Raw genomic sequence first — 98,568 nt, 5'->3', positions numbered from 1 at the left:
GGTACTGCACTGGTGACGGTGCGGGAGAGTAGGACGCCGCCGGACAAACATTGTGGGGAAGCCCCGGACCACCAGGTCCGGGGCTTTTCTGCGTTCTGGGTGGTTGTCGCCTAGGGTGGTCGGCATGCCGTTGAACTATCAGATCGCGGAGCGCACCCTGCCCAACGGGCTGCGCGTCATCGTCAACGAGGACAGGTCCATCACCACGGTGACGGTCAACCTCTGGGTCGGGGTGGGGTCGCGACACGAGGTGGCCGGGCGAACCGGTTTCGCGCACCTGTTCGAGCACCTGATGTTCCAGGGGTCGGAGAACGTCGCGTCAGGGGAGCACTTCTCCGAGCTGATGTCGCGCGGGGGCCGGCTCAACGCCACGACGTGGTTCGACCGCACCAACTACTTCGAGACGGTGCCTCGCGGCGCCTACCAGCTTGCGCTGTGGTTGGAGGCCGACCGGCACGGCCGGCTCCTCCCCGCCGTCACGCAGGCCAACCTCGACAACCAGCGCGACGTGGTCAAGGAGGAGAAGCGGCAGCGGTACGACAACCAGCCGTACGGCTTCGCCCTGCCGGACCTCTACGCCCTGGTGTTCCCCGAGGGGCACCCGTACCACCACCCCACCATCGGGTCGATGGAAGATCTCGACGGTGCCAGCCTCGAGGACGTGCACGCCTTCTTCGAGCGGTACTACGGCCCGAACAACACGACGCTGACGCTCGTCGGGGACCTCACCGCCGAAGAGGGGTTCGCCGCCGCCGAGACCTACTTCGGCCACCTGCCCGCCAGCGCCGCGGCCGGCCGCGAGCCCGTTGCGGCCCTGCCACCCCTGGAGAACCCGGTCCGCTTCGAGCGGAGGTCGGACGTGCCCAGCGACCGCCTGTTCGTGGCCTTCCGCCTCCCGGTGGACGACACGGACGAGTTCTACGCCGCGTCCGCTGCTCTGGACGCCCTTGCGGGGATGGCCTCGTCTCGGGTGTACCGCCGCCTCGTGCGCCGCGAGCAGCTCGCCAACAGCGTGCAGGGGATGGCCTGGGGGCTCGTCGACGGGGTGTCGCTCGGCTTCATCTCCGTGGACGTCGCCGACGGAGTGGACCCCGACGTGGCCGAGGCTGCCCTGTGCGAGGAGCTCGACCGGTTCGCCGACGAGGGGCCGACCCCCGTCGAGATGGAGTCGGTCCTGGCGCAGAGCGAACGCGCCTGGCTGCACGCCCTGGCCGCGGCGGACGAGCGCGCCGACATCATCTGCGGGCACGCCGCCCTGCACGGGGACGCGCAGCACGCCAACACCTTCCTCGACCGCCTGGCCACCATCACGCCCGACCAGGTGCGGGCGGCCGCGTCGGCATACCTGCGACCGGCCAACCGAGCCGTCGTGGCGCATCTCAAGGTCCAGACCAGCGAAGGAGCCTCGGCATGACCGACACCCCGATCCCCGCACGTCCCGAGGTCGCGCCCCCGGGGCCCTGGGCCTTCCCCGAGCCCAGCACGACCCGGCTCGACAACGGACTGGGGCTGCAGACCTTCCACACGCCCGGGCAGTACGTCGCCTCGGTGCGGCTGGCCATCCCTGTCGTGCCGGCGCAGGAGCCCCGAGAGCTCGAGGGAATCCTGGCGCTGCTGTCCCGGACGTTCGACGAGGGGACGCTGGACCACTCGGCGGAGGAGTTCGCCGAGCTGCTGGAACGGGCAGGGGTGGCGCTCGGATCCTCCACCAGCGAGTTCGGCCTCGTGCTCGACCTGGACGTCCCCGTGAGCCGGCTCGAGCGTGGCCTGGAGCTGCTCGCCGAGTGCGTCCAGCGTCCCGCCTACCCCGATGACGAGGTGGACCGCGCCCGGCGCAAGCGCCTGGCCGACATCGAGCAGGAGAACGCCGACCCCCGCAGCCGTGCCATGCGGGAGTTCGCCGCCACGTTCTACACCCCCGAGTCGCGCGCCTCGCGCCCGTCGGCCGGCAGCCCCGCCACCGTGCGGGCGATCACCGCCCCCGCCGTGCGGGACTTCCACCACGACCACGTGGGGCCGACCGGAGCCGTCCTGGTCGTCGCCGGTGACCTGTCTCCCCTCGGTGCCGAGCCGCTGCAGGAGCTGCACGCACTGGTCGAGCGCACCTTCGGTGGTTGGACGCCGCAACCGGTAGAGCCGGTGGGTCCGCAGGGTCCCGTGCGGCGGGAGGACGCCCGCCGCATCGTCGTGGTGGACCGACCCGGCTCGGTGCAGTCGGAGCTGTACGTCGGCTGCCTCGGTCCCGATCGCCGGCACGGATGGGGCGCCTACCCGGTCCTGAGCTTCCTGGTCGGTGGTGCGCCGCAGGCCAGGGTCGACTCCGTGCTGCGGGAGGACAAGGGCTACACGTACGGCCTGCGGACGGCCTTCGTGCCGCGCGCCGACGGTGGGCTGTTCATCGCCAGCGGATCCGTGCGCGCGGACGTGACGGGCGAGTCCGTCGGCATCCTGCTCGACATCCTCGAGAAGGCACGCGAGGGCTTCACGCCGGAGGAGGTGCGCTCGGGGGTCGACTTCGTCAGCCAGACCGCACCGGCGCGCTACGCGACCGCGGACTCCGTGGCGGACGAGGCCGCCGGTCTCGCCCTGGCGAAACTGCCGCCGCGCTGGGTGACCGAGATGTTCGAGGAGACGCGTTCGCTGACGGGTGAGGCACTCGTCGAGGCCTACGGCCGGGCCGACGTCGGGCGGTGGACCGTGGTCGTCGTGGGCGACGCCGACCAGGTCGCCGACGAGGTGCGGGCGCTCGGCCGAGGCGACGTCGAGGTGCGCCGGCGCGAGGGCTGAACCGGCACAGACGTGCTGGTCTCGCCCGGCCGGGCACCCGAGCCGCCCCAGGCTGGTGCGCCTGTCGTACGTCGAGGCGCCGCGCGCCAGCGCCCTCAGCCGAGGCGGCTCCACCCCCGCGGGCCTGTCGTGCGTCGAGGTGGCCCGTCGTACGTCGAGGCGCCTACGCCGTCGGTGCGTCAGCCGAGCCGGCGCAGGACCTCGTCGTGCAGGAGCCCGTTGGTGGCGACGGCGTTGCCGCCCCAGGGCGCGGGTGACCCGTCGAGCGAGGTCATGCGCCCGCCGGCCTCGGTGACGATCGGGACGAGCGCCGCCATGTCGTGCACCGCCAGCTCGGGCTCGGCCGCGAGGTCGCAGGCGCCCTCGGCGACCAGCATGTAGGACCAGAAGTCCCCGAACCCGCGGGTGCGCCAGCAGTCGTCCATGAGCTGCAGGAACTCCTCGCGCCGGCCGGCGTCGCGCCACCCGCCGAGGGACGCGTAGGAGAGCGACGCGTCCCCGATGGACGAGACGCCCGAGACGTGGATCCGCTTGGCGGAGTACAGGTTGCGGCCGGTGTAGGCACCCGATCCCTTGGCGGCCCACCACCGCCGGTTGAGCGCCGGGGCAGAGACGAGGCCGACGACGGGCTCGTCTCCGTCGACCAGCCCGATGAGGGTCGCCCAGACGGGAAGCCCCCGCACGTAGTTCTTGGTGCCGTCGATGGGGTCGATGATCCACCGCCGTGCCCCGTGGCCCGTCGTGCCGAACTCCTCGCCCTGGACCGCGTCGCGAGGACGGGTGCGCTTGAGCTGACTGCGGATGAGCTCCTCGGCGTCCCGGTCGGCGTCGGTGACGGGGGTGAGGTCGGGCTTGGTGTCGACCTTGAGGTCCTCGGCCTTGAACCGGGTCATCGTCACACGCTCGACCGAGTCGGCCAGCACGTGGGCGAGGCGGACGTCGTCGTCATAGGAGGGGCTCACCCGCCCAAACTACCTGTCACCCGCGTGGCCGCGCCCACGGGCGCGCGGGTGACAGGGGTGGCGCGCGCGCCCGGGGCCGACAGGGATGGCGCGGGAACATGGGCTGTCGGCGATGCCGCGGGCACGCCAGCGATGGGCGCGCGTGCCCGGGGTCGACAGGGATGGCGCAGGCGGGAGCGGTCGGCGGTCTTCTGGCCCCTCAGGGTGTGGGTGGCTAGGTGGCCTTCGTCGTCCCGGACCGGCCTTGTGCCGCCGGGGACGGGGAGGGCGACCGATGCTTGCGCACGGTCAGCCACATCCGGTGGCACACCACCAGCGCCAGCACCCAGGCCAGCCCGAGCAGCCACCCGGTCACGACGTCGGTGAGCCAGTGGTGACCGAGAACGACGCGGGAGAGCCCCATCGCGACGATCCAGCAGGATGCCAGCACGACGGCGAGGATCCGCGTGCGCCGCCGGTGCAGGTGGGTGAGGAGCAGATAGGTCAGGACCCCGATGATGACGGTGGTGTTGAGGGTGTGCCCGCTGGGGAAGCTGGGCGAGGTCTCGAACGGGGGGACGGCGTCGGCGAGAGGGGGCCGGACGCGTCCGATCAGCTGCTTGCCCACGACCGTCATCGCGAGCGAGCCCGCGGCGGCGAGGGTGGTGAGGACGGCGGGCGACCACGACCGCCAGGCCCAGGTCGCCAGCAGGACCAGCGCCACCGAGAGGATCGGCATACCGACCTTGCCACCGATGTCGGTGAACGTGGTGAGGGCCTGGGCCAGGGCCGGCGTGCGGTGCTGCACGGCGAGCTCGAGGACGGGATGGTCGAGCGCCGCCACGCCGTCGCCCTCGACGACCGCGTCGTAGGTCTCGGTGGCCGCGGCCGTCAGGCCCACGATCCCGACGAAGCAGACGAGGACGGTGGCAACGAGCAACCAGGTCGCAGCCGTCCACGTCGAGGTCCGCGTGACGACGCGGGCGAGCGCGCGGCCGATCGGGGTGCGCCACTGGGTGAGGTCGCGGTCGCCGATGCTCTCCTCGACGGGACGTCGCTGCAGGTCCATCCCGACAGTCTGCGGCGGGAGCCCGCTCCGGTCCGGGCGCCACGCGCGGCGACAGGCCGGCGTCCTCGCCCGCGGACCGGGCCTGCAGCAGGCGGCGGAGCCGCGCGTCTAGAGGCCGGGGTCCTCGCTCGCGGACCCGCCCCGCAGCAGGCGGCGGATCCACGCGGGCGAGGGTCTAGGTGTCCTCGCCCGCGGACCGGGCCCGCAGCAGGCGGCGGAGGCTGTCCAGCCGGGCGACGCCCGCGGGGCCGGCCTGACCCGAGGCCACCCAGGCGTCGAGGCCGCACTCCTCCTCGTCGTGCGTGCACCCGCGGGGGCAGTCGGCCGTGCCCGGCTCCAGGTCCGGGAACAGCGCGACGATGCGGTCCAGGCGGACGTGCGCGAGGCCGAAGCTGCGGACGCCCGGGGTGTCGACGACCCAGCCGGACGCGTCGGGGAGGCGCAGGGCGATCGCGGACGTGCTGGTGTGCCGCCCCCGGCCCGTGTGGTCGTTGACGTGCCCCGTCGCCCGCATGGCGTCGGGGACGAGCAGGTTGACGAGGGTGGACTTGCCGACGCCGCTGTGGCCGACCATGACGCTCACCTGTCCGGTCAGCGCGTCGCGCAGCTCGTCCAGCCCGGTGGTGCGGGCCAGCACGTCCTCGGGGGAGGCGCCCGCCAGCACTTCGGTGTCGGAGAGCGTGGACGTCGCGATGCACCGCGCCCCGAGGGGCGCGTAGGCCTCGATGAGGGGCGTGGGGTCGACCAGGTCAGCCTTGGTGAGCACCAGGATCGGCTCGAGCCCCGCGTCGTAGGCCGCCACCAGGCAGCGGTCGATCATGCGGGGTCGCGGCTCCGGGTTGGCCAGGGCGGTGACGACGACGAGCTGGTCGACGTTGGCGACGATGATGCGCTCCACCGGGTCCGTGTCGTCGGCCGTGCGGCGCAGCACCGAACGGCGCTCGTGCTGGCGGACGATGCGGGCCAGGTGGTCGGGGCCGCCCTGCAGGTCACCGACGAGCCCGACGCGGTCGCCGACGACGATCCCCTTGCGGCCGAGCTCGCGGGCCTTCATGGCTGTGACGACGCGCTCGTCGGCGGTTCCCTCACCGAGGAGCGTGGTGTAGCGGCCGCGGTCGACGGCGGTGACGAGGGCCTCCACCGCGTCCTCGTGGGCCGGACGGTCCTTGGTGCGGGGGCGGGACCCGCGACGGTTGGGGCGGACCCGCACGTCGCTCTCGTCATACGACCGTCGGCTCACCGGCGCCCCCCGCGAGGGGTGGCCCCGGCGCGGACCAGGCGCTCGGTGGCCGCCGTCTCGCCCGCGAGGAAGGAGGTCCAGCGACGGGTGAAGTCAGGCAGCGTCTTGGCGGTGGTCGCGACGTCCTCGATGACGACCCCGGGCACCCGGAGCCCCAGGACGGCCGCGGCCATGGCCATCCGGTGGTCGGCGTAGGTGCGGAACAGGCCTGCGTGCAGCGGGCGCGGTCGGATCACGAGCCCGTCCTCGGTCTCGCTCACGTCGCCGCCGAGCCGGTTGATCTCGGTCGCGAGCGCAGCGATGCGGTCGGTCTCGTGCCGTCGGATGTGGCCGACGCCGCGGATCCACGTGGGGGAGTCGGCGAGCGCGGCGAGGGCGGCCACCACGGGCGTCAGCTCGCTCGCGTCGTGCAGGTCCACGTCGATGCCGTGCAGCCCGCGGCCCGTGACGGTCAGGCCCGCGCGATCCAGGTGGACCTCGGCCCCCATCTGCTGCAGGACCTCACGGATGTGGTCGCCCGCCTGCGTGGTCACCGCCGGCCAGGCCGGCACGTGCACGAGACCGCCGGTCACGGGGGCCGCCGCCAGGAAGACCGCGGCGTTGGACAGGTCGGGCTCGACCGTGACGTCGAGGGCGTTGATCTCGCTCGGCTCGACGCGCCAGGTGTCGGGCTCGGCGTCGTCGACGACCACGCCGGCGTCCCGCAGGGCCTCCACGGTCATCTGGATGTGGGGCAGGCTCGGCAGGGGCTTGCCGACGTGGTGGATCGTCACGCCCCCGTCGAAGCGCGCGCCGGACAGCAGCAGCGCGGAGATGAACTGGCTGCTGCCCGAGGCGTCCACGGTCACCGTCCCGCCGCGCAGACCCCCACGCCCGTCGATCGTGAACGGCATCGCCCCGCGGCCGCCGTCGTCGATCGCGGCGCCGAGCGCGCGCAGCGCGTCGAGGACCGGACCGACGGGCCGGGTGCGGGCGTGCGGGTCACCGTCGACGACGACCGGACCGTCGGCCAGCGTGGCGAGCGGCGGCAGGAAGCGCATGATCGTGCCCGCCAGACCGCAGTCGATCGCGGCCGGCCCGTGCAGCGGCGCCGGCTCGACGATCCAGTCGGGGCAGCCGGGCTCGTCGCCCTCGTGGTCGCGCACCCCGACCCCGAGGTCCCGCAGGGCCTGGGCCATCAGGAGGGTGTCGCGCGAGCGGAGCGGGCGCCGGATCCGGGAGGTGTCGTTGGCCAGCGCTGCCAGCACCAGGAAGCGGTTGGTGATCGACTTGCTGCCCGGCAGCACGGCGGTGGCGTCGACCGGGGCGGCCGGCGTAGGCGCGGGCCAGTCGGCAGGCGTGGCGTCGACGGTGTCGGAGGGGCGGGGCGTCTGGTCGACCGGATGGTCGGGGTCCGCGAGGGTCAACGGGGTTCCGTTCGCTGGGGTGCAGGTGCTGCCGCCCAGCGTAGTCAATGGCGCCTACGCTGTCGGCATGTGCGGACGGTACGCAGCGAGCAAGGACATGGCGGAGCTGGTCGAGGCCCTGGACGTCGACGAAGACCGGACGGCCGAGCCGGTCCGCACGATCGCCCCGCTGGAGCGAGCCCAGGGGGCCGGTCCGGCCGCCGACTACAACGTGGCCCCGACCAAGGCCGCCCCGGTCGTGCTGACCCGGCGGCCCAGGGGCGAGCCCGAGCAGGATCCCAGCCGGCAGCTGAGGTTGCTGACCTGGGGTCTGGTCCCGTCCTGGGCCAAGGACCTCAAGGTCGGCACGCGGATGATCAACGCCCGCGCCGAGACGCTCCTGGACAAGCCGGCGTACGCGCGCGACGCTGCTGCCCGCCGCTGCCTGGTCCCGGCGGACGGCTACTACGAGTGGCAGCGCTCGCCGTCCCTCACCGACCGCAAGGGCAGACCCCGCAAGCAGCCGTTCTACATCCACCGCGCCGACGGCGACCCCCTGGTCATGGCCGGGCTCTACGAGTTCTGGCGGGACCGGTCCCTGCCCGACGACCACCCCGACGCGTGGCTCACGACCTACTGCGTGATCACGACCAGCGCCGACCCCGACCTGGCGACCATCCACGACCGCCAGCCCCTGATCCTCGAGCCGGAGCACTGGGCCGGGTGGCTCGACCCCGACGCGACGACCCCGGACCACGTCCAGCCCTACCTCAACCTCGCCCTGCCAGGGCGGTTCGACGCGTATGCCGTGAGCACCGCCGTCAACGACGTGCGCAACAACGGCCCGCAGCTGCTCGACCCCGCGCCGGCCGACCAGCTGACGGGCGTCGTCGACCCGGACACCGGCGAGGTGCTCTGACCCCGCGAGGCGCCGGGCTGCCGGCATACGGGAATGTCACCCGCTGGGGGACCGTTGACCCTGCTGTCCGTCCCTCCGTAGGAGTCGCCCCGTGCTCGTCACCCCCGTCCTGCCGACGTCAGACCATCCGGCGCTGGACATCCACCCTCAGGTGGGGTCCGCCGGACTAGGCTTGGCCCCGATGACTGAGATCGACGTGGCCACCGAGAGCCCCACCGACCGGCAGGCCCGCTTCGAGGCGGACGCCCTGCCCTACCTGGACCAGCTCTACAGCGCCTCGCTGCGGATGACGCGCAACCCGTCCGACGCCGAGGACCTCGTCCAGGAGACCTTCGCCAAGGCCTACGCCGCGTTCCACCAGTACAAGCCCGGGACCAACCTCAAGGCCTGGCTGTATCGCATCATGACGAACGCGTACATCAACACGTACCGCAAGAAGCAGCGCGAGCCCCAGCAGTCCGACTCCTCGGACATCGAGGACTACCAGCTGGCCCGCGCGGGTTCGCACTCGTCGATGGGCAACCGCAGCGCCGAGATGGAGGCGCTCGACCACCTCCCCGACAGCGACGTCAAGCGCGCGCTGCAGGAGATCCCCGAGGACTTCCGCCTGGCCGTCTACCTGGCCGACGTCGAGGGGTTCGCCTACAAGGAGATCGCGGAGATCATGGGCACGCCCATCGGCACCGTGATGTCGCGGCTGCACCGGGGCCGCCGCCAGCTGCGCGACCTGCTCAGCGACTACGCCGTCGAGCGTGGTTTCGTCGCTCCGGAGGGCGCGGAGGGCGCGGAGGGTGCGCAGGCTCAGCAGGACAGCGGGGTGAAGTGATGGGAGAGCACATGGACTGCTCGAACTTCATGGAGCACGTCTTCGAGTACCTCGACGGCGAGATGACCGAGAGCGACTGCGAGGACTTCGCACGCCACCTGCGCGAGTGCCCTCCCTGCCTGGACGAGTACCAGCGCGACCAGGCCCTCAAGGCCCTGATCCGGCGGTCGTGCGCCTGCGAGCAGGCACCCGTCCAGCTGCGTACGCAGATCATCGCCAGCATCACCATCGAGTACGGTCGCTGATCCGACGCGCCGGTCCGACGACGAAGGCCCCCTCCCGACCGGGAGGGGGCCTTCGTCACGGCCGGCGCCCGGCGTGCCATCCTGGCGGTGGCCTGCGGCGTCACACACCATGACGCGCCGGCACGACGAGCGAGGCAGGACCGAGGGGGAGGCATGGAGCTGACGGGTGGGCCGTTCGTCGCCCGGGCGATCACGGTGACGACGGTCGCCCTGATCACCGGTGCGATCCTGACCGGACGGACCCGGCGGACGGTGTGGGGGGCGGTGCAGCGCGCGCTGGCCATGGTGCTCGTCGCCGTCCTGGCCGTGCTGTCGGTGGCCATCGTCCTCAACGCCCAGAACCAGTGGTACGTCGACTGGGGTGACCTCGCCGGCACGAACGACCCCACGGCCCACGCCACCACCACAGGGGGCTCCGCCGGCGCGATCTACGGAGCGACACCTGCCCCGAGGCCGAGCGCGAGTCGCGCATCGCTGCCGCCGCTCCCCAGCCCGAACGACCGCGTGCAGACCTTTCAGGTCACCGGGCGTCGGAGCGGACTCACGGGACGAGTCGTCGTGCTCCTGCCCGAGGACTACGCCGCCCCCGCCCAGGCACGACGCGACTACCCGGTGGTCATGACGATGCACGGCTACCCCGGCAGCCCCGACCAGTGGCTCGACGCGCCGCAAGGGCGTGAGCGCATTGACGCGGCCGTGACCCGCGGCAAGGTGGCGCCACTGGTCATGGTGTCGCCACAGCTGGACTTCCCCAAGGGCACCGACTCGGAGCGCGTGAACGCCCCCGGTGGCGCGCAGGTCGAGACCTGGCTGACCCAGGACGTCCCCGAGCTCGTCCGGTCACGCCTGCGGGTCCGGACCGACCGGGCGAGCTGGGCCAGCGCGGGGTTCTCCGCCGGGGGCTACTGCGCCGCCATGGTCGCTGTCCGGCACCCCCAGACGTTCGGAGCCGGCGTCGTCCTCGGCGGCTACGGACGGCCGACCTTCTCGGGCCGTCACGTGCTGCGGACCCAGCAGCAGAAGGACGCCTACGACCTGCCCCATCTCCTCACGACCACCCGACCCCCGGTCGCCCTGTGGGTCCAGACCTCCGACGGCGACCCCGTGTCCTACGCGGGGAGCACGGCGCTGGCGGCGTCCGCCAAGGCCCCCACGTCGGTCACCCTGGTCATGGCGCCCGGAACCGGTCACCGGACGTCGGTCTGGTCCAGGCACTTCGCCCAGGCGCTGGAGTGGCTGGGTCGGACCGTCCCGGGCTTCGCGGTGGGAGGTGCGGCAGGGCGGGCCGCCTGAGGTCCGGTGACCGACGACCGGCGCCGTCGCCGGGCTTCTCGAGGTCGTCCCGAGGCGCCCGCCTCCTGCATGACGAAGGCCCCCGTCCCGCTCGTGCGGGTGGGGGCCTCTCGTCGCCGGACGCCTGGGCTCAGGCGTTGGGCTTGCGGCCGTGGTTGGCGCCGTTCTTCTTGCGGGCACGACGCTTGCGGGCGCGCTTGCTCATGAGGACTCCTCGTGTCTGGCGGGTCGGACGTCGCCCGCGAGGGGCGTCGGTTCGCTGGCCCGGGACGGGCCTCAAACACCCATTGTCGCACAAGGCGGTGGCCCTGCCGAAACGCCGGTGCGGGCGGCATACGGGCTCGAGGGCCGGAACAGGCTGACGGCCCCGCGCGGGGGGTGCGGGGCCGTCAGGTCTGAGGAGGCAGAGCCGGGCTCAGGCCTTCTTGGTCTCGGCGAAGATCGCCGCGATCTCGTCGATCTTGGCCAGGAGCTCGTCGGCCTTAGCGACGTCCCACTCACCCTTGGTGCCCGAGGCTCCGGCCAGCTTGGTCGCCTCGTTGACGAGGGTGTGCAGCTGCGGGAACTTCTCGAAGTGCGGGGGCTTGAAGTAGTCGGTCCACAGCACCCACAGGTGCTCCTTGACCAGCTGGGAGCGCTGCTCCTTGATGATCGTCGCGCGGACCTTGAAGTCGGGGTCGTCGTTGTCCGCGACCTTCTCGATGATGGCCTTGACGGACTGGGCCTCGATGCGGGCCTGGGCGGGGTCGTAGACACCGCACGGGAGGTCGCAGTGGGCGTGAACCTCGACCGGGGCGAACGTGAACATCGCAAGTTCCTTTCGCGGAAGATTCGAAGCGTGACCGGACGTCACGTCCTTCCCAACCTAACCCGACGGGGGAGCGCAGGGCGATCCTGCACCTCGCTTGCAACAACTCGCGTCGTTGCCACCGGTCACGAGCTCAGGCTGGTGGTCAGGGCTGCGCTGGGCGGGTGAAGCGGGGGAGGCGCAGCAGCGGGGTCGGGACCCGCTTGAGCACCAGGCCCTCGATGTCGTCGTCGCCCAGGGCGCCGACGTGCCACGAGTCGACGCCCTCGCGGGGATTGTCCCGCTCGACCCACCAGCCCTGGCGGGTCTTGGGGTCGCGTCCGGTCACGCGCTTGACCGACAGCGGACGGGGACCGCGCTCGCCGTCGGGGAGCCGCACGACCGCGAGCCGACCGATCCGGGGGCGGGCGCCGAACGCCACCAGCAGCCAGTCGCCCTCGTGCAGGGTGGGCTCCATCGAGCGACCACGCACGACTGCGAAGCCGAGGTGCTTGCGGGGCATGGGACCTACCTTCGGGCTGGGGACGGGCCACCGGCCAGCCTACGCTCGGGTGGGGGGTGGCCTCGGACGCGAACGCGTCACCCGGCGCCTGGCGTCGGTCTCGCCCGCTGCGTGTCCGAGGCGGGTGGCATAGGTTCGAGGACATGCTCGCCGTGTATGCCGCCCGCCAGTCCGCCGACGACCCGCTGTCCGGGCTCGAGGTCGGGGACCAGCCGGAACCCCGATCCAGGCCCGGGTGGACGACCGTGACCCTGCGCACCTCCGGCCTCAACCACCATGATCTGTGGTCGCTCAAGGGGGTCGGGCTGGCGGCGGACCGCCTGCCCATGATCCTCGGCTGCGACGGCGCCGGCACCACCGAGGACGGGCAGGAGGTCATCGTCCACGCCGTGGTCGCCTCCGACGGCTGGCTCGGCGACGAGACGCTCGACCCGCGCCGGACCCTGCTGTCGGAGCTCAACCCCGGGACGATGGCCGAGCGCGTGGCCGTCCCCGAGCGCAACGTGGTGCCCAAGCCCACGGGGATGTCCTGGGAGCACGCCGCCTGCCTGTCCACGGCGTGGCTCACGGCCTACCGCATGCTCTTCACGAACGCCGGGGTCCAGCCCGGGGCCACCGTGCTCGTCCAGGGCGCGGGCGGTGGGGTCGCCACCGCCCTCGTGCAGCTGGGGGCGGCAGCGGGGCTGCGCGTCTGGGCCACGTCACGGGACGCGAGCAAGCGAGCCAGGGCGCTGGAGCTCGGCGCCGCCGACGTCTTCGAGCCCGGGGCTCGCCTGCCCGATCGGGTCGACGCCGTGCTGGACACGGTCGGGGCGGCCGTCTGGCGGCACTCCATCAAGTCGCTGGTGTCGGGCGGCACCCTCGTCACGGCGGGGGCGACGTCCGGAGACCCCTCGCGGACCGAGCTGAACGACATCTTCTTCCGCCAGCTGCGGGTGGTGGGCTCGACGATGGGCAACCGGTCCGAGCTCGAGCGGCTCGCGAGGTTCGTGTCCGAGCGCGGCATCGAGCCCGTCATCGACTCCACGCACCCGTTGGACCAGGCGCGGGCGGGCTTCGAGCGGATGGCGGGCGACGAGCTCTTCGGCAAGGTCGTGCTCACGCACTGAGGCGTGCGACACGGACAGATGGCGTGAGCCGCCCGGGGAGATCCTCGGGCGGCTCAGGCGCGGGCGGCTCGTCAGGACGAGCGGTCGGTCACTTGGCGAGGGCGCCGATCTTGAAGGACGCCAGACGCTGCATCGGCAGCTCCGCGCCCTGGTGCTGGCCGGTGAACTGGGACGTGCCGTCCTGCCCGCACAGGCCCTTGATGCGGGCGGGACCGCCCGGGTGCTGGCTGATCCAGGCCGTCACGTCGTAGACCTCGTCGTTGATGACGGTCCAGCAGGACGTCTCGTTGTCGTGGTCGTTGACGACCGCCATGGTGTAGGTCTTGCCGGCGCCGGAGGTGCCGGGTGTGCCGGTCGCCGTGGTGGTGCCGCTGGACGCGGCGGAGGTGCCGGTGGCGTCGGAGGAGGCGGCTGACGACGCCGATCCGGCCGAGCTCGTGGCGGGCTGGGTGGCCTGCGTGCTCTGGGTGGTCTGGGTGGTCTGGGTGGTCTGGGTGGTCTCGGATCCGCAGGCCGACAGGGTCGCGGCGAGAGCGAGGCCGAGTGCCAGCGGGACGCCGGCGCGGGTCGTGCGGGTCATCGTGGATCCTTCCGAGGCGGGAGGCGGGGTGCTGCCACCCAACCTAGAGCCTCGTCCGGGCGCGCACGGGGAGGCGCGGCGCCCGGCGCCGAGGGCCAAGCGGGCGACGCACCGCGACGACCGGTGGACGACGGGCTCAGCGGGCGAGGCGCATCCAGGCGTCCCAGCCGCCGTGCAGGACCAGCCAGGCGATGAGGCCGTAGCCGGCCTGGCCGGGGTGGAAGCCGTCACCGGTGGCGTCCAGGTCGGCGGTCCACTGGTCGTGCCCCTGGAGCGGGCGGAAGCAGTCGACGAACGGGACGCCGCGGCGCGCGCACACGTCGGCCTGGGCCTCGGTGACGATCTCGAGGGTGGCGTTGAAGGTCGGGTCGTTGGTCGGGGTGGAGCCCACCACGAAGGCCGCGATGCCTTGGGCCTGCGCGTCGTCGAGGATGTTGGCCAGGTTGAGCCGCGACCGTGCGGTCGTGATCCCGTCGAGGACGTCGTGGTGGCCGGCGCTGATGACCAGGCGGCGCTCGCCGCGTCCCTGCCAACGGGGAGGGCACTCGGTGCGCCAACGCCCGAGGACGTCGGCCGAGGAGTCACCGCGGATGCCGAGGTTGTAGGCCGAGAGCTGGACGTCCGGGTGCTGGGTCCGCGACACCACCCGGGACACCCAGCCCAGCCCCTTGGGGTCGCCGTACCCGGCGACGAAGGAGTCACCGATGAAGACTAGACCCACGTCACGCGGTCCGTGGTCGCCGTTGACCGGCGCCACGTGGGACGGGGACGGGTTGTAGGTCTGCTGGTCGTGGAACACCACGTGTGGATCCTTGTCTGTCGGTCCGGAGGCTCGCACGGAGCCGGGGCAGGACGGCGGTCGCTCAGTCGTCATCCTCGTCGAGCCGGGCGAGCCACGTCGCCAGGCGCTCCACCGGGACCTCGAACTCGGGGTTCAGGTCGACGAAGGCGCGCAGCTGCTCGGCGAGCCAGTCGAACGTGATCTCCTCGTCACCCCTGCGGTGCTGAAGCTCCTCGATGCCACGGTCCGTGAAGTACACGCTGACATTGTGCCCCATCGCGAGGCGGCGCCCGGTGCGCGGCATACCGGGTCGGACGACGGACGGGGCCCGTCACCGAGGTGACGGGCCCCGTCCGGGCGAACCGCAGGTCAGCGCGCGAAGGCGCGCTCCACCAGCTCGGCCTGCTCGGCCGCGTGAGCCTTGGACGACCCCGTCGACGGGGCGGCCGAGGCGGGGCGGCTGACCAGGCGGAAGCGGCGCGTCTCGCCGTGCTGCTCCAGCAGCTCCGGGCCGGTCAGCGCGACGTAGGACCAGGCGCCCTGGTTGGCGGGCTCGTCCTGCACCCACACCACCTCGGCGTCCGGGTAGGTCGCCAGAGCCTCCGCCATCTCCTTGGCCGGGAACGGGGCGATCCGCTCCACCGTCATGATCGCGGTCGAGGTGTCCTCGGCCTTCTGCCGGTAGGCGTCCAGCTCGTAGTAGACCTTGCCCGAGCACAGCAGCACGCGGTCGACCTTGCTCGCGTCGACCCCGGTCCGGTCGCCCATGACGGGCTCGAAGGTGCCGTTGGTGAAGTCCTCCGGGCTGCTCGCCGCAGCCTTGAGCCGCAGCATCGACTTGGGCGTCGCCACGATCAGCGGACGCCGTGGTCGTGCGTAGGCCTGACGACGCAGCAGGTGGAAGTAGGACGCCGGCGTGCTGGGGAAGGCCACCGTCATGTTGTCCTGCGCGCACAGCTGCAGGTAGCGCTCGATGCGCGCGGACGAGTGGTCCGGCCCCTGACCCTCGTAGCCGTGGGGGAGGAGCAGGACCACGGAGGAGCGCTGGCCCCACTTCTGCTCCGAGGACGAGATGAACTCGTCGACGATGCTCTGCGCGCCGTTGGCGAAGTCGCCGAACTGCGCCTCCCACACCACCAGGGCGTCGGGCCGCTCCACGGAGTAGCCGTACTCGAAGCCCATGGCCGCGAACTCGCTCAGCAGGGAGTCGTAGACCCAGAACCGGGCCTGGCCCTTGCCGAGGTAGAGCAGCGGGGTCCACTCCTCGGCCGAGGACTTGTCGATCAGGACCGAGTGGCGCTGCACGAAGGTGCCTCGACGGGAGTCCTGGCCCGACAGGCGGACCGGGGTGCCCTCCATGAGCAGCGAGCCGAAGGCGATGAGCTCGGCCGTGCCCCAGTCGATGCCGCCGTTGGCGACAGAGTCGGCCCGCTTCTCGAGCATCTGGCGCAGCTTGGGGTGCACCGTGAAGCCCTCGGGGGTGGCCACGAAGGCCTTGCCGATGTGCATGAGCGTGTCGTGCGAGATGGCCGTGTCGACGAACTTGGCCGGCGCCTTGTCGTCGGCCTCCTGCGCCTCGGGACGCTCGAGCCCGGACGGCCCGCTGTCCTGGCCGGACCGCGCCGCCTTGATGGCCTCGCGGGTCTCGACGAACACCCGCTCCAGCTGCTGCTGGTAGTCCTGCAGCGCGTCCTCGGCCTGCTCGACCGTGATGTCACCACGGCCGATCAGCGCCTCGGTGTAGAGCTTGCGGACGCTGCGCTTCGCCTCGATCAGGTTGTACATCAGCGGCTGCGTCATCGAGGGGTCGTCACCCTCGTTGTGACCGCGACGCCGGTAGCAGACGAGGTCGATCACGACGTCCTTGGCGAACGTCTGACGGAACTCGTAGGCCAGCTCGGCCACGCGCACGCAGGCCTCGGGGTCGTCGCCGTTGACGTGGAAGATCGGCGCCTGGATCATCCGGGCCACGTCGGTGGAGTAGACCGACGAGCGCGAGCTGGACGGGGCGGTCGTGAAGCCGACCTGGTTGTTGACGACGATGTGGATCGTGCCGCCCGTGCGGTAGCCACGCAGCTGGGACAGGTGCAGGGTCTCGGCGACCACGCCCTGCCCCGCGAACGCCGCGTCGCCGTGCATCAGGATCGGCAGGACCGTGAAGGCCTCGCCGCCGTGACCGAGACGGTCCTGCTTGGCCCGCACGATTCCCTCGAGGACCGGGTTGACGGCCTCGAGATGGGAGGGGTTCGCCGCGAGGTAGACCTTGGTCTGCTCGCCCTCCTCGGAGGTGAACGTGCCCTCGGTGCCCAGGTGGTACTTGACGTCGCCCGAGCCCTGGACGGTGGACGGGTCCTGCACGCCCTCGAACTCGCGGAAGATCTGGCCATAGCTCTTGCCCGCGATGTTGGCGAGCACGTTGAGGCGGCCGCGGTGCGGCATACCGATGCACACCTCGTCCATCGAGTCCGAGGCCGCCCGGGAGAGGATCCGGTCCAGGACCGCGATCGTCGACTCGCCACCCTCCAGCGAGAAGCGCTTCTGGCCGACGAACTTGGTCTGCAGGAAGGTCTCGAAGGCCTCGGCGGCGTTGAGCCGCCGCAGCACGCGCAGCTGGTCCTCGGAGCTCTGCTTGTCGTGGTGCGCCTCGACGCGTTCCTGGATCCACGCGCGCTGCTCGGGGTCCTGCATGTGCATGTACTCGACACCGACGGTGCGGCAGTAGGAGTCGCGCAGGGTCCCGAGGATGTCGCGCAGGTGCATCAACGGCTCCCCGCCGAAGCCACCCGTCGCGAACTCGCGCTCGAGGTCCCACAGGGTCAGGCCGTGCTGCTCGATATCGAGGTCGGGGTGGCGGCGCTGGCGGTACTCCAGCGGGTCGATGTCGGCCATCAGGTGACCACGCACGCGGTAGGCGTGGATCAGCTGCTGGACGCGGGCCGTCTTGTTGATCTCGTCCTCGTGCCCGACCGAGATGTCCTGCACCCAGCGGACCGGCTCGTAGGGGATGCGCAGCGACGCGAAGATCTCGTCGTAGAAGTCGTGCTTGCCCAGGAGCAGCTCGTGGATGATCTTGAGGAACTCGCCCGACCCGGCGCCCTGGATGATGCGGTGGTCGTAGGTGCTGGTCAGCGTCAGGATCTTGCTGACCGCGTGCCGGTTGAGGGTCTCCTGCGCGGCGCCCTGCCACTCGGCCGGGTACTCCAACGAGCCCACGCCGATGATCGCGCCCTGGCCCTGCATGAGCCTGGGCGTCGAGGAGTTGGTGCCGATTCCGCCGGGGTTGGTCAGCGAGATCGTCGTGCCCACGAAGTCGTCGACGGTGAGCTTGCCGCCGCGCGCCTTGCGGACCAGCTCCTCGTAGGCCGTCCAGAAGTGCACGAAGTCCATCTGCTCGGCCGACTTGATGCTCGGCACCACGAGGGACCGGGTGCCGTCGGGCTTGGGCAGGTCGATGGCGATGCCGAGGTTGACGTGGGCCGGCTTGACCAGCGTGGGCTTGCCGTCGCGCTCCGCGAACGAGTTGTTCATGTCCGGCATCGACGCGAGCGCCTTGACCAGGGCGAAGCCGATGAGGTGGGTGAACGAGACCTTGCCGCCGCGGCTGCGCCGCAGGTGGTTGTTGATCACGATGCGGTTGTCGATGAGCGCCTTGGCGGGGACGGCGCGCAGGCTCGTCGCCGTCGGCACCTCCAGGGAGGTGGCCATGTTGGCGACCACGCGGGCGGCCGGCCCCTTGAGCGGGACGACCTGCTCCTGGGCCTGAGGACCGGTGTCCTTGACAGCGGGGATGTCACGCGGGGTGGGCTGCGACTGCTTGTCACCGGGCCTGGCGCCCTTGGCCGCCGGCTTGTCGTCCTTGGCCGGTGCCTTGTCTCCGTCCTTCGCCGGTGCCTTCTCCGGGGCCTTAGCAGGTGCCTTCGCGGGTGCCTTCGCCGGTGCTTTCTCAGAGGCGGGTCGCTCCGCCGGTCGGCCCGTGGCCGAACCCGGGTCGACCGTCTGCGACGAGGGTCCGTCGGCTCCCTTGGCGGCGTCCTCGGTGGAGCTCGTCGACGGTGCCCCTGACGCGGTGCCGGTCGATCCCCCTCCGGCGCCGGACCCGTCGGCGGACTGGCCCGCGGTCGGGGTGTAGTCCTCGAAGAACGACCACCAGGCCTTGTCCACGCTCTGCTTGTCCTGCTTGTACTGCTCGTACAGCTCGTCCACGAGCCACTGGTTGGCTCCGAAGGATGCTGAGGAGCTCGGGCCGCTGGGGGGCGTTGTCACGGCGGTACTCGCCTCTTTCTGGATCACGTCGACTCTGACCGGCACCTTGATCGGCCTTCACCCTATCTTGCACCCCGCGGCCCCGCCCGGCCGTCGGTGACGGGGGTCTGTCTCACCCCGACCGTAGGATGAGCGCACTATGACCGAATGGCTCCTGCTGCTGGCTGCGGTGGCGCTCACCGCCGCAGCGGCGGTGTTCGTGGCGGCTGAGTTCTCCCTCGTCGCCCTCGACCGGCCCACCGTCCAGCGAGCCGTCGATGCCGGGGACGCGGGCGCCCAGCCCGTCCTCGTCGCGCTGCGAAGCCTGTCCACCCAGCTGTCCGCGGCGCAGGTCGGCATCACGCTGACCACCCTGCTCACCGGCTATCTCGCCGAGCCAGCGATCGGCGGGCTGGTCCGTGGTCCGCTCGACGCGATCGGCGTCCCGCAGGCGGCGATCGCGCCCCTCTCGACGGCCGTCGCCATGCTGGTCGCCACCGTGGGCTCGATGATCGCCGGTGAGCTGGTGCCGCAGTTCCTCGGCATCTCGGCCCCCCTCGGGACGGCCAAGGTCGTCGCCGGGCCGGTCCGCGTCTTCGGCCTGGTCGCCAAGCCGCTCATCGTCGTCCTCAACGGATCGGCCAACGCGTTCCTGCGGCGCATCGGGATCGAGCCGCAGGAGGAGCTGTCGGCGGCCCGCACCCCTCAGGAGCTGTCCTCGCTCGTCCGGCGGTCGGCCGAGGCCGGAACCCTCGACCTCGACACGGCGCTGCTGCTCACGAGGTCCCTCGGCTTCGGCGAGCGCACCGCCGACGACGTCATGACGCCGCGGGTGCGCTGCGACACCGTCGAACGGACCGCCAGCGCCGCCGACGTGCTCACCCTGGCGCGCCGCACCGGCCACTCACGGTTCCCCGTGATCGGGGACGACCTCGACGACGTCGACGGTGTCGTCCACGTCAAGAAGGCCCTGGCCGTGCCGCACGAACGCCGCCAGGACGTCCCCGTGTCCGCCCTCATGGTGGACGCCCTGCACGTGCCCGAGACCATCCGCCTCGATCCCCTCCTGCTGCTCCTGAGGCGCACCAGCTTCCAGCTCGCGATCGTGGTGGACGAGTACGGCGGGACCTCGGGGGTCGTGACGCTGGAGGACGTGATCGAGGAGATCGTCGGCGAGGTCGCCGACGAGCACGACCGACGTGACCCCGAGGCGCGGGAGCGCCGCGACGGCACGTGGACGGTCCCCGGTCTGTGGCGCACCGACGAGGTGCGGGACCGCGTGGGCGCGGACATCCCCGAGGCCCCGACCTACGAGACGCTCGGCGGCTTCGTCATGGCGCGTCTCGGACGCATCCCCAGGCTCGGCGACGAGGTCGACATCGACGGCTGGCGGATCACCGTCGAGGGCATGGACGGCCACCGCGTCGACCGCCTGCGGCTGGTGGCGGACGACGCAACGACGGTCCCGGCGGGAGGTGCCCGGTGAGCACCGGCACCGCGCTGTGGGTCTCGCTCCTCCTGCTCCTCGGCAACGCCTTCTTCGTGGGCGCCGAGTTCGCGCTGATGGCCGCTCGACGGTCCCAGCTCGAGCCCCTCGCCGAGGGCGGGTCGGCTGGCGCGAGACGGTGCCTCGACGCCCTGGAGCAGGTGGCCTCGCTGCTCGTGTGCGCCCAGCTCGGGATCACCGTCTGCTCGCTGGGGCTGGGGGCGCTGGCCGAGGTCGCGCTCCACCACCTCTTCGAGGGCTGGCTCGAGGCGGCCCACCTGTCCACCGCCGTCGCCGGTCCGTTCGCCCTGGTGCTCGCCCTGCTGCTCGTCGTCTACCTGCACGTGGTGGTCGGCGAGATGATCCCCAAGAACCTCGCCATCGCCGGCCCCGAGCGCTCCGCGCTCGTGCTGGTGCCGATACTGCTCGCGATCACGCGGATCCTGCGCCCGATCATCCTGGTGATGGAACGCATCGCCAAGGCCGTCGTCCGGGCCACCGGCATCGACCCCAAGGACGAGCTCGCCTCCGCCTACACGGCCCAGGAGGTCGGTGACATCGTCGCCGAGAGCCACCGTGAGGGGCTGCTCGAGGCCGAGCAGCACGGACTGGTCAAGGGTGCCCTCGAGTTCAGCGACCGCGTCGCCGGAGAGGTCGCCGTGCCGCTCGCCGAGGTCGTCTCGCTGCCGGAGGCCTCCACCCCGCAGGACCTCGAACGCCTCGTGGCTCGGCACGGCTTCTCGCGCTACCTGGTGCGGGACGCCGACGGGGACATCGTGGGCTACCTGCACCTCAAGGACGTGCTGTACGCCCGGGACGAGGACTTCGACGAACCCATCCCCGCCAAGCGCATCCGGCGGCTCGCCACGGTGCGGGCGGCCGACGAGGTCGAGGACGTCCTCGCCACCATGCAGCGGACGGGACGGCACCTCGCGCAGGTGCTCGACGACGGCGACCGGGTCACCGGCGTGGTCTTTCTCGAGGACGTCCTGGAGGAGCTGGTGGGGGAGGTCAGCGACCAGTCCCAGAAGGCCGTCGAACGGGTGGCCAGGATGAGGGCTGGTGCGCTGCCCGAGCGCGCCGACGGGCGCCGAGAGGTCTGAGGCAGGCCCGAGGCGGGATGCCGGGAAGTGTCAGGCCAGCTCCCTGAAGGTCAGCCCGGCACCTCCTGGTGAGTCCGTCCAGGCGAGGGCCAGGTCCTCGGAGACCACCGCCACCTCGAGCCTGGCCAGGCAGCGCCCCAGCTCGAGGCGGTCGGTGCACACCAGGGTCCCCGTCACCCGGTCGTGGTGAGGCACCAGGTCGTCGGCGGTCACGGACGAGCAGTCGAGCAGGGCAAGTCTCAGCGCGCGACCGGCCCGGTCGACCGCGCCGTCCAGCGCGGTGGGCCGGATGCCGACGCCCACCGCCTCCGGCGACCCCGGCGTCGCACCCAGCGCGGCACGGACGGCCTCGAGGTGCCCGAGGGCGAACCAGTCGCCCGGCCCGGTCCGCACCAGCGACCGGGCTCCCGGGATCCCCGACGCGTCCGGCCCGGGCACGAGGTGCCCCAGGCCGCGGAGCAGCGCCGCGCCCACTCCGTCGGTCTTGCCCTTGACGAGGTCTGCCGCCGCGGCGATCTCGTCGGCCAGGGCCCGGCTGGTCACGGACAGGGAGCGACCGTCGTGGTCGACGCCGCCGAGGAGGTCGTCGGCGGGCACGAGGCCGGACAGGCCGAGCGCGAGGTCGGTCTGGCCTGCGCGCCAGGGCCGGCCCGCGGTGTCGGTGACGACGACGCCGAGCCGGGTCACGTGGGGAAGGACGGCGAGGAGGTCGTGACGGAGCCGGTCGGCCGCGCGGTCGGGGTCCTCGGGCAGCGAGAGCAGACCGCCCTCGGGCCCGGTGTTGGACGCGTCGACGCCCGCGGCCGCCATGACGGGGCCCGCGGCGCTCTCCACCACGCGGGTCACCCCGTCGGGCGTGGCGCGCTCCGCGACCACCCTGCGCGTGGCGGCGCGGACGACCTCGTCCCTGATCGTGCGGTCGCCGTCCCAGGGCGTGCGCAGGCCCAGCGCCTTGGACACGAGCTTGCTGGAGACGGCCAGCACGTCACCGTCGGCGAGCCCCAGGCCTGCCGACCCGGCGGCAGCGACGAGGGCCGCCGCGAGGTCGGTGCCGGTCCTGACCTCCGGCATCCCTGGGAGCGGACTGATGGTGACGGGCTGATCGGGCCGTGCGTCGGTGGGCTCGCTCACGCGCGCTGCAGCCGACGGCCGAGATCGACGGCCGCACCCGCGATGGCGGCGGCCGCCGGGACGTCGGTCATGAGAAGGGGACGGTGCTCGACCACGAGGCCCCGGTGGCGGCGGCTCAGGTCCTCGCCAGACCCCGCGTCCGCGTCGTCCACCAGCCAGCCGTCGAGGAAGTCGGCATACAGGCCCGCGACGGCGTCGGTGGTCGTGGGCAGGCCGAGGGCGGCGAGGCAGGCGTCGGCGTGGCCACGCACCGGGCGGCCGCCGACGACGGGGGACACCCCGACGACGGGGGCCCTGGTGCCCCGCAGCGCGTCGCGCACGCCGGGGACGGTGAGGATGATGCCGATCGAGACGACCGGGTTGGACGGGGGGAGGATGACCAGGTCAGCCGTTCGGATGGCCTCGAGGACTCCAGGAGCGGGTCGGGCCCGGTCCATGCCTGCCACGACGAAACGCTCGGCCGGGAGCGCGGCCTGGTGGCGCACCCACCACTCCTGGAAGTGCATGGCGCGCTGACCGCCCTCGGCGTCCGCGTCCTCGACGACCACGTGGGTCTCGACGGGCTCGTCCGTCATCGGCAGCAGGCGCACGCCCTGGCGGGGGAGCCCCCACCGCTCGCCGAGCCGCGAGGTCACCTCCGACAGGGTGAGCCCCTGACCGAGCCACCGGGTGCGGGCCACGTGGGTGGCGATGTCGCGATCGCCCAGCCCGAACCACTGCGGCTCGACGCCGTAGGCCGCGAGCTCGGCCTGGACGGCGTGGGTCTCGCCGGAGCGGCCCCAGCCCTGAGCCTCGTGGACGCCACCTCCGAGGGTGTACATCACCGTGTCGAGGTCCGGGCACACCCGCAGGCCGAACAACGTGATGTCGTCGCCCGTGTTGCCGATGACGGTGATCTCGGGGACCCCAGTGATCCCAGTGATCTCGGCGGCGTCGCGCGTGCCAGGGGCGTGGCCGGGCCCGGGGCCGGCGTCAGGGTGGAGATGGTGGACGAGGCCACGGAGGAACCGGGCCCCACCAACCCCTCCGGCAAGGATGGTGATCCGCATGGCAAGATTCTTTCATACACTCTTTCGGCGTAACGCCCTCGTTGCTCCCCGCATCCTCCCGGATCCGGTCCGCGACGCTGTGACATGCGACAACGTGATGATTTGACAGGGCGTAGAACGGCTGCCGCGTGCGCAGGGCGCGCGTCGGATGCGGTGCATCTACCATTCGGCCGCTTGACGCCAGGCATATGACACGCATGTAATTTCATCGTTGCATTCACCCGCAGTGACCAGTCAGCGACTGAGCATGGCTACTGGGTGTGACTGATCATCACCTAAAGCATCCTGGTCTGACGGATGACGAGGGGGACGCGACGAGGTCTAGGAGGGGCCGTGCAAGAACTTCAGCTGGTGCCAGTGCTGGACGCCGCCGACGACAGCCAGCTGTCCTGGCAGGAGCGCGCTCTGTGCGCCCAGACCGACCCCGAGGCGTTCTTTCCCGAGAAGGGCGGTTCCACCCGCGAGGCCAAGAAGGTCTGCACGGGCTGCGAGGTCCGCGCCGAGTGCCTCGAGTACGCCCTGGCCCACGACGAGCGCTTCGGCATCTGGGGCGGCCTGTCCGAGCGCGAGCGCCGCAAGCTGAAGAAGCGCGCCGTCTGACCTGACTCCGGCACCGCCGCGTCGTCACGCTCCACCCGCTGCGCCCACCCGCCCTGTACCAGCCCCGGAGGCCCGGTGCCCGCTCCCACCCCTCCGCGCCCCGGCACGGCATCCGTCCCCGGGGTCCGCGCCGTCGACGGTGTCCTCGTCGTCCATGACGGAGCTCCCTGGCTGACCCGCTGCCTGGACTCCCTGGCGGCCCAGACCCATCCCTTGCGCCACCTGGCCGTCGTGCTGAGCGGCAGCCACGACTCCGTCCCGCAGGCCGCGACGCAGCGGCTGTCCGAGGCCGGGACCCAGGTGCACGTCGTCGAGGCCCGCGGTGCCCGCTATCCCAAGGCCGTCCTGGCCGGGCTCGCCGAGCTGCAGTCCATCGGTGCGCTGCCCGATCGCCCCACCCGCCCTGATCAGGACCGAGAGCTCGGCGCACGGGCCGATGCGGACGCCGAGCTGGCAGCCGCCTCCCACTGGGTCTGGCTCCTCGAGGACGACTGCTTCCCCGAGCCGGCGTGCCTGCTCACGCTGCTGCGCGAGGCCACCCTGTCCGCGACCGTCGCCGTCGCGGGTCCCAAGTACGTCGACGCGACCGACCCCGGCCGCCTGGTCGAGGTGGGGCAGACCGTGTCGCCGACGGGTCGGCGCGTCGCCTCGCCACGGCACGGCGAGCTCGACCAGGGCCAGCACGACCACCGCAGCGACGTCCTGGCCGTCGGCACCGGCGCGATGCTGGCCCGGGCCGACGCCCTCCTGCGGCTGGGCGCCCTCGACCGCGTGTTTCCCGTGGCGGCGGACCTCGACCTGTGCTGGCGCGCCCACCAGGCCGGGCTGCGGGTCGTCGTGGTCCCCGAGGCCGTCGCGCTGGACGCCCGGGCGACCACCCAGGGGCTGCGGTCCCGGGACCGGATGCCGTTCGCCGGGCTGGGCCTCGACGACATCGACGACGACCGGTTCTCGCGCGAGCACGTCCTGCGCGAGCGGCGGGCCTGGGAGCGCGAACGCCGGGGCGCCGTCGACCGGGCCTACCGCCGCGACCGGCGGGCGGTGCGACGGATCGCGCTCGCGCGCTGTCCCGGGCGGCTGGTGCCCTGGTATGCCGTGCGCATCCTGCTCGGAGCGTTGCTGCTGTCGGCGGTGCTCCTGGTCCTCAAGCGCCCGCGCGCCGCGTTCGCCGAGCTCTCCGACGCGGGAGCGGTGCTCACCTCCTGGCGCAGCCTCGGGTCTCGCAGGCGGGCACGGCACGCGGCCATCGTCGGTGGCGCCGGGCTCGGTGGGCTGCTGGCCCCGCACGGCCGCGCCCTGGCGGGGGTGCGCGACGAGGTCTATCGCGGCCTGCCGCACCTGCCGTCGGTCGTGTCGCCCACCGACGGCGGCACCGGCCCGAGAGGACGTGGCGGTGCTGCGGGCACCGGGAGCTCCCTGGCCGAGCCGGGCCCGGTCAGCGACGAGGCGACCGACCTCGACGGGGACGACCTGGGCGCCCGCGCCGCCCGGCACCCCGGCGTGCTCGCGGTCCTCATCTCCGTCGGCCTCGCCGTGGCGGCCTGGTGGCCGGTGGTGCAGGGCAGGGGAGGGGCGCTGCTGGACCGAGGGCTGGCGGGCGGTGAGCTGCGCCCGGGGGCGGGCGGTTCGTCGGCCGCGTGGACCCGCTACCTCACGGGGTGGGACCCCGCGGGCCTGGGTTCCTCCGCCGACCCACCCGCGTGGCTGCCGCTGCTGGCCGCGCCGGCCTGGGCGGTGGAGCACCTCCCGGGGCGCTCCCCGAGCTCTGCCCTCGGCGCCGCCGCAGCCCTGCTCCTCATCGTCGCGATCCCGGCGGCGACGTTCAGCGCCTACCTGGCCGGGCGGGCCGCCACGCGCCGCCCCTGGCCCCGCGCCCTCGCCGCCCTGGCGTGGGGACTCTCACCCGCTCTCCTCGTCGGTCTGGGGGAGGGCCGGGTCGGGGCCGCCCTGCTCGCGATCGTCCTCCCGCTGCTGCTCGCCGGACTTGCCGCCTGCGGACGGCGTCGCCCCTGGTGGCCCGCCGTCGGAGGCACGGTGCTGGCCGCGGCCGTGGCTGCCGCCGTCGCGCCGGTGCTGCTGGTGGTCGTCGTGGCGCTCGGGCTCGTCCTGGCCGCCACCAACCACGGACGCGGCAGGGTCGCCGGGTTGCTCCTCGCCGTCGCGCCCGTCGTCCTGCTCGGGCCGTCGGTGGCGACCTGGTGGCGCGAGCCGGCGTCGGTGCTGACCGGGCCCGGGCTCGCGTCCTGGACCGAGCAGCCGAGGCCCTGGCACTTCGCCCTGCTGTGGCCCGCCGAGCCCGTGACGTCGACCGCCGCCGGGCTCACCGATCCGTCCCTCGCCTCCACCGTCCGCCTCGTGCTCCCGCTGCTCATGGCCACCGTCGTGCTGGCCGGGGTGTGGGGCCTCGCGGTCGACGGGCGCCGCATCGGGTCGTCCCGCGTCCTGGCGGTGCTGGCCCTGCTCGGCATCGCCGGCGCCGCCGCCGCCCCGCACCTCGTCGTCGGCCACGCCACCGACTCCGCCGGAGGACCTCAGGCCATCTCGCCCTGGCCGGGCACGGGCCTGCTCCTGCTGACCCTGGCCCTGCTCGCCGCGGCGTTGCAGGGAGCGGAGGCGCTGCGGCGGCCCGTCCCCGCGCGTCCGCGCGCGACCAGGATCCTGCGGGTGGCCGGAGGCGTGGTGGCGGGGCTCGTGACCGTCGCCGTGCTCGCGCAGGGGACCTGGCTGGCCCTCACCCGCCTCGACCAGGTGCTGGCGTTCCCTGCCCGCCAGGTGCCGTCCGTCGCGCAGGACAGCGCGGACAGCGCGCTCGCGGCGCGATACCTCGCCCTGGAGCGTCGTGGGACCGTCATGGGATATCGCCTGGAGCCCGGCGATCCGTCCGACGTCGTGCGCGACCTCCCACGGGACACGGCTGCTGTCGCACCCAGCGCGCTCCTGCCCGATGTGGCCCACGACCTCGTCACCGACGAGCCCGTCGCTGGTCGCCCGGTGGCGGACCGGCTGGCGGACGCAGGAGTCGGCTTCGTCGGCCTCTCACCGGCGGACCCGGTCGTCGCGGCCCGCCTAGACACCACGGCCGGCCTGTCCCGCCTGACCGACACCGAGGGCGACCCCGTCTGGCGCGTGACTGCGCGACCCGGACCGGACGGCGCAACCGTCCCCGTCTCGGCGGTCCGGGTCCAGCAGCCGGACGGGACCCCCGTCGCGACGGTGCCCGTCCACGGCAGCGGCCCCGAGGTCGACACGGCGCTGAGCGCCTCAGGATCCGGAGCTGGCCCAGGGACGGAGGGGCCTGCAGGGCCGTCACCCTCCGTGCTTGCCTTTGCCCAGCAGCGTGGCTGGGCCGACACCGCGCGGGTGCTCGCCGACGGTCGTGCCCTGACGCCGCGGGACGGCGAGCTCGCGGCATACGACCTCCCGGCGGACACCCGTCACGTGCGGGTGAGCCAGGTGCCCGCCCACCCGACCTGGTCGCTCGTCCAGGGCGCGGGCCTGGCGCTCGTCCTGCTGCTGGCCCTGCCGTTCGGCGTGCGACGCGGTCGAGACGGAGAGGTGGTCCGATGAGCGGGGCAGGGCTGCTGCGCGTGGTCGGCGTCGTCGTGGTCGGTGTGGCCGTGGTCGCCGGCTCCGGCGCGGTCGACGGCCGGGTCACGGTGCCGGGTGCACCGCGAGCCGCGGCCCCGGAGACGGCCCCACCCGCCCGACCCGTCGCCACCCGGACGCTCGTCTGCCCCGGCCAGGAGACCGTCGGGGTCCCGGGACTGCCTGCCGAGCCCGGGGCCACCCCCGTCGACCTGGTGGCCGTCGCCGCCCCCGACGGCGTCTCCGCCGCCCGCGGGCGCGAGCTGCCCGCGGGCATCCTGCAGGTGGGCCCCACCGACGCCGCCGACGCGCAGCGGGTCACCGCGCCCGGCAGCGCCGCGACCGCGCGGCTCGCGGGACCGAGGTCCGGGGTCGTCACCGCGACGCAGCGACTGGCGCCCGCGCTGGCGGCGGTGCAACGGTCCCTGGCGACGTCCGGCGAGAGGGCCGCCCTGGTGTCGGTCCCCTGCGGCGTGCCCGTGACCGATGCCTGGTTCCCCGCGGGTGCGGGCCAGGCCGGCCGCCAGGAGCACCTCGTCCTCACCAACCCGCACGAGACGCCGGTCACCGTCGACGTGACGCTGCACGGCGCGACCGGGCCGATCGCGAGCGTTGCGGGCCGCGACGTCGTCGTCGAGCCCCGCGGACGCACCGTCGTGCTCCTCGACGCCCTCGACGGCACGGAGGCCAGCCCGACGGCGCAGGTGCACGTGCGCGGCGGCACCGTCCACGCGTCGCTGCACGACGGGTGGCTCGACGGCATCACCGCCCGCGGCGCGGACGACGTGGCACCCAGCGCCACCGGCCAGGACCTCGTCGTCCCCGGACTGGTCGTCGCCGGCCCCGACGACCCCACGGTGGTGCGGGTCGCCGGGGTCGCCGATCGGGCCACGGAGGTCAGAGTGACCACCCTCGGTCCGAACGGCCCGGTGGGGGACCCCCTGCGGCCCGTGCGGATCCCCGCCGGGGCCAGCCGCGACGTGGGTCTGCCCTCCCTGCCCGCCGGCACCTACGGCGTCCGCGTGTCGGCCACGGCCCCCGTTGCCGCGGCGGCCTATCTCGGGAGGGCCGACGGCCGACGCCCGCAGGGATCGGGGTCGGTGGGAGCGCCCGTCCGCGACTTCGCCTGGGTGCCGGCGGTCCCGGCGCTGGACGACCTGGCCGGTCTCCCGCTGGGCCAGCCCGAGGGCGCCAGGCTCAGGCACCGTGTCGCGCTCACCAACCCGGGCGACACCGCCGTGGCCACGACCGTGACCGTGGTGGGAGGCGACGGGTCCACGGCCCCGCGCCGGGTCGACGTCCCCGCCCGGGGGACCAGCGCCGTCGACGTCGGCGACGCGACCTCGGTGTGGGTGTCGGCGGCGCAGGGCGTGCGGGCCGCGGTGGTGTCCGAGGCCGACGGCGGTCTGGTGACCGTCGCCCCGCTGGTCGCCCCGTGGCAGACGACCACGCCGTATGTCCTGTCGCCCTCCCGCTGAGCCTGCAGGGGCCATCCCGAGGGGCACGCCAGGGGCAGCCGCGCAGGGGGACGCCCCGTGCGGAACTCCAGCGCGGCTGCGGCGGGGTGACCCTCAGGGGTGACCGTCGTAGTCCGGGTCCAGGTCCTCGGGGGCGACCATCAGCAGGGCCGCCGCCTGCTCCACGACCACGGTGTCGACCAGCTCTGCGAGCTCGGTGCGGTCGCGGACCCGTGACTCCACCGGCCGGCGGTAGACGACGATGCGCGGCCCGGATCGTCCCTGGCCCTGGCGGGCGTGGCCCAGCGGGATCGACCCCTCCCGCTCCGCCGCGACGAGGAGGTCGCCGCCCGGCACCAGCTCGACGGCGACCTCCACGCCGTCCAGCCGACCCGCCGCCCGGGGCACGAGCCGCTCGACCGCGTCGAGGACCAGCTGGTCGAACCGGTCCTCGCGCGAGGTCATCTCGGGCACCGGGGGCCACGCGAGCGGGCCGCGTCGTCCGCGGCCCCGGCGGTCGCGGGCGAGCCGACGAGCCGTGGTGGGGTGCGGGTCGGGGGCTGGATCGGTCACGGCCATCACGATACGGCGCGCCGATGGCTCTGCCGCAGAACCAGGACTAGGGTTGCCCACCGTGACCGTCCAGCGACTGTGCTCCAAGACCCCGTGCGGCCGACCGGCAGTCGCGACGCTGACCTACGTCTACGCCGACTCCCAGATCGTCCTCGGGGCGCTCGCGACCTTTGCCGAGCCGCACTCGTACGACCTGTGCGCGGACCACGCCCGCCGGCTCACCGCCCCGCGCGGGTGGGAGGTCGTGCGGCTGGTGCCGGAGTTCGCGGAGCCCGAGCCCGCCCCGGACGAGCTGGTGGCGATCGCGGACGCCGTCCGAGGCCCGCGCCGGCGGCCTTCCTCGCAGCCGCAGCCGCAGTCGCAGGCACAGTCCCAGTCGCAGTCCCGAGATGGTGGCGCGGGTGCGGAGCGTCGCACGGTCGTCGCCACGCCGCGCACGTCCGAGCAGGCCCGTGAGGTCTCGGCGCGGGTCGCCCGCCAGTCGGGGACGGTCTCCGCCGTCGAGGTGGGTCGTCGCGGTCACCTGCGGGTCCTGCGCGACCTCGACACCGACGCTCCCGGCGCTCCCGGCCGCTCCGCCACGGGTGACGTCTCCGACGCACCCGACGCACCCGACGTCTCCGACGCATCCGACGTGCCCGGAGCGCCCGACGTGCCCGACGACGCGGTCGCCTCCGACGAGCCCGGTGGCACCACGCCGGCCCGCTCCTCCTGACCACCCGCGCCCGTCGCACCCGGACCGGTAGGCTCCCCGTCGTGACCTCTCGCACCGACCTCTCGACCTTCGTCAAGGCCTACGACGTCCGGGGCCTCGTGCCCGAGCAGCTCGACTCCCGCGTGTCCCGTGCGCTGGGTTCCGCGTTCGCCCGGGCCGTGATCCTGCCCGAGGGCGCGACCAGCCTGGTGATCGGCTATGACATGCGCCCGTCGTCGCCGGAGCTGTCGCGGGCCTTCGCGGAGGGGGCCGCCCAGCACGGCGTGGACGTGACCATCATCGGCCTGTGCTCCACGGACGGGCTCTACTTCGCCGCCGGGCACCTCGACGTGCCGGGCGCGATGTTCACGGCGAGCCACAACCCCGCGGCCTACAACGGCATCAAGCTGTGCCGGGCAGGGGCGCGCCCGGTGGGCCAGGAGTCCGGTCTCGCGCAGGTGCGCGACCTGGCGCAGGCGATCCTCGACGGCGACGACCCCTCTGACGACAGGGAGGGCGAGCGGCGGACCGGTGCCATCGTCGAGCGTGACCTGCTGGGCGAGTACGCCGCGTTCCTGCGCTCTCTCGTGGACCTCTCGTCGCCGCGCCGCAACCGCCCCATCAAGGTCGTGGTCGACGCCGGCAACGGCATGGGCGGGCTCACGGTCCCCGCGGTCCTCGGCGACGCGGCCGGTCTGCCCGCCCTGCCGCTCGAGGTGGTCCCGCTCTACTTCGAGCTCGACGGCACCTTCCCCAACCACGAGGCCAACCCGCTCGAGCCCGCCAACCTCGTCGACCTGCAGCGCGCCGTCGTGGAGCACGGGGCCGACGTGGGCCTGGCGTTCGACGGCGACGCCGACCGCTGCTTCGTGGTCGACGAGCGTGGCGAGGCGGTCAGCCCCTCGGCGATCACCGGGCTGATCGTGTCCCGCGAGACGGCTCGTATGACGCAGACCGGCGCCTCGGCCGCCGACCTCACGTTCGTGCACAACGTCATCACCTCGCGGGCCGTCCCGGAGGTCGTGGCGGAGGTCGGGGCGCGGGCCGTGCGCACCCGGGTGGGGCACTCCTTCATCAAGGCGACCATGGCCGAGCACGGCGCGGTCTTCGGCGGGGAGCACTCGGCGCACTACTACTTCAAGGACTTCTGGTACGCCGACACCGGCATGCTCGCGGCGATGCACGTGCTGGCGGCGCTCGGCGAGCAGGACGGTCCGCTCAGCGAGCTCGTGGCCCGCTACGACCGCTACGCCGCGAGCGGCGAGATCAACTCCACCGTCGACGACCAGGCCGCCCGCAGCGCCGAGGTCACCGCGTGGGCGCGCGAGCGCGGGCTGGACGTCGACGAGCTGGACGGCCTGACGGCGACCCACGAGGCGGACGGAGACGGCCCGCTGTGGTGGATCAACGTCCGCCCGAGCAACACCGAGCCCCTGCTGCGACTCAACGTCGAGGCAGCCGACCGGCCCACCATGGAGCGGGTCCGCGACGAGGTCCTGACGATCATCCGAGGAAAGGCGTGACCGACATGTCCGAGCCCACCACCAGCACCACGATCCAGCCCTGGCTGCGGGAGATCCTGCGGTCCCCGGGCGGCGAGCACGAGCTCGTCGACGCCGAGGGACCGGACGGCCCCGAGCTGCGCTGCGCCGAGCTCGGCGTGGCCTTCCCGATCGTCGACGGGATCCCCGTCCTGCTCATGGACGAGGCCCGCACCCTCTGACCCACCCGCACGAGCACCCGCACCGCACCACCCGAGGAGGGCCGGCGATGCCGCAGCTGGACGAAGCACTGGTCGACGACCTCGACGAGGTGCAGCGCCTCGACTCGCGCGGACACCTCCGGGCGCTCGCCACGGCAGGGGCTCAGGTCCGGGAGGCGGCCCACCTGGCGGTCGAGGCCGGCGTCGACCGGCTCGGTCGCGAGGAGCGTCCTCGGGCCGTGCTCGTGGCCGCGCTCGGCGGGTCGGCGGTGGTGGGGGAGGTCCTCACCGTGCTCGCCGAGGCCCACAGCCCGGTGCCCGTCTCCCAGCGCGCCGCAGGACCCCTGCCCGCCTGGGTCGGGCCCCTGGACCTCGTCGTGGCCGTCTCGCTGTCGGGACGCGCTCCCGGCCCGCTGGGCCTCGCCGCCGAGGCCGGCCGTCGTGGTGCCCAGCTGGTGACGGTCGGGGCGGCCGAGTCGCCGCTCGCGGACGTCACCGCCCGGGCGCGAGGGCTGCACGTCCCGGTCCCGCGGGGCGTCGTGTCCTCCCGGACCTCGCTGTGGTCCCTGCTGACGCCCGTCCTGGTCGCCAGCGCCACCCTCGGGGTCGTCGACCTGCCGACGCCCGTCCTCGACGAGCTCGCCGACCGCCTCGACGCGCAGGCCGAGGCCTGCCGCCCGTCGTCCGAGTGCTTCGTCAACCCCGCCAAGATCGCCGCGCAGACGCTGGTCGAGACGGTCCCCGTCGTGCTGGGGGACGGCCCGCTCATGGGGGTGGCCGCCCACCGCGCCGTCGCGGGTCTGGCCCGCACGGCCCGCATCCCGGCGATGTACGGCTCCCTGCCGGACGCGGCGTCGCAGGTCGTCGCGACCTTCGGCGGGCCCTACACCGCGGCCGGGGGCCAGGGCGTCGGAGCCCGGTCTGGTGGGCGTGGCGCGCCCGGCGGCGCCGGCGGGCGGGACATCTTCGCCGATCCCTTCCTCGACGCCCCCGAGGAGCCGCCGCTCGGGCTGCTCATGCTGCGCGAGGGCGGCCGCGACATACCGCCGGCGCAGTCCTCGCTGGCCGACCTGGTGCTCCAGGAGGCGCACGACGTCGGGGTCCGGGTGCACGAGGTCTCGAGCGAGGCCGGCCACCCGGCCGTGCGGCTCGCCGAGGTCATGGCGCTCACGGACTTCCTCAGCACCTATGCCGCCCTCGGCCTGGGGCTCGACCCCTCCACCAACCCGCACGTGGCCAACCTGCGCGCGGCCGGCCACCCCTGACCCGTCACCTAGACTGGCCGACGGTCGGCGCAGGTGAAACCGTGCAGCCCAGATGGGCGGCGCCGGGCCCAGACTGTCGTCATACCAACCGAAGGGACTGTCCATCGTGACGTTCGACCACCAGGTCCGCGACCTCTCGCTCGCCGAGGCGGGCCGCCACCAGATCCGGCTCGCCGAGCACGAGATGCCCGGCCTCATGTCGCTCCGCGTGGAGTACGCCGAGGCCCAGCCGCTCGCCGGCGCCCGCATCGCCGGCTCGCTGCACATGACCGTGCAGACCGCCGTGCTCATCGAGACCCTCACGGCGCTCGGCGCCGAGGTCCGCTGGGCCAGCTGCAACATCTACTCCACGCAGGACGAGGCGGCCGCCGCCATCGTCGTCGGGCAGGGCACCCCCGAGGACCCGCAGGGCGTCCCCGTCTTCGCCTGGAAGGGCGAGACGCTCGAGGAGTACTGGGACTGCACCAACCAGATCCTGACGTGGGGCCAGGACGCATCCGGCGAGCAGGTCTACGCCAACATGATCCTCGACGACGGCGGCGACGCCACGATGCTCGTCCACAAGGGCAAGGAGTGGGAGGCCGCCGGCCAGGTGCCCCCCACGACCGAGGAGGACTCCGAGGAGTTCGGCGTCTTCAAGGCACTCGTGCGCCGCACCCTCGCGGAGGACCCCCAGAAGTGGACCCGCGTGGCCGCCGAGATCAAGGGCGTCACCGAGGAGACCACCACCGGCGTCCACCGCCTCTACGAGCTGGCCCGCGACGGCGAGCTGCTCTTCCCGGCGATCAACGTCAACGACTCGGTCACCAAGAGCAAGTTCGACAACAAGTACGGCTGCCGCCACTCGCTGATCGACGGGCTCAACCGCGCCACGGACACCCTCATCGGCGGCAAGGTCGCGGTCGTCTGCGGCTTCGGCGACGTCGGCAAGGGCTGCGCGGACTCGCTGCGCGGCCAGGGCGCGCGCGTCATCGTCACCGAGATCGACCCGATCTGCGCGCTGCAGGCCGCGATGGAGGGCTACCAGGTCGCCACGCTCGAGGACGTCGTGGAGTCCGCGGACATCTTCATCACGACCACCGGCTGCTACGACGTCATCCGCACCGAGCACATGGTCGCGATGAAGGACAAGGCGATCGTCGGCAACATCGGCCACTTCGACAACGAGATCGACATGGCCGGCCTGGCCAAGGTCCCCGGCATCACCAAGACCGAGATCAAGCCGCAGGTGCACGAGTGGACCTTCGCCGAGACCGGCGAGAACGGCCAGCCCGCGGGCCGCTCGATCATCGTGCTGTCCGAGGGGCGCCTGCTCAACCTCGGCAACGCGACCGGGCACCCGTCGTTCGTGATGTCCAACTCCTTCGCCAACCAGACGATCGCCCAGATCGAGCTGTTCACCAAGCCGGGGGAGTACTCCACGGACGTCTACGTCCTGCCCAAGCACCTCGACGAGAAGGTCGCCCGCCTGCACCTCGACGCGCTGGGCGTGCGGCTCACCGAGCTGACCAAGCCGCAGGCGCAGTACCTCGGCGTCGACGTCGCCGGCCCCTACAAGCCGGAGCACTACCGCTACTGAGCGGGTCCGCTGCCTGACCGCGCACCTGCCGTATGCCGCGGGCCGACGCCTCCACCCCGGAGGCGTCGGCCCGCTGCGGCATACGGCCTGGTCACCCCGGGACACGCCGTCGGGCCGTGACCCTTCCGTTATCCCGGGCCCACTGTGTGTGAAGATGACGCAGGACGTCCCGCAGCGAAGGAGCACCCCCCGTGAAGAGCCGGATCCTGGTTGTCGACGACGACCTCGCGCTCGCCGAGATGCTGGGCATCGTGCTGACCAACGAAGGCTTCGACGTGACGCACGTGGCCACCGGCACGGCCGCCGTGCCCGCCTTCCGCGAGGTCAAGCCGGACCTGGTGCTGCTCGACGTGATGCTGCCGGGCATGGACGGCGTCGAGGTGTGTCGTCGCATCCGCGCGGAGTCGGGCGTGCCGATCGTGATGCTCAGCGCCCGCACCGACACGACCGACGTGGTCGTCGGGCTGGAGTCCGGCGCCGACGACTACATCGTCAAGCCGTTCAAGCCGGCCGAGCTGATCGCGCGCATGCGGGTCCGGCTGCGGCGTGGCGAGGAGGTCGAGCAGGAGCACCTGACCATCGGTGACCTGTCGATCGACGTGGCGGGGCACGCCGTCAAGCGCGGCGACGAGGCGCTGTCCCTCACGCCGCTGGAGTTCGACCTGCTCGTCGCCCTGGCGCGCAAGCCGTGGCAGGTCTTCACGCGCGAGGTGCTGCTGGAGCAGGTGTGGGGCTACCGCCACGCCGGGGACACCCGCCTGGTCAACGTCCACGTGCAGCGGCTGCGGTCCAAGATCGAGCACGACCCCGAGCACCCGGAGATCGTGCTGACGGTCCGCGGGGTGGGCTACAAGGCCGGCGGACCGGCCTAGGCCATGGCCCGCACCCTCAAGTCCGACCTCGCGGCCCTGCGAGGTCGGATCGCTCGTCTCGGGGGTGGTGCTCTGTCACGCTCCTGGCCGTGGCTGCGGCACGGCGTCAACCGGCTGGTCGAGCTGTGGAGCCGGTCCCTGCTGCTGCGCACGGTCGCGAGCACCATGGTCCTGGGGACGGCGATGCTGCTCATCGTCGGGTCCTACCTGCACGGCCGGGTGGCCGACGGCCTCACCGAGGAGAAGCTGCGGACCGCCTCCAACGACGCCGCCGCCCGGGTGCGCTCGGCGCAGGCGAGGTTCGACGACGCCGACAAGACCGACGACGCCGCGCTGCGCCAGATGGCCACCGACATCGTGCAGCAGGACAAGGCCCCCGACCTGTCGCGCGACGTGATCTTCACGCCCGCGCAGGACAACACGCGCAAGCCGCTGCCGACCGTCGCGGCGGGGGACCTCACCCTCGGCGAGATCCCGGCGACCCTGCAGGGCCGGGTGCAGGCGGACCGCGGGCACCAGCAGATCCAGGTGGTAACCCTGGCGCGCGACGACGGAGAGCTGCCCACCGTGGTCGTGGGGGCGCGGGTCCAGCTGCCGCCCGGGGTGGGTGGCTACGACCTCTACTACGCCTATCCCATGCGGGCCGAGTCCAAGGCCCTCGACATCGTGACCCGCAACCTGCTGCTGGCCGGGGGCCTGCTGATCGTCCTCATCGGCGGCGTGGCGTTCGTCGTCACCCGGCTCGTCGTGGATCCCGTGCGACGGGCCGCGCAGGTGGCCGAGCGGCTCGCCTCGGGTCGGCTGGACCAGCGGATGGCGGTCAAGGGCACCGACGACATTGCCGTCCTCGGCCGGTCCTTCAACCGGATGGCGTCCAGCCTGCAGACCCAGATCGTCCAGCTCGAGGGGCTGTCCCGGCTGCAGCAGCAGTTCGTCTCGGACGTGTCGCACGAGCTGCGCACGCCCCTCACCACGGTGCGCATGGCGGCCGACGTGCTGTACGACGCCCGGGGCGACTTCTCCGCCGGCGCGGCTCGCAGCGCCGAGCTCCTCACCGGTCAGCTGGAGAGGTTCGAGAACCTCCTGACCGACCTGCTCGAGATCAGCCGCATCGACGCCGGGGCCGCGACGATCGAGCCGGCGCCCGGCGACCTGCGCGAGATCGCGCGGGAGGTCGTCGACGACGCGGCGGCCCTGGCCGAGCGTCGTGGCAGCACCGTCAGCGTCGTCGCACCCACCCAGCCGGTGGTCGCCGAGATGGACCGGCGGCGGATCACGCGCGTCCTGCGCAACCTCGTCGTCAACGCCATCGAGCACGGCGAGGGGGAGCCCATCTACGTCGAGATCGGGCGCAACGCCCAGGCCGCCGCCGTCGCGGTCCGCGACAGCGGGGTCGGGCTGCGGCCGGGGGAGGCGTCGCTCGTCTTCACCCGGTTCTGGCGCGCGGACCCGGCTCGGGCGCGCACCACCGGTGGGACGGGTCTCGGGCTGTCCATCTCGATGGAGGACGCCCACCTGCACCACGGCTGGCTCGAGGCCTGGGGCCAGCCCGGCGTCGGCTCGTGCTTCCGCCTCACGCTGCCGCTGACCTTCGGCGAGGACGTGACCGAGTCCCCGCTGCCCATGCAGCCCCTCGGCCTGCGCGTCAACCCGCCGGTCCCCACCCAGTCGACCAACGAGGTCCTCGACCCGGTCCCGGGCACCTCGCTCGACGCCGGGACGGCGGGGGTCCTCGCGCTGCTGCCCGACCAGCTCGCGGCGGCGCCGCACAAGGACCCGACCGGGGTGAACCACCCGTGAGGCCGGGCCGGGCACGTCATACGGCCCGTGCCTGGGGCCTCGCGCTCGCGGCCGCGGTCCTGGCGGCGGGCTGCTCCGGGCTGCCGAGATCGACGCCGGTGGTCCAGGGGCAGGCGGTCGGCGGCGCGCAGGACGCGGGGGTGCGGATCATCCCGCGCGGACCGGTGTCCGGGTCGGACGCCGACGACCTGGTGACGGACTTCCTGCGGCAGGGCCTGGGGGCGGACGACGACAGCAGCGTGGCGCGGGAGTACCTCACCCCCAGGGCGTCGGGCCAGTGGCAGCCGGACGGCTCGGCCTGGATCTACGACGGCCCCGAGGCGCTCACGGTCAAGGTCACCGCGCCCGGCACGGTGACGGTGACGGGGCGCATCAGCGCCCAGCTGGACCGCGAGGGGCACTACGCCGAGCTGCCGCCCGGCCAGACGCGATCGGTCGCGCTGCGCCTGGTCAAGGTCGGTGACCAGTGGCGCATCGACGGCGGCCTGGACGGACGGCCGACGGTGTGGATCAGCCGCGCGGACTTCGGCCTCTACACCAGCTTCCCCATCACCTATGTCACGCCGGATGGCACGGGCGTGACCGACCGGCGCTGGTTCCTGCAGGGCCCGGGGCTCGTGACCCGGCTCGCGCGGGCCCAGCTCGCGCCGCCCCCGACCTACCTGCAGGGCGCGGTCCTGACGGGGGTGCCGGAGTACACCGAGCTGGCCCACGGCTCGGTGTCGGTCGAGGGCGGCACGGCCCGCGTGGTCCTCAGCAGCCGGGCCCTCAACGCGGACGACCTCAACCGGCGGCGCATGTGGCAGCAGATCACGACGACCCTGACCGCCGTCGGAGGCGTCGACGCGGTGCAGCTGGAGGCGGACGGCGCCCGGCTCAGCGTGCCCGGGCTGCCGGACCGCGCCCTCGGGGCGGAGGACGTGGACCTGCGCGACGCCGAGGCGCCGACCGGCCCGGTCCTGCTGCGCAGCGGCGCCGGCCTGGAGCGGGTCGACCCGCGCCAGCTCACCGAGAACCGGTCGCGCAAGGAGGCGCGCGCGGACGGCCCCCCGCTGCCCGACGTCGGCCCGGAGTGGTATCGCCTCGCCGCATCCGCCGACGGGCACGAGATCGCGGGCCTCGACGGCGACGAGGAGGAGCTGGCCCGCTGGCGGGACGGCCGGCTGGTGCGGGTGCGCGGGTTCGCCACCGACCTCACCCGCCCGGCCTACGACCCCGCGGGCTACCTCTGGCTGGCCGGTCGGACCACCGCGGGCACCCGCGTGCTCGTCCAGCCGACCTCCGACCTGAGCGGTCGCCCACCGGTCGCGATCAACGTGCCGTGGCTGGCCGACCGGAGGGTGGTCGCCCTGAGGCCCTCCGCGGAGGGGCAGCGCGTCCTCGTCGTGTCCGAGCCGATCGGTGGCGGGCCGTCCACCGTGGGGGTCGCCGGCGTGCTACGCCGCGACGGTCGCCCCGTGGGGCTGGCCACGCCGATCGCCGTGGGCGGTGCCTCGACGGACGTGACCGACGCGACCTGGCTCGACGCCGAGACGATCGGCGTGGTCGGCGCCGTCGACACCAAGAGCGAGCAGCGGGTGGTGATCGCCCCGATCAGCGGACCCAGCCAGGTGCTGGGGACGGTCCGCAACCCCACGGGCATCACGACCTTCGGCGGCAGCCGCAGCATCGTGGTCACCACGCGCCGCGGCGCCGCGCTGGTCCGGTCCGGCAACGGCCTGACCCCGATCGTGTCCAGCACCAGCGACTTCGTGGTCCCCGGCCACTGAGCTGGCGCACGTCGACCTGTGGACGGCCGACGGGCCCCATCCACAGGCCGGCCGTATGCCGTCCGCCCGCTGCCACGCGGGTGGGACGCTGGGCCGCGTGACTCCCACGCTCGCCTCCGCCCTGGTCGACCTGGCGCTCCCGGTGGTGTGCGGCGCGTGCGGCCGTCCAGGCGGCCGGGTGTGCCCGGCCTGCCGATCGGCCCTGTGGGGGTGGTGCTACCCCGGCGGTCCCCGCGTCGTGCTGCCCGACCCCTGCCCGCCGGGTCTGCCGGCCGTCGTGGCCACGGCGGTCAACGACGGCGTCGTCCGCCGGGTGCTGCACGCCTACAAGGACGAGGGGCGGCGCGACCTGCGCGGCACCCTGCTCGAGCTGCTCGTCCCGGCGCTCGACCTGGCGGTCGGGGCGCTGCGCCCGCCCCCGCGGCGGGGCGTGGCGGTGGTTCCGGTCCCCACGTCCCCGGCCGCCCGCCGGCGGCGGGGCGACCGCCCGCTCGAGCAGCTCGTCGCGGCCGCGTCCGGCGAGGTGGCCGGGGCGTCATACCGCTCCGTCCTCACGACGCGGGGCCGTCCCGCCGACCAGGCGCTGCTGGGTCAGGAGGCGCGCGCGGTCAACCTGCGTGGAGCCATGCGCGTGACCTCGCGAGGTGCGTGCGAGCACCTGCGTGGGCGGCCGGTGCTGCTGGTGGACGACCTCCTGACCACCGGCGCCACGCTCGTCGAGGCCGCCCGGGCGCTGCGCTCCGAGGGGGTGGAGGTGGCCGGTGCCGTGGTGGTCGCCGCGACCCGCCGCAACCCGCCACGGGGCGCGCTGGGCAATCACCGACGGCGTGCGCTAACGTCGGGTAACGGCTCGATGACGAGCGTGGTCCTCCCAGATGGACGGGGGTGGTTCGACACAGTTCTCCGCAGGCCCGACGGGCCTGAGTATGTCGAGCAGGTCACTCCCTAGGAGGGAATTCATGGACATCCAGATCACCGGCCGTCACGTCCCCGTCACCGACCGGTTCCGAGACCACGCGCAGGAGAAGCTCGACAAGATCGAGCTGCTCGCCAACCGCGATCCTCGTCTGGACATCGTCGTCTCCAAGCACGGCAGCGCCAACGGCGTGGGCACCATGACCGTCGAGATCACGTGCCGCGTCAAGGGCCCGGTCATCCGGGCCGAGGCGACCTCGGACGACAAGTACGCCGCCTTCGACGTCGCGGCGGACAAGCTCCTGGACCGGCTCAAGAAGGCCAACGACCGCCGTCGCGGCAAGCGCCGCAAGGTCACCACGTCCACCGACGTGCCGCCCCCCGCCCAGCTGGTCGACGCCGGACCCGGTGCCGCCGCCACGCCGCAGCTCACCGCCACCGACGCGGGCTCCGGCGCAGGAGCCGGGGAGAGCCCCTCCGCCACCCCGGAGGACGACGGCCCCGAGGTGGTCGAGGTCGCGGACTCACCGATCGAGGTCCGCGTCAAGCACCACAGCTCCGCTCCCATGAACCTCGAGCAGGCGCTCTACGAGATGGAGATGGTCGGGCACGACTTCTTCCTGTTCACCGACGCCGACTCGGGCACGCCCAGCGTGCTCTACCGCCGGCGCGGCTGGTCCTACGGCGTGCTGCACCTCGACAGCGAGGTGCAGCCCGAGTCCGACCTCGAGAGTCGTTCGACCTGACCGCCGCTCGCACCACCGCCCAGGGGCGGCCCACCACGGGTGGGCCGCCCCTCGGCACGCGGGCGTGACCGGCACGCCAGACCGGGCTGGGGCCCACCACCGTGGCATCATGCGGGCATGACGGGCATCCAGGACATCCACCCCCGATCCCACGCCCCCGGCGACCGGACGCGGCCAGAGCGGATCCGGGTGCTGGTCGCCGACGACCACGTGCTCTATCGCCGGGGTCTGGAGATGGTGCTCGCCCAGGAGCCCGACATCGAGATCGTGGGGGAGGCCAGCGACGGCGCCGACGCGGTCGCGCAGGCCGAGGAGCTCATCCCGGACGTCGTCCTCATGGACGTGCGCATGCCCCGGCTGTCCGGCCCCGAGGCCACGGCCCGGGTGCGGGAGGTCGTCCCGTCGAGCAAGGTGATCATGCTGACGATCTCCGACGAGGAGCAGGACCTGTACGACGCCGTGCGGGCCGGCGCGACGGGCTACCTGCTCAAGGACGTGCCCGGCGAGGACATCGCGGTCGGGATCCGCCAGGTCCACGCGGGTCAGTCGCTGATCTCCCCGCCCATGGCCTCCAAGCTGCTCGCCGAGTTCGCGCTGATGATGAAGCGGCAGGAGGAGGGGCAGCAGATGCCCGTGCCCCGCCTCACGGACCGCGAGCTGCAGGTCCTCAAGCTGGTGGCGCGTGGGATGGCCAACAAGGACATCGCCACGGACCTGTTCATCTCGGAGAACACCGTCAAGAACCACGTCCGCAACATCCTCGAGAAGCTCCAGCTGCACTCGAGGATGGAGGCCGTGATGTACGCCGTCCGCCAGAAGATCCTCGAACTGCCCGAATGACCGCGCGACGGGACGACCTCGGGACCGCCACCGGGCCGGCCTCCCCGGCGCGTCGCCTCACCTTGTCCCAGGCCCGTCGTATGGCGCTCGGGGCCCAGGGCTTCACCCGCCCCCGGCCGGAGGTGGTGACGGCACGCGACCTCGTGCGGGTCCTGTCCACCGTCCAGGTCGTCCAGATCGACTCGGTCAACGTCCTCACCCGCAGCCACTACCTCCCGTTCTTCTCCCGCGTCGGCGCCTACGACACGGCCCTGCTGGACCGGCTCCGCGACCGTGCCCCCCGCCGCATGGTGGAGTACTGGGCCCACGAGGCCAGCCTGGTCCCGCCCACCACCTGGCCGCTGCTCGACGTGCGGATGCGCCGGGCCGAGGACGACGCCTGGGGCGGCATGCGCCGGGTCGCCCAGGAGCACTCCGAGCTCGTGGCCGCGGTGCTGGCGGAGGTCGTCGCGCGCGGTCCGCTGACCTCGCGCGAGGTCGAGCGGGCCCTGGCCCACGACGCGCCCCGGCAGCGGGACGACTGGGGCTGGAACTGGTCCCTGGTCAAGAACGCCCTCGAGCACCTCTTCTGGGCCGGGCGGATCACCAGCGCCGGGCGGACGGCCGGCTTCGAGCGGCGGTATGCCGCCCTGGAGCGCGTCCTGCCCCGCACCGTCCTGGACGACGTGGCCGCCGCACGCGCCGCGCGGGCCGCCGCCGAGGTGTCGTCCTCGACATCGCCGACATCGCCGACATCGCCGACATCGTCCGCCGAGCCCTACGCCAAGCCCCAGGCCGAGCCCCACGCCACGCTCGACGCCGAGCACGTCCGGCGGCTGGTCGAGCTGTCCGCCCGCGCGCTGGGGGTCGGCACGCTGCGCTGCCTGCGGGACTTCTTCCGCCTCTCGCCCCAGCAGGTCGGCCCCGCGGTCGCCGACCTCGTGGCGGCGGGAGCGCTCGTCCCGGTGACCGTCGAGGGGTGGCGCGCGGCGGCATACGTGCACCGGGACGCCAGGGTGCCTCGCACGGTGACGGCGAGCGCCCTGCTCAGCCCGTTCGACTCGCTGGTCTGGCAGCGGGACCGGACCCGGGCGCTGTTCGGCTTCGACTTCCGACTCGAGATCTATGTGCCCGCCGAGCTGCGGGTGCACGGCTACTACGTCCTGCCGTTCCTGCACGGCGAGCGGCTCGTGGCGCGCGTGGACCTCAAGGCGGACCGGCCCACCGGCCGGTTGCTCGTCCGCGGGCTGCACTGGGAGGACGGCGCCGCGTCGGAGGAGGCCGTGGTCGCGCTGCAGCAGGAGCTGTCCACGCTCGGGCACTGGCTCGGCGTCCCCGACGTTGTCCATGACGGCGTGCGTGCGGACCGACCAGCTCGCTGACGCCGGGTTGCCACCCAGCGCCCGCAGGACGGACTACCCTGGGCCAGGTGTGCGCCGACCAGGGGGTCGGCCCCCACGCGTCATCCATCATCGAGGGAGCTCAACGTGTCAGTGATCGAGCGTCTGCTGCGCGCCGGTGAGGGCAAGACCCTCCGCCGGCTGCAGGGCATCGCGGCCCAGGTCAACGCCGTCGAGGAGGACTTCGAGCGCCTCACCGACGCCGAGCTGCGGGCCGAGACGGACACCTTCCGGGCGCGACTCGCGGACGGCGAGACCCTCGACGACATCCTCCCCGAGGCCTTCGCCGTCGTCCGCGAGGCCAGCAAGCGCACCCTCGGCAAGCGGCACTTCGACGTGCAGCTGATGGGCGGGGCAGCGCTGCACCAGGGCAACGTCGCCGAGATGAAGACCGGTGAGGGCAAGACCCTGGTCGCGACCCTGCCGGCCTATCTCAACGCCCTCGAGGGCAAGGGCGTCCACATCGTCACGGTCAACGACTACCTCGCGTCCACGCAGGCCGAGCAGATGGGCCGCGTGCACCGCTTCCTCGGGCTGGAGACCGGGTGCATCCTCGCCTCGATGACGCCCGAGCAGCGGCGGGCCGAGTACGCCAAAGACATCACCTACGGCACCAACAACGAGTTCGGCTTCGACTACCTGCGCGACAACATGGCCTGGTCGACCGAGGAGCTCGTGCAGCGCCCCCACAACTTCGCGATCGTCGACGAGGTCGACTCGATCCTCATCGACGAGGCGCGCACCCCGCTCATCATCTCCGGGCCCGCCGACCAGGCGACCAAGTGGTACGTCGAGTTCGCCCGCCTGGTGAAGCGGCTCGAGCGCGGGACCGACGGCGCCGGCGACTACGAGGTCGACGAGAAGAAGCGCACCGTCGGCATCCTGGAGGCAGGCATCGCCAAGGTCGAGGACTTCCTCGGGATCGACAACCTCTACGAGTCGGTCAACACCCCGCTCATCGGCTACGTCAACAACGCCATCAAGGCCAAGGAGCTGTTCAAGCGCGACAAGGACTACGTCGTGATGAACGGCGAGGTCCTGATCGTCGACGAGCACACCGGCCGCATGCTGCCGGGCCGTCGCTACAACGAGGGCATGCACCAGGCGATCGAGGCCAAGGAAGGCGTCGAGATCCAGAACGAGAACCAGACGCTCGCCACGATCACGCTGCAGAACTACTTCCGGCTCTACAAGGTGCTGTCCGGCATGACCGGCACCGCCCAGACCGAGGCCGCCGAGCTGCACCAGATCTACAAGGTCGGCGTGGTGCCGATCCCGACCAACCGCCCGATGATCCGCAAGGACCAGCCGGACCTCGTCTACCGCACCGAGGCGGCCAAGTTCGAGGCCGTCGCCGACGACCTGCAGGAGCGGCACGCCAAGGGCCAGCCGGTCCTCGTCGGCACCACCTCCGTGGAGAAGTCGGAGTACCTCTCCGAGCTGCTGCGTCGTCGTGGGGTGCCGCACGAGGTCCTCAACGCCAAGCACCACGAGCGCGAGGCCGCGATCGTCGCGGAGGCCGGGCGCAAGGGCGCCGTCACCGTCGCCACCAACATGGCCGGTCGAGGCACCGACATCATCCTCGGCGGAAACCCCGAGTTCCGCGCCATGGCCGACCTCAAGGCCCGCGGGCTGGACCCCGACGAGACGCCGGAGGAGTACGAAGCGGCCTGGGACGAGGCGCTCGCGGCGGCGGAGCGGGCCACCGCGACCGCGCACGAGGAGGTCGTCGGCTACGGCGGGCTCTACGTCCTCGGCACCGAGCGGCACGAGTCCCGCCGCATCGACAACCAGCTCCGCGGCCGGTCCGGTCGCCAGGGCGATCCCGGCGAGAGCCGGTTCTACCTGTCGCTGCAGGACGACCTCATGCGGATGTTCAACGGCGCGATGGTCGAGACCTTCATGGCCCGGGCCAACATCGAGGAGTCGGTCCCGATCGAGTCCAAGATGGTGAGCCGCTCCATCCAGAGCGCGCAGACCCAGGTCGAGGGCCGCAACTTCGAGATCCGCAAGAACGTCCTCAAGTACGACGACGTCCTCAACCGCCAGCGCACCGTCATCTACGACGAGCGACGCAGCGTCCTCGAGGGCGAGAACCTCCAGGACCAGATCCGGCTGTTCATCAACGACGTCGTCGACGGCTACGTCACGGCCGAGACCGGTGAGGCCTTCCCGGAGCAGTGGGACCTCGACCGGCTGTGGACGGCGCTGCGCCAGGTCTGGCCGGTAGCGGTGACCTGGCAGGAGCTCGAGGCGGACGCTGGCGGCCGGTCGGCGTTGCGGAGCGAGGACCTCGCCCTGGAGCTCAAGTCGGACGCCCAGCACGCCTACGACCAGCGCGAGGCGGAGCTCGGCGAGCCCGTCATGCGCGAGGTCGAGCGCCGGGTCCTGCTCTCCGTGCTCGACCGCAAGTGGCGCGAGCACCTCTTCGAGATGGACTACCTCCAGGAGGGCATCGGCCTGCGTGCGATGGCCCAGCGCGACCCGCTGGTCGAGTACCAGCGCGAGGGGTTCATGCTCTTCGAGGCCATGATGGACGGGATCAAGGAGGAGTCGGTCGCCTACCTGTTCAACCTCGAGGTGGAGATCGGCGAGGAGGAGGCTCAGCGCCTCTCCGACGCGGCCGAGGCCAAGGCCGAGGCCAAGGCACAGTTCAAGGCCAAGGGCCTGGAGCCCGAGCGTCATCAGGAGCGGCTGCACTACAGCGCGCCCGGCGAGGACGGTGGCGTCGAGGAGCACGACGAGGGCGCACCCGACTCGTCCGCCGGCTCCCGCAAGGAGCGTCGCGCCGCCAAGCGCAGCCAGCGCAAGAGACGCTGACCAGCCTGTATGACGAACGCCCCCGCACCGGGTAGCCGGGTGCGGGGGCGTTCGTGCTGGTGGGGTCAGCCCACCACGAGCTCGTCGATGACCCAGCGGCCGTCGCGACCGACCATCCGGAAGGCCAGCGCACGGACCCGCTCGCCCACGACGACGACCGCCGTCACCTCGGCGAGGCCGTCGCGGTCGCCCGAGACGTGGACGCTGCGCACGACCGGGCGTCGGCCACGACGTGCGTGCCGGTTGCCGACGGCCTGCGACCCGCGCGCCAGCCGGGCGTAGACGTCGGTGGTGGTCCAGCGCACCAGCTGGCTGACCGGCCGATGCGCTCCGAGCACCTCCACGAGGGCCTGACTGACCTGCTGGGCCCAGACCCGGGCGGACGGCAGGTCCGCGCTGGCGGTCGGCTGGGGCCCAAAGAAGGCGTCCCGCTCGTGGAAGTCGAGCGCGAGCACCGGCTGGCGGTCGTGGTCGGGCTCGTCGTCGAGCGGCAGGGTGACGACGCCGCCGGCGGTGTCCAGCGGCTCCGGGGCGATCACCGGCGCGGGGCGCAGGTGCGGACGGGTCGCGATGACGGTCATGGGTTCCCCTGGAGCTGGTTCACGGTGGGTGCGGCCACCGGGGCGGTCAGGACCTGTCCCGGCAGGATCAGGTCACGGTCCGGGCCGATGGTGTCGCGGTTGCGGTCGTGCCAGGCGGCGCAGGCCCGCGCCACGGTCTCGGCGTCGGCGTCGGGCGGCAGGTGTCGAGCCGCGATCCTCCACAGCGTGTCCCCACGCACCACGACGTGGGTAGCCGCCGGTGCGGGGCGACCGGTCTGGGCCTGGCGGGCCGGTCGCAGCTCGGGGTCGACGGGGGAGGGCTGGGGAGGAGCAGGCGCTCGGAGCTCCGGTGACACGGGGCCGGCCGGGGCACCAGCGCGGTCGCCCTGCCTGGAGCCCGGGGACGAGGACGTCGTCCAGCCCGCGGTGGACCGAGCCCGGGAGCCGTCGGACGGGGTCGCGGGTGCCGCCGCGGTGGTCCCGGCCGTCGACGCGACGGTGGCCGCGGGCGACCGGGGCGCGGCCTGGGCCGGGAGGGCCGTGGCCCCGAGGCTGACGCCCAGGAGCAGGGCGGCGACCCGAGCGCGCCCGGTGGGGAGCATCAGGTGGGAGGGCGAGCCGGGCCCGGCGTCCGACCTCGCGGCCTCCTGGGAGAGGGACCAGACGTCGGTCGAGGTCCGTGCCAGCCAGGCGCCGGCCCCGAGCGCCAGCGCGAGCTCGACCGCCGAGACGAGGACGTCCGGCAGGCCCAACGAGCCGGTGCCGGCCTCGACCAGCTGCCGGCCGAGCAGGACGGCCACGACGACGCAGGCCGCGGCGCCCAGGGCCGTCCCGGCGATGACGAGTGCTGCGCGGGCACGACGCGGACGGGGGGCGTGCACGGGCAGGGGTCGGCTGGACATGGCAGCGACTGTAGGAAGTTTGCGATCGTTTGCCTATGGGTGATGCTGAAAGAGTCGTTCCTGGAACTCAGGGTGAGGAGGCCTCGACGGTTCGTGTCTCTGTGTTGACGATGACAGTCACGCAGGGCCACTGGACGTACCCTGAGTGCAGGAGGCGCGACATGGATCGGTGGGACGGCTTCTTCGACGACCTCGAGGGTCGGGTCGAGGAGCAGCGGCGTGCGGACGAGCTGGCCGGGCTCGCCGACCGGGTTCGTCGGGATCGGGCGGGGATCACCCTTGCTGCCCGGCTCGCCGGAGTCGCCCGCTCCGGGGTGCGCGTGCACGTCCTGGGAGGGGAGCAGGTGTCAGGCCAGGTCGACGAGGTGATGGTCGACTGCGTGGTGCTGGAGGACGGCGGTCGACGAGCGGTGGTGCCGCTGGCGTCCGTGGTGCGCGTGGATCGGCTGGGGGACCGTCCGGGCCCGCTCTCGCTGGGGGACCGGCCGGGGCTCGGCCGAGCGGTGCGAGACCTGGCCCGGGACCGACGCCCGGTGCGAGCGCACGACGTCACCGGGGTGGTCAACGAGGGCGTCCTGGACCGGGTGGGTCAGGATCACCTGGACCTGCTCGTCGTGCCTGCCGACCTGACCGTGCGCGCGGCGGAGGGGCGCTCGCGGACGACCGTGCCCTTCAGCGCCCTCGCGGTGGTGCGTCAGCTCTGAGCGCCGGCGTCGGGGTCGACCGAGCCGAAGGGATGGGCCGCGACGAAAGCCTTGGTCTCGGAGTACATCCGCTCGATGTAGTCCTCGAGCTCGCTGGTCTCCACCCGCCACTGTCCTCGTCCGCCGACCTTGATGGCCGGGAGCTCGCCCGAGCGCACCAGCGCATAGGCCTGCGCGGAGGAGATGTCGAGGATCTCGGCGACCTCGGCGAGCTGGATGAAACGCTTGGCCATGGAGTGCTGCTCCTCATGAGGCGGTTGTCGGGCAGGTGGGCCACGTCGGTGCCCGGCGAGGACGAGTCTAGGGCGGGCGGGCCCTTCGTGCGTTCGCCGAGCGGCGAGGGTGTGGACAACTCGGCGGCCTGTGGATGACGGGCGACGCGTCCGCTGCGGATTGACGACGATGGAGCCACGGCTCGCCTCGACGTGCGGCCGTCCAGCAGCAGGAGGTCTCATGCGTCGTTCTCGTCCGACCGCCACCGGCACCACGTCGTCAGGCTCGTCGGCCTCATCAGGTTCGTCGGCCTCGCCGCGGCCCACCGCCCGGCGGCTGCGCCAACCGTCCTGGCGGGACGCCCGGCTCGTGGTGGGGGTGCTCCTCGTCCTGGCCTCGGTGGTGCTCGGCGCTCGCGTCGTCGCCGCGGCCAAGGACACGACCCACGCGCTCGTCGCCACCCGAGACCTGAGCCCGGGGGAGGCGGTGGCCCCGGCCGACCTGAGGGATGTCGAGGTCCGCCTCGGCGACCTCACCGGGGTGTACGTCGCTCCGGGGGCCGTCGGCTCGTCCGGGATGCACGTGGTGCAGGCGGTGCGCGCCGGAGAGCTGGTGCCGGCAGACGCGCTCGGCACCCGCGAGCAGGTGGGGCAGCGGCAGGTCGCGCTCCCTGCGCCCAGCGGGTCCGTGGGGGCGCTGGTCCGCGGAACGGCCGTCGAGGTGTGGGTCAGCAAGCGCAGCGCCGTCGGTGGCACGGACGTGTATGCCGCCCCGCGCAAGGTCGTCGGTGGCGCCACGATCGCGCGGGACCCCCAGGAGGGGGCGAGCCTGATGGGTGGTGGCTCGACGGTGACGCTGCAGGTGTGGGTCCCGGCCACCGTGGTCCCTGAGCTGCTGGCGGCCGTCGACGCGCGCGACCGGATCACCGCCGTGCCGCTGCCCGGCGCCGCGCTGCGGGTGGACTCGTGACGGCGCGGCGGCCCTCGGTCCTCACGGCGCTCCCGGATGTCTGGGACGGCGCGGTGGTCGGGCGTCTCGGGTCCCGTGTGACGGTGGGTCGACGGTGCGTCGACCTGCCCGACCTGCTCGCCGCGGCCCACGCCCGGCTGGGGGACGTGGCGCTGGTCTCGCCCCGCCTGCGGGGGCTGGACCTGAGTGCCGTCCGCGACCTGCGCCTGGGCTCGGTGGGTGTCCTCGGGGTCGTCGACCCGGACGACGAGGCTGGCGAGGCGATGCTGCGCCAGCTGGGCGTCCGGACGTTCGTCGCCCCCGACGCGCCGGCGGCCGACCTCTACGGCGCGGTGGTGGGAGCCCTCGCCGTCCCGTCCGTGCCCTCGGACGGGGACGGGGACGACCTGACGGAGGAGGACGAGATCACCCGTCGTGGACAGGTGGTCGCGGTGTGGGGGCCTGCGGGCGCTCCCGGCCGCACGACCGTGGCGGTCAACCTGGCCGCCGAGCTCGCCCTCGGCGGCCGCGAGGTCGTCCTCGTCGACGTCGACACGCAGGCCGCCTCGGTCGCCCAGCACCTCGCGATCCTCGACGAGGCGCCCGGCGTCGCCGCCGCCTGCCGGGCCGCCGAGCACGGCACCCTCGACGTCACCTCCTTCGGCCGGCTGGCGCCGGAGGTCCTGCCCCGCCTGCGGGTGCTCACGGGTCTGCCCAGCCCCGACCGGTGGCCCGAGCTGCGGTCGGGCGCGATCGAGCGGATGCTCGAGGTGGCGCGCCTGGACTGCGACGTCGTGGTGGTCGACTGCGCGTCGTGCCTCGAGGACGACGACGAGCTGAGCTATGACACCGTGGCGCCCCGTCGCAACATGGCGGCGCTGACGGCGCTGGACGTCGCCGACCAGGTGGTGGTCGTGGGTGCCGGCGACCCCGTCGGCCTGCAGCGGCTGGTCCGGGGTCTGCAGGACCTGGCCGGGCGTGACGTGGAGATCGGGGGGGTCGTGGTCAACCGCCTCCGGGCCAGCGCCGTGGGCGCGCGGCCGATGTCGCGCGTCCAGTCGCTCCTCGAGAGGTTCGGGGGTGTCGAGGCACCCGTCCTGGTGCCCTTGGACGTGGAGCGGGTGGACGCGGCACTCCTCGCCGGGACCGTCCTGCACGACGTCGCGGCGGATGCCCCCGTGCGTCACGCCATCGCGTCGGTGGCCACGGCCCTCGTCGGGTGAACGGCAGGGCCGACCGCCGGGCACCACCGAGCGAGCACGCTGAGTAATCGAAAATCACGGACGGTTCGCCTGCGGGACCAGTCGTGCGGAGATGTTGCAACGGCTCACAGGACCGACATGCGTCACCGTAGTGTGATGGTGAACCGTGGCGTGCACGACACCAGCTTTGCAGGGGGGGGTAGATGACGATCCAGCACGAGCGGATGGGTGAGGATCAGGCGGAGCAGGGGGACGACCGCCGCGAGCCCACCACCCGCACCAGGATCTCGTGGGCAGCCGAGCGGCCGTACGTCGTGCCGGCCGCCGTCGACGACACCAAGGTCGGGCGCGAGCTCGACCACGACTTCGACCCGGTGGCGCGCGCCCACACGCGACGCGCTCGCTGGGAACGACCCGTGATGCTCCAGGCGGTGTCCGGTGACGTGCTCATCGCCATCGGCATCACCTTCGTCCTGATGATCAACGACTGGCGGTCCTTCGGGGAGTCCGTCGCCGGGGCGCTCCTGACGGGCCTGCTCTGGGGCGCGCTGCTGCTCATCCGTCGCGGCTACGACCTGCGGCGCATGAGCGAGAGCACCGCCGCCGTCCAAGCGGTCCTCGGTGCGGCCTTCGGGGCCATCGCCGTGCTGGGCTTCATGTCCTACGCCGTCAAGGTCGAGCTGCCGCGACGCTACGTCCTCGTCGGGGTCCCGGCCATCGCGCTGCTCACCATCGTGCACCGGCTCGTGGTGAGGCACACGCTCAAGCGGCGCCGCACCTCGGGCGACGCCATGCTCCGCACCCTGGTGGCGGGGGACGGCCTGACGGCCGGAGCCTTCGCCCGCGAGCTCGCGAGCACCAAGGATCACGGCATGCACGTGGTCGGTATGGCGTTGTCCAGCCTCGACGTCGTCCCCATGACGCGGGGCGCGCAGGTGCCGGTCTGGGGCGTCCTGTCGGAGATCCCGCAGATGGTCGTGGACCACGACATCGACACGGTCGTCGTGACCGGTGGGGGGCTGTCCGGCACCTCGCTGCGACGCCTGTCGTGGGCCCTCGAGCGCACCGGCGCCGACCTCGTGGTCTCGCCCGGCATGGTCGACACCACCCCGTCGCTGGTCACGATGCAGCCCACGTCGGGCCTGCAGCTCCTGCACTGGGAGCGACCGTCCGACAAGCTGGGCCGAGGTCTGGTCAAGAACATCCAGGACCGCACCATCGCGTGCCTGGCCATCCTGGCGGTCTCGCCGATCCTCATCGCGACCGCGCTGGCCATCAAGCTCACGAGCAAGGGCCCCATCTTCTACACCCAGCAGCGGCTGGGGCAGGACGCCGAGCCGTTCACCATGATCAAGTTCCGCAGCATGGTGACCGACTCCGACGAGCTGCGCGCCCAGCTGGTCAAGCAGCAGCAGGCGGCCTCGTCCGAGGGCAGCTCCGGTGGCAACAAGGTCTTGTTCAAGATGGCCGACGACCCCCGGGTCACCAAGGTCGGCAAGATCATCCGCCGCTACAGCATCGACGAGCTGCCACAGCTCATCAACGTCCTGCGCGGCGACATGGCCCTGATCGGTCCGCGTCCCCCGCTGGCCGAGGAGGCGGAGAAGTACCACGACAAGGACAACCGCCGGCTGCGGGTCAAGCCGGGTCTCACCGGCCTGTGGCAGGTCAGCGGTCGCTCCGACCTCGACTGGGACCAGTCGGTCAACCTGGACCTGCGCTACGTCGACAACTGGTCGGTCGGGATGGACATGCAGATCCTGTGGAAGACCGCACGCGCGGTCATCAAGGGCGACGGGGCCTACTGACTAGGGCCCGTCCGTGCACGGGACGGCGACCCCGCCAGAGGTCTGCGAGCATGGTGCCGTGACCACCCGACTGACCCCGCTGGACGCCTCCTTCCTCTATCTCGAGCGGCCCAACGCCGTGATGCACGTGGGTGCGGTCCTGGTCTTCGACGGGGACCAGGCGGCCCCCAGCCACGAGGCGCTCCTGGAGCGCGTCAGCGGTCGGATCGCCCAGTACCCTCGCTACCGCCAGCGGGTGCGGGCCGTCCCGGGCGGCGTCGCCAACCCGGTCTGGGTCACGGACGAGGCGTTCGACGTCACCTATCACGTGCGGCGGTCCGCCCTGCCGAGACCCGGCACCCGCGAGCAGCTCGACGAGTTCGTCGCGCGGGTCCTGGCCCGGCCCCTCGACCGGGCGCGCCCCCTGTGGGAGCTCTACCTCGTGGAGGGCCTGGAGGGTGGGGGCTTCGCGCTCGTCACCAAGACGCACCAGGCGCTCGTGGACGGGGTGGAGGCCGTCGACATCGCCGAGGTCGTCCTCGACGACGAGCCGGTCGAGCAGGAGCCCCCGGCAGCGCCGTGGGCTCCCAGCCGCGAGCCCAGCGACGTCGAGCTCGTGGTCGGTGCCCTCGTGGGCGCCGTGCGTCGTCCGAGCCGTCTGCTCGACGTGGCGCGGAGCGGTGCCGGCGAGCTGAAGGACGCGGGGGAGCGCGTCACCGCCGGGGTCGGCCAGGTGGTCTCGGCGCTGGCCAGCACCTCGCGCAGCACCAACCGCAGCCCGCTCAACGGGCACACCGGGTCGGCCCGCCGGTTCGTCACCGTCGACACCGACCTCGAGGACTACCGGGTCGTGCGCAGCGGTGCCGACCGCGGCGACGTCGGGCTCCAGCCGAGCGTCAACGACGTCATCCTGGCGGTGATCGCGGGCGCGCTCCGCGCCTGGCTGGAGTCGCGCGGCGAGCACGTCACCCGCAGCACGTCCGTGCGCGTCCTGGTCCCCGTCAGCGTCCACGACGGCACCGACGACGGCACCGACGACGGCAGCGGCGACCGGCTGACGGCCTGCTTCATCGACCTCCCCGTCGGCGAGCCGACGCCCCTGGTCCGCCTGCACCAGATCGCCTACGCCATGTGGCGCCAGGTCGACCGGGGTCGCGCGCTGGGTGCGGCCACCCTGGCGGGCCTGGCGGGGTTCGCGTCTCCCACCCTGCACTCCCTGGGGTCCAGGCTGGGGGCGGCGGCGTCGCGCAGCCTGTTCAACCTCGTGGTGACCAACGTGCCGGGACCCCAGACCCCACGCTTCCTCGGCGTCGCGACCATGACCGACACCTATCCCGTGATGCCGGTGGCCGAGGGGCAGGCGCTCGCGATCGGGGTCACGTCCTACGACGGTCAGGTCCACTACGGCATCAACGCCGATCGCGACCTCGTGCCGGACCTGGACGTGCTCGCGGCCGCGATCACCGAGAGCCTCGGCGAGCTGCTCGACCACGCCTGACCGCATCGACCGCCACCACCAGAGGAGCCCCATGTCCCTGCGCCGCGTCTACGTCGCCCTCGATCCGTCCGACCTGCACCAGCTCGCCGACGAGGGCCGGGTGGAGGTCGACGGGAGGCCTGCGCGGGCCGTGACGGCAGCCGTCCGCCGCGAGCTCGCCGAGGTCGACGAGGAGGAGCAGGAGTATGACGCCCTGCTGGAGTGCGCGGCCGCCGCCTCGGAGCGCGCCGGCTCGTCGCGACGCGTCGTGGCCGCGGCGGACCTGCCCGAGGCTGCGGTGCACGACGTCGCCGACGGCTACGCCGAGGTGACGCTCGACGGCCCGCTGCCGCGCGAGCGGCTGGTGTCCTTCCACGTCGACGAGACGACCGAGCACCAGGACGCCGACCTGCTGTGGCACGACGTCACGGAGCTCGAGCAGGTGATCTCCCTGGCCGAGGGCCGCTGAGCGACGCTCGCTCGGCTAGGCCGGCAGGTCGTGCAGGCGCGCGTCGACGGCGGCCAGCACGCGCCGCATCCGGACGACCTCGGCGCGGTGCCGTGCGGTGGCGAGCACGCGCTCGTCGTCCCCCGCCGGTGGGTGGGACTGCAGGTCGGACAGGTGCGTGGCGTGCGCCTGCAGACCTGAGGCGAGCCGGTCCATCGCCTCCAGCAGGCCACGCTCCTCGTCCGTCGTGGATGACCCGCCAGGCTCGCGCGCAACGGCCAGCGCGTCGGCGACCCGGCCGTGGTGGCGGCGCAGGGCGGCGGCCAGCGCCGAGCAGGACGCCGGGTCGCCGGCGGGCGCGGCATACGGGCTCATGACCCGACCAGCTCGGTCGAGCGGTCCTGCAGGGTCGCCAGGCGGGAGGCGAGCCGCACGAGCGTGTCCGACAGGGCCTCCTGCAGCTCCGGCGCCGGCTCGGGTGCCGACCAGGTCAGGTCCTCGACCGCGTCGTCCAGCACCTGCGCGAGGTGACGCCAGGCGTCCCCGGCGCCGGGGGAGGAGGTCGCGGTGGGGGCGGGCACGCGCACGACTCTAGCGGGCCCCGGGAGGCCTGACGGCGGTGTCCACAGGCCCCTGACGCGATCGCAAGGATGAGGGTCCAGGGCCGGACCGACCGGAGGATCGGTGGCCCGCCCGCCACCCTGGTCCACATCCTGCGGGTGCGGAGCCGGGCGAGGCGCAGGGGTCGCCTGCGCGGCACGGCGTCGGGAGGCTAGTCTCGGGGTGGTGCACACCGTCGTGCACGACGTCGAGATCGATGAGGTACCCACAGGCCATGTCTGCATCCTTCGACCAGACCCGCACGGAGCTGCTGACCGCAGCCGCGAAGGTGGCAGGTCGCTCCCTGGACGGCACAACCGCCCAGCTCCTGCCCCGCTACTACCGACACACCGTCGACGAGGACCTGCGGGCGCGCGCGCCCGAGGACCTGCTCGGCGCGGCGCTGTCGCACCGAGAGCTGGCGCGACGCCGAGCGCCGGGGCGAGCGAGCGTGAGGGTCTTCACCCCCACGGTCGCGGAGAACAAGTGGTCCTGCGGGCACACGGTCGTGCAGACCGTCACCGACGACATGCCCTTCCTCGTCGACTCGGTCACCGCCGCGATCATGGCCGGGGGGCGCACGATCCACCACGTGGTGCACCCGCAGCTCGTCGTGCGGCGCGACGCCGTGGGCGAGCTCGTCGAGGTGCTGGACGTCGACCCCGAGGACGCGCCAACGGGCGAGTTCGGCATCCACGTCGAGTCGTGGATGCACGTGGAGATCGACCGTGAGTCCGACGCGCCCGACCTGCGGGAGGTCCAGGAGCGGCTCGAGCAGGTGCTCGGGGACGTGCGCGAGTCGGTCGAGGACTGGTCCAAGATGCGTGACCGGGCTCGTCAGACCGCGGACGCCTTGCGCGAGGACCCGCCCGGTCCGGTGAGCGACGGCGAGGTCGACCAGGCGGTCCGGCTGCTCGACTGGCTCGCCGCGGACAACTTCACCTTCGTCGGGTGCCGCGACTACGCCCTGCAGGAGGACGGCGACGACTTGTTGCTGCACGCCGTGCCGGGCACCGGGCTCGGGATCCTGCGCTACGACGAGCGGCAGGCCTCGGTCCCGCACCTCGTCGGCGCCGTGCGTGACAAGGCCCGCGAGCCGCACCTGCTCATCCTGACCAAGGCCAACTCGCGCTCCACCGTGCACCGCTCCGGCTACCTCGACTACATCGGGGTCAAGACCTTCGACGCCGACGGCGTGGTGACGGGGGAGCGCCGCTTCCTGGGGCTGTTCACGTCGGGGGCCTACACCGAGTCGGTGATGCGGGTGCCCGTCGCGAGCGACAAGGTCCGCGAGGCGCTGCGCCTGTCCGGCTACGCCCCGGAGAGCCACGACGGCCGCGACCTCGTCAGCGTGCTGCAGACCTTCCCCCGGGACGAGATCTTCCAGTCCGAGCCGACCGAACTCGCCGAGACCGCGAAGTCCATCATCCACGCCAAGGTGCGCCGCCAGCTGCGGGTGTTCCTGCGCAAGGACGTCTACGGCCGCTTCACCTCCTGCCTCGTCTACCTCCCGCGCGACCGCTACAACACGACGGCCCGCCTGCGGATCGAGGCGCTGCTGCGCGACACCTTCGGCAGCGACCAGATCGACTACACCACCCGCGTCAACGAGTCGACGCTGGCCCGCCTGCACTTCGTCGTGCGCGTGCCGCGAGGCGTCTCCCTGCCCGACGTCGACCGAGAAGCCTTGGAGCGCAAGATGATGGAGATCACCCGGGCCTGGGGCGACGACCTCGCCGAGGCCGTCACCCAGGAGCACGGCGAGGAGGACGCGGCCCGGATCCTGAAGTCCTATGGCCAGGCCTTCTCCGAGTCCTACAAGGAGGAGTTCTCCGCCCGCGTCGCCGTCGTCGACCTGGACCACCTGGACTCCGTGCCCGGCGACGGCCTGGGCCTCAACCTCTACCACTCCCTCGGGGCGCCGGGTGACGAGCGCCGGATGAAGGTCTACACCGAGCAGGAGCTGTCCCTGTCGCGGCTGCTGCCGATCTTCACCCACCTCGGGGTCGAGGTCACCGACGAGCGCCCCTACACCGTCGACCGCGCCGGTCGTGCGCCCGCCTTCGTCTACGACTTCGGGCTCAAGGCCGACTCCGCCGGCGTCTGGGAGGACCACGGCGGCGACGTCCGCCGGCACGTCCAGGAGGTCTTTGCCCAGGCCTGGTCCGGCGAGATCGAGTCGGACTCGCTCAACGCGCTGGTGCTGCGCGCCGGCCTCACGTCCCGCCAGGTCGTGATCCTGCGCTCGATCGCCAAGTACCTCCGCCAGGCCGGCACCACCTTCACGGCGGGCTACATCGAGTCCGTCCTCACCGGCAACCCCGAGATCAGCCGCATGCTCGTCGAGCTGTTCGAGACGCGCTTCGCCGTCGGCACCTACGCCGACGACGAGCGAGGGATCCAGGAGCGGCACGGCGCCGAGCAGGCCGTGGTCGATCGCATCACCGACGCCCTCGAGGAGGTCGCGTCGCTGGACGCCGACCGGATCCTGCGCTCCTTCCTCGGCACGATCCAGGCCGTGCTGCGCACGAACTTCTACCAGCACCAGGACGACGGCACGCCCAAGACCTACCTCTCTATGAAGCTCGACCCCCACGCCGTCCCCGGCCTCCCGGCCCCGAAGCCGAAGTTCGAGGTCTGGGTCTACAGCCCCCGCGTGGAGGGCGTCCACCTGAGGTTCGGCAACGTCGCGCGCGGTGGCCTGCGCTGGAGCGACCGGCGCGAGGACTTCCGCACCGAGGTCCTCGGGCTGGTCAAGGCGCAGATGGTCAAGAACGCCGTCATCGTCCCCACCGGGTCCAAGGGCGGCTTCTTCGCCAAGCAGCTGCCCGACCCGGCGGCCGATCGTGACGCCTGGCTGGCCGAGGGGATCGCGGCATACAAGCTGTTCATCTCCGGGCTGCTGGACCTCACCGACAACCGGGTGGGTCAGGAGATCGTGCCGCCGCGCGACGTCGTCCGGCACGACCCCGACGACCCCTACCTCGTGGTCGCGGCGGACAAGGGCACGGCGAGCTTCAGCGACACCGCCAACGGTGTGGCCCAGTCCTACGGCTTCTGGCTGGACGACGCGTTCGCCTCGGGCGGCTCGGCGGGCTACGACCACAAGGGCATGGGCATCACCGCCCGCGGTGCCTGGGAGTCGGTCAAGCGCCACTTCCGCGAGCTCGGCCTGGACACCCAGACCGAGGACTTCACGGTCGTCGGCGTCGGCGACATGAGCGGCGACGTCTTCGGCAACGGCATGCTCCTGTCGGAGCACATCCGCCTGGTCGCGGCCTTCGACCACCGGCACATCTTCGTGGACCCCTCGCCGGTGGCCGACAGCTCGTATGCCGAGCGCCGGCGCCTGTTCGACCTGCCGCGATCCTCGTGGGCGGACTACGACGCCTCGCTGATCAGCGAGGGCGGCGGCATCTTCCCCCGGTCCGCCAAGTCCGTGCCGGTCTCGCCGCAGCTGGCCGAGGCGCTCGGGATCGCCGACGCGCCCGCGTCGATGACCCCGGCCGAGCTGATGCGGGCGATCCTGCAGGCGCCGGTCGACCTCGTGTGGAACGGCGGCATCGGCACCTACATCAAGGCGTCGACCGAGGTGCACGCCCAGGTCGGTGACCGCGCCAACGACGCGATCCGCGTCGACGGCCGCGACCTGCGCTGCCGGGTCGTCGGCGAGGGCGGCAACCTCGGCGCGACCCAGCTCGGCCGCATCGAGGCCGCCAAGGCCGGCATCCACGTCAACACCGACGCGGTCGACAACTCGGCGGGCGTGGACACCTCGGACCACGAGGTCAACATCAAGATCCTGCTCACCGGCCTGATGAAGGACGGCGACCTCACCCTCAAGCAGCGCAACGAGCTGCTGGCGTCCATGACCGACGAGGTCGCCTACCAGGTGCTCCGCGACAACTACGAGCAGAACGTCCTGCTCGGCAACGCGCGCTACCAGGAGCACGCGATGCTCCCCACGCACCGGCGGCTCATCGCCTGGCTGGAGGAGCGCGGCGAGCTCGACCGCACGCTGGAGTTCCTGCCCGGGGACGCCGAGCTGGACGAGCGCGGCGAGGCCGGCCACGGCCTGACCTCGCCCGAGGCCTCCGTCCTGATGGCCTACGCCAAGCTGGCGCTCAAGGCGGACCTGCAGTCGAGCGGCCTGGCCGACGAGCCGTTCTTCACCCGGACGCTCGCCGAGTACTTCCCGGAGCCGGTGCGGGGACGCTATGCCGAGGAGCTGCAGCAGCACCCGCTGCGACGCGAGATCATCGTCAACTCGGTGGTGAACTCCCTGGTCAACCGCGGCGGCATCACCTTCGCGTTCCGCGCGGTGGAGGAGACGGCGGCCAGCCCCGAGCAGATCACCAAGGCCTTCGTCGTGGCCCGCGAGGTGTTCGGCCTGCGGGACTTCGTCGAGCAGGTCGAGGCGCTGGACACCAAGGTCCCCACCGACACGCAGACGTGGATGTATCTCGAGTTCCGTCGCCTGCTGGACCGCGCCACCCGGTGGTTCCTGCAGAACCGCCCGGCCAACCTCGACGTCGAGGCCGAGATCGAGCGGTTCGCCGACACGGTGCGGCGCGTGCAGCCCCAGGTGGCGGGCCTGCTCCAGGGCAGCGAGCACGAGCGGCTGCGCGAGCAGGCCGACCGGCTCGTCGACCAGGGCGTGCCGGAGGAGCTCGCGGTGCGGGCCGCCGGGCTGCTCGACCTCTACTCCGTCCTCGACATCGTCGAGATCGCCCGTGAGACCGAGCGCCCCGGCGACGCCGTGGCCCGGCTCTACTTCCTGCTCTCGGAGCACTTCGGCGTCGACAGCCTGCTGACGCGGGTCTCGGCCCTCCCTCGCGAGGACCGGTGGGACGCCCTGGCCCGCGGCTCGATGCGGGACGACCTGTATGCCGCCCTCGGCGCCCTCACGATGGCGGTGCTGGGATCGGCCGGGGACCTGCAGGACCCCGGCGAGCAGATCGAGCGGTGGGAGCAGCTCCACGCCGACCAGCTGGGTCGCGCGCAGACGTCGCTCACCGGCATCGCGCGGATCGAGCGTCCCGGGATCGCGCCGCTCTCGGTGGCGCTGCGCACGCTGCGCAGCGTGATCCGCAGCGGAGCGGCGGACTGACGGCGACCCCGCTCGCGGCGGGCCCCGGCATACGGCTCGCAAGGGTCGTGCGCCGGGGCTCGCCTCCGGTCACCTAGGGTGAGGACGTGGCGACCCTCACCGACATCCTGCGTGCCGAGACCGACCTGGACGACGTCGACCTCAACTGGCTCCGCCTGCTGGTGGGCGACTGGCAGATCATCTCGGACCTAACCTTCGCCGACCTGGTGCTGTGGGTGCCGACGCGGTCGGGGGAGTGGCTGGTCGTGGCGCACGCGCGCCCGACGACCGGGCGCATGGTGTTTGCCGAGGACATCGTGGGGACGCGCACCCCGCGCAGCCGCCGACCGCTCCTCAACGAGTCGTTCGCATCCAGGCGGACCGTTCGCGACCAGGACCCGGGCTGGATCGACGACGACGGGATCCGGCAGGACGCCGTCCCGGTCGTGCACAACGGCCGGGCGGTCGCGGTGATGAGCCGCTGCACCAATCCCGCCTACCTGCGGGTGCCGAGCCGGCTCGAGCTGACCTACATGTCCACCGGCGACGCCATGTGCCGGATGATCGCGTCGGGCGCGTTCCCCAGCAGCGAGGTCCCGACGGGGCAGCGGCGCGGGGCTCCCCGCGTGGGCGACGGCATCGTGCGTCTCGACGTCGACGGCGTCATCACCTATGCCAGCCCCAACGCCATCTCGGGCCTGCACCGCATCGGGCACGTCGGGGCCGTGATCGGGGTGACGCTCGCCGAGATCACGACGGGCGTGCTCCGGGACCACGCACCGGTCGACGAGACCCTCGCCCTGGTCGTGACGGGGCGCGCGCCGTGGAGCACCGAGGTCGAGACCCGCGCCGGCCACGTGACGATGCGCGCGATCCCCCTGGTCGAGCGCGAGCAGCGGGTCGGCGCGGTCATCATCATGCGCGACGTCAGCGAGCTGCGGCGCCGCGAGCGGGAGCTCATGACCAAGGACGCGACGATCCGCGAGATCCACCACCGGGTCAAGAACAACCTGCAGACCGTCGCGGCGGTGCTGCGCCTCCAGGCCCGTCGGATGCCGTCAGAGGACGCTCGCGTGGCCCTGCAGGAGGCGGTGCGGCGGGTGGGCACGATCGCGCTGGTGCACCAGACCCTCAGCCAGGCGCTGGACGAGACCGTGGACTTCGACGACATCGTCCGGCGGTCCAGCAGCTCGGTCGTCGAGGTGGCACGCACGGAGGAGCCCGTGCGCACGCAGCTCGTCGGGTCGTTCGGGCGGCTGCGGGCCGAGGATGCCACGTCGTTGTCGATGGTGATGGCCGAGCTCGTGTCCAACGCCGTCGAGCACGGCCTGGCCTCGACCGGTGGCGAGCTCGTCATCGAGGCGCGCCGCGACGCCGACCCGAACGACCCGTCGGACGACGCGGGGGAGCTGCTGACGGTGACCGTCTCCGACGACGGGGTCGGGCTGCCGGAGGGCTTCACGCCGCAAGGCGACAGCCTGGGCACCCAGATCGTGTCGAGCCTGGTCCAGGACCTGCGGGGTCACATCCGCTGGGAGCGCCGCGAACCCCGCGGGACGACCGTGACGTTCACCGCCAAGCTGCGTCCCGAGGGCAAGCCGACCGACGACCTGGTCTGACCGCCGTCGCGTGGGGTCGGGGGCGTGCGGGTCGGCGCTGCGAGCGCTGAGCAGCCACGGTGCGGGGCTCGAGAGCGTGCCAGGTCCGCGCTGCGAGCGCTGACGCGGCACGGGACCCCATCACGGTTGTGGGCGCACGACGACGGCGCCGCCACCCGGGGGTGGCGACGCCGTCGTTGGTGTGATGTGCCTGCGGGAGTCAGCTCGCGCGGCGGGCCCGGGCGTTGCGGCGCTTGAGAGCGCGTCGCTCGTCCTCGGACATGCCGCCCCAGACGCCGGCATCCTGACCGGACTCGATGGCCCACTTGAGGCAGGTGTCCATGACCGGGCACCGTCGGCACACGGCCTTGGCCTCCTCGATCTGCATGATTGCCGGGCCCGTGTTGCCGATCGGGAAGAAGAGCTCAGGGTCCTCCTCAAGGCAGGCCGCGCGGTCGCGCCAGTCCATCTTGATCATGCTCCTTGCATTGACGATGCGGCCTGGGTGCGTGAGGGCATCCAGGGTTCCGTACCCTTGTGGGGTGTGGGAGATGTTGGGTCCAACGATGGACATGCCCAGCGTGTTCCGCCCCGCTCTCGTCCACCATCACATCTGCCGCATCTGTGGCACAAGGGGTGGGCGTCAGAAGCTGTCGCCTACGCTTGTGGGTACCGTTTGATCGAGCAAAGCTCGTCGCACGCCGACTAGCAACCTTAGTAAGAACATGCCTCGTTGACTAGAGGCTGGGACGAATTCAGGGCCGATCGTGCGATCGGACCTGACCTTTGGTCACGATTGAAGAGGATTGGTCACGTTGAGTAGCAGCAAACCAGCGCGAGGCGCGGCCACGAGCGCCGGGGCCGCACTCTGGTCGGCCCTCGTCCTGGCGATCCAGGCGGTCGTGGCCGTGGTGGCCGCGGGCTACTGGGCAGTGCAGATCGGGTCCGGTGGCACCGACGAGGTGGCGCGGAGCGTGGTCGAGCTCGTGCTGTTCCTCCTGGCCGCGGCGGGCTTCGTGGCGCTGGCGCGGGGACTGTGGCGCGGGAGCAGGTGGCCGCGCACCCCGACGGTGCTGTGGCACGTGCTGCTCGTGCCGGTGGGGATCAGCCTGTGGCAGAGCGGCGAGGTCGTGCTGGCCGCGCTGGTGCTGCTGGGCGTCACCGTGGCGATCGCCGGGATCGTGCTCTCCCGTCCCCACGGCTCGGGCGTCGACGCCTAAGGCGGCGACCCCGACCTCGACCCCCGCGCCGACCCGGACCCCGAGCCGGCGTCGGCCCCCTGCCTGCGTCTCCGAGGCGAGCACCAGCCGTATGACGGTCCGCCGGCGTCAGGCGCCGGCGACGGCCCAGCCCAGGGTGGCGGCCAGCACCCCACCGAGCACGTTGCCGCCGAGGTAGGTGCCGAGCAACGTCCACTCCCGGCGGTGCACGAGCTCGGCGCACCCGACGGCCAGCGGCGACCAGCTGCCGAGGCTGCCGGCGAAGCCCATCCCGACGAGGGCATAGAGCGGCTGCGCGAGGCCGCCGGCGACGAACCAGTGCAGCATCATGCCGATGAGCAGCGACGCCGTGACGTTGACCGCGGTCGTCGCGACGGCGCCGCGGGGGAGGTCCTCTCGGGATGGGGCGCGCAGCGCGACGGCATACCGGACCATGGAGCCGAGCCCGGCCCCGACGGCGAGGCACAGGGTGTCGACGAGCCTCATCGGCGCCACCTCGGACGGGCGGCGCGGACGGGCGAGGTGTGCTCGCGCGGGTCGCGGGACTGGACGGGGCGGGTGCCGGTGGAGGCCTGCCGGCGCACGGCCGAGCGTGGCCCCCCGGAACCGCCCGGACGGTCGGAGCGGTCGGGGCGCTCGATCAGCCTCATCGCGAGGTGCAGGCCTGCGACGGCGGCGGCGACGCCGACCAGGACGGTGGCGAGGAGGTAGACGACGGCGGTCGCGAGTCGCTGCGGGGCGAGCAGGATGACCTGGCCGGTGAACAGGCCGAAGGTCGTGACGGACGCGAGCGCCCCGGTGAGAAAGGCGAGTGACCACAGGGGTCCGCGGCGCAGCAGGTAGGGCGTGAGGAAGCCGGCCAGCCCGCAGCCGATCGCCTGGGTGAGCAGGAGCGAGGTGGGGAAGTGGCCCGCGTCGTAGGGGACGAGCTCGCTGATGCCTGCTCGCAGGAGCGCTCCGCCGATCCCGCCCGCGGCGACCACGGCGAAGCGCGTCGTCGGGCTCAGGCGGGTGGTCACCCGTCGATTGTGCCCTGTCCCTGCAGGCGGTGGGTCAGCGCGACCTGCACGACGAGGGTGCGGCCACGATCGACCAGGACGCCGCGACCAGGTGGGGGTCCGTGCAGGCGGGGGAGGGCGACGCCGAGGAGGTCGCCGTCGGAGGCGTGGCGTGGCTGCAGGACGATGCCGGTGGCGGCGCGGCGGAGCTCCGTGGCGAGGCCGCGGTAGGTCGCAGCGAGGTGCTGGGTGGTGCCCGCGGCGACGACGGCGGCCCCACCGGGGTGGCTGACGGCGTGCCGCGCGAGCTCGACCAGGACCTGCTCGACGGGGCTGTCCAGCAGGCGCTCGACATCGTCGACGAGGACCAGCGTCGCGGGCTGCTGGGCGAGGTGCCGGCGCAGCGCTTCGTCGTCGCTCGGGCCCAGGACGCTGGCTGCGGAGCCCGAGACGGCCCACGCGGCCACCGGAGAGGGGCCGACAGCGATGACGAGCACCTGCTCGGTCGGCCGCCCGGATGCCTGCGCCAGGGTGATCAGGGTGGTGCTGCGTCCGCTGCCCGGTGGGCCGCACACGGTGACGACCGGCCGGAGGGCCAGGTCCAGCGCGACGGGGGTGGCGGTGTCCCCGCCGAGCCCGAAGGCGCGCGGATCTGCTTGCCGCAGAGCGTCGTCGGTGACCATGGCCGGCAGCGGTCGCAGGGCCAGCGGTGGTCGCCGACGGGCCGGCACCAGGTCACGGGCGAGCTGCCGCACGTCGTTCGGCTCGGTGAGGACGACCTGGACCTCGGCGTGGTCCGTGGCCCGGATGCCGCGCCCGGGAGGCTGGTGGTCCGGGCGGGCCGAGGCCGGGACGCCGCACAGGGCCAGGTCCGTCGCGTCGGCGAGCCGCAGCAGCAGACGCTCTCCCAGGTGGGTCGCGATCGACGAGGTCAGCAACGAGCGATCACCGGCGAGCACCACGACGAGGCCGTGCCCGGGCCCGTCGCGCAGGAGGCCGGTCAGGGCGTCCTGCAGGGCGGCACCGGTGAGAGGGTCCGCGCCGGCGAGGACGGCGTCCCACCGATCGACGAGGACCAGGACGGTCGGGTGCGCGTCGTCGGAGGCAACCTCGGAGGGCACGGTGGGGTGCAGCCCGGCGGCGAGCAGCTGCAGGAGACGCAGGACGCGACCCGGGTCGGCACGCGTCACGCGAGTGCCGCAGTGGGGCAGGGTCTCGAGGTCGCCGAGCCCGCCGTCTCCGTCGACGACGTGCAGGTGCAGCTGGTCTGCGGTGTGTCGCGAGACCGCCTCGACCGCGACGCTCCGCAGCAGGCTCGTGCGGCCGGTCCGGTGGGTCCCGACCACGGCGAGGTGACGACCGGCCTGCAGGTCGTAGTGCCAGACCGCTTGCTGCTGCTCGTGCGGGAGGTCCACCAGGCCCAGGGGCAGGGCGCCGTGGCCGTCGCTCGGGCCGGGGTCGGGCGGGAGGTCGGCGGGGTGGACGAGATCAGGCAACGGCGCGAGCCAGGGACTGGCCGGTCGGGACCGTCCCACGGCCGCCTCGCAGGTGGCGCGAACGAGGGCCGCGAGCTGGGTGTCTGGTCCGTTCCGGGCGGAGGACACGCGTCGCCCGTCCTCGAGCTCCACCGTTACGTCGCCGGTCGTGACGAGGGCCGGTGCTCCGGCCCACGCGGTCTGGAAGGCTCGAAGGCTTCCGTCGCCGGTCCGCCAGAGCGCGCGACCGGCCAGCCGGTCGCTGATCCGGGCCGCGTCGGGTGCCTCGATGACGTCCTCGGAGTCGGCGCGGTCACGCATGCGCAGGGCGATGCGAGCGTTGACGTTGGCACGGATGTCGGGCGTGACGACACCTGCCGGTCGCTGCGTCGCGAGCACGAGGTGGACGCCCAGGGAGCGACCGATCGTGGCGACGGTGAGCAGCCCCGGCACGAAGTCCGGGAGCTCCTGCGCCAGGACCCGGAACTCGTCGACGACGATCACCAGCCGGGGCACGAGCGGGTCGCCGGGCCGGCGGACCCGCTGGTAGGCCTCCAGGTCGACCGCGCCGGCAGCACGCAGGGCACGCTCGCGGCGGGTCAGCTCGGCGCGCAGCGAGGTGAGGGCTCGACGGGCGAGGTGGGGGTCGAGGTCCGTGACGAGTCCTGTGGTGTGCGGCAGGGCGGCGCACTCGGCGAAGGCCGCCCCACCCTTGTAGTCGAGCAGCACGAGGGTGAGCTCGTCCGGCGGCAGCGCGAGAGCCAGCCCCGCGACGAGGGTCTGCAGCAGCTCGGACTTGCCGGCCCCGGTGGTGCCGCCGACGAGCACGTGCGGGCCGTCGGCGGCGAGGTCGAGGGTGATCGGGCCGCCTGCCGAGCGGCCGAGCGCTGCGAGGGGGTGCCGGGTGGGCCGGGTCCAGGCCGCGGCCACGTCGGTCGGGCTGTCCAGCCCGACGGGGCTGACGTCGGCCAGGGTCACCAGGTCGGGGGTGATGGCCGCCGCGCCCGAGGTGGACGCCCGCAAGGGCGCGAGCGCTCGCGCCAGCTCCCACGACACGTTGGGTCCGACCGCGTCGGGGACGGCGCCCGAGACCAGACCTCCGCCCGGCATACCGACTGAGGCCCGGCCATCGGGATCGAGTCGCAACCAGGCCCCGGCCGACGCCGGGAGCCGGTCCGGTTGCTCCGCGACGGTCAGGACCAGCACCGACTCACCTCCCACCCCGGACAGGAGCCGAGCGAGCAGCTCATCCAGCCCGGCCGAGTCGAGCCCGGCGACCACCACCAGGTGCCGGGGTGATCCAGCCGCGTGCGGGCTGCCGAGGACGTCGTTCCCGAGCAGCTCCTCGATCAGGTCGGAGGCCGCCTGGGTGCCGACGACGGGCACGGGCGTCGTCGGCCGCTGCGAACGGTGCGGCAGCCAGCGGCTCCACTCCCACGACCGGGCCTGGCGGGGCGAGCCGGCCACCACGTCGATGGTCAGCGAATCTGGAGGGCACTCGACGGTGAGGGCGCCCACGACGGCCCGCGCGACGCCGATCGCGCCGGGTCCGCTCAGGCCGATGATGCGGGCCTCCGCCAGGTCCACGTCGACCGGGACGTCGTCCAGGGAGGGCCGGGTCAGGGCGCCGTCCGGCTCGCGGACGGCCGCGCGGGCCGGCAGCCGGGCGCGGCCGAGCCGGACGACCAGCGGCACCGTCGCCCCGGCGGGTCGGGACCACAGCCCGGGCGCCTCGAGCCGGGCGGTCATCAGGACCGCCGCCGGATCCCGCGACGCCTGCTCGCGTCTCACGCGTTCGTCAGCCAGGACCTCGGCCAGACGCCGGTCGAGGTCCGCACCGGCGGCCCGGTGGTCCTCGCGCTCGGCTCGAGCCCGACGACCCCGGGCCGAACGGTCCGTGAGATAGGTGCCGAGCACCATCACCGGGCCCAGCAGGCCGAAGAGCAGGAGGTAGGGCGAGTGCATCACCCAGGCGAGCACCCCCGAGGCGATCAACGGGAGCAGCAGGGTCAACCACGGAAAGCTCCGGCCCTCTGCCCCGGCGGGGGGCCTGGGACGTTCCAGGACGACGTCCTCGGGACGCGGCACGACCGTCGGGAGCGGGTGGACGACGAGGTGGCCCTCCCCGTCAGGCTCGGCACGCTGACGGCGGGCGCTGCGACGGACCGACACGACGGAGCTCCCGAGGCGCACCCGGGTGCCCACCGTCAGGGCCACCGACCCCTCGACCGCCTCCCCGTCGACGTGAGACCCGTTGGTCGAGCCGCAGTCCGTCAGGAGCACGCCGTCGTCGTCCACCGAGACGACGGCGTGACGGCGGGACAGCTCCGGGTCGTCGAGGGTGATGTCGGACGTCGGGTCGCGGCCGACGACGTGCGGTCCTGCGGGCAGCGGCACCACGCGCCCGGCATCCGGCCCGCCCACGGTGACGAGGTGCAACGCCGACGGCGGTCTCGCGGGGGCGGACGCGTCCCCGACGTCGGGCCGGTCGCTCACCCGGGCTCCCCGCACCAGGGGCGGCCGACCCACCACGGCGCCGTCCGGGATCACGGCGGGGCCGAGGCGCCATACGGTCCCTGGGTCGCCTCCGACGGCCGTCGCCAGGAGCGGCCGCACCGTCGACCAGGGCGTGCCTGGCGGGGCCGTGACGGCCACGACCGACTCCACCCCGGCCGACTGCACCCTCAGCTCCACTCGCACTGCGTCCTCCTCCCGCGTCGGGCCCACTGTGCAGGCCGCCACCGACAGGCCCTGGGCGTCATCCACAGGACCGGAGGAACGGTGACGCGCACTCCGTGACATCCACAGCCATTCAGGTGGACGGAGCCTGTGACGCCCGGAATCTCCCTAGATTCGAGGGACCCGGAGCAAGGAGCCATGGTGCAGACGAGCACGACCCTCGAGGCAGAGGTCAGGGACGCGATCAGGCGCGACGGCGTCGACCCCGTGGCCGATCGCGCCCGCGTGACCGCTCTCGTCGCCCGGGCCATCGACGACTACGAGGAGCGGGCGATCGCCGCCGGGCTGCCGCCGCTCGAGGACGTCGACCTCACCGCCAAGCGCATCGTGGACGAGGTGGCCGGGTTCGGTCCGCTGCAGCCGTACTTCGACGACCCTCTGGTGGAGGAGATCTGGATCAACGAGCCGGGCAAGGTGTTCGTCGCCCGGGACGGGGTGAGCGAGCTGACCCCGACGATCCTCACCGCCGACGGCGTCCGCGACCTCGTGGAGCGCATGCTCAAGTCCTCCGGGCGACGTGTGGACCTCTCGTCCCCGTTCGTCGACGCGTCCCTGCCGGACGGCTCGCGCCTGCACGTCGTGATCCCCGACGTGTCCCGCGAGCACTGGCAGGTCAACGTCCGCCGGTTCGTGGCCAAGGCGACCCACCTGGACGACCTCGTGCGGCTGGGCACCCTGACCCGGCACGCGGCCGACTTCCTGGCCGCCGCGGTCGCCTCCGGGCTCAACGTCCTGGTCAGTGGCGGCACCCAGGCCGGCAAGACCACCATGCTCAACTGCCTGGCCTCGGCGATCCCGCCGCGGGAGCGGGTGGTCAGCTGCGAGGAGGTGTTCGAGCTCCAGCTGCCGCTCCGCGACGTGGCGGCCATGCAGTGCCGCCAGTCCTCGCTGGAGGGCACCGGCGAGATCCCGCTGCGGCGTCTCGTCAAGGAGGCCCTGCGCATGCGGCCCTCGCGGATCGTCGTGGGGGAGGTCCGCCAGGCCGAGAGCCTCGACCTGCTGATCGCCCTCAACAGCGGCCTGCCCGGCATGGCGACCATCCACGCCAACTCCGCCCGCGAGGCCATCACCAAGATGTGCACCCTGCCGCTGCTGGCCGGGGAGAACGTCGGCTCCCGCTTCGTCGTCCCCACCGTCGCCGGCAGCATCGACGTCGTCGTGCAGGTCGCCCTGGAGCGTGACGGGACGCGGCGGGTGCGCGAGATCGTCGCCGTGCCCGGCCGGGTCGAGGACGACGTCATCGAGGTCGCCGACCTGTTCACCCGGCGCGGTGACGAGCTCGTGCGCAGCGACGGGTTCCCGCCCCACCTGGACCGGTTCGAGCGGGCGGGGCACGACGTCACCGCCATCCTCGGAGCACCGCGATCATGAGCGGCCTCGCGGTGGGGCTCCTCCTCGGCCTCGGGCTGTTCTGCATCTGGTGGTCCTGCTGGGTGCCGTCCGAGGACCGGGTCGAGCAGGTGCGTGGGCCTCGGCTGGCCCGCCTGGGCGACGAGCTGGTGCAGGCCGACCTGCGCTCGGTGACACCTGCCCAGGTCGTGACGGGCTGCGCCCTCCTCGGCCTCATCACCTTCGTGGCGTCCTGGGCGACCACGGGCGTGGTCCCCGTCGCCGTGTGCTTCGCGGTGATCGCCGGCTACGCCCCGCTGGCGGTGGTCCGCGGGCGGGCACGCCGGCACCGCATGCTCCTGCGCGACCTGTGGCCGGACGCCGTCGACAACATCGCTTCGGGCGTGCGCGCGGGGCTGGCGCTGCCCGAGGCCCTGGCTCAGCTGGCGGTCCGCGGCCCGGAGCCGCTGCGGCCGGCGTTCGCGGCGTTCGCCGACGACTACCGCGTGACCGGACGGTTCGGCGACTGCCTGGACCGCCTCAAGGCACAGCTCGCGGATCCGGTCGGTGACCGGCTGGTCGAGTCGATGCGGCTCGCCCGTGAGGTCGGCGGCAGCGACCTGGGGCGCCTGCTGCGGACTCTCTCTTCGTTCCTGCGCGAGGACGCCCGCACCCGCGCCGAGATGGAGACCCGCCAGAGCTGGACCGTCAACGCGGCCCGGCTCGCCGTGGCCGCACCCTGGGTCGTCCTGGCCACGATGGCCACCCGCCCTGCGTCGCTGCAGCCCTTCGGCACCCCGCTCGGGGCCGTCGTCCTGGCCTCCGGCGCCGTCGTCACGGTGATCGCCTACCAGCTGATGATGCGCATCGGGCGCCTCCCCGAGGAGCGGAGGGTGCTGCGATGAGCTGGTTGGCCGACTGGTCGTGGGCCGGCGCCGCCCTCGGGCTCACCTGGGCCACGGGTGTCCTGCTCGTATGGCGCCGCCTCCCCGCACGGCGCCGACCCACGATCGACGACCGGGTGGCGCCATACCTGCAGGACGTGGCGCTCCCACCCCCTGCGGTGGGCCGAGAGCTCGACGACCGTGGGTTGCTGGCACTCCTGCAGCCCTGGCTCGTGCGCGCCGGGGCCCGGCTGGACCTTGCGCTCGGCGGGCAGGAGTCGGTGCGGCGACGGCTGCAGCGCTCCGGCCAGGTGCCCGACGTCGAGGGCTTCCGCGCCCAGCAGGTGCTGTGGGGCGCCGGGGGAGCCGTCCTGGGCGCGGTCGGGGCCACCGTCGCCGTCGCCCGCGACCGGGGAGCGCTGGTGCCGGCCGTCGTGCTCGTCGTCGTGGCGACCGCGGCCGGGGTGGTCCTGCGCGACCACCTGCTCAGCCGGGCCGTCCGCAGCCGCGAGGACCGCATCCTGCAGGAGTTCCCTACGGTCGCAGAGCTGCTCGCCCTGTCCGTGAGCGCGGGGGAGGGTGCCTCGGGCGCCCTGGACCGCGTCTGCCGGCTCTCCGGCGGGGACCTCGCCGAGGAGCTGCGCCACTGCCTCGCCGACGCCCGCGCGGGGTCGTCGCTGCCCGCCGCCCTGCAGTCCCTGGCCGACCGCACCGGGCTCCCGGGCCTCGCCCGCTTCGTCGACGGCATCGTCATCGCCGTCGAGCGCGGCACCCCGCTCGCCGACGTCATGCGCTCGCAGGCGCAGGACGTGCGCGAGCAGGGCCGTCGCGCCGTCATGGAGGAGGGCGGCCGGCGCGAGATCGCCATGATGACGCCCGTCGTCTTCCTCATCCTGCCGGTGACCGTGCTCTTCGCGGTCTTCCCCGGTCTCCAGCTCCTGACCCTCACCGTCTGACCCATCCACACCCTCACGGAGGACGACATGCACCACCTCACCGACGCCGGGCTCGCCCTGCTGACCCGGACCACCGCCACCCTGCACGTCCTCGGTGCGCGGCTGCACGACGACCGTGTCCGCGAGCGGGGCGACGTGCCCGGCTGGGTCATGATCACGCTGATGACGGCGGGTCTGGTCGCGGCCCTCGCGCTCGTGGCCAAGCCCGCCCTGACGGGGTTGTTCGAGAAGGCCATGGCCACCATCGGCGGCTGACCGGTGACCCCTGCCCTCCTGCGGGTCGCCGAGCGAGACCACCCCGAGCGCGACCACCCCGTGCGAGACGACCCCGAGCGCGGCTCGGCCGTGGCGGAGTACGCCATGGTCACCGTCCTGCTCATGGTCCTCGTGCTCGGCGTGGTCCAGGTCGCCGTCGCGCTGCACGTGCGCAACACCCTCGTGCAGTGCGCGGTCGAGGGCGCCCGCCACGGCGCCCGCGCGGACGTGGATCCCGGCGCGGCGGTCGGACGGGCGCAGGAGCTCGTGCGGGGGTTCACCACGGACCGCTACGCCCAGGACGTCTCGTCCCGCGTCACCTCCTCCGGCGGGGCCGAGGTTGTCGAGGTGACGATCCGGGCGCCGCTGCCGGTCATCGGGACCCTCGGGCCGGCCGGGCAGCTGACCGTGTCAGGGCGGGCCTATCGCGAGGGGCAGGAACCGTCATGACCTGGCTCACTCGGCCGCAGCAGCAGAACCGGCCGAGCCGGCTGCCAGGGCTGCGCCGTCGTCTCGGCCGGGACGTGCGCGAGCAGGGCGACCGCGGGTCGGCGAGCCTGGAGCTGATCGGCGTCTCGGTGCTCCTGCTCGTCCCGCTCTTCTACCTCGTCATGACCCTGGCCCAGCTCCAGGCCGGTGCGTATGCCGTGTCCGGGGCCGCCCGCGACGCGGGCCGCGTGTTCGCCGAGTCCCGCGACGTGGACGCCGCGCAGGGACGGGCGCAGGCGGCGGCGCGCATCATCTTCGAGGACTACGGCTTCGCGGCCGGAGAGGTCCAGGTCGCGTGCCTGGACGATCCCTGCCTCGGGCCGGACGCCCGGGTGCGGGCGACCACGACGCTGCGCGTCCCGCTGCCGCTGGTGCCTGACTTCGTGCGGGGCGTGGTGCCGTCGGAGGTCGTGGTGCACGGTGAGCACCTGGCGACCGTCGAGCGTTTCCGGGGCGAGTCGTGAGGTGGTCCGCGCCCGGGGCGACCGGTGCTCGTGAGAACGCCTCCAGCCCGGGCGTGGGCACCGACGAGGAGGACCGCGGGTCGATCTCGCTGCTGTCCCTCGGGATGATGCTGGTCGCCGCCATGCTCATCGTGGTGGGTGTGGACATCACGGCCGTGCAGCTGGCCCGCACCCAGCTGTGGGACGCCGCGGACTCGGCTGCGCTGGACGCGGCCGACCGCATCGACGAGGACCGCGTCTACACCCAGGGCCTGCCCTCGATGGTCCCCGTCACGAGCGCGGGCGTCGCCGAGGTCGCCGGTGAGCACCTGTCGGCGGAGCGGCGACCCCACCTGGTGCGGTCCTGGTCGTTGGGTGGGCGGACGGGCAGCCCGGACGGGGAGACCGCGGTGGTCGAGGTGACCGGTCACGTGGACCTGCCGATCGTCGGCAGCGTGGTCGAGGCCTTCGGCGGGGGAGTGGACGTGACCGTCGTGTCCCGCGCTCGCTCGGCGGTGCGCTGACCTGCGGTCAGGCGGTCGCGAGCTCCCGCGTTCGCGGCCCGAAGAAGGCGAGGACCAGCGCTCCGACGAACCAGGTGGCGGCGATGAAGGAGAACACCGAGCGATAGCCGGACGAGGTGTAGATCGAGGTGATGACCAACGGGCCCGCGGCGTTCGACAGTCGACCGAGTCCGTAGCTGAATCCCGTCCCGAGCGAGCGGGCGTCGGTGTCGAACAGCTCGGGCGAGTAGGCGTAGGCCAGGGACGTGTAGCCGCGCTCGAAGAGGTTGACCAGGAACCCGAAGGCCACGATCAGGACCGGCGTGAACATCAGGCCGTAGAAGAGGCCGCTCACCCCGATGATCACGAGCTCGGGCGGCCCTCACGGTGACACGCGCGCAACCGGGCCGTCTCGGGCCATTCCACCTCACGGAATCCACGGATGGGCCTGGCCGCAGACTCAGTGCCCAGCGTCGCGCCGGCCGCGCGCCTGGTCGTGCCCCCTGGCCGTATGCCGGCGCCCGCTGTCAGGATCCGACGACGGCGGCAACCGCGGCGGCGGCCTCGTCGATGATCTCCTGCATCGCCCGCGTCGCCGCGAGCGCGTCGCCGGACTGGATCGACTGGGCGACGTCGCCGTGCAGGCGGATCGCCTCGGGGTTGGGGTCGACGGGCATCAGGTCGTGGTGGGTGCGCCCGGCGAGGACCTCGGCGACCACGCCGTCCAGGGCCGCGAGCATCTCGTTGCCGCTGGCCCGCAGCAAGGTGGTGTGGAAGACGACGTCCGCCTCGAGATAGGCCTCGAGGTCCTGGGCCTTGGCCCAGCGGGCCATCTCCATGACCGAGCCGACCAGCGTCCCCGCCTGCTCGGGGGTCGCGTGCTGCGCCGCGAGGCCGGCCGCGATGGGCTCGATCCCGGCGCGGAGCTGGTTGAGGGAGCGCAGCTGCTCGGCGCGGTCCTGCTCGGTGCCGTCGAGGCGCCACCGGATGATGCGGGGGTCGAAGACCTGCCACGCCGACCGCGGCTGCACCGTGATCCCCACCCGGCGGCGGGTCGCGATCAGGCCCATGGCCTCCAGGACGCGGGCTGCCTCACGGACGACCGACCGCGAGGTGCCGAAGCTCTCCTCGAGCAGGTCGGCCCGCAGGACCGTGCCCGGCGCGTGCTCCCCGGAGACGATGGAGCGACCGAGGCGCTCCACCACGATGTCGTGCAGGCTGGATCGGGAGGGTGCGGGGGGCATGGCTCGATCGTCCCACACAGTGACGTTTGGCAGCCCATACGGGTCAATCGTCATACATATTTTGCCCAAGGTCTTGAAATCGTCTGCCTAGAGGTTGCATGCTGGTGCCCTCGACGCGCGACGAGGCGTGTCCCCAAGACCTGGAGGCTTCGACGATGAGCTCCTCCGACATCGGCACGGACGGCGCGCGGACCCGCGCCCCACGTGTCGTCGTCATGGGCGTCACCGGCTGCGGCAAGACCACCGCCGGTGCGGCCCTCGCGCAGCGGCTGCGCGTCCCGTTCGCCGACGCGGACGACTTCCACCCCGAGGCCAACGTCACGAAGATGGCGGCCGGCATCCCCCTCGACGACGACGACCGCAGCCCCTGGCTGTTCCGCCTCGCGACCTGGCTGCGCGACCACGAGGAGACCGGTGCCGTCATCGGCTGCTCCGCCCTCAAGGTCAAGTACCGCGACATCCTGCGCAGCGGCGCCCCCGAGCTGACCTTCCTGCACCTGCACGGCGACCGCGAGGTCGTGGCCGCGCGGGTCGCCGGACGCCCGGGCCACTTCATGCCCGCCTCCCTCGTCGACTCGCAGTACGACACGCTCGAGCCGCTCCGCGAGGACGAGGCGGGCGTGGCGATCGACTTCGCCCTGCCCGTGGACGTCATCATCGACGACTACGTGCGGGCCTTCCCGGCCCAGGCCGTGCCCGGCGACCCCGTCGTGCCCGCCGCCTCCTGAGGCATCCGCCCCCGAGGCCCCCACCACTACGTCATACGGACCGCTCCAGCACCACCCGACCCACCCTCTCGATCGCCCCCGCGACGACGAAGAGCCCTGACAGACAAGGATGTCGCCCAGCATGACCACCACCCTGATCTCCCTGGCCCAGGCCGGGGAAGCAGCCGCCGCGATCCCCGCGGGCCGCCTCATCCCGGCCGCGCTGATCGGCATGGCGCTGATCGTCCTGCTCATCACCAAGTTCAAGATGCACCCCTTCCTCGGCCTGACCATCGGGTCGCTGGCCGTGGCCGCCGTCGCCGGGCTCAACATGAACACCGCCGTCGAGTCCTTCACCAAGGGCTTCGGCTCGACCGCGGCCAGCGTCGGCACCCTGATCGCCCTCGGTGCGATCTTCGGCAAGCTGATGGCCGACTCCGGCGCCGCCGACGAGATCGTCGACACCATCGTCGGCAAGGCCTCCCCGGCCGCGCTGCCGTGGGCGATGGCCGGCGTCGGGGCCCTCATCGGTCTGCCGATGTTCTTCGAGATCGGCCTCGTCCTGCTGATGCCGGTCATCTACCTCGTGGCCCGCCGCTCCGGCCAGTCGCTGATCAGGATCGGCATCCCGACCCTGGCCGGCCTGTCGGTCATGCACGGCTTCGTGCCGCCGCACCCCGGCCCGCTCGCCGCCATCGGCGTCCTCAAGGCCGACCTCGGCCTGACCCTGGCCCTCGGCGTCCTGCTCGCGATCCCCGCCCTGATCGTCGCCGGCCCCGTCTTCGGCACCATCGCCGGCCGCTGGGTCGACGTGCCCGCGCCGGACCTGTTCGAGTCCCGCGAGGACACCACCGGTCGTCGCCCGGGCTTCGGCATCACGCTGTTCACCGTGCTGCTGCCCGTCGTCCTCATGATGGGCAAGGCGCTCGCCGACATCCTGATCAGCGACAAGAAGAACCTGATCCGCGTCAGCCTCGACTTCCTCGGCACCCCGCTGATCGCGCTGCTCATCGCGGCGCTCGTCGCCATGTGGACCTTCTCGCGCGGCGCCGGCTGGACCCGCGCCGAGCTCACCAAGAGCGTCGAGTCCTCGCTGCCCCCCATCGCGGGCATCATCCTGATCGTCGCCGCCGGTGGTGGCTTCAAGCAGGTGCTGGTCGACACCGGCATCGGCAAGCTGCTCGCCGACGGGATGGCGAGCTCCGGCCTGTCCGTGCTGCTCCTCGCCTGGCTCGTCGCCGTGGTCATCCGCCTCGCGACCGGCTCCGCGACGGTCGCCACGGTCACCACCTCCGGCATCGTCGCCCCGCTGGTCGCCGGCATGGGCAGCGGCGAGACCTCGCTGCTGGTCCTCGCGATCGGCTCGGGCTCGCTGTTCTTCTCGCACGTCAACGACGCCGGCTTCTGGCTGGTCAAGGAGTACTTCGGCCTCAAGGTCTCCGAGACCATCAAGACCTGGTCGATCATGGAGACGCTGATCTCCGTGATGGGTCTGCTCTCGGTCCTGGTCGCCTCGCTGTTCGTCTGAGGCAGGTCCGCGCAGAGTGGTCGCGGATCCGACGTCTGGAGGCTCCTGACGTCGGATCTGCGACCACTCTGGCGTTGACCGCTGATGGGGGAGCATGGCCGTATGACGCCGCGCCGCCCCACCGCCCAGGCCTGGCACGACGTCCGGCTGCCGCTGCGGAGGGTCGAGGCGCGGGTCACCGGCGAGGTGCCGGAGCGCCGCGACGACGTCTGGCCGTTCGACATACCGGCCGTCGCCCAGCTGCTGCGGGAGGGGCTGGACCTGGGTCCGGCCACCGTGCTGGTGGGGGAGAACGGCGCGGGCAAGTCGACGCTGGTCGAGGGGATCGCGATGGCCTACGGCCTCAACCCCGAGGGCGGGTCGACCGGGGCACAGCACACGACGCGGCCCAGCGAGTCGCCGCTGCACCAGCACCTGCAGCTGGTGCGGCACGCGGGGTCGGCGACGCGGTGGGGGTTCTTCCTGCGGGCCGAGACGATGCACTCCTTCTACACCTACGTCGACGGGATGTTCGGCGAGGACTTCCACGGTCGCTCGCACGGCGAGGGCTTCCTCGACCTGTTCACCGGGCACCGGTTCACCGACAAGTTCGGGCTCTACGTCTTCGACGAGCCGGAGTCTGCGCTGTCGTTCACGAGCCAGCTGCACCTGCTGGCGGTGCTGCTCGGGCTGATGGAGCGCGGCGACAGCCAGGTGCTCCTGGCGACGCACTCGCCGGTCCTCGCCAGCCTGCCCGGGGCGACGCTGCTGCAGCTCGACGAGGACGGCTACCGTCCCGCGGCGTGGGAGGACCTCGACCTCGTCGACCACTACCGCCGATTCCTCGACGGCCCCGAGCGCTACCTGCGTCACCTGCGCTGAGCGGGCGGTTTGCACCCGGGCGGTAGGCTGTTGCTTTGTGGCTGTCGACTTCTCCGAAGAGATCAAGAACCTCCGCGCGACCATGGCGTCGGTGCGTGAGGTGACCAACCTGGACGCGCTGGCGGGTCAGATCGCCGAGCTCGAGAAGCAGGCCAGCGCCCCCGACCTGTGGGACGACCCCGACGCCGCGCAGAAGGTCACGAGCGCCCTGTCCCGCGCCAACACCGAGCGCGACCGGGTCGTCGAGATGGACCAGCGCATCGAGGACCTCGAGGTGCTCGTCGAGATGGCGACCGAGGACGGCGGCGACGCCGACACCCTCGCCGAGTGCGAGCGCGAGCTGGTCTCCATCACCAAGGCCGTCGGCGAGCTCGAGGTCCGCACCCTGCTGTCGGGGGAGTATGACGAGCGCGAGGCCGTCGTCACGATCCGCTCGGGCGCCGGTGGCGTCGACGCGGCCGACTTCGCCGAGATGCTCATGCGGATGTACCTGCGCTGGGCCGAGCGCCACGGCTACCCGACCAAGGTCATGGACACGTCCTACGCCGAGGAGGCGGGCCTGAAGTCCGCGACCTTCGAGGTCAACGTGCCCTATGCCTTCGGCAACCTGTCCGTCGAGGCCGGCACGCACCGCCTCGTGCGGATCAGCCCGTTCGACAACCAGGGACGCCGCCAGACGAGCTTCGCCGCCGTCGAGGTGATCCCGCTGATCGAGACCACGGACACCGTCGAGATCCCCGAGAACGAGCTCAAGGTCGACGTCTTCCGCTCCTCGGGCCCCGGTGGTCAGTCGGTCAACACCACGGACTCCGCGGTCCGGATGACGCACATCCCCACCGGCATCGTCGTGTCGATGCAGAACGAGAAGTCCCAGATCCAGAACCGCGCGGCTGCGCTGCGCGTCCTGCAGTCCCGCCTGCTCCTGCAGAAGAAGCAGGAGGAGGACGCCAAGAAGAAGGAGCTCGCCGGCGACGTCAAGGCGAGCTGGGGCGACCAGATGCGGTCCTACGTCCTGCACCCCTACCAGATGGTCAAGGACCTGCGCACCGAGCATGAGGTCGGCAACACCTCGGGCGTGCTGGACGGCGACATCGACGGCTTCCTCGAGGCCGGGATCCGCTGGCGCCGCAACAAGGCCAACGACACCGAGTAGTCGACGCTGGGTAGTCGTCGTGGAGCACCGCGTCACCCGTGCGTCGTCCATCAGGCGGCATCCGGGTGGTGAGGCCCAGTATTCACTCCGACGTGACCTGACCGTGACCTAGGCTGACCCCATGGCACTGCTGTGGGGGGACTCGTCGGGTCGTGAGGTCGCGTTGCTGCGCCGCCGCGTCGAGCTGCTCGAGGAGCAGGTCGCCATGCTGGCCAAGTTCGCCGGCATGGACCCCAACCACCTGCCGCAGGCGCGCCCGGTGCTCGACGAGCAGGCCCAGCAGCTCGCCCTGCGCGGCCAGCGCATCGCGGCCATCAAGGTCCACCGCGAGACGCGCCACCTCGACCTCGTCACCGCCAAGGACGACGTCGAGGCCTTCCTCGCCGAGCACTCGCGGGCCAGCACCTCCTGACCCTCCTCCGCCGGCAGGTCCTGACGCATCGTCACCGCCGGTCGCCGTCCGCAACGCCGAGTCGGCAAGACGTGCGGCGCTCGTCCCCCCGGTCGGCCTAGGCTCGTCCTGTGCCGTGGGTCGCGACCTGACCCGGCGGCGGCCGACGGGACGAGGACGGGGCGCGCCACGCGATGATCAGGTTCGACCACGTGTCCAAGGTCTACCCGCGCACCACGCGGCCCGCCCTGGACGACGTCAGCGCCAGCATCGAGCGGGGACAGTTCGCCTTCGTCGTGGGCTCGTCCGGCTCCGGGAAGTCCACGCTGCTGCGCTTGGTGCTCAAGGAGGAGACCGCCACCTCGGGCCGGGTCCAGGTCGCCGGCCGTGAGCTCGAGCGGCTGCCACGCCGGGACGTGCCCGCCCTGCGCCGCGAGATCGGCTGCGTCTTCCAGGACTTCCGGCTGCTGCCGGCCAAGACCGTCACCGACAACGTGGCCTTCGCCCTGCAGGTGATCGGCGGTCGCCGCCGCGACATCCGGCGCCAGGTGGGGGAGACCCTCGAGATGGTCGGCCTGCAGGACCTCGGCCGCCGCCTGCCGCACGAGCTGTCGGGCGGCGAGCAGCAGCGCGTCGCCATCGCCCGCGCCATCGTCAACCGGCCCTCGATCCTGCTGGCCGACGAGCCCACCGGCAACCTCGACCCCGCGACGAGCCTGGACATCATCAACCTGCTCGACCAGATCAACCGCCGTGGCACGACCGTGCTGATGGCCACCCACGACGACGAGATCGTCAACGCCATGCGCCGGCGGGTGCTCGAGCTGGACGAAGGGCGGCTGGTCCGCGACGACGAGCGGGGCGAGTACGCCCTCACTCGCGCGACCGGGCTCCGCGGACCTGACGGCGGCGCGTCCCGGCATACGGCCCGGTCCACGGGCTCGCTCGAGCCCACAGAGGAGGGGGACCGATGAGGCTCGGCTTCATCCTCGGCGAGGCCTGGACCGGCCTGCGCCGCAACCTGTCGATGACCGTGTCGGTCGCCCTGGTCACCATGGTCAGCCTGCTGTTCCTCGGCATCGGCCTGCTGAGCTACCAGCAGGTCCAGACGATGAAGGGCTACTGGTACGACAAGATCCAGGTCTCGATCATCCTGTGCAACGCCACGTCCGCCGAGGCCGCGTGCTCCAAGGGCGCCGCCACCGACGCCGACCGCACCGCCCTCGAGAAGCAGCTCGACGCGATGCCGATCGTGCAGGAGCGCTACTTCGAGAGCCAGCAGGAGGCCTACGACCGGTTCAAGGAGCAGTTCCGCGACAACCCGCTGGTCCAGAGCACGCGTCCCGAGCAGCTCAAGGCGTCCTACCGCGTCCGGCTCAAGGACCCGCAGCAGTACCCCCAGATCACCAGCACCTTCCAGGGCTCCCCGGGCGTCGAGAAGGTCGAGGACCAGCGCAAGGTCGTCGAGCCGCTCATCGACCTGCTCAGCACGCTGACCGTCGCGACGATCGCGCTCGCGGGCGTCATGCTCCTCTGCGCCACGCTCCTCGTGGCGACCACGATCCGGCAGTCCGCCTACAGCCGGCGGCGCGAGACCGGCATCATGCGCCTCGTCGGGGCGGGCGCGGCCACGATCCAGGCGCCGTTCGTGATCGAGACGGTCGTCGCCTCGCTGCTCGGCGCGGCCCTGGCCACCGGTCTGCTGTGGGGGGTCCTCGCGTGGTTCGTCGGGCAGAAGGCCGGCCAGCTCACGATCCTCGGCGGCATCGCCGTCGTCGACCAGGGTGACCTGTGGCGCGTCGCGCCCTGGCTGTTCCTGACCGCCCTGGTCGTGGCCCTCCTGACCTCGCTGGTCACGCTGCGTCGTTATCTGCGCGTATGACGGACGGGGCCGCCGTCATTCTTAGGCCATTCGCATGGTCAGAGGTCGCGGACGGGTGACAAAAGCGTCTCGGGGAGGTTCCGTGCGAGGTCGGTGGTCGTGCGACTGCTGGTGCTGGTGGTACCAACGTGGAGGCGGTGTCGCTCGGCACCGACCTCGTGCTCGACCGCCATCGCCCCCGGAACCCCCAGGACGTCAGACATGAGCGTGCTCCACCGAGGCCGTCTCCATCGCGGCTCCGTCGCCCTGGCCTGTGCCCTCGCCGCCGCCCTCCCGGTGCTGCCGTCGGTCCTCCTCGCGGCGCCGGCGCACGCCGCCCAGGTGCGTGGCGACTCCGACGACGACCTGCGCGACCGCCGGTCCGCCCTGGAGCGGGACATGGGAACGCTCCGGGGGACGCTCGAGGTCACCTCCTCCGCCCTCGCCGACGCCTACGCCGAGCTCGTGACGGCGGAGCGCCAGCTGCCCGGGGCGCGTGCCGCCGAGGCGGCCGCCACGTCCGCCCTGGAGGCGGCCCGTCGTCGCGACGCCGAGCTGGCCGCCCAGCTCGAGCAGGCGCGCGCCGACGAGACGACTGCCCGTGACGACCTGGCCCGCACACGCGCCTCCATGGTGTCCGCGACCGAGGCGATCGGCCAGGTCGCCAGCGAGATGCAGGACCCCGGCGCCGAGCTGCGCGACCTGTCCCTGCTCGTCGAGGCCCAGACCCCCGACGACCTCTACACCCGCTACTCCGTCCTCGAGGCCGTCGGGTCCGTGCGTGCCTCGGCGGCCCGCGACCTCGCCACGGTGCGCGCCGCCGAGACCTCCAAGCAGGCCCGCCTCAAGGCCGTCCGCGCACGCGTCGCCGAGCTCAAGACCGAGTCCGCCGACAACGTCCGCGGCCGCGAGAACGCCCAGGCCGACGCCGCCGCCGCCCGCACCCGCGTGGAGCAGCTCGTCGCCACCACCGCCCGCGCCAAGGCCGCCGTCGAGGCCCGCAAGGCAGACGAGACCGCCAGGCTGGCCCAGCTGGACCGGGAGGCCGACGCCGTCCGCACCGAGCTGGCCGACCGGGCCGCCCGCGCCCGGGCGGCGGCCGCCGCCGAGGCCGCCGAGCGCGCTCGACGCGCCGCCACCGACGCGGACCGCGCCCGCCAGGCCGCCGACGCCGCCCGCCGCGGCCGCCCCGCACCGCCACCCGTCGAAGCGCCGGCCGCCAACCCCGCACCGGGGGGCGGGATCCTCGGCCGCCCCGCGACCGGAGGCATCACGTCGCCGTACGGCATGCGCCAGCACCCCGTCCTGCACGTCTACAAGCTGCACACGGGCACCGACTTCTCCACCGGGTGCGGGGCACCGATCTACGCCGCCGCCGACGGCCGGATCATCTCCGCCGGGTTCAACACCGGCTACGGCAACCGGATCATGGTCGAGCACGGCACCGTTCGAGGACGCGATCTGGTGACGACCTACAACCACCTGACGTCCTTCGCCGTGCAGGGCGGCGCGGTCCGCAAGGGGCAGCTGCTCGGCTACTCGGGCACGACGGGCTACTCCACCGGCTGCCACCTGCACTTCGAGACGATCGTGGACGGGCGCTTCACCAACCCGATGGAGTGGCTCTGACCCTCGGCCGGGCGGGCGGCCACGCCTGGCGGCGGCCGCGGTCGGCATACGGTCTCTGCAGCCGGTCTGTCGCGGGGCGCCTCGAGAACTCGCTCCGGGGACCAGGTGACCGGCAGGTAGACTGGGACGCTATGGCCAAGGAGCAGGGCACCAAGGTGATCGCGCGCAACAAGAAGGCGCGCCACGACTACCACATCGAGGAGACGTGGGAGGCGGGCATCGTGCTGTCCGGGACCGAGGTGAAGTCGCTGCGGCAGGGGCGCGCCAGCCTCGTCGACGGCTTCGCGCAGGAGTACAACGGCGAGCTCTACCTCGAGGGCGTGCACATCCCCGAGTACTCCCAGGGCACCTGGACCAACCACGCCGCCCGCCGCCGTCGCAAGCTGCTCCTGCACCGCGACGAGCTCCGCAAGATTTTTGCCTCCTCGCAGGAGAGCGGCCACACCATCGTGCCGCTCGAGCTGTACTTCAAGGACGGCCGCGCCAAGGTCGAGATCGCGGTCGCCAAGGGCAAGAAGCTCTACGACAAGCGCCAGACGCTGCGCGAGCGGCAGGACAACCGTGAGGCGGCACGGGCGATGTCCAACGCGTTCAAGCGCGGGCGCGGCTGACACATCGACGGGCCGTCGGCGGATCCGGGGGAGCGGTTCGGATAGATTCGCCGTCAGAGGTCCGTCCAGCCAATTCCCGAGGGGGTACGACGTGACGCGTCCGGCGAGCACGATCCGACCAGGGGGAGCACCCCCGAGCTCGCGCGTCCGGCGCGTCCCGGCCCGCTCGCTGCCCCGGGTGCTCGCGGTCCTCGCGATCACCGTCTGGGCCCTCCTGCTCGGGGCCGGGCCGTCGTTCGCCGCCTCGGGCGGTGACCGGGTCACCCGTCTCGTCGTCGACTACGTCGTGGACGCCCAGGGCGGCGTCTCGGTGACGGAGACCTATGACTACCAGTTCAACACCAGCGGCCGGCACGGCATCGAGCGGACGGTCGCGACGGCACAGGGCTACACCCCGGCCGAGGAGACGTCTGCCGGCTCGGAGGGTTCTGGCGGGGCGACCTCGCAGGAGCGGCACTACGAGATCAGCGACATCTCGGCCAGCAGCCCGAGCGGCGCCCCGGCCCAGCTGAGCGTCCGCGACCAGGGCGACGCCACCGTCATACGGGTCGGGTCGCCCAACCGCACCGTCTCCGGGGCCGAGCGCTACGTCCTCAAGTACCACCTCGCCCACGTCGTCAACGAGCAGAAGGACGGCGTCGAGCTCTACTACAACGTCCTCGGCAACTCCTGGCGCGTGCCCTTCGACGCCGTCGAGGTGACGGTCCGCGGGCCCGGCTCCAGCGCCGTCAGCAAGACCGCCTGCTACTACGGCACCTTCAAGAGCGACACGCCCTGCCAGTCGACGCCGGGCAACCCGGCCCGGTTCAGCGCGCAGAACCTCGAGATCATGCAGAACATGAGCATCGTCGCGCTCCTGCCGCGCAGCGCCTTCACCGACGTCAGCAAGGACGTCCGGGACGCCGGGTCCGCCGGCTCGGGCGGCCCCTACATCTCGCCGGAGTCGGCGCGGGTGCGGACCCTCAGCCAGCTCGGCATCGGTGTCGGCGCGCCCCTCCTGGCACTGGCCGGCATGGGCGCCCTGGTCTGGCGACGAGGGCGGGACGAGCGGTATGTCGGGCTGGCCCCCGACACGCTCCCGGCCCCGGGGCAGGAGGTGCCGACGACGCGTGGCGGCAAGGCGCCGGTGACGGCGGTGCGGTTCAACCCGCCGGACAACGCGACCCCGGGACTCATCGGCACGATCTACGACGAGCACGCGGACACCATCGACGTCTCGGCCACCGTCATCGACCTGGCGGTGCGCGGCTACCTGCGGATCGAGCAGACCCAGGACGGCGGCCGGTTCCAGACCTCGGACTGGCGGCTCGAGTACCTCGGCACCCCCAAGGTGGGCGATCGCGGGCTGCTCAAGTACGAGCGCACCGTGCTCGACGGGATCTTCGCCTACGGCACCCCCGTGATGATGTCCGAGCTCAAGAACCACTTCTCGGGCACGCTGGCCATCGCCAAGCAGGAGATGTACTCCGAGACCGTGCAGCGCGGCTGGTTCCGGCAGTCGCCGGAGCGGGTGCGCCAGGGCTTCGGCTGCCTGACCTGGTTGCCGTTCGCGCTGATCTTCGGGTGGATGTTCTTCGGGGCCGGCTCCTTCGCGGGCGCCCTGACCAGCGACAGCATCGCGGGCTTCGACCTGCCCGTGCCCTCGGTCATGGTCGCCGCGGCCGGCCTGTTCTCGGTGCCGTTCATCATGCGCTGGCTCATCAAGAAGCTCCCGGCCCGCACGGCCGACGGCTCCGCGGTGCTCGAGCAGACCAAGGGCTTCCGCGAGTACCTCCTGACCGCCGAGGCCGAGCAGATCAAGTACGACGAGGCCCTCGACATCTTCAGCCGCTACCTGCCCTACGCGGTGGTGTTCGGCGTGGCCGATCGCTGGGCGCAAATCTTCGCCAAGGTCGCCGAGATGGCCCGGATGGACGGCTATGACGTGGGTGTGCCGACCTTCTACATCTGGTACGGCGGCGGCTTCGGCGGGTTCGGTGACTTCGGGCACGCGGTCGACTCGTTCTCGACGTCGGCGGCGGGCACCTTCACGTCCACGCCGGGCTCCTCGGGGGGCAGCGGCTTCGGCGGGGGCGGCTTCGGCGGGGGCGGGGGCTTCTCCGGTGGCGGCGTCGGCGACGGCGGCGGCGGCTCCTGGTGACCTACCCCCGGTAAAGGCATCGACCGGCCTTCGTTCGCCAGGCTGATGGACCTACCGCCGGTAGAGGCATCGACCGGCCTTCGTCCGCCAGGCTGATGGACCTGCCGCCGGTAGGTCCAAGGAGGCGACGACAGATGCAGGCAGCCAGGGGGAGAGAGCGATGAGCTGGACGACCAGGATCGCGAGCGTCGGCAGGGTGGGCGGTCTCGACAGCGCCGCCAGCATCGACATCGGGTTCCTCGTCCTCGGGGTGGCCCCGCTCCTGCTCGTCGCCGTCGTGCTCGTATGGTTTCGGCGGCGCCGCCGCGACGAAATGTTCGTCGGCGTGACACCCGGCGAGCTGCCGGCGACCGGGGACGGCATACGGACCCGACGGCTCGCAGGCCCGGGAGAGTGGCGCGGCCCGGTCGCCGTGAGGTTCGCCCCGCCCGACGACGTCACGCCCGGCATCGCGGGGACGGTCGTGGACGGGCGCGCCGACCAGGTCGACATCAGCGCCACGATCATCGACCTCGCCGTCCGCGGCCACCTCACCATCACGGCCGTCCACCCGCAGGGCGCCACCCGGGCAGCCAGCCCGACGGCCACCCCGCCCGGCACGGACGAGCCCTCGACCGCCGTCGACTGGGAGCTGACCCGCGCCCCCTCGCCATCCGGCCGGCTGCGCCCGTTCGAGGCCGAGCTGCTCGGCGAGCTCTTCGCGAGCGGCCCCGTGGTGCGGCTGTCGGCGCTCAAGGGGTCCTTCGGGATGACCTTGCGGCGGGCGCAGATCGGGCTCTACCGCGAGGTCGTCGATCGCGGGTGGTACGCCAAGCACCCCCAGGACCGCAACAAGCGCCTCTGGTGGCTGGGCATCCCCATGCTCCTGCTCGGCCTGCTGGTGCTCGGGGTGATGCTGATCGACCTGGTGACGGTGCGGCGGTTCGGGCCGCTCGAGGTCGTGCCCGGGCTGGGGCTCGTGGCGTCGGCGGCGCTGCTGCTGTGGGGCGGTCGTGGGCGCACGCCCCGCACGGCGGCAGGCACGGCGGTGCGGGTGCAGACCCTCGGCTTCCGCGAGTACCTCACCACCGCCGAGGCCGACCAGATCCGCTTCGAGGAGGCGCGGGACGTCTTCTCGCGCTATTTGCCCTACGCGATCGTGTTCGGCTGCGCCGAGCGGTGGTCGCGGATCTTCGGCGAGGTGGCGGCGCGGGCGCACCTCGCAGGGGTGGCCGACGTGGCGTTCGACCTCGACTGGATCCACGGCGTGGGGCTGCTCGCCGACGTGTCGCACCTGGGGCTCGACGTCGTGCGGGTCGTCGACGCGTTCGACGGGCCGGGGCTGGTCGACGTCGGCGCCGGGCTTGGCGGCCTCGGTGACCTCGACCTGGTCGACACCCTGTCCAACGGCCTCGGCGAGCTCGCCTCGGGGGTGGGGGAGTTCGTGTCCTCCGCGGGCGACCTCGTGGACGGGTTGGACGGGTGCGGCGACGGGTGCGACCTCGGTGGGTGCGACTTCTGAGCCGTATGCCGGACCGGGCGCGACGTCATACGGGCGAACCAGGATCCGCCCGGGTTGGTCACATCGGCCTGGCGTGCGAACCCAGGTCGATGTGACTACCTGAGGGAGGTCACTCGACGACGACGATCAGGTCCCCGCCCTCGACGGCCTGCGTCGCCCCGATCGCGAGCCGCGACACCCGACCGGCGACCGGCGTGGTGATGGCGGCCTCCATCTTCATCGCCTCGATCGTGGCGACCTGCGCGCCGGCCGCGACCTCGTCGCCCTCGCCGACCGCCAGGGTCACAACCCCAGCGAACGGCGCCGGCACGTGCCCCGGCCGGGTCGTGTCGGCGCGCTCGGCGGCCGCGACGTTGGACTTCACGGCCTCGTCGCGCACCTCGATCGTGCGCATCTGGCCGTTGATGGTGACCATGACGTTGCGCATGCCGCGCGCGTCCGCGTCGCCGATCGCCGTGAGGCCGAGGAGCAGGGTCTTGCCCTTGTCCATCTGCACCTCGTGCTCCTCGCCGACCGCCAGGCCGTGCAGGAACTCGCGCGTGTTGAGCACCGACAGGTCGCTGAACGTGTCGCGTGCCGCCACGAACTCCTTGGTGGGCCCGGGGAAGAGCAGGCGGTTGAGCGTCATCCGAGGCTCGTCGGCGAGGGCCTGCTCGTCCTCGCCGGACAGCTCGGTCTCGACGGGCTTGGTCCGCCGGCCCTCGAGGGCCTTGGTGCGGAACGGCTCGGGCCAGCCGCCGGGCGGGGTGCCGAGGTCGCCGTTGAGGAAGCCGATGACCGAGTCGGGTATGTCGAACTTCTGCGGGTCCGCCTCGAACGCCGCCGGGTCCGCGCCCGCACCCACGAGCGCGAGCGCGAGGTCGCCCACGACCTTGGACGACGGGGTGACCTTGACGATGTTGCCGAGGATCCCGTTGGCGGCGGCGTACATGTCCTCGATGGCCTCGAACCGGTCGCCGAGCCCGAGCGCGATCGCCTGCTGGCGCAGGTTGGACAGCTGCCCGCCGGGGATCTCGTGGGTGTAGACGCGACCGGTCGGGCCGGCGAGCCCAGATTCGAACGGACCGTAGAGCCGGCGGATGGCCTCCCAGTAGGGCTCGAGGTCCATGACGGCGTCGAGGTCGAGCCCGGTGGCCCGGTCGGTGCCGTCGGTGGCCGCGACCAGCGCGGACATCGAGACCTGGGAGGTGGTGCCGGCCATCGAGGCCGCCGCCACGTCCACCGCGTCGACGCCGGCGTCGATCGCCGCGACGAGCGTGGCGAGCTGACCGCCGGCGGTGTCGTGGGTGTGCAGGTGCACCGGCAGGTCGAAGCGCTCGCGCAGCGCCCGCACGAGCTGGGCGGCGGCCGGCGCGCGCAGCAGACCCGCCATGTCCTTGATCGCCAGCACGTGGGCGCCGGCCTCGACCAGCTGCTCGGCGAGGCGCAGGTAGTAGTCGAGGGTGTAGAGCTGCTCGCCCGGCGAGAGCATGTTGCCGGTGTAGCAGAGCGCGGCCTCGGCGACGGCGTGGTCGGTCTCGCGCACGGCCTCGATCGCGGGGCGCATCTGGTCGACGTTGTTGAGGGCGTCGAAGATGCGGAACACGTCGACGCCCGTGCGGGCCGCCTCGGCCACGAAGGCGTTGGTCACCGACAGCGGGTAGGGGGTGTAGCCCACCGTGTTGCGCCCGCGCAGCAGCATCTGGATGGGGAGGTTGGGCATCGCCTCGTGCAGCTTGGCCAGCCGCTCCCAGGGGTCCTCGAGCAGGAAGCGCAGCGCCACGTCGTAGGTCGCGCCGCCCCACGCCTCCACCGAGAGCAGCTGCGGCAGCATGTGCGCGACGTAGGGCCCGACGTGCAGCATGTCCCGCGTCCGGACGCGGGTCGCGAGCAGCGACTGGTGGGCGTCGCGGAAGGTCGTGTCGGTGACGGCGACGGAGGTGCGCTCGCGCAGGGCTCGGGCCCAGCCCTCGGGGCCGAGGTCGAGCAGCTGCTGGCGCGAGCCGGCGGGCGGCTCGGCGCGCAGCACGTCCTCGGGCAGGTGCGGGAGCTTCTCGCGGGCGGAGCGCTCGGTGCGCTGGGGGCCGTGGGGCTGGTTGACGGTGATGCCCGCGAGGTAGGTCAGCAGCTTGGTGCCGCGGTCGGCGGGCATGCGGTTGTCGAACAGCGAGGGCCGCTCCTCGATAAAGCTCGTCGTGATGCGCCCCGCGATGAAGTCGGGGTCGCTGATGAGCGACTCGAGGAAGGTGATGTTGGTGGAGATGCCGCGGATGCGGAACTCCTGCAGCGCCCGCTGGGCCCGCTGCACGGCGGTCGCGAAGTCGCGCCCGCGACAGGTGAGCTTGACCAGCATGGAGTCGAAGTGCGCGCCCACCTCGGCGCCGTCGAACACCGTGCCGCCGTCGAGGCGGACGCCCGCGCCGCCGGGGGAGCGGTAGACCATGATGCGGCCGGTGTCGGGGCGGAAGCCGTTGGACGGGTCCTCGGTCGTGATGCGGCACTGCAGCGCCGCGCCGCGCAGCCGGACCGAGTCCTGGGCGAGGCCCAGCTCGGCGAGCGTCTCGCCGGCGGCGATACGCAGCTGGCTGGACACGAGGTCGACGTCGGTGACCTCCTCGGTGACGGTGTGCTCGACCTGGATGCGGGGGTTCATCTCGATGAAGACGTAGCGCCCGTCCGGTCCGAGGAGGAACTCGACGGTCCCGGCGTTGACGTAGCCGATCTGGCGCGCGAACCGCACCGCGTCCGCGCACATCCGGTCCCGCAGCTCGGGGTCGAGGTTGGGGGCGGGGGCGACCTCGACGACCTTCTGGTGGCGACGCTGCACCGAGCAGTCCCGCTCGAACAGGTGGATCGTCTCGCCGGTCGCGTCGGCCAGGATCTGCACCTCGATGTGGCGCGGGGAGACGACGGCCTCCTCGAGGTACATCCGGTCGTCGCCGAACGCGCTGCCCGCCTCGCGCTGCGCCTCCACGATCGCGGCCTCGAGCGCGTCGGGGGAGTCGACCTTGCGCATGCCGCGTCCGCCGCCGCCGCTCACGGCCTTAACGAACAGCGGGAACCCGATCTCCTCGGAGGCCGCCACGAGGGTGGCGACGTCGTTGCTGGGCTCGCTGTCGTGCAGGATCGGCAGCCCGGCCTCCTCGGCGGCCTTGATGGCGCGGGCCTTGTTGCCGGTGAGCTCGAGCACGGTGTGCGCGGGCCCGACGAACGTGATGCCCTCCTCCTCGCAGCGCTGAGCGAGGTCGGGGTTCTCCGACAGGAAGCCGTAGCCGGGGTAGATCGCGTCGGCTCCAGCCTCCTTGGCCGCCTTGACGATGCCCTTGACGTCGAGGTAGGCCCGGACCGGGTGCCCTTCCTCGCCGATCTGGTAGGCCTCGTCGGCCTTGAGGCGGTACTCCGCCTTGCGGTCCTCGTAGGGGAACACGGCCACGGTCGTGATGCCGAGCTCGGTGGCGGCGCGGAACGCCCGGACGGCGATCTCACCACGGTTGGCGACGAGGACCTTGCGGAACATGGGGTGCTCCCTCGGGGAGTGGCTGGACAGGCAGCCGGCCGGGCGGGCCGGCCGGACTCTGCGGCCAGCCTAGGGAGCGGGGGTCGGCCCGTCCTGGTCAGTCCGTATGACGGGAGCGATTGCCCGTCGTGCGCTGCGGCGACGGGCGACGGGCGACGCGCGATGGCCGGGGACAGGAGGGGCATCGCCCGACGCGCGGGCGATGCCACTCCGTGACGCACCCGCCTACCAGGTGTGGGCGACGTCCACCACCAGGCGTTGCCTGGTCGCGTCCTTGACGACGAACGCCCGCATGGGCAGCCGCGCCCGGGTCCCCACGCCGAAGGTGGTCTGCCCCTCGAAGGATCCGCCGAAGGCGATCTGGCGGAAGGTGCTGAAGCCGGAGACGCGGACGGCCTCGAGGCGGTTGGCCGGCCGATAGGTCGGGCGCCCCTCGGGGGTGTAGGCGGGCGCCTGCACCGTGACGACGAGGTCCGCTGCCCCCCGCAGCGGGATCGTGTCGCCCTTGGCGATGTCCGTGAACCGGGACCGGTAGCCGACGTGGTAGCCGACGGTGCGGGTCGAGGCCGGTCCGAGGTCGACGACCAGGCGGTCGAAGCAGGCGTGCCGGCCGGCCCGGGCGCCGAGGACGCGGACGTCGGCGGTGCTGGTGGAGGCCTCGTCCAGCGACCCCCACGTCGTGGCGCAGGCCGAGCGGGTGGTGGGTGCCGCGGTCGCGGGACCGGTGGTGAGGACGGCCAGGCTGGTGGCCGCCGTCAGGACGGCAGCCGCGGCTGCCGCACCCGACGTCAGGTGATGGGTGGTTCTCATGTCTACGTCCCCCATGGATGCAGGTCGCCCGCCGCGAGGTCGCGGGCACGGGCGGCGCCGGCCGGGGCGTTGCGCCGACCGACGGCGAGGGAGGCCGGGGCGTGCTGCCGGGCCTCGGGTGGCGCCAGGGCAGGCAAGCCGGTGTGGCCGGGGGAGACGAGGCGTCGGTCTCGGCCGCCGAGGCGGCCGGTGGGTTGCAGGCACCCGTCGCGTGGCGACGGGTCTACTCCAGGATAGGTCCCAGGGCGTCTCAGGGGAAGGCCTGCAGCCGGTAGGTTCGGGTGGTGACGATCGACGCCGACCGCTACCTCGCCGGGAGCCCGGACCGGGTCGAGCTGCAGCGACGCACCGTGCGGACGCTGGCCGTCACCAACGCCGTCGGCGGGGTCGGCGTCACGACCGGGATCACGGTCGCCTCGCTGCTGGCCGCGGACGTCTCCGGGCGCGAGGAGCTCGCCGGCCTCAGCCAGACCGCGCAGGTGGCGGGGACCGCGGTGGCGGCATACCTGCTGTCCCGCGTGATGACCCGGCGGGGCCGTCGGGTCGGGCTGTCGATCGGCTATCTCGTGGGCGCCACCGGTGCGCTGCTGTGCGTGCTGGCCGGGGTGATCCGCAGCTTCCCGCTCCTGCTGGTGGCGGCGGCGCTGTTCGGCGCAGCCAGCGCGTCCAACTCCCAGTCTCGTTTTGCCGCCACGGATCTCGCCAGCGACCAGCACCGTGGCCGGGACCTGTCGATGGTCGTGTGGGCCACCACGATCGGTGCGGTGCTCGGCCCCAACCTCGCCGACGTCGGCGGGACCCTCGCGACGCGGCTGGGCCTGCCGGCGCTCACCGGAGCGTTCCTGATCACGGCGGTGGCGCTGGGCGTCACCATCGGGCTGCTCTCCCTGTGGCTGCGCCCCGACCCGCTCGCCGTGGCCCGCGCGGTCGCCGACCACGAGGAGCGCGCCGCGGCGGCGGCCGGGGCGACGCGGGTGGAGGTGCCCTCGGCCTGGCGCGTCGTGCGGACCCACCACACGGTCGGCGCGTGCGTCGTGGCGATCGCCCTCGCCCACACGGTCATGGTGTCGGTGATGATCATGACGCCGATCCACATGCGCCACGGCGACGCCAGCATCCGGCTCATCGGGCTGACGATCAGCGGCCACATCCTCGGCATGTACGCCTTCTCCCCGCTCGTCGGCCGCCTCGTCGACCGGTGGGGCGGCTGGCGGGTCGTGCTCGCCGGCGCGGTGATCGAGGGCGCGTCGATCGTGGCCGCCGCGACCACCCACGAAGGCGCGTCCTGGCTGCTCTCGGCCGCGTTGTTCGGCCTCGGGCTCGGCTGGTCGTTCGCGCTGATCGGGGCGTCCTCCGCGCTGGTGGGCGCCACCCCGCTGGGCGCCCGGGCGCCGGTCCAGGGACTCGCCGACCTGGTCATGGGGCTGACCGCCGCCGTGGGCGGCGCCCTGGCCGGGGTGATCGTCGGCTGGCTGGGCTACCCCGCGCTCGCGCTGTCCTGCCTGCCCGCCGCGGCGGTCGTGGGTGGGTGCGGGCTGCTCGTGCGGCGGGCCGCGCGATAGGTTCGTCATGGAGCCATAGCAGGTCAGCGTCGATCCCCGTTGTCAGCAGGAGAGTCCGTATGCCGGAAGAAGCCCCGACCACCGCCACGCCGCGCCCCGGGCACACCGACGAAGTCCTCTACGAGCGCCGTGGGGCGCTGGGCCGGATCCTGCTCAACCGGCCCCGGGCCATCAACTCCCTCACCACCTCGATGGTCGACTCGCTGCTGGCGCAGCTGCACGACTGGGGTGGGGACGACGAGGTCGCCAGCGTCAGCATCGAGGGCGTCGGACCCAAGGGGCTGTGCGCCGGCGGCGACATGCGCGCCGCGCGCGAGGCGACCCTCGAGGGACGTGACGATGCCGTCGTGTTCTGGGACCACGAGTACCAGGTCAACGCCGCCATCGCCACGTACCCCAAGCCCTACGTGGCGTTCATGGACGGCATCGTGATGGGCGGAGGAGTGGGCGTCTCCGCGCACGGCTCCCTGCGCCTCGCCACCGAGCGCACGCGACTGGCCATGCCCGAGACCGCGATCGGCTTCTTCCCCGACGTCGCCGGCTGCTGGTGGCTCGCCAAGGCGCCGGGCGAGCTCGGTCCCTACCTTGCCATGAGCGGTGCGTCCATGACCGGGGCGGACGCCGTGGCAACGGGATTCGCGGACGCGCTGATCTCCTCCGACGAGATCCCCTCTCTCCTCGACAGACTCGCGGCGGGGGAGCGGCTCGACCCCTCCGTCGGTGACGTCGACCCGACGAGCCCCCTTGTCGCGCAACGCGGCTGGATCGACGAGTGCTTCGCCGGCGACGACCCAGCGGTGATCCTGGGGCGGCTCGAGGCGCATGGCAGCGAGGAGGCCAGGCAGTGCGCCTCCGACATACGGACCAAGTCCCCGCTGTCCGTCGCCGTCGCGCTGGAGGCGGTGCGCCGGGCCGCCCGCATGCGCAGCATCAAGGAGGTGCTGCAGCAGGACCGGGTCCTCGGCCGGCACTTCTGGGAGCGGTCGGACATGCCCGAGGGGGTGCGCGTGGTGCTCGTCGACAAGGGCAAAGGGGCGCCGCCGCAGTGGCTCTGGGACCGTGTCGAGGACGTACCCCACGACGTCGTGCAGGGCATGTTCGTCCGCTGAGGGCGCTAGGGTGACCACGTGATCCGGACGGTATAGAGGCGCCAGCACCACCCACCCTCGTCGGTGGGTGGATCGCCGTGCCCTCTGCCCTGGCCGCACCGCGGCCCCACCCATCGGAGTCACCCATGTCCGGCACCGCCGTTGCCGGGAGCTATCGCACCCTCCTCGCTGATCCCGTCGTCGCGCGCACCTTCGTGCTCGCCCTGGTCGGTCGACTCGGGTATGCCGTGCTCCCGCTCACCTTCTTGTTCACCGTCCGCCAGTCCACCGACAGCTTCGCCACCGCGGCCGCCGCCATGGCGGTCTTCGGCTCGACGACCCTCGTCATGCCGGTGCAGGCCCGCCTCGCCGACCGGCACGGCCAGCGCGTCGTGCTCACCTGCGTCGCAGCGGGATTCGTGCTCGTCCTCGGCGCCGCGGCACTCGTCGCCCGCGGGTCTGGGGGCGCCCCTGCGGCAGCGTGGCTGGCGATCTCGGTCCTGCTCGGCCTCACGGCGCCGGCCCTCGGGCCCTCGATGCGGGCGCAGTGGCGCTGGTTCGTGCCCGAGGGGCCGGCGCGGGTCAAGGCCTACTCGCTCGACGCTGTCTGCGAGGAGACGCTCTATCTCGTCGGCCCCGTCGTGGCCGCCGCCGTGCTCGCCCGCGGACCCGCCTGGCACGGGCTCGTGCTCGTCGCCGGGCTCATCGCGGTCGGGGCGGCCGGCCTCGTGAGCTCCCCGGCCGCGACCGTCACCGCGGCCGCGGCCGTGGCTGCGGCAGCTCCTAGGCGCGCGAATGACCTGGGCGGGACCGGCAACTCGCCCGCACCCAGCGACGCACCCCGACCCAGCGACGCACCCCGACCCAGCGACGCACCCCGACCCAGCGACGCACCGGCGTCTGGAGGCGCCGCGGCGCCAGGACGGCGGGGTTCACCCCTCGGACTCGCCGGGATGCGGCGGCTGCTCGCCCTCATGGCGGGCTTCGGGTGCGCGAGCGCGTTGATGTACACCGGGGTAGCCGCCCGCGCCGACGCCGCCGGGCACCCGGGCTGGGCGGGCTACGTCGAGGCAGCCGTGGCCGCCGCCTCCGTGATCGGCGGCCTCGCGTGGGGCGCCCGACGGCACCGGCGTGCCTGGCCGGCGCAGCTCGCGGGAACCCTTGCCCTGCTGGGGATCTCGCTGTGCGTGGCGTCGGCGATGACGTCGTGGTGGCTGCTTGGCGTCGTCCTCGTCGGGGCGGGCCTGGCAGTGTCGCCGAGCTACACCGTGGCCTTCGTGGCGGCCGACGCGGAGACGCCCCCGCACCTGCGCACCGAGGCGAGCACGTGGGTGAGCACCATCACCAACCTCGGCTCGTCCGGCGGCACCGCCCTGGCCGGCGTGGTGGTCGGGGCCTGGGGCGCGGGTGCGCCACTCGCCGTGGCCGGAGTCGTGGCCCTGGTGGCTGCCGCAGCGGCCGGCAGCCTGGCCGCGACCCCCTCCCGCAGCTAGCCCACGCGACAAGAGTGCTGTCTGCCCGCACCTTTGTGCGCTCGCAGCTCACGAACTGTCGGTTTCCAGCCCGGAATCCGTGCGTTCGTGAGCTGCGAGCGCACGAACCTCCGCCTCAGCGCGGGATCGGGTCAGCCGATGGCGGTGACGGGGCCGGTGCCGACGTCGTGGCCGCGGTACATGCCGGGGGAGTTGAACGCCAGCACCACCTCACCCGCCGGGGTCACCGCGATCAGCCCGCCGTCGGCGCCACGCGCACCCACGAGCTCGTCGATGGTCTCGCGCACCGCCGTCGCGAGGTCCTGGCCACCCCAGCGCAGCCGCGCGTGGATCTCGTGCGCCACCGCTCCGCGGACGAACAGCTCGCCCTGACCCGTGCACGACACCGCGACCGTCGCGTCGTCCGCCCAGGTCCCGCACCCCACGAGCGGGGTGTCGCCGACCCGGCCGGGGAGCTGCGCGGTGATCCCGCCCGTCGAGGTCGCGGCCGCGACCCGCCCCGACCGGTCCCGCGCGACCGCACCGACCGTTCCGTGCTTGTACTCCAGGAAGGACGACGTCTCCTCCAGCATGCGGCGACGGGCCTCGGTGACGTAGTAGTCCGGCGACACCACCTCGAGACCCCACTGCTCCAGCAACGCGGCAGCGGGGGCTGCCATCAGCACGTGGTCGGTCTGCTCCATGACGGCGCGCGCGGCCATGACGGGGTTGCGGGGGCCGTTCGCGCAGGTCACGGCCCCGGAGCGGGAGTCTCCGGTCATCACGCAGGCGTCGAGCTCGGCGGTGCCCTCGACCGTCAGGGCGGCACCACGACCGGCGTTGAAGCACTCGCTGTCCTCCAGCACCCGCACGCTGGCGCACACCGCGTCAAGCGCAGCCCCGCCCTCGTCGAGCACGGCGCGGCCTGCGGCGACGGCGGCGGACAGCGCAGCCGTCGCGGCCGCGGCCTGCTCGGGCGACAGTGAGGCGGGGTCGACGCCCGCCCCGCCGTGGATCGCGACGGCCGGGCCCTCGCCGGCCGGCAGGTGGGTGAGCTGGACAGGAGGCTGCGGCGTCATACGGCCATTGTCGTATGACGACCCCGCCGCCATGCTCCTGGACGGGGCACTGGCCGGGACCGGACGTCGGGGCGGGCGAGTCTTGTCACGTTCGTTTAGTTGTCCATCTGGCTCAGCAACGGGGTGAGCAGCGCGCGCGGAAGGCCCACGAGGGCAACCATCTACTCCCGCCTCGACACGCAGACCGAGGAGCTCCGCACCCGCCTGGGGGGTCTGCCGACACCACACGAGTCCGAGTGCGTCTGGTCCGACATCTGGCATCTCGAGGCCCACCACTCCACGGCGCTCGAGGGAAACCTCGAGGCGACCCACGCAGCGACGGACAGTGGCTCTCCACGAGCAGAGCCGTGGAGCAGTACATGGAGTCCCGACCCCGCTCGGGCTGACGCGGGAATCGCGGTGGAGCGCCGCGCGTTGCGACAGGTAGACTCCACGTCTGACCTGGGCCCCGTGCGCAGGTCGTTGATTGACAAGTCCACAGCGTGACGTGCCCGCCCCTCACCGGGACCCCCTTGGGGGTGATCGGTTTCGACGTTGGTCGATCTGTCAGGGGAAGCGGGCCGAGGATGCTGAGTTATCTCGTTAACGCCCTCAGCAAACCAATAGGTGCCAATTCCAAGCGCACCGACTTCGCCCTCGCCGCCTGAGCGAGTCCGAAGTCTGTCAGCCTAGGTGTGATCTCGGCCTAGGGTCTGGCATCAGCTAGAGATCTTGCTGCACGCCGGTGTCGGGACGGCGTGCGGGACTCCTTCTCGACTGGGCCTGTCAGGGGACGTGTGCGTGCGAGCCCTGAGGCCGAGAAAATCCTTAGCGCACTGCGCCCGGAGAAGCCCTGGTGCGTCGTCAGCGGACGCGGGTTCGATTCCCGCCACCTCCACCAGATCGGGCACGTCACGCCGTGGACCTGCAGCACAAGGCCCCCTCGCCTCCACCAGGAGACCGAGGGGGCCTTGTCGTCATACGGGCTCGTATGCCGGAAGGGCTCAGACGGAGGGGATGTCCGCGGGGCCGCTGCCGGGGGTGGCGCTCTGACCGGCGGCACCGGGCTGACCCGGCTGCTGGGCGAGCTGCGCCTCGGCTGCGGCGACCTGCTGGGCGTACTCCCGCTTGACCGTCTCCATGTCGAGCGACTTGATCTGGGTGATCAGGTCCTCGAGGGCGTTGGCCGGCAGGGCGCCGGGCTGCATCAGCAGCGGCACGCCCTCGCGGAAGGCCATGATCGTGGGGATCGAGGTGATCTGGAGCATCGCGGCGAGGCCCTGCTCCGCCTCGGTGTCGATCTTGCCGAAGACGACGTCCTCGTGCTTGTCCGAGGAGGCCTCGAAGACCGGGGCGAACTGCTTGCAGGGGCCGCACCAGTCGGCCCAGAAGTCGTAGAGGACGATGTCGTTGTCCTGGATGGTCGACTCGAAGGTCGCTTCCGTGATCTGACGGGTGCTCATGGGCCGTGCAACGAGCGACGTCCGGCGAGCATTCCCCGGACGGGCGCCGAGATCACTAGCCTGGCGCCCCATGGACCGCCCTCGTCGCACCCGAGCCGTGCTGCTGATCGCCTTCGCGCTGGCGGTGGTGGTGCAGCTGGTCGGCCTCTACTGGCCCAGCCCGCCGGCGGCCGTGTCGGCGCTCGCGGGGTGGGACAAGGTCACGCACGCGCTGATGTTCGGCCTGCCGGTGCTCGCCGGCCTGGCTGGCGGCCTGTCGCGGGTGCCTCTGGTGCTGGTCAGCGTCGCGCACGCGCCCGTCTCGGAGTGGCTGCAGGGGTCCGTCCTGCCCCACCGGTCCGCGGACTGGCGCGACGTGCTGGCCGACCTGGCGGGCATCGTCGTCGCGGTGGCCCTGTGGTCGGTCATCGGCGGACAGGACCGGGCGCGGTCGGGCGCACGGTCGGGCACCTGATAGACTGGCGTCAGCAGTCTCGCTTGTGCGGCTCGCGTCGACCGGTCCTCGGACCACCACGACGTGGCCGTGGCGCACCGTCCGGATGGACAGGGCCCCAGCTAGGTCTGGGCAAGCCACAGGGGTGACCGACCCCCGATATTTTCTTGGCCGCTCAGCAGGAGCGGCCCACGAGAAGCGAGACGCAGCCGGCGGCAGCACGTCGACCGGCCCGACCGGGCTCCCAGCAGCGGAGCCTGAGGCTCGCCTTCATCGTTGCCCTCGCCAGGTGGCTCGAAGCGTGCCTATCGACCACCCAGCTAGGAAGCTCATGTCCCCTCAGTCCTCTGCCGGCGCGCCCAAGAAGGCCCGTTGGAGCACCTCCAAGAAGCTCGAGGCCCGTCGTGGCCCGAGCAAGCCCCACCGCGGCCAGGGCCCCACCGGCGGCCACGACGAGCGTCGCCCCTACAACCGCGACGAGCGGTCGTATGCCGAGCGTGGCCCCCGCAGCGAGTCCCGCGACGAGCGCGGCCCCCATCGCGAGTTCAACCGTGACGAGCGCCCGCAGCGTGGTGGCTTCGACCGCGGTGAGCGTCGTCCGTTCGACCGCGACGACCGTTCGCAGCGCGGTGGATTCAACCGCGATGACCGTGGTCCGCGTCGCGAG

Annotated in this window: 85 protein-coding genes, 1 other RNA gene and 1 pseudogene; 58 read left to right on the top strand and 29 right to left on the bottom strand. The window is 72.8% G+C overall.

Annotated elements, in window-relative coordinates:
• Positions 1-124: 124 nt before the first annotated feature.
• Together B4E97_RS02115 and B4E97_RS02110 are read left to right on the top strand one after the other, a co-directional pair.
• Complete coding sequence (locus B4E97_RS02115; protein WP_286958498.1) at positions 125-1,414, top strand: M16 family metallopeptidase; 1,290 nt, start codon at positions 125-127, stop codon at positions 1,412-1,414.
• Positions 1,411-2,787, top strand: coding sequence for a M16 family metallopeptidase (locus B4E97_RS02110; protein ID WP_286958497.1), 1,377 nt, complete (start codon positions 1,411-1,413; stop codon positions 2,785-2,787). The genes B4E97_RS02115 and B4E97_RS02110 overlap by 4 nt, the downstream gene beginning before the upstream one ends.
• Positions 2,788-2,966: 179 nt before the next feature.
• Here the strand turns inward: B4E97_RS02110 and hisN are convergent, their stop codons facing one another.
• The 4 genes from hisN to aroA all read right to left on the bottom strand — a co-directional run bounded on the left by hisN (position 2,967) and on the right by aroA (position 7,443).
• Entirely contained in the window at positions 2,967-3,749 is a 783-nt protein-coding gene (gene hisN / locus B4E97_RS02105; protein ID WP_034252789.1) for a histidinol-phosphatase, read from the bottom strand.
• Between the two features lie 214 nt (positions 3,750-3,963).
• Positions 3,964-4,797, bottom strand: coding sequence for a phosphatase PAP2 family protein (locus B4E97_RS02100; protein ID WP_286958496.1), 834 nt, complete (start codon positions 4,795-4,797; stop codon positions 3,964-3,966).
• Positions 4,798-4,972: 175 nt separating this feature from the next.
• Entirely contained in the window at positions 4,973-6,037 is a 1,065-nt protein-coding gene (gene rsgA, locus B4E97_RS02095) for a ribosome small subunit-dependent GTPase A (protein ID WP_029211605.1), read from the bottom strand.
• Positions 6,034-7,443, bottom strand: a complete 1,410-nt coding sequence (gene aroA / locus B4E97_RS02090) for a 3-phosphoshikimate 1-carboxyvinyltransferase (protein WP_029211604.1) — start codon at positions 7,441-7,443, stop codon at positions 6,034-6,036. The genes rsgA and aroA overlap by 4 nt, the downstream gene beginning before the upstream one ends.
• Before the next feature lie 67 nt (positions 7,444-7,510).
• Here aroA and B4E97_RS02085 point away from each other — a divergent pair, with 67 nt between their 5' ends.
• From B4E97_RS02085 to B4E97_RS02070, 4 genes are all read left to right on the top strand, one after another.
• Complete coding sequence (locus B4E97_RS02085; protein WP_286958494.1) at positions 7,511-8,341, top strand: SOS response-associated peptidase; 831 nt, start codon at positions 7,511-7,513, stop codon at positions 8,339-8,341.
• Positions 8,342-8,480: 139 nt separating this feature from the next.
• The gene (locus tag B4E97_RS02080) at positions 8,481-9,167 is read left to right on the top strand and encodes a sigma-70 family RNA polymerase sigma factor (protein ID WP_372490263.1); all 687 of its coding nucleotides are present in this window, start codon (positions 8,481-8,483) and stop codon (positions 9,165-9,167) included.
• An 11-nt stretch (positions 9,168-9,178) separates the two neighbouring features.
• Positions 9,179-9,412 (top strand): mycothiol system anti-sigma-R factor, encoded by a 234-nt coding sequence (gene rsrA / locus B4E97_RS02075; RefSeq protein WP_029211601.1) that lies wholly within the window; start codon positions 9,179-9,181, stop codon positions 9,410-9,412.
• Between the two features lie 153 nt (positions 9,413-9,565).
• On the top strand, positions 9,566-10,705 hold the full coding sequence (locus B4E97_RS02070) for an alpha/beta hydrolase (RefSeq protein WP_286958493.1): 1,140 nt from the start codon (positions 9,566-9,568) through the stop codon (positions 10,703-10,705).
• Between the two features lie 130 nt (positions 10,706-10,835).
• Here the strand turns inward: B4E97_RS02070 and B4E97_RS19085 are convergent, their stop codons facing one another.
• From B4E97_RS19085 to B4E97_RS02055, 3 genes are all read right to left on the bottom strand, one after another.
• Complete coding sequence (locus tag B4E97_RS19085; protein ID WP_372490264.1) at positions 10,836-10,910, bottom strand: 50S ribosomal protein bL37; 75 nt, start codon at positions 10,908-10,910, stop codon at positions 10,836-10,838.
• A 210-nt stretch (positions 10,911-11,120) separates the two neighbouring features.
• A complete protein-coding gene (sodN, locus tag B4E97_RS02060) occupies positions 11,121-11,513 on the bottom strand; it encodes a superoxide dismutase, Ni (RefSeq protein WP_019287622.1) in 393 nt (130 codons plus the stop codon).
• 145 nt (positions 11,514-11,658) lie between these two features.
• Positions 11,659-12,015, bottom strand: coding sequence for a S26 family signal peptidase (locus tag B4E97_RS02055; protein ID WP_019287623.1), 357 nt, complete (start codon positions 12,013-12,015; stop codon positions 11,659-11,661).
• A gap of 143 nt (positions 12,016-12,158) precedes the next feature.
• Between B4E97_RS02055 and B4E97_RS02050 the strand changes: the two genes are divergently transcribed.
• Positions 12,159-13,124, top strand: coding sequence for a zinc-binding dehydrogenase (locus tag B4E97_RS02050; RefSeq protein WP_029211599.1), 966 nt, complete (start codon positions 12,159-12,161; stop codon positions 13,122-13,124).
• Positions 13,125-13,212: 88 nt separating this feature from the next.
• On the opposite strand, the gene B4E97_RS02045 is transcribed toward B4E97_RS02050, so the two are convergent.
• From B4E97_RS02045 to B4E97_RS02030, 4 genes are all read right to left on the bottom strand, one after another.
• Positions 13,213-13,704 carry a cytochrome b5-like heme/steroid binding domain-containing protein gene (locus tag B4E97_RS02045; RefSeq protein ID WP_286958491.1) on the bottom strand — a complete coding sequence of 164 codons (492 nt, stop codon included), beginning with the start codon at positions 13,702-13,704 and terminating at the stop codon, positions 13,213-13,215.
• Between the two features lie 136 nt (positions 13,705-13,840).
• Positions 13,841-14,506 carry a GDSL-type esterase/lipase family protein gene (locus B4E97_RS02040; RefSeq protein ID WP_372490262.1) on the bottom strand — a complete coding sequence of 222 codons (666 nt, stop codon included), beginning with the start codon at positions 14,504-14,506 and terminating at the stop codon, positions 13,841-13,843.
• A 61-nt stretch (positions 14,507-14,567) separates the two neighbouring features.
• Complete coding sequence (locus B4E97_RS02035) at positions 14,568-14,744, bottom strand: DUF6104 family protein (RefSeq protein WP_156911306.1); 177 nt, start codon at positions 14,742-14,744, stop codon at positions 14,568-14,570.
• Between the two features lie 110 nt (positions 14,745-14,854).
• Positions 14,855-18,748 carry a multifunctional oxoglutarate decarboxylase/oxoglutarate dehydrogenase thiamine pyrophosphate-binding subunit/dihydrolipoyllysine-residue succinyltransferase subunit gene (locus tag B4E97_RS02030; protein ID WP_239263880.1) on the bottom strand — a complete coding sequence of 1,298 codons (3,894 nt, stop codon included), beginning with the start codon at positions 18,746-18,748 and terminating at the stop codon, positions 14,855-14,857.
• Between the two features lie 139 nt (positions 18,749-18,887).
• On the opposite strand from B4E97_RS02030, the gene B4E97_RS02025 reads away from it, so the two are divergent.
• Entirely contained in the window at positions 18,888-20,213 is a 1,326-nt protein-coding gene (locus B4E97_RS02025; protein ID WP_029211595.1) for a hemolysin family protein, read from the top strand.
• Positions 20,210-21,316: a hemolysin family protein gene (locus tag B4E97_RS02020; protein ID WP_286958489.1), complete on the top strand. Its 1,107-nt coding sequence runs from the start codon at positions 20,210-20,212 to the stop codon at positions 21,314-21,316. Before B4E97_RS02025 ends, B4E97_RS02020 begins: the two co-directional genes overlap by 4 nt.
• Before the next feature lie 30 nt (positions 21,317-21,346).
• Here B4E97_RS02020 and B4E97_RS02015 read toward each other — a convergent pair whose 3' ends face one another.
• Together B4E97_RS02015 and cofD are read right to left on the bottom strand one after the other, a co-directional pair.
• Positions 21,347-22,387, bottom strand: coding sequence for a coenzyme F420-0:L-glutamate ligase (locus tag B4E97_RS02015; RefSeq protein WP_156911304.1), 1,041 nt, complete (start codon positions 22,385-22,387; stop codon positions 21,347-21,349).
• A gap of 56 nt (positions 22,388-22,443) precedes the next feature.
• Positions 22,444-23,496, bottom strand: coding sequence for a 2-phospho-L-lactate transferase (gene cofD, locus B4E97_RS02010; RefSeq protein ID WP_029211592.1), 1,053 nt, complete (start codon positions 23,494-23,496; stop codon positions 22,444-22,446).
• 333 nt (positions 23,497-23,829) lie between these two features.
• Here cofD and B4E97_RS02005 point away from each other — a divergent pair, with 333 nt between their 5' ends.
• The 3 genes from B4E97_RS02005 (at position 23,830) to B4E97_RS01995 (ending at position 29,159) form a co-directional block, all read left to right on the top strand.
• Positions 23,830-24,096: a WhiB family transcriptional regulator gene (locus tag B4E97_RS02005; protein ID WP_029211591.1), complete on the top strand. Its 267-nt coding sequence runs from the start codon at positions 23,830-23,832 to the stop codon at positions 24,094-24,096.
• Positions 24,097-24,171: 75 nt separating this feature from the next.
• A complete protein-coding gene (locus B4E97_RS02000; RefSeq protein ID WP_286958488.1) occupies positions 24,172-27,663 on the top strand; it encodes a glycosyltransferase in 3,492 nt (1,163 codons plus the stop codon).
• Entirely contained in the window at positions 27,660-29,159 is a 1,500-nt protein-coding gene (locus B4E97_RS01995) for a DUF5719 family protein (protein ID WP_286955831.1), read from the top strand. The genes B4E97_RS02000 and B4E97_RS01995 overlap by 4 nt, the downstream gene beginning before the upstream one ends.
• 93 nt (positions 29,160-29,252) lie before the next feature.
• Here the strand turns inward: B4E97_RS01995 and B4E97_RS01990 are convergent, their stop codons facing one another.
• On the bottom strand, positions 29,253-29,711 hold the full coding sequence (locus B4E97_RS01990; protein ID WP_286958487.1) for a metallopeptidase family protein: 459 nt from the start codon (positions 29,709-29,711) through the stop codon (positions 29,253-29,255).
• A 61-nt stretch (positions 29,712-29,772) separates the two neighbouring features.
• Between B4E97_RS01990 and B4E97_RS01985 the strand changes: the two genes are divergently transcribed.
• The 13 genes from B4E97_RS01985 to secA all read left to right on the top strand — a co-directional run bounded on the left by B4E97_RS01985 (position 29,773) and on the right by secA (position 46,092).
• Positions 29,773-30,426 (top strand): DUF3499 domain-containing protein, encoded by a 654-nt coding sequence (locus B4E97_RS01985; protein WP_286955830.1) that lies wholly within the window; start codon positions 29,773-29,775, stop codon positions 30,424-30,426.
• A 41-nt stretch (positions 30,427-30,467) separates the two neighbouring features.
• Positions 30,468-31,928: a phosphomannomutase/phosphoglucomutase gene (locus B4E97_RS01980; RefSeq protein ID WP_286958486.1), complete on the top strand. Its 1,461-nt coding sequence runs from the start codon at positions 30,468-30,470 to the stop codon at positions 31,926-31,928.
• 5 nt (positions 31,929-31,933) lie between these two features.
• Positions 31,934-32,128 (top strand): Trm112 family protein, encoded by a 195-nt coding sequence (locus B4E97_RS01975; RefSeq protein ID WP_037215564.1) that lies wholly within the window; start codon positions 31,934-31,936, stop codon positions 32,126-32,128.
• Positions 32,129-32,175: 47 nt separating this feature from the next.
• Entirely contained in the window at positions 32,176-33,372 is a 1,197-nt protein-coding gene (locus tag B4E97_RS01970) for an SIS domain-containing protein (RefSeq protein WP_239263885.1), read from the top strand.
• A gap of 106 nt (positions 33,373-33,478) precedes the next feature.
• A complete protein-coding gene (gene ahcY / locus B4E97_RS01965; protein WP_286958484.1) occupies positions 33,479-34,951 on the top strand; it encodes an adenosylhomocysteinase in 1,473 nt (490 codons plus the stop codon).
• A 191-nt stretch (positions 34,952-35,142) separates the two neighbouring features.
• Positions 35,143-35,823, top strand: a complete 681-nt coding sequence (gene mtrA / locus B4E97_RS01960) for an MtrAB system response regulator MtrA (RefSeq protein ID WP_029211582.1) — start codon at positions 35,143-35,145, stop codon at positions 35,821-35,823.
• A 3-nt stretch (positions 35,824-35,826) separates the two neighbouring features.
• On the top strand, positions 35,827-37,623 hold the full coding sequence (mtrB, locus tag B4E97_RS01955; protein ID WP_286958483.1) for an MtrAB system histidine kinase MtrB: 1,797 nt from the start codon (positions 35,827-35,829) through the stop codon (positions 37,621-37,623).
• Positions 37,620-39,392 (top strand): GerMN domain-containing protein, encoded by a 1,773-nt coding sequence (locus B4E97_RS01950; RefSeq protein WP_286955824.1) that lies wholly within the window; start codon positions 37,620-37,622, stop codon positions 39,390-39,392. Before mtrB ends, B4E97_RS01950 begins: the two co-directional genes overlap by 4 nt.
• Before the next feature lie 97 nt (positions 39,393-39,489).
• A complete protein-coding gene (locus B4E97_RS01945; RefSeq protein WP_156911300.1) occupies positions 39,490-40,341 on the top strand; it encodes a ComF family protein in 852 nt (283 codons plus the stop codon).
• 10 nt (positions 40,342-40,351) lie between these two features.
• Positions 40,352-41,053 (top strand): ribosome hibernation-promoting factor, HPF/YfiA family, encoded by a 702-nt coding sequence (hpf, locus tag B4E97_RS01940; RefSeq protein ID WP_019287651.1) that lies wholly within the window; start codon positions 40,352-40,354, stop codon positions 41,051-41,053.
• A 117-nt stretch (positions 41,054-41,170) separates the two neighbouring features.
• The gene (locus B4E97_RS01935) at positions 41,171-41,893 is read left to right on the top strand and encodes a response regulator (RefSeq protein WP_029211578.1); all 723 of its coding nucleotides are present in this window, start codon (positions 41,171-41,173) and stop codon (positions 41,891-41,893) included.
• Positions 41,890-43,254 carry a winged helix-turn-helix domain-containing protein gene (locus tag B4E97_RS01930; protein ID WP_286958481.1) on the top strand — a complete coding sequence of 455 codons (1,365 nt, stop codon included), beginning with the start codon at positions 41,890-41,892 and terminating at the stop codon, positions 43,252-43,254. The genes B4E97_RS01935 and B4E97_RS01930 overlap by 4 nt, the downstream gene beginning before the upstream one ends.
• 105 nt (positions 43,255-43,359) lie before the next feature.
• The gene (secA, locus tag B4E97_RS01925) at positions 43,360-46,092 is read left to right on the top strand and encodes a preprotein translocase subunit SecA (RefSeq protein WP_286958479.1); all 2,733 of its coding nucleotides are present in this window, start codon (positions 43,360-43,362) and stop codon (positions 46,090-46,092) included.
• Between the two features lie 65 nt (positions 46,093-46,157).
• Here the strand turns inward: secA and B4E97_RS01920 are convergent, their stop codons facing one another.
• Together B4E97_RS01920 and B4E97_RS01915 are read right to left on the bottom strand one after the other, a co-directional pair.
• Complete coding sequence (locus B4E97_RS01920) at positions 46,158-46,673, bottom strand: Rv3235 family protein (protein ID WP_019287655.1); 516 nt, start codon at positions 46,671-46,673, stop codon at positions 46,158-46,160.
• A complete protein-coding gene (locus B4E97_RS01915) occupies positions 46,670-47,536 on the bottom strand; it encodes a LysM peptidoglycan-binding domain-containing protein (RefSeq protein ID WP_286958478.1) in 867 nt (288 codons plus the stop codon). The genes B4E97_RS01920 and B4E97_RS01915 overlap by 4 nt, the downstream gene beginning before the upstream one ends.
• Before the next feature lie 161 nt (positions 47,537-47,697).
• Here B4E97_RS01915 and B4E97_RS01910 point away from each other — a divergent pair, with 161 nt between their 5' ends.
• Positions 47,698-48,240 carry a hypothetical protein gene (locus B4E97_RS01910; RefSeq protein WP_019287657.1) on the top strand — a complete coding sequence of 181 codons (543 nt, stop codon included), beginning with the start codon at positions 47,698-47,700 and terminating at the stop codon, positions 48,238-48,240.
• Here the strand turns inward: B4E97_RS01910 and B4E97_RS01905 are convergent.
• The gene (locus B4E97_RS01905; protein ID WP_019287658.1) at positions 48,231-48,473 is read right to left on the bottom strand and encodes a helix-turn-helix domain-containing protein; all 243 of its coding nucleotides are present in this window, start codon (positions 48,471-48,473) and stop codon (positions 48,231-48,233) included. The two genes, B4E97_RS01910 and B4E97_RS01905, sit on opposite strands and share 10 nt — an antisense overlap.
• 220 nt (positions 48,474-48,693) lie before the next feature.
• Between B4E97_RS01905 and B4E97_RS01900 the strand changes: the two genes are divergently transcribed.
• The 5 genes from B4E97_RS01900 to B4E97_RS01880 all read left to right on the top strand — a co-directional run bounded on the left by B4E97_RS01900 (position 48,694) and on the right by B4E97_RS01880 (position 54,336).
• Positions 48,694-49,422 carry an SAF domain-containing protein gene (locus B4E97_RS01900; RefSeq protein ID WP_029211574.1) on the top strand — a complete coding sequence of 243 codons (729 nt, stop codon included), beginning with the start codon at positions 48,694-48,696 and terminating at the stop codon, positions 49,420-49,422.
• 83 nt (positions 49,423-49,505) lie between these two features.
• Positions 49,506-50,624: an AAA family ATPase gene (locus B4E97_RS01895; RefSeq protein WP_239265318.1), complete on the top strand. Its 1,119-nt coding sequence runs from the start codon at positions 49,506-49,508 to the stop codon at positions 50,622-50,624.
• A gap of 182 nt (positions 50,625-50,806) precedes the next feature.
• Positions 50,807-52,411, top strand: a complete 1,605-nt coding sequence (locus tag B4E97_RS01890; protein WP_239265320.1) for a sugar transferase — start codon at positions 50,807-50,809, stop codon at positions 52,409-52,411.
• A gap of 58 nt (positions 52,412-52,469) precedes the next feature.
• Complete coding sequence (locus B4E97_RS01885; protein WP_286955819.1) at positions 52,470-53,888, top strand: WS/DGAT/MGAT family O-acyltransferase; 1,419 nt, start codon at positions 52,470-52,472, stop codon at positions 53,886-53,888.
• Positions 53,889-53,919: 31 nt separating this feature from the next.
• On the top strand, positions 53,920-54,336 hold the full coding sequence (locus tag B4E97_RS01880) for a DUF6912 family protein (RefSeq protein WP_029211571.1): 417 nt from the start codon (positions 53,920-53,922) through the stop codon (positions 54,334-54,336).
• A 15-nt stretch (positions 54,337-54,351) separates the two neighbouring features.
• On the opposite strand, the gene B4E97_RS01875 is transcribed toward B4E97_RS01880, so the two are convergent.
• Together B4E97_RS01875 and B4E97_RS01870 are read right to left on the bottom strand one after the other, a co-directional pair.
• Positions 54,352-54,690: a hypothetical protein gene (locus tag B4E97_RS01875; RefSeq protein WP_029211570.1), complete on the bottom strand. Its 339-nt coding sequence runs from the start codon at positions 54,688-54,690 to the stop codon at positions 54,352-54,354.
• Entirely contained in the window at positions 54,687-54,896 is a 210-nt protein-coding gene (locus B4E97_RS01870) for a hypothetical protein (protein WP_156911297.1), read from the bottom strand. Before B4E97_RS01870 ends, B4E97_RS01875 begins: the two co-directional genes overlap by 4 nt.
• A gap of 254 nt (positions 54,897-55,150) precedes the next feature.
• Here B4E97_RS01870 and B4E97_RS01865 point away from each other — a divergent pair, with 254 nt between their 5' ends.
• Positions 55,151-60,025 (top strand): NAD-glutamate dehydrogenase, encoded by a 4,875-nt coding sequence (locus B4E97_RS01865; RefSeq protein WP_286958477.1) that lies wholly within the window; start codon positions 55,151-55,153, stop codon positions 60,023-60,025.
• An 86-nt stretch (positions 60,026-60,111) separates the two neighbouring features.
• Positions 60,112-61,623 (top strand): sensor histidine kinase, encoded by a 1,512-nt coding sequence (locus B4E97_RS01860; RefSeq protein WP_029211568.1) that lies wholly within the window; start codon positions 60,112-60,114, stop codon positions 61,621-61,623.
• Positions 61,624-61,822: 199 nt separating this feature from the next.
• On the opposite strand, the gene B4E97_RS01855 is transcribed toward B4E97_RS01860, so the two are convergent.
• The gene (locus B4E97_RS01855; RefSeq protein WP_029211567.1) at positions 61,823-62,071 is read right to left on the bottom strand and encodes a WhiB family transcriptional regulator; all 249 of its coding nucleotides are present in this window, start codon (positions 62,069-62,071) and stop codon (positions 61,823-61,825) included.
• Positions 62,072-62,417: 346 nt separating this feature from the next.
• Between B4E97_RS01855 and B4E97_RS01850 the strand changes: the two genes are divergently transcribed.
• The gene (locus tag B4E97_RS01850; RefSeq protein ID WP_156911295.1) at positions 62,418-62,822 is read left to right on the top strand and encodes a hypothetical protein; all 405 of its coding nucleotides are present in this window, start codon (positions 62,418-62,420) and stop codon (positions 62,820-62,822) included.
• Positions 62,823-62,930: 108 nt separating this feature from the next.
• On the opposite strand, the gene B4E97_RS01845 is transcribed toward B4E97_RS01850, so the two are convergent.
• From B4E97_RS01845 to B4E97_RS01835, 3 genes are read right to left on the bottom strand one after another with little or no spacing between them, the layout of a single operon-like run.
• Positions 62,931-63,308 (bottom strand): fluoride efflux transporter FluC, encoded by a 378-nt coding sequence (locus B4E97_RS01845; protein ID WP_029211565.1) that lies wholly within the window; start codon positions 63,306-63,308, stop codon positions 62,931-62,933.
• Entirely contained in the window at positions 63,305-63,841 is a 537-nt protein-coding gene (locus B4E97_RS01840) for a fluoride efflux transporter FluC (protein ID WP_286958475.1), read from the bottom strand. Before B4E97_RS01840 ends, B4E97_RS01845 begins: the two co-directional genes overlap by 4 nt.
• Positions 63,838-67,995 (bottom strand): FtsK/SpoIIIE domain-containing protein, encoded by a 4,158-nt coding sequence (locus tag B4E97_RS01835; RefSeq protein WP_169516835.1) that lies wholly within the window; start codon positions 67,993-67,995, stop codon positions 63,838-63,840. The genes B4E97_RS01840 and B4E97_RS01835 overlap by 4 nt, the downstream gene beginning before the upstream one ends.
• A gap of 177 nt (positions 67,996-68,172) precedes the next feature.
• Between B4E97_RS01835 and B4E97_RS01830 the strand changes: the two genes are divergently transcribed.
• From B4E97_RS01830 to B4E97_RS01800, 7 genes are read left to right on the top strand one after another with little or no spacing between them, the layout of a single operon-like run.
• A complete protein-coding gene (locus B4E97_RS01830; protein WP_029211562.1) occupies positions 68,173-69,405 on the top strand; it encodes a CpaF family protein in 1,233 nt (410 codons plus the stop codon).
• Positions 69,402-70,268, top strand: coding sequence for a type II secretion system F family protein (locus B4E97_RS01825; protein ID WP_029211561.1), 867 nt, complete (start codon positions 69,402-69,404; stop codon positions 70,266-70,268). Before B4E97_RS01830 ends, B4E97_RS01825 begins: the two co-directional genes overlap by 4 nt.
• Positions 70,265-71,203: a type II secretion system F family protein gene (locus tag B4E97_RS01820; protein WP_286958472.1), complete on the top strand. Its 939-nt coding sequence runs from the start codon at positions 70,265-70,267 to the stop codon at positions 71,201-71,203. Before B4E97_RS01825 ends, B4E97_RS01820 begins: the two co-directional genes overlap by 4 nt.
• A gap of 27 nt (positions 71,204-71,230) precedes the next feature.
• The gene (locus B4E97_RS01815) at positions 71,231-71,458 is read left to right on the top strand and encodes a hypothetical protein (protein WP_286958470.1); all 228 of its coding nucleotides are present in this window, start codon (positions 71,231-71,233) and stop codon (positions 71,456-71,458) included.
• Between the two features lie 3 nt (positions 71,459-71,461).
• Entirely contained in the window at positions 71,462-71,908 is a 447-nt protein-coding gene (locus B4E97_RS01810) for a TadE/TadG family type IV pilus assembly protein (protein WP_313666863.1), read from the top strand.
• Positions 71,905-72,411: a pilus assembly protein gene (locus B4E97_RS01805; RefSeq protein ID WP_239265330.1), complete on the top strand. Its 507-nt coding sequence runs from the start codon at positions 71,905-71,907 to the stop codon at positions 72,409-72,411. Before B4E97_RS01810 ends, B4E97_RS01805 begins: the two co-directional genes overlap by 4 nt.
• A 53-nt stretch (positions 72,412-72,464) precedes the next feature.
• On the top strand, positions 72,465-72,914 hold the full coding sequence (locus B4E97_RS01800; RefSeq protein WP_034252802.1) for a pilus assembly protein TadG-related protein: 450 nt from the start codon (positions 72,465-72,467) through the stop codon (positions 72,912-72,914).
• A 7-nt stretch (positions 72,915-72,921) separates the two neighbouring features.
• On the opposite strand, the gene B4E97_RS01795 is transcribed toward B4E97_RS01800, so the two are convergent.
• Both B4E97_RS01795 and B4E97_RS01790 read right to left on the bottom strand, forming a co-directional pair.
• Positions 72,922-73,248, bottom strand: coding sequence for an MFS transporter (locus B4E97_RS01795; RefSeq protein WP_286955804.1), 327 nt, complete (start codon positions 73,246-73,248; stop codon positions 72,922-72,924).
• 172 nt (positions 73,249-73,420) lie between these two features.
• Positions 73,421-74,137, bottom strand: a complete 717-nt coding sequence (locus B4E97_RS01790; protein ID WP_286955803.1) for a FadR/GntR family transcriptional regulator — start codon at positions 74,135-74,137, stop codon at positions 73,421-73,423.
• A gap of 155 nt (positions 74,138-74,292) precedes the next feature.
• Here B4E97_RS01790 and B4E97_RS01785 point away from each other — a divergent pair, with 155 nt between their 5' ends.
• From B4E97_RS01785 to B4E97_RS01735, 11 genes are all read left to right on the top strand, one after another.
• The gene (locus B4E97_RS01785) at positions 74,293-74,865 is read left to right on the top strand and encodes a gluconokinase (RefSeq protein WP_050993353.1); all 573 of its coding nucleotides are present in this window, start codon (positions 74,293-74,295) and stop codon (positions 74,863-74,865) included.
• A gap of 121 nt (positions 74,866-74,986) precedes the next feature.
• A complete protein-coding gene (locus B4E97_RS01780) occupies positions 74,987-76,372 on the top strand; it encodes a GntP family permease (protein ID WP_029211553.1) in 1,386 nt (461 codons plus the stop codon).
• 102 nt (positions 76,373-76,474) lie between these two features.
• Entirely contained in the window at positions 76,475-77,233 is a 759-nt protein-coding gene (locus tag B4E97_RS01775) for an AAA family ATPase (protein ID WP_019287683.1), read from the top strand.
• Between the two features lie 37 nt (positions 77,234-77,270).
• Complete coding sequence (gene prfB / locus B4E97_RS01770) at positions 77,271-78,386, top strand: peptide chain release factor 2 (RefSeq protein WP_019287684.1); 1,116 nt, start codon at positions 77,271-77,273, stop codon at positions 78,384-78,386.
• Between the two features lie 121 nt (positions 78,387-78,507).
• Positions 78,508-78,798, top strand: coding sequence for a hypothetical protein (locus tag B4E97_RS01765; protein WP_019287685.1), 291 nt, complete (start codon positions 78,508-78,510; stop codon positions 78,796-78,798).
• Between the two features lie 173 nt (positions 78,799-78,971).
• On the top strand, positions 78,972-79,751 hold the full coding sequence (gene ftsE / locus B4E97_RS01760; RefSeq protein WP_286955801.1) for a cell division ATP-binding protein FtsE: 780 nt from the start codon (positions 78,972-78,974) through the stop codon (positions 79,749-79,751).
• Entirely contained in the window at positions 79,748-80,659 is a 912-nt protein-coding gene (gene ftsX / locus B4E97_RS01755) for a permease-like cell division protein FtsX (protein ID WP_019287687.1), read from the top strand. Before ftsE ends, ftsX begins: the two co-directional genes overlap by 4 nt.
• A gap of 201 nt (positions 80,660-80,860) precedes the next feature.
• On the top strand, positions 80,861-82,267 hold the full coding sequence (locus tag B4E97_RS01750) for a peptidoglycan DD-metalloendopeptidase family protein (protein WP_029211549.1): 1,407 nt from the start codon (positions 80,861-80,863) through the stop codon (positions 82,265-82,267).
• Positions 82,268-82,398: 131 nt separating this feature from the next.
• Complete coding sequence (gene smpB, locus B4E97_RS01745; RefSeq protein ID WP_019287690.1) at positions 82,399-82,878, top strand: SsrA-binding protein SmpB; 480 nt, start codon at positions 82,399-82,401, stop codon at positions 82,876-82,878.
• Positions 82,879-82,969: 91 nt separating this feature from the next.
• A complete protein-coding gene (locus B4E97_RS01740) occupies positions 82,970-85,018 on the top strand; it encodes a DUF2207 domain-containing protein (protein ID WP_205621849.1) in 2,049 nt (682 codons plus the stop codon).
• 160 nt (positions 85,019-85,178) lie between these two features.
• Positions 85,179-86,519 carry a DUF2207 domain-containing protein gene (locus B4E97_RS01735; protein WP_286957161.1) on the top strand — a complete coding sequence of 447 codons (1,341 nt, stop codon included), beginning with the start codon at positions 85,179-85,181 and terminating at the stop codon, positions 86,517-86,519.
• Positions 86,520-86,628: 109 nt separating this feature from the next.
• Here B4E97_RS01735 and B4E97_RS01730 read toward each other — a convergent pair whose 3' ends face one another.
• Together B4E97_RS01730 and B4E97_RS01725 are read right to left on the bottom strand one after the other, a co-directional pair.
• Positions 86,629-90,015 carry a pyruvate carboxylase gene (locus B4E97_RS01730; protein ID WP_286958469.1) on the bottom strand — a complete coding sequence of 1,129 codons (3,387 nt, stop codon included), beginning with the start codon at positions 90,013-90,015 and terminating at the stop codon, positions 86,629-86,631.
• 225 nt (positions 90,016-90,240) lie between these two features.
• The gene (locus B4E97_RS01725) at positions 90,241-90,825 is read right to left on the bottom strand and encodes an AMIN-like domain-containing (lipo)protein (protein ID WP_029212910.1); all 585 of its coding nucleotides are present in this window, start codon (positions 90,823-90,825) and stop codon (positions 90,241-90,243) included.
• A 284-nt stretch (positions 90,826-91,109) separates the two neighbouring features.
• Here B4E97_RS01725 and B4E97_RS01720 point away from each other — a divergent pair, with 284 nt between their 5' ends.
• The 3 genes from B4E97_RS01720 (at position 91,110) to B4E97_RS01710 (ending at position 94,968) form a co-directional block, all read left to right on the top strand.
• The gene (locus tag B4E97_RS01720) at positions 91,110-92,387 is read left to right on the top strand and encodes an MFS transporter (RefSeq protein WP_286958466.1); all 1,278 of its coding nucleotides are present in this window, start codon (positions 91,110-91,112) and stop codon (positions 92,385-92,387) included.
• A 59-nt stretch (positions 92,388-92,446) separates the two neighbouring features.
• Complete coding sequence (locus B4E97_RS01715; protein WP_286958465.1) at positions 92,447-93,496, top strand: 3-hydroxyisobutyryl-CoA hydrolase; 1,050 nt, start codon at positions 92,447-92,449, stop codon at positions 93,494-93,496.
• Between the two features lie 125 nt (positions 93,497-93,621).
• Positions 93,622-94,968, top strand: coding sequence for an MFS transporter (locus tag B4E97_RS01710; protein ID WP_286958464.1), 1,347 nt, complete (start codon positions 93,622-93,624; stop codon positions 94,966-94,968).
• Between the two features lie 131 nt (positions 94,969-95,099).
• On the opposite strand, the gene B4E97_RS01705 is transcribed toward B4E97_RS01710, so the two are convergent.
• Positions 95,100-96,026: an isoaspartyl peptidase/L-asparaginase family protein gene (locus B4E97_RS01705; RefSeq protein WP_286958463.1), complete on the bottom strand. Its 927-nt coding sequence runs from the start codon at positions 96,024-96,026 to the stop codon at positions 95,100-95,102.
• A gap of 514 nt (positions 96,027-96,540) precedes the next feature.
• Here B4E97_RS01705 and ssrA point away from each other — a divergent pair.
• Positions 96,541-96,906, top strand: a transfer-messenger RNA (tmRNA) gene (gene ssrA, locus B4E97_RS01700).
• 103 nt (positions 96,907-97,009) lie between these two features.
• On the opposite strand, the gene trxA is transcribed toward ssrA, so the two are convergent.
• Complete coding sequence (gene trxA, locus B4E97_RS01695) at positions 97,010-97,468, bottom strand: thioredoxin (protein ID WP_019287701.1); 459 nt, start codon at positions 97,466-97,468, stop codon at positions 97,010-97,012.
• A 70-nt stretch (positions 97,469-97,538) separates the two neighbouring features.
• Between trxA and B4E97_RS01690 the strand changes: the two genes are divergently transcribed.
• Together B4E97_RS01690 and B4E97_RS01685 are read left to right on the top strand one after the other, a co-directional pair.
• Complete coding sequence (locus B4E97_RS01690; protein ID WP_286957179.1) at positions 97,539-97,922, top strand: VanZ family protein; 384 nt, start codon at positions 97,539-97,541, stop codon at positions 97,920-97,922.
• A 310-nt stretch (positions 97,923-98,232) separates the two neighbouring features.
• Positions 98,233-98,568, top strand: a pseudogene (locus B4E97_RS01685) (DEAD/DEAH box helicase); the annotation flags it as partial.

This window comes from Arsenicicoccus sp. UBA7492 (assembly GCF_002479615.1).
Lineage (GTDB): Bacteria > Actinomycetota > Actinomycetes > Actinomycetales > Dermatophilaceae > Arsenicicoccus > Arsenicicoccus bolidensis.
Note: the sequence above shows the minus strand (reverse complement) of the source record. Positions and strands in the feature narration are given on the sequence as shown.

Excerpts from the sequence above, each read along its gene's own strand:
- B4E97_RS02115 (WP_286958498.1), top strand. The coding sequence starts at position 125 with ATGCCGTTGAACTATCAGATCGCGGAGCGCACCCTGCCCAACGGGCTG.
- B4E97_RS02110 (WP_286958497.1), top strand. The coding sequence starts at position 1,411 with ATGACCGACACCCCGATCCCCGCACGTCCCGAGGTCGCGCCCCCGGGG.
- B4E97_RS02100 (WP_286958496.1), bottom strand. The coding sequence starts at position 4,797 with ATGGACCTGCAGCGACGTCCCGTCGAGGAGAGCATCGGCGACCGCGAC.
- B4E97_RS02085 (WP_286958494.1), top strand. The coding sequence starts at position 7,511 with ATGTGCGGACGGTACGCAGCGAGCAAGGACATGGCGGAGCTGGTCGAG.
- rsrA (WP_029211601.1), top strand. The coding sequence starts at position 9,179 with ATGGACTGCTCGAACTTCATGGAGCACGTCTTCGAGTACCTCGACGGC.
- B4E97_RS02070 (WP_286958493.1), top strand. The coding sequence starts at position 9,566 with ATGGAGCTGACGGGTGGGCCGTTCGTCGCCCGGGCGATCACGGTGACG.
- sodN (WP_019287622.1), bottom strand. The coding sequence starts at position 11,513 with ATGTTCACGTTCGCCCCGGTCGAGGTTCACGCCCACTGCGACCTCCCG.
- B4E97_RS02055 (WP_019287623.1), bottom strand. The coding sequence starts at position 12,015 with ATGCCCCGCAAGCACCTCGGCTTCGCAGTCGTGCGTGGTCGCTCGATG.
- B4E97_RS02050 (WP_029211599.1), top strand. The coding sequence starts at position 12,159 with ATGCTCGCCGTGTATGCCGCCCGCCAGTCCGCCGACGACCCGCTGTCC.
- B4E97_RS02045 (WP_286958491.1), bottom strand. The coding sequence starts at position 13,704 with ATGACCCGCACGACCCGCGCCGGCGTCCCGCTGGCACTCGGCCTCGCT.
- B4E97_RS02025 (WP_029211595.1), top strand. The coding sequence starts at position 18,888 with ATGACCGAATGGCTCCTGCTGCTGGCTGCGGTGGCGCTCACCGCCGCA.
- B4E97_RS02015 (WP_156911304.1), bottom strand. The coding sequence starts at position 22,387 with ATGCCGGAGGTCAGGACCGGCACCGACCTCGCGGCGGCCCTCGTCGCT.
- cofD (WP_029211592.1), bottom strand. The coding sequence starts at position 23,496 with ATGCGGATCACCATCCTTGCCGGAGGGGTTGGTGGGGCCCGGTTCCTC.
- B4E97_RS01995 (WP_286955831.1), top strand. The coding sequence starts at position 27,660 with ATGAGCGGGGCAGGGCTGCTGCGCGTGGTCGGCGTCGTCGTGGTCGGT.
- B4E97_RS01975 (WP_037215564.1), top strand. The coding sequence starts at position 31,934 with ATGTCCGAGCCCACCACCAGCACCACGATCCAGCCCTGGCTGCGGGAG.
- B4E97_RS01970 (WP_239263885.1), top strand. The coding sequence starts at position 32,176 with ATGCCGCAGCTGGACGAAGCACTGGTCGACGACCTCGACGAGGTGCAG.
- mtrB (WP_286958483.1), top strand. The coding sequence starts at position 35,827 with ATGGCCCGCACCCTCAAGTCCGACCTCGCGGCCCTGCGAGGTCGGATC.
- hpf (WP_019287651.1), top strand. The coding sequence starts at position 40,352 with ATGGACATCCAGATCACCGGCCGTCACGTCCCCGTCACCGACCGGTTC.
- B4E97_RS01935 (WP_029211578.1), top strand. The coding sequence starts at position 41,171 with ATGACGGGCATCCAGGACATCCACCCCCGATCCCACGCCCCCGGCGAC.
- B4E97_RS01930 (WP_286958481.1), top strand. The coding sequence starts at position 41,890 with ATGACCGCGCGACGGGACGACCTCGGGACCGCCACCGGGCCGGCCTCC.
- B4E97_RS01920 (WP_019287655.1), bottom strand. The coding sequence starts at position 46,673 with ATGACCGTCATCGCGACCCGTCCGCACCTGCGCCCCGCGCCGGTGATC.
- B4E97_RS01915 (WP_286958478.1), bottom strand. The coding sequence starts at position 47,536 with ATGTCCAGCCGACCCCTGCCCGTGCACGCCCCCCGTCCGCGTCGTGCC.
- B4E97_RS01910 (WP_019287657.1), top strand. The coding sequence starts at position 47,698 with ATGGATCGGTGGGACGGCTTCTTCGACGACCTCGAGGGTCGGGTCGAG.
- B4E97_RS01905 (WP_019287658.1), bottom strand. The coding sequence starts at position 48,473 with ATGGCCAAGCGTTTCATCCAGCTCGCCGAGGTCGCCGAGATCCTCGAC.
- B4E97_RS01900 (WP_029211574.1), top strand. The coding sequence starts at position 48,694 with ATGCGTCGTTCTCGTCCGACCGCCACCGGCACCACGTCGTCAGGCTCG.
- B4E97_RS01890 (WP_239265320.1), top strand. The coding sequence starts at position 50,807 with ATGACGATCCAGCACGAGCGGATGGGTGAGGATCAGGCGGAGCAGGGG.
- B4E97_RS01880 (WP_029211571.1), top strand. The coding sequence starts at position 53,920 with ATGTCCCTGCGCCGCGTCTACGTCGCCCTCGATCCGTCCGACCTGCAC.
- B4E97_RS01875 (WP_029211570.1), bottom strand. The coding sequence starts at position 54,690 with ATGAGCCCGTATGCCGCGCCCGCCGGCGACCCGGCGTCCTGCTCGGCG.
- B4E97_RS01865 (WP_286958477.1), top strand. The coding sequence starts at position 55,151 with ATGTCTGCATCCTTCGACCAGACCCGCACGGAGCTGCTGACCGCAGCC.
- B4E97_RS01855 (WP_029211567.1), bottom strand. The coding sequence starts at position 62,071 with ATGGACTGGCGCGACCGCGCGGCCTGCCTTGAGGAGGACCCTGAGCTC.
- B4E97_RS01845 (WP_029211565.1), bottom strand. The coding sequence starts at position 63,308 with ATGAGGCTCGTCGACACCCTGTGCCTCGCCGTCGGGGCCGGGCTCGGC.
- B4E97_RS01830 (WP_029211562.1), top strand. The coding sequence starts at position 68,173 with ATGGTGCAGACGAGCACGACCCTCGAGGCAGAGGTCAGGGACGCGATC.
- B4E97_RS01825 (WP_029211561.1), top strand. The coding sequence starts at position 69,402 with ATGAGCGGCCTCGCGGTGGGGCTCCTCCTCGGCCTCGGGCTGTTCTGC.
- B4E97_RS01820 (WP_286958472.1), top strand. The coding sequence starts at position 70,265 with ATGAGCTGGTTGGCCGACTGGTCGTGGGCCGGCGCCGCCCTCGGGCTC.
- B4E97_RS01815 (WP_286958470.1), top strand. The coding sequence starts at position 71,231 with ATGCACCACCTCACCGACGCCGGGCTCGCCCTGCTGACCCGGACCACC.
- B4E97_RS01805 (WP_239265330.1), top strand. The coding sequence starts at position 71,905 with ATGACCTGGCTCACTCGGCCGCAGCAGCAGAACCGGCCGAGCCGGCTG.
- B4E97_RS01790 (WP_286955803.1), bottom strand. The coding sequence starts at position 74,137 with ATGCCCCCCGCACCCTCCCGATCCAGCCTGCACGACATCGTGGTGGAG.
- B4E97_RS01785 (WP_050993353.1), top strand. The coding sequence starts at position 74,293 with ATGAGCTCCTCCGACATCGGCACGGACGGCGCGCGGACCCGCGCCCCA.
- B4E97_RS01780 (WP_029211553.1), top strand. The coding sequence starts at position 74,987 with ATGACCACCACCCTGATCTCCCTGGCCCAGGCCGGGGAAGCAGCCGCC.
- B4E97_RS01775 (WP_019287683.1), top strand. The coding sequence starts at position 76,475 with ATGACGCCGCGCCGCCCCACCGCCCAGGCCTGGCACGACGTCCGGCTG.
- B4E97_RS01765 (WP_019287685.1), top strand. The coding sequence starts at position 78,508 with ATGGCACTGCTGTGGGGGGACTCGTCGGGTCGTGAGGTCGCGTTGCTG.
- ftsE (WP_286955801.1), top strand. The coding sequence starts at position 78,972 with ATGATCAGGTTCGACCACGTGTCCAAGGTCTACCCGCGCACCACGCGG.
- ftsX (WP_019287687.1), top strand. The coding sequence starts at position 79,748 with ATGAGGCTCGGCTTCATCCTCGGCGAGGCCTGGACCGGCCTGCGCCGC.
- B4E97_RS01750 (WP_029211549.1), top strand. The coding sequence starts at position 80,861 with ATGAGCGTGCTCCACCGAGGCCGTCTCCATCGCGGCTCCGTCGCCCTG.
- smpB (WP_019287690.1), top strand. The coding sequence starts at position 82,399 with ATGGCCAAGGAGCAGGGCACCAAGGTGATCGCGCGCAACAAGAAGGCG.
- B4E97_RS01735 (WP_286957161.1), top strand. The coding sequence starts at position 85,179 with ATGAGCTGGACGACCAGGATCGCGAGCGTCGGCAGGGTGGGCGGTCTC.
- B4E97_RS01730 (WP_286958469.1), bottom strand. The coding sequence starts at position 90,015 with ATGTTCCGCAAGGTCCTCGTCGCCAACCGTGGTGAGATCGCCGTCCGG.
- B4E97_RS01725 (WP_029212910.1), bottom strand. The coding sequence starts at position 90,825 with ATGAGAACCACCCATCACCTGACGTCGGGTGCGGCAGCCGCGGCTGCC.
- B4E97_RS01715 (WP_286958465.1), top strand. The coding sequence starts at position 92,447 with ATGCCGGAAGAAGCCCCGACCACCGCCACGCCGCGCCCCGGGCACACC.
- B4E97_RS01710 (WP_286958464.1), top strand. The coding sequence starts at position 93,622 with ATGTCCGGCACCGCCGTTGCCGGGAGCTATCGCACCCTCCTCGCTGAT.
- B4E97_RS01705 (WP_286958463.1), bottom strand. The coding sequence starts at position 96,026 with ATGACGCCGCAGCCTCCTGTCCAGCTCACCCACCTGCCGGCCGGCGAG.
- trxA (WP_019287701.1), bottom strand. The coding sequence starts at position 97,468 with ATGAGCACCCGTCAGATCACGGAAGCGACCTTCGAGTCGACCATCCAG.
- B4E97_RS01690 (WP_286957179.1), top strand. The coding sequence starts at position 97,539 with ATGGACCGCCCTCGTCGCACCCGAGCCGTGCTGCTGATCGCCTTCGCG.